Genomic DNA, 115,343 nt, shown 5'->3' on the forward strand with positions numbered 1-115,343 from the left:
GTACGGGAACTCATTGGCTTTCGGCATCACGGCCAGCACGCCGCGCTTAGCCAGTCGGCCATGGCCGATTTCCCGGCGCTTCGGCGAACCGACCATGCCGGTTTCACCCACGCAGTACGGAGGGAAGTTATAGTGTAGCAGAAAACGATCGGTACGCTCGCCGGTCAATTCGTCTATATTTTGCGCGTCACGCTCGGTGCCCAGGGTGGCGGTTACCAGCGCCTGGGTTTCGCCACGGGTAAACAGTGCCGAACCATGGGTGCGCGGCAATACGCCGGTACGGATATCCAGACCGCGGATCATGTCTTTTTCACGGCCGTCGATGCGCGGTTCACCGCGCAGCACCCGGCTGCGGACCACGGTTTTTTCCAGGCTGCCCAGCAGTTCCTGAATTTCTCCGTCGTCAAGGGCAGGGTCCTGAGCCAGCAGCGCCGCGGCAACGTCGGACTTGATGGCATCAACCTGGGCGTAGCGCGCCTGTTTTTCCGTGATGCGGTAAGCATCACCCAGACGGGCTTCGGCCAGTTCGGCAACCCGGGCCTGCAAATCGGCGTTGACTTCCGGCGCGTGCCAATCCCATCTCGGTTTGCCGGCTTCCGCCGCCAGGGCCTTGATATTTTCAATCACGACCTGCTGCTGTTCATGGCCAAAGACCACGGCGCCCAGCATTTCGTCTTCGCTCAGCAGCTGCGCTTCGGATTCCACCATCAGAACCGCATTCGCCGTACCGGCGACCACCAGGTCCAGCTGGCTTCCAGCCAGTTCGGCGGTGGTGGGATTCAACACGTACTGCTTGTTGATATATCCGACCCGCGCGGCGCCGATGGGACCGTTAAACGGGATGCCGGACAGGCTCAATGCGGCGGAAGCGCCGATCATGGCCACGATATCCGGGCTGACCTGCGGATTAACGGAAACCACGGTGGCAATGACCTGGACTTCGTTCAGGAATCCATCAGGAAACAGCGGACGGATGGGACGGTCGATCAAACGGGAAATCAGGGTTTCGCCTTCGCTGGGACGGCCTTCGCGGCGGAAGAAGCCGCCCGGGAAACGGCCGGCGGCATAGGTGCGTTCCTGGTAGTTAACGGTGAGCGGAAAAAAGTCCTGTCCCGGTTTGGCATGTTTAGCACCCACCACGGTAACGAATACGGCGGTGTCGTCCATGCTGACCATAACGGCGGCAGTGGCCTGGCGGGCCATCATTCCGGTTTCAAGCGTAACCGTATGTTGTCCATATTGAAACTTGCGTACAATCGGATTTAGCAAAATGATATCCTTTTTCTGGGCGGGCTTCTCTGTCTCGCTCGCCGATAACAATACCCGCCATACCTCAAGTTGCAGGTGCGTTGGCTTTCCAGCAACTCGAATTATTTAGGGTACAACCCATCTTCCTATTGCATCCTCGCGACTAATGACAATCCTTATCCCCCTGGATAAAGCCTCTCATTAGCCGCGCGAATCTCAGCAATTGAAGAATCTTCATCAGCAACAACACATTACCTTGAACGGTTATCGCTGCCTAGAAGAAAGGGGCCGCATAAGGCCCCTTTCTACCAAAACTGTCTGGCTTAACGACGCAGACCCAGACGCTCGATCAGGCTGGTATAACGTGCGACATCTTTACCTTTCAGGTAGTCAAGCAGCTTACGACGCTGTGAAACCATGCGCAGCAGACCACGACGGCTATGGTGATCTTTCTTATGTTCCGCAAAATGGCCTTGCAAATGGCTGATTTGAGCGGTTAAAAGAGCAACCTGAACCTCGGTGGAACCGCTATCTTTGGCATCACGGCCGAAATCAGTAACGATTTTTGCTTTTGCTTCAACACTTAGAGACATTATAACACTCCAAAATTATTGTGAAATACACACAGGCGCCGATCTCTAATTCAGCAACCCCATTCATAAGCCGCGCTATTCTACTCTTAGCCTCGGCCGGAAGCAAGGCGCAGACTCATTCAGCCGCGGGCTTCCGCCACCAGCCGGCGGGGCGCGACCATGCCCGGCTCGGTGATTTCCCCCACGCCGAAAAAGGCGCGCTCCGGCCCTTCGGTCAATCGGACCATGGCGTTTTGCGGCGTATCTCCCGACGACACCGATACCGCTTGCCCCAGCCTGACATAACCGGCCAGCACCGCGGTAAGATTGACTTCCGGCATGGCGGACACCGCGCTGTCCATAGGCAGCAGCAGCTTATCAAGGGTGGCCAGGGTATCGGCGGCGGCGGGGTCTTCGCCGCTGAGGGCGCGCAACTGCTCCAGCGTCACCATCCGCTCGGTGGGATAATCAGCCACCGCCAGACGGCGCAGCTCGATAACATGGGCGCCGCAGCCAAGCATTTCGCCGAGATCGTCGATAATGGTGCGGATATAGGTGCCCTTCGAGCAATGGATTTCCAGTTCGAGGCTCTGTTGATCCCAGTGCACCAACTTCAGCTCATAAACCCGGATCGGCCGGGCTGCGCGCTCCACTTCGATACCCTGGCGCGCATACTCGTACAGCGGCCGGCCCTGGTGTTTCAGCGCCGAATACATGGAGGGAATCTGCATGGATTCCCCACGAAAGCGCTGCAGGGCCTGCTCCAGCTGCTGCTGGCCCAGGTCCACCGGGCGCTCGCTGATAATCGTTCCTTCCGCATCCGACGTATCGGTGCGCTGCCCCAGCCGGGCCACTACCCGATAGCGCTTGTCCGCATCCAGCAAATGCTGGGAAAACTTGGTGGCTTCACCCAGGCAGATGGGCAGCATCCCGGTGGCCAGGGGATCCAGCGCGCCGGTATGCCCGGCTTTGTTGGCCGCGAACAGGCGCTTCACTTTTTGCAGCAGATCATTGGAGGAAAGCCCCATGGGCTTATCCACCAGAACGATACCGTTTATGTCTCGGCCGCGACGACTGGGACGCCCCATCAGTCCTCCTTGTCCTCGTCCGGTTCCGATTCGGTGCGCCGGGCGCGATCCTGCTGTACCACCTGGCTCACCAGGTTGGACATTCTCATCCCTTCCACCAGCGAATTGTCATAGGCGAACGTCAGTTCCGGCACCACCCGCAGGCGCATGGCTTTACCCAGCAAACTGCGGATAAACCCGGACGCGTCCTGCAAGGCGTTAATGCCCGTTTTGATTTGCTGAGGCTCGTTATCATTGAGGAAAGTCACAAATACCTTGGCATAAGCCAGATCGCGCGAGACTTCCACAGCGGAAACCGTCGCCATGCCCACACGGGGGTCTTTGATTTCGCGTTGCAGGATGATGGCGATTTCTTTTTGCATCTCCTGCGAGACGCGCTGGGTGCGACTGTATTCTTTTGCCATTCTAAATTCTCCAGACAAAACAGGGGGCATAATGCCCCCCCAGACTGCTGACAAACACGCCCGAACCCGATAAGGCGGGACAGGCTGCTAGAAGAGTAAACCGTCCGCGCCAGGGATGGCGCGGATCGAGCCCCCAGGGAAGGGTTTACGGCGTGTTTACGATCTAGCAGCCTGTCTCGACCGGGCACTTTGTCAACAAGCTCAGGGGGCATAATGCCCCCCTCTTACCGCTGACAAACCTGCTCGGAGTCAATAAGGCGGGACAGGATGATAGAAGAGTAAACCGTCCGCGCCATGGAAGGCGCGGATCGAGCCTCCAGGGATGGATTCACGGGGCGTGTTTACGATCTAGCATCCTGTCCCGACCAAGCACCTTGTCAGCAAGCTCAGGGGACATTAGTCCCCTGTTACTCTTACTCGATGGTGCGCTGGATCTCGATGGTTTCGAAGACTTCGATCACATCGCCCGGCTGGACGTCGTTGTAATTCTTGACGCCGATGCCGCATTCCATACCGTTGCGCACTTCGGCAACGTCATCTTTGAAGCGGCGCAGGGATTCCAGTTCGCCTTCATAGATAACAACGTTATCACGCAGCACGCGTATTTTGTTGTTACGCTTGACCAGGCCTTCCGTCACCATACAGCCGGCGATGGCGCCGAATTTCGGCGAGCGGAACACATCGCGCACTTCAGCCAGGCCGATGATTTCCTGGCGGTATTCCGGCGCCAGCATCCCGCTCATGGCCTGTTTGACCTCGTCAATCAGCTCATAAATAATCGAGTAGTAACGCAAATCCAGGCTTTCCGCGTCAATCACCTTACGGGCGGACGCATCGGCGCGGACGTTAAAGCCCAGGATAATGGCATTGGACGCCGCGGCCAGGGTGGCATCGGTTTCGGTGATGCCGCCGACGCCGGAGCCCACGATCTTGACCTTGACTTCCGCGGTGGACAGCGCTTCAAGCGCATCGCTGATGGCTTCGGTGGAACCCTGGACATCGGCCTTGAGCACGATATTCAATTCGGAGACTTCGCCTTCGGTCATGTTGGCGAACATATTCTCCAGCTTGGATTTCTGCTGGCGCGCCAGTTTCACTTCGCGGTATTTACCCTGGCGATACAAAGCCACTTCACGGGCTTTCTTTTCGTCGCGCACGACGGTGGCTTCATCACCGGCAGCAGGCACGCCGGACAAGCCGAGGATTTCCACCGGAATCGACGGACCGGCGGAAGAGACCTCACGTCCCAGTTCGTCACGCATGGCGCGAACCCGGCCGTATTCAAAGCCGCACAGGACGATATCGCCCTTGTTAAGGGTACCTTCACGCACCAACACGGTGGCGACCGGCCCACGGCCCTTATCCAGGAAGGATTCAATCACCGCGCCGCTGGCCATACCGACACGAATGGCCTTGAGCTCGAGGACTTCCGCCTGCAGCAGGATGGCGTCAAGCAGTTCGTCGATACCGGCCCCGGACTTCGCCGAGACGTTGACGAACTGGCTCTCGCCGCCCCACTCTTCCGGGATCACGCCGTATTGGGTCAATTCGTTTTTGACACGGTCCGGATCGGCTTCGGGTTTATCGATCTTGTTCACCGCCACCACCACCGGCACCTTGGCGGCCTTGGCATGCTGGATGGCTTCGATGGTCTGCGGCATCACGCCGTCATCGGCGGCCACCACCAGCACCACGATATCCGTCGCCTGGGCGCCGCGGGCACGCATGGCGGTGAACGCCGCATGTCCCGGGGTATCCAGGAAGGTGATCATGCCGTTCTCGGTCTCAACATGGTAAGCGCCGATATGCTGGGTAATGCCCCCGGCTTCGCCGGCCGCCACCTTGGTTGAGCGGATATAGTCCAGCAGCGAGGTTTTACCATGGTCGACGTGTCCCATGATGGTCACCACCGGCGCACGGGGTTCAGCCACCGCGTCGATATCACGGTCGCTCAGCACCATCTCTTCCAGTTCGTTTTCACGACGCAGAATCACCTTGTGGCCCATCTCTTCGGCCACCAGCTGCGCGGTTTCCTGGTCAATCACCTGGTTGATGGTCGCCATGGCGCCGAGCTTCATCATCGCCTTGATAACCTGTGAACCCTTCACAGCCATTTTATTGGCCAGCTCCGCCACGGTGACGGTTTCGCCAATCACCACATCGCGGTTCACTATCTGGGCAGGCTTGGTGAAGCTTTGCTGCAGCGTGCTCGGTTTGCGCTTGCCTTTGCCGCCGCGGGTAACGGCCCGGGCCTCTTCGCGATCGGCCTTGGATTCAGACAAACGGCTGGTTTTTTTCTGCTTGGTGGCCTTGCCGCCACGGGTGCGGGCACGACGTTCGCCTTCCACCTTGCGATCGTTTTCATCTTCCGCTTCACGAGCGTGATGGGACGTGGTGACATGATAATCACTGGAGTCTTCTTCCACCGGCTCCGGCGTGGCTACCCAGGTACCGCCGTTTGCTTCCGCCATCCGCTTGGCTTCTTCCATAGCGAGGCGGGCACTTTCTTCAACCTTGCGACGCGTTTCCTCTTCCGCTTTACGTCTAAGCTCAGCGGCCTCGGCTTCACGGCGGGCTTTTTCGGCCGCCTGTGGTGACTTGGTCATATGATTGGTCTGCTGGTTGGTCAATTTTTCACTTTCCGCTGCCACGCGCTTCGCTGTCTCAGCGGCCTCACGTTTGGCTTTATCGTCGGCCGCACGTTTTGCTTTTTCTTCGGCTTCACGCTTGGCTTTCTCAGCGGCTTCACTGGCAGCGCGCTCTTGAGCCTCACGAAGGGCCAATTCTTCCGCTTCACGTTTTGCCAGCTCTTCCGCTTCAGCCTGTTCAGCCGACTGGGAATCGCGTTGCACATAGGTACGTTTTTTGCGGACTTCAATTTGCACAGACTTACTTTTACCGCCGGTACTGGGAATATTCAAGGTGCTGCGTGTTTTACGCTGCAAAGTTAACTTGTTCGGCGCGCTGCCCCGCTCACGGTTCAGGTACGCCAATAATGTTTGTTTCTCATGCTGGGTCACAGAATCCGCCGCGGTCTTATCGATACCAGCATCAGCAAACTGCTGTACCAGGCGATCGACCGGAGTCTGAATTTCTGCGGCGAGCGATTTTACGGTTACATCTGTCATGCTGTTCCTTTCCTGCTACAGTTTATTACGCGTTGTCGCCAAACCAACAGATATTACGGGCGGCCATAATAAGCTCACCGGCCTTTTCGGTACTCAGCCCTTCAATATCCGACAGGTCATCGACACCCTGTTCGGCAAGATCTTCCAGCGTACAAACACCGCGCGCCGCCAGCTTGAACGCCATCTCACGCTCAAGCTCCGGCAAATTAAGCAGGTCTTCAGCCGGCTTGCCCCCGCCGCGAGTCTCTTCCTGCGCCAAGGCGAGCGTGGTCAGGGCATTTTTAGCCCGTTCACGCAGCGCTTCTACCATGTCTTCATCAAGCCCTTCGATTTCCATTAATTCCTTGATCGGGACATAGGCGAGTTCTTCCAATGAGGAGAAACCCTCCTCCACCAGCACAGTGGCGAACTCTTCATCGATGTCCAGATGCTTGGTAAAAATATCAATGGCGGCGTGGGCTTCAGCCTGATGTTTTTCCTGCAGATCCTCCACCGTCATGACATTCAGCTCCCAACCGCTGAGCTGCGACGCCAGACGAACGTTCTGCCCGTTGCGGCCGATAGCCTGCGCCAGGTTACCGGACTCAACCGCGATGTCCATGGTGTGCTTGTCTTCATCCACAACGATGGAGGCAACGTCAGCGGGCGCCATGGCGTTAATCACGAACTGGGCCGGGTTGTCGTCCCACAGGACAATATCGATACGCTCACCGCCCAATTCGCTGGAAACCGCCTGCACGCGCGCACCGCGCATGCCGACACAGGCGCCCACGGGATCAATACGCTTATCATTGGTTTTCACAGCGATTTTGGCCCGTGACCCGGGATCGCGGGCAGCGGCCTTTATTTCTATCACTTCTTCACCGATTTCCGGCACTTCGATGCGGAAAAGCTCGATCAGCATCTCGGGACGCGAACGGCTGACAAACAGCTGGGCGCCGCGCGCTTCCGGGCGAACGGAATACAACACGCCGCGAATCCGATCGCCGGGGCGGAAGTTTTCCCGCGGCAGCATGTCCTCACGGCCGATAACCGCTTCGGCATTGCTGCCCAAATCAAGGCTGATGTTGTCGCGATTGACTTTTTTTACCACGCCGGTGACTATCTCGCCTTCATGCTGGCGGAATTGATCCACCACCATCGCGCGTTCGGCCTCGCGTACTTTCTGGACGATGACCTGCTTTGCGGTCTGGGTGGTGATGCGGTCGAAGACCACGGACTCGATCTCATCTTCAACGTAGCCGCCAAGGGAAGCGCTTGGATCTTCAAACTGGGCGGCGTCAAGGGTGATTTCACGGGTCGGCTGCGTGACTTCGTCGACAATGACCCAACGACGGAAGGTCTCGAAATCGCCGGTTTTACGTTCGATATTGACACGAACCTCGATTTCTTGCTCGTATTTTTTCTTTGTTGCCGTCGCCAGCGCGGTTTCCAACGCTTCAAAAATTTTTTCACGAGGAACCGCTTTCTCGTTGGAAACTGCTTCAACAACAGCCAGAATTTCTTTATTCATCCTAGTTGCCTCATTAAAACGTTAAAAGTGGGGTACCAGGTTCGCTTTCTGGATGTTGCTTAAAGCGAACACTTCATCTTTTCCTTCCACCGTCACCGTGATCATTTCGCCGTCAACCGTTTTAATGATTCCCTGCCACTTGCGACGATTCTGCATCGCAATACGCAATACGACGCTGACTTCTTCACCGATAAACTGCATATAGTGTTTGGCGGCGAATAACGGACGATCGAGCCCAGGCGAAGAGACCTCAAGGCTGTAAGCCACTGAAATAGGATCTTCGACATCCAGTACCGCGCTGACCTGGTGGCTGACATCAGCACAATCATCGACAGTGATACCCTTGTCGCTATCAATATAGATACGTAATGTCGACTGGCGGCCCCGGATAAACTCTATGCCCACAAGCTCATAGCCCAAGGCTTCCACCGGTGCGCTGATCATCTCCGTCAATTTTGTTCTAATGTGGCCAAGCCCACCCCAAGACATAAAAAGGGCTAAAAGCCCGTAGTTCTAGCATTTAATAACAAAAAACCCCGAAAATTCGGGGCTTTTTGCGACTGGGACCCTGTAAGCCGCAAGCGGCTTTACAACATTCCATAGAATCTTTTTTCAAACGCCGCTGCCATAAGATCAGTATAACGCTTAAGCAGTATATTTGAAAAAGAACTCTGAGGGAAAGTGGTTGCGGGGGCCGGATTTGAACCGACGACCTTCGGGTTATGAGCCCGACGAGCTACCAGGCTGCTCCACCCCGCGTCTGAAATCGTTGCGAATATTACGCTGATAACCGCCAAAAAGCAAGTTATCATTATGTTAGGAACAGAGATAAAATGAGAAACATCCGTTTAACCCACTGTGCCGAAAAGAAGTTTTACGCCACAAACGCTATTCTCGTTCACGGAGCGGAGAGCCGATACAGATACGCCTGCCCTTGAACCTGCCCGGCATTCGTGCGAGGGTGCCGAGTATTCCATAAGTCTAAAACCAGGGCAAGCAGTGAATGCTCATCGTTTTTTTTGCGGTTCGGTGGCGACTAAATTATTTTCAAACATTTTAATTAAGTCACGAACTTTCCGTCCGTCCGAGGTTCCTGCGTTCCCGGCGGGAACCTTAACCGGTGCCTTGGCCACTGTCCTGGAAGCGGCAACCGGTACCTGAGCTGCTTGCGCGGCCACTGTCCGGGGAGCGGCGACCGGTGCCTGAGCTGCTTGCGCGGCCACTGTCCGGGGAGCGGCGACCGGTATCTGAGCTGCTTGCGCGGCCACTGTCCGGAGAGCGGCGACCGGCGCGGCATCAGTGGCAGGGTTTCCTGCGTCTACCGGATGAGTAGGCTTGGCGGATTGGTCGGGGGCGTATTTGGAAAAATACTCCGCTGTAGCGGGATCGTACTCAACCAGGTCAAGCGCCCATTGGGGAATTTTTTTGCAATATGACACCGCCTGCTCTGGTCCCAATTCATTCAGTGTTTTGACCAAAAAATGAGCTGCTTGTTTTGACTTATAGTTAAGCGCCGGGCTCGCGGTCAATTTGGTGCACAATTCGGCCAAACTATTGAAAGTCCATTGCTTGTCGCCAATGTCCTTGCCCATAATAACCCTGTCGGCATGAGCCCCTCTGAATTCACCGTTCGTACCCGCACGTCCATCTATAAAGAATGCTGAAATAGTCCTATCGGCGGAAACGGGCAGTGGTTGGGCGAATATCATCTTATAGCTAGTGGGTATTGTTTTGCCGTCTGAGGAACCATTGTTTACAATGCGGATATTAGCGGACGAAAATAGGTCAGAGTCGGGATTGGCGGCCAGAAAGTCCCTCACCGCTTTGGCATTGTCATCGGTTAGATCCGATTTACCATCGTTAGTGAGACAGCTTAAAACCCCCTCGGGAGTGACTTTATAGCTGTTCGGATCCTTCAACATATCTAAAAGCGGATCGTCGGAGGGCACCTTCCCCTTCACAGGCATGGACGTTGTTTTGCCGGGAAATTTAAGCTTTGCCTGGAAAGCCATGAAACTTTTGGCGAAAGCAACAACGAATGTTTTCACCATAAAAAGCGGCCTTAATGCCGTATTGCCAGCCGACCGTAATTTTTCGACCATTCTCGCCGCAGAGGCGCTCACAGGTTTGGTGTCTTTTTCACCCTGATTGTCGATCTCTGCATTTTTATGTTTCGGTGCTCCATTGACCCTAGATAAGAACGCCGGGAACAAATTCATGGTTATCTCTCCAGAATAGGTGAATTTCAGCATGCTCCAAACCAAGGTGCTTTACCTGGCCAATCACGCATCATTCTCAAAGGATTATTAATGTGGAATTCAATAACGCCACTATCGCATAGAGGAATTATTTAAAATTGTATATTTCGCTTACGCAGCTATCTGCCGGCAGGAATACCTCACCAGCAAGTCGCGTTCCTGAGGATTGTGGCGGGGAAATAATATATACGGTTATGTGGATAAAGCAGAAAGGCCTGAAAGCGCTGACTCACTCTATATGGAGTTACCCGACGCGCATCAGTAATAACAAATCCTAATGGAAAACAACCTGACTAAACGATATTGGTACCGAGGACGGGACTTGAACCCGTAAGCCCAATCGGGCACTACCACCTCAAGGTAGCGTGTCTACCAATTTCACCACCTCGGCACTGATAATTCGCTTACTGCCTGCACAACCCATTTTGCATACCCAGCTAATACCGGGCAGATTCTAGCGGGCTGAGGTTACACCGGATATTATGCATTGACAAAACACCGGCGTACTTCCATCACGTCTATCACAGCGGATAGAACGTCACGGATTATTGCGGGATATCGTTATTCGATTTAGCCGGCGCCTGGACAGGTGCTTTTTCCGATTGCACGGGCTGGCTCAGATTATCCCACTCGCTGCCTTTCTTGGTATGACTGCCGTTCAAATTGCCCAACACCAGGCTCAGAATAAAAAACAATGTCGCCAGCACCGCCGTCACACGGGTCATGAAGTTACCGGAACCGCTGGATCCGAACAGGGTCGCGGAAGCGCCTGCGCCGAACGAGGCCCCCATATCAGCACCCTTACCTTGCTGCAGCATGATCAGCGCAACCAGCCCGACAGCTACCAACAGGAATATGACTAACAGAGCTTCATACATAATCTTTTGTGTCCTTGCGGGTTTGACCGCACATTAAACGACTGCCCCGGTTCGGCGATTATAAACTCCGACTGAAGCGGGTGTGAATACTAACGAAAGCAAGGTGCGCACGCAAGGGTAAATTGCGGCTAACGAACTGATTGCGGAAAAAAACGTCACGGCGGCAACAGCCAACGCCTGGAGGCGCCGGCATGCCATGCCCCCTCTCCTCAACCGGCGGCTTTCACCGCATCGGCTATCAGATGAGCCAATCGTTTGACCTGTTCGTCATCTTCGCCTTCCACCATGACCCGGATCAGCGGCTCGGTGCCGGATTTACGCAGCAATACCCGGCCCTTTCCGGCCAGCGCGCTTTCCACTTCCGCCAAGGCCTGTTTCACCAGCGTCGATTCCAGCGGATCGTTACTGCCGTCAAAACGCACGTTCACCAGTATTTGCGGCAGCAGGCGCATGCCGCTGCAGAGGTCGTGCAGGTTCATATGATTCCCCACCATGGCGGACAATACCTGCAGACCGGCGATAATACCGTCGCCGGTGGTGGTTTTATCCAGCAGGATGACATGGCCGGAATTTTCCGCCCCGATGCGCCAGCCCTTTTCCTGTAATTTTTCCAGTACATAGCGGTCGCCCACTTTCGCCCGCACAAACGGAATGCCCAGTTGCCTAAGGGCCAGTTCCAGCCCCATATTGCTCATCAGGGTGCCCACCACGCCGCCGCTCAGCTGGCCCTGTCGCAGCTTTTCCCGGGCGATGATATAGAGGATCTGATCCCCATCCACCTTATTGCCGAGATGATCAATCATGATCACCCGATCGCCGTCGCCGTCATAGGCGATACCCAGATCGGCTTTTTCGTCCAGTACACGCCGTTGCAATAACCGCACATCGGTGGCGCCGCACTCCTGGTTGATATTCATCCCGTCCGGCTGGCAGCCGATGGCCGTGACATCGGCCCCCAGCTCCCGCAGTACGCTGGGGGCGATGTGATAGGTAGCGCCGTTGGCGCAATCCACCACGATTTTCAGGCCTCGCAGGCTGCTGTTGCTGGGGAAGGTACCTTTGCAAAATTCAATATAGCGGCCGGCCGCATCGACGATGCGGCTGGCTTTACCCAGTTCGGCGGACTCCACGCAGGTCAGGTTCTTTTCCAGCTCCGCTTCGATGGCTTCTTCCACCTCATCGGGTAACTTCGTGCCGTCTATGGAGAAAAACTTGATGCCGTTATCATAAAAGGGATTGTGGGAAGCGGAAATCACGATCCCCGCCTCGGCCCGGAACGTGCGCGTCAGATAAGCGATGGCGGGGGTCGGCATCGGTCCGGTAAACGCGGCGGATAAACCCGCCGCCGCCAGACCGGCCTCCAGGGCGGATTCCAGCATGTAACCGGAGATTCGCGTATCCTTGCCGATGATAATCTTGCGCGATCCGTGGCGAGCCAGTACCTTGCCGGCGGCCCAGCCCAGTTTTAATACGAAATCCGGTGTGATGGGACTGTCCCCTACCTTGCCGCGAATACCGTCCGTTCCGAAGTATTTATGATTACTCATACAAATAGTGATTCCTTCGCTGAAAGAGTCGCTTTGACGATAAGCATCGCCTCAATGGTTTCTTTGACATCATGGACGCGGATAATACGGGCACCCTGCATGGCGGCGATGACCGCACAGGCCACGCTGCCGATGACGCGCTGCCCGGCAGGAGCCCCGGTCAGCTGCCCTACCATGGATTTGCGGGACATTCCCACCAGTATCGGCAACCCGAATTGGCTAAAATCAGCCAGCCGGGCCAGAAGTCGGTAATTATGCGCTGAATTCTTGCCAAAACCGAAGCCGGGGTCGAGGATCAGGCGATTTTTTTCAATGCCCGCCATCTGGCACTCGGCGATGCGCCGGACAAAAAAACGCTTCACGTCCTCCAGCACATCTTCATAATAAGGCGCCTGCTGCATGGTACGCGGCTCCCCCTGCATATGCATCAGACAGATGGGCAAGCCGCTGTCCCGGGCCGCCTCCATGGCGCCGGTTTCGCCCAGGGCGCGGATATCGTTAATCATGTGCGCCCCCGCCGCCGCGCTCTCCCGCATCACCAGGGCCCGGGAGGTATCCACCGAGATAAATACCTCAAAGCGCCGCGCCAGCGCTTCCACCACCGGCAGCACCCGCTCGGCTTCTTCCTCGGCGCTGACCGCCGCAGCGCCGGGGCGGGTGGATTCGCCGCCGATATCGATAAGCGTAGCGCCGGCCTCGATCATCTCCTGGGCATGCTTTAGCGCCGCATCAAGATGGGTATAGCGCCCGCCGTCGGAGAAAGAGTCCGGAGTCACGTTAAGTATGCCCATGACCTGGGGCGTGCCGAGATCGAGCGTGCGCTGATTAACCATGAGTTGCATAGTGGGATCCCTCCATTTGGAAACCTATGATAGCGGCATATCTTATCACTGTCCGGGCAAAAAGCCCGCCGGCCCCGTCTGATTGTCGCATATCGAGTAGGAGGCGGTCTCATAACCGCCGTCCTCTCACACCACCGTACATACGGTTCCGTATACGGCGGTTCATTTACAACACTGGAACTGCCTGTGCAACTCCAGCAGCGATAACAGACCTGCGCGATCGAAGAGTTTCTTCGTCAACGTTTGATTCATATGACTCGCCCCCGCGTTCCACCAGGGTCCGCGCTGGTTCGTCGCCGATATCCACGCCCTTTCTTCGCTCAGGCCGCCTCTCATCAGCATCCTTGCTCTTGCGTACGGCCTTTTCCAATGCCGCCACATCAGGCAACGCAGTTTACGGCGTATCCAGCTATCCAACTCTTCCAGTATCCCTTTGACTTCGGTCAGCCGGAAGTAACTTATCCATCCCCGCAGCACCGGCGCAAGACCGCTGATCACCGCTTTCAGCGCTTTTGAACAGTTTCCCGTCGTCAGGCTGCGGATTTTATCCTTCAGTCTGACCACGCTGCTCGCGGCTATTTTCAGTCTGGCCTGCCTGTGCCATGTCAGGCTATATCCCAGGAACTTGCGTTCCCAGGGTCTGGCCACCGCGCTTTTATCTCGGTTCACCGTCAACCGGAGGTGCTTTTCCAGATACCGGCTTATCGAGTTCATCGCCTGTTCTCCCGCCTTGCGGCTGCTCACGTAGATATTACAGTCATCCGCATAACGGCAGAACCGGTGGCCCCTGCGCTCCAGTTCACGGTCAAGGTCGGTCAGCAGCAGGTTGGAGAGCAACGGCGATAACGGGCTGCCTTGCGGCATCCCTTCCCGCCGTTTTGTCACCACTTTGCCGCTGACCATGTCCGCTTCCAGATAACGCCTGATGAGCCTGAGCAGTCTGACGTCTTTGATTTTGCGGCTTAGCCTCGACATCATGATGTCGTGGTTAACCCGGTCAAAGAACTTCTCCAGGTCCATATCCACCACCCAGCGCCGGCCGCCTTGCACGTAGGCTTGTGCTTGGCGCACCGCCTGCCAGGCATTGCGGCCCGGTCTGAAGCCGTAGCTGGATTCGGAGAACTCAGGTTCATAATAGGGGGTAAGGTGTTGCTGGATAGCCTGCTGGATAAGCCGGTCCACCACCGTGGGAATACCCAGGACCCTGACTCCGCCGTTAAGCTTGGGCAGTTCGACCCGGCGTATCGCCTGCGGCAGGTAGCTTCCGTCCAGCAGGGCCGCTTTCACCGTCGGCCAGTGCCGTTTCAGCCAGTCTTTAAGTTCGCCGACGCCCAGGTTATCTACCCCTGCTGCGCCTTTATTCTCAAGTACCCGCTGATAGGCCAGCATCAGGTTATTGCGTGTTATCACCGCCTCGATTGACAACGGGTGTTCCGCTTTCGTTTGCCCAGGTTTCGCCGTGCGTGTTTCAGCACCCATGGCAGGCTCCGGCGAATACTGTTCGCCTCCTCCTGTCCGGGCCGCAATGTTTTGCGCTTGTGCCTCATCAATACGCATCGAGATAACCTGTCCTAATCACGGTTGTAGATGTTCAGCCCTTCGCGATGCCGGTTTTGCATCGCTACTACGGCCTCGGCTGACTTCTGCACGTTCATCCCGTCGCCTCTCGGCGCGCGGTAGCACCAAGGCAAACGTGCAGATCTCCCGGGGTAATTCGCGCGACCTTCCTGCTTATGCCTGTCGGATATACGTCGCAGCGTTTCGTGCAAGTATCGGGCTTTGGCGATATTGGACGCCTTACCCCGCTGCGCCGCCTAATCCACTTCCTGTTCGTCAGGCCAGCATTTTGCCTTCGGCTTCCTTCAGATCCCGCCTCGCGGTGGGCACCCTTGCCGTTCGGCTAGCACTTCCCCTTGCCGGGTGTGCAGAGGACTTGCACCTCCAAGTCGCCCCTTGACCACCACAATCCAGGGACAGCGCCCGTCAAGGCGCTACGCGCCATGCCTGGCGCACCAATAAAAAAGCCCCGGCGATTAGGCCGGGGCTTCTAGGGATTGGCAACGTGCGCAGCCGGGACCGGTTGTTACGCCCGGTTATTGCCGAACTGTTCGGACATGGTATTGCCCGTCGGCGTATTGGGCTGATCCACCGGCGTCGGCGCTTTAGGCGTGCCGCCGTTATCGGAGGAGTGGTTGCTCGGCGAATCGTCCCATCCGGCGGGCGGACGGACGGTTTTGCGTCCCATCAAATCATCGATTTGCGGCGCGTCGATGGTTTCATACTTCATCAGTGCATCTTTCATTGAATGCAGGATATCCATATTTTCCATCAGCAGCGTACGGGCGCGAGTGTAGTTGCGTTCAATCAGGGATTTCACTTCCTGGTCGATGATACGCGCCGTCTCGTCGGACATATGCTTGGCTTTCGCCACCGAACGGCCCAGGAAGACTTCGCCCTCCTCTTCGGCGTACAGCAAGGGTCCCAGCTTGTCGGAGAAGCCCCATTGGGTCACCATGTTACGGGCAATGGAAGTGGCCACCTTGATATCATTGGAAGCGCCGGTGGAGACTTTCTGCGGTCCGTAAATGATCTCTTCCGCCAAACGGCCGCCGTACAGGGTGGAAATCTGGCTTTCCAGCTTCTGGCGGCTGGCGCTGATGGCATCTCCTTCCGGCAGGAAGAACGTGACGCCCAGCGCGCGTCCGCGCGGAATAATGGTAACTTTGTGAACCGGATCATGCTCGGGCACCAGACGGCCGATAATGGCGTGGCCCGCTTCATGATAGGCGGTGGACTCCTTCTGCGCTTCCGTCATCACCATGGAACGGCGTTCAGCGCCCATCATGATTTTGTCCTTGGCTTTTTCAAACTCCACCATGGACACCACGCGCTTGCTGCCGCGGGCGGCGAACAACGCGGCTTCATTCACCAGGTTGGCCAAATCGGCGCCGGAGAAACCCGGAGTACCGCGCGCAATCACGGAAGGATCCATATCCGTGGATAACGGCACGCGGCGCATATGCACTTTCAGAATCTGTTCACGGCCGCGGACATCCGGCAAACCCACCACCACCTGGCGGTCAAAACGTCCGGGGCGCAGCAAAGCCGGGTCCAGCACGTCGGGACGGTTGGTGGCGGCAATCACGATAATGCCTTCGTTGCCTTCGAAGCCGTCCATTTCCACCAGCATCTGGTTCAGCGTTTGCTCACGTTCGTCATGACCGCCGCCGAGGCCGGCGCCGCGCTGGCGACCCACCGCATCGATTTCATCGATGAAGATGATGCAGGGAGCGGCCTTCTTGGCCTGTTCGAACATATCGCGCACACGGGATGCGCCGACGCCGACGAACATTTCCACGAAATCCGAACCGGAGATGGTGAAGAACGGCACTTTCGCTTCACCGGCGATGGCTTTCGCCAGCAGGGTTTTACCTGTCCCCGGCGGGCCCACCATCAGCACGCCTTTCGGAATTTTCCCACCCAGCTTCTGGAAGCGGCTCGGCTCGCGGAGATAATCCACCAGTTCGCTGACTTCTTCTTTTGCTTCGTCACAGCCCGCCACGTCGGCAAAGGTTGTTTTGATCTGATCCTCAGTGAGCATCCGGGCCTTGCTTTTGCCGAAGGACATCGCCCCCTTGCCGCCGCCGCCCTGCATTTGCCGCATGAAGAAGATCCAGACGCCAATCAGCAACAGCATCGGGAACCAGGAAATGAATATAGAGGCCAGCAGGCTCGGTTCTTCCGGCGGCTCACCGACAACTTTAACATTCTTGGTCAGCAGGGAATCCAGTAACCGCGGGTCATTGACCGGGATATACGTGGTGTAACGGTTACTGTCTTTCCTGGTAACGGTAATCTCACGCCCGTTAATACGCGCTTCCCTAATCTGATCCTGATTCAATTCAGACATAAAGGTAGTGTAATCCACCTTACGGCCATTGGACTCGCTGGGCCCGAAGCTCTGAAATACAGACATCAGCACTACCGCGATGACCAACCAGAGAATCAGGTTTTTCGCCATGTCACTCAAGGGATTAACCTCATATTACAACGGTGTTAACAATTAGCGTAGGGTACTATACTTTGCGCCCTGTCGCCACAATGTACACTTCTCGCGAACGTGCGCGGGAAGCGTCTGGCTTACGAATCTTTACCTTCGTAAATAGGGAGCGAATTTCCCGCAGGTATTCATCAAAACCTTCTCCCTGAAAGACTTTAACCAGAAAACTGCCGCCTGGTGCCAGCACATCCCGACCCATCTCCAATGCCAATTCCGCTAAATACATGGCTTTGGGAATATCGACAGCCGGGGTACCGCTCATATTCGGCGCCATGTCGGACATGACCACCTGAATTTTTCCTTCGCCTACTCTCTCCAGCAACGCTTTTAATACCAGAGGATCGCGAAAGTCGCCCTGCAGAAAATCAACGCCCACAATCGGATCCATGGGGAGAATATCACAGGCGATGATACGCCCTTTTTTACCAATTTGCGTGGCGACATATTGCGACCAGCCGCCGGGCGCGGCGCCTAAATCCACCACGGCCATGTCCTGTTTGAAAAGCCGGTCGCCCTGCTGTATTTCTTCAAGTTTAAACCAGGCACGGGAACGCAGTCCTTTTTTTTGTGCCTCAAGTACATATTTATCGCTAAAGTGTTCCTGTAGCCACCGACTTGAGCTGCCGGAACGCTTTTTGGTGGTCATTTTATTATCCAACTATCCTGAAAGTGGGGCATTGGTGAAGGAATGAGGCACTCTTGCGCCGGATACAATCACGACCGATTTGGTGATAATCATGAGATGGCGGTAGAATGTGCCGTTTTCAATCCCAACGTAAGCAAAAAAGACAAATGAATCTGAACAACAAGCAAAAACAGCACCTGAAAGGTCTGGCGCATCTGCTCAAACCCGTCGTCATGCTGGGCAATAACGGCCTGACGGAAGGCGTTCTGGCGGAAATCGAGCAAGCCATTGAGCATCATGAGCTGATCAAAATCAAAATCGCCGCCGAAGAACGCGACACCAAAAAGCTCATAGCCGATGCCATCGTGCGCGAGACCGGTGCCGTCTGCGTTCAGATTATCGGCAGCATCCTGGTACTCTACCGTCCGGCCAAGGAGCGAAAAATCACTTTACCGCGCTGACCCTATTGCCGCATCTGCAAAGGTGCCATGCTCTTTAATGCAGGAAAAGGCCGCTTACGGCCTTTTTCCTTTCTTTACAATTCTTCTTACCTGTCATATCTGCGAGCGCAATTGCCCTTACAGATATTCAACTTTCTGGATTTCGTATTCCACATCGCCGCCGGGCGTCCGGATAAGCGCAACGTCGCCCTCTTCCTTTCCCACCAGGCCGCGGGCCATCGGTGAATTGATGGAAATAAGATTATGTTTGAAATCCGCTTCGTCGTCGCCGACGATACGGTAGGTCAGCTCTTCTTCGTTTTCCAGGTTCAGAATGCTCACCGTACTGCCGAATATTACCCGGCCGTTAGCCGACATTTTGGTGACGTCGATAATCTGGGCATTGGATAATTTCGCCTCGATTTCCTGGATACGTCCTTCACAAAACTCTTGTTGCTCACGTGCGGCGTGGTATTCCGCATTTTCTTTCAAATCGCCGTGTTCACGGGCATCGGCGATGGCTCTGATGATTTCCGGGCGACGAACGCTTTTCAACAATTCAAGCTCTTCCCGTAATTTTTCAGCACCACGCAAGGTCATAGGAACTGGAGTCATGGCAATACCTCTGAAATTCATCCTGCTAAGCTTCCCACCTTCAAGACATGCCGTATTCTTGACATGACTTACAGTAGTCACGGCGCTATGGTTTACGCCACTACCTAAGCGGAAAGCAAAAAAATCCTGACCTGAGGAAAAATTCCAGGCCGGGGCAATTTGCATTTTGATACGTATTTTAACCCAGAGTTCCTCATGGGTCATCGTTTACTTTAACCCTGTTTGCACCGTAGTATGGCAGCACGTTACATTGCCTTTGCCAAAAATTATGCGTTTTTCACGTTTGCTTATAGGACTCACCAGCGTTTTCATGCTCTGTGCACAGGCGACGCCGGTTGAAAATTACATGGAATCATTGCCCGATGGCGCAAATTTGGCGTTAATTGTGCAAAAAATCGGCGCAACCGCCCCCGCCATCGACTTTCACAGCCAGCAAATGGCGCTGCCCGCCAGTACGCAAAAAGTGATTACCGCTCTGGCGGCGTTATTGCAGTTAGGCCCTGATTATCGTTTCACCACCACCCTGGAAAGTTACGGCCCGGTCACAAACGGGGTTTTGCATGGAAATCTGGTGGCCCGCTTCGGCGGCGACCCTACCCTGACCCGCCAGCAGCTGCGCAATATGGTTGCCGGACTGCGCAAGCAGGGTATTCGGCAGATCTCGGGGGATCTGATCATCGATACGTCGGTTTTCGCCAGCCACGACAAAGCCCCCGGCTGGCCGTGGAATGATCTGACCGAATGCTTCAGCGCCCCGCCGGGAGCAGCGATTGTCGATCGGAACTGTTTTTCCGTTTCACTTTACAGCGGCCAGAAAACCGGCGATACCGCCTTTATCCGCGTGGCGTCTTATTACCCGGTGCAGATGTTCAGCCAGGTGCGTACCCTGGAAAAGGGATCCCCCGATGCGCAATATTGCGAGCTTGACGTGGTGCCGGGGGAACTGAACCGGTTTACCCTGACCGGCTGCATGCCCCAGCGGGCGGAGCCTTTGCCGCTGGCCTTCGCCATCCAGGACGGCGCCAGTTATGCCGGCGCCATCCTGAAAGATGAACTGCAGCAGGCTGACATCAGCATCAGCGGCACCCTCCGGCGCCAAACCAATCCCACAGCCGCCGGTACGGTGCTGGCGCAGGCCTATTCCGCCCCGCTGCACGATCTGCTGCGGATCATGCTGAAAAAATCCGACAACATGATAGCCGACACGGTTTTTCGCACCATCGGCCACGAGCGCTTCAAAGTGCCCGGCACCTGGCGCGCCGGTTCGGACGCAGTGCGGCAGATCCTGCGCCAGCAGGCCGGCATCGATTTGGGCAACACCATCCAGGTGGACGGTTCGGGATTATCCCGCCACGACCTGCTCTCGCCGGCGACCATGATGCAGGTGCTACAATACATCGGCCAGCACGATCAAACGCTGAATTTCATCTCTATGCTGCCGCTGGCGGGCTATGACGGAACGCTGATGTATCGCGCCGGCTTGCATGAGGCGGGCGTGGACGGCAAGGTCTCGGCAAAAACCGGCTCCTTGCAGGGCGTCTATAACCTGGCGGGCTTTATCACCACCGCCAGCGGTCAGCGGATGGCGTTTGTGCAATATCTTTCGGGTTACGCGGTGCCGCCGCAGGATCAAAAAGATCGCCGCATTCCGCTGGTGCGATTTGAAAGCCGCTTGTATAAAGACATCTATCAGAATAACTGATGCCGGCCATAGCACCGGGTCACATCAGTTTACCGCGAATGATCACTTTGCTGGGCTTAACACCCGCATCAGTGGCCCTTCTGATGGCCAGATTCAGCGCCTGATAGGCAATTTCATTGGTATTATGGGCGATGCACGGGAAACTGAACCCATAAATATCTGCATCGGGTATTTCGTCAATACTGAGCAGCGAGACGTCTTTTGCGGTGTGAGTTTATGGTCAATACAGGATTTTATGATGCCCAGGAAATCTGGCTATTGGTACCGACAAAATAGTCCGGCAAAGGGCTGGTTTCAATATACCGGCTGGCGGCCCGATAAGCCGGCATCATGTAAAAGTCGGCATGCAATATGTCCAGACGCTCAATGGCTCCCTGTAATGCCGCGCTGACTCCAATGATGCGATCCCGCGATACGTTTGAGTCTTTTGGTCCGGAAACCACCACCACATGTTTAACCTGTTTGGACAGCAGGTAACGGCCGGCCTGGAGCCCGCAGTCAAGGTTATCGATATACACGCCGCTGCAGTGCCTGGCACTGAGATCCCGATCCACCAACACCACCGGGATGTCCAGCGTTTCCAGCCGTTTTAAATAAGCGGGATGGTACGACCTGTCGGAAGAAATAACGGAAAGAATGATAGCATCGACGCCGTAGCCGATGAGCTTGTCAATGATGCGGTTTTCTATTTCCTGCGACTCAAAGGAATCGTAAATCAGGGTATCATATCCTGCCTTGTGCGCCTCCAGCGTCATTTCCCTGGCCAGTTGCCCAAAGAAAGGATGGCTCATGTCGGGATTGACGATCCCGATGGTTTTGCTGGCGTTGGCCCGCAGGATCCGGGCCGCGGCATTGACGATGTAACCCATGCTTTCAGCCGCGGCCAGGACGCGTTTCAACGTGTCGGGATGGACTTTTTCCGGATGCGTGAAAGCTCTGGAGACAGTGATTCTGCTCACATTTAATCGAGCCGCAACGCTCTCCAGCGTTACTTTTTCAAGTCGGGATGCAGCCATAAGGCACCCCAAAGTCTAAGCAATCATTTTGCATTTTGCATCACACATCCGTCTTAATATCGACGCCGACCATTTGTTTTACGTTAAACTTCTTTACCTGCTCATAACACGCGAGGACAGTACATGAAACCCAGTATTCTCGTCGTGGACGATGACACTGCCATCTGCGAACTGTTGAAAGACGCGCTCAGCGAGCATGTCTTTACCACCCATATCTGTCATCTTGGCCAGCCGGTAATGACGGTGCTGGATGAACTACCGGATGTCTCGCTGGTCCTGTTGGATCTGATGCTTCCGGATATCAATGGCTTGCAGGTATTGAAACAGATCCAGCAGGCCAGACCGCACCTACCGGTGGTGATGCTGACCGGCCTGGGATCCGAGGCCGATATTATCGTCGGGCTGGAGATGGGCGCCGATGATTACATCGTCAAGCCGTTTAATCCCCGGGTGATGATCGCGCGGGTAAAAGCGGTGTTGCGCCGCAGCGATGCGCTGGCCACAGAGTCCGGCAGCGATAATGACAATAGCTGGCAGTTCAATGGCTGGCGGCTCGACAGCGATCGCTGTATTTTATTCAACCCGCAAAACTATCCGGTTGATCTGACCAGGGGTGAATACATCTTGTTACTGGCGCTGGTTACCCATGCGCGTAAAGTACTCACCCGCGATCAGTTGCTTGAATTGACCCACAGCGAAATGCTGGACGTTTTCGATCGTACCGTCGATGTATTGATCATGCGGCTGCGGCGCAAAATCGAAGTAAATCGGCACCAGCCCTCGTTGATCCGCACCATTCGCGGATTGGGCTATGTCTTTTCAGCGGACGTCATCCGGCCGGAGTCCGCGCTCGCCGCCGCTCCCGGCGCCAGGAATATCGCCTGAACGCGCCCGTTCGATAAAGGCTTTCACCTCGGTCAAAGGCCGGGCGCCGTCAATGGCATTGGCGCACAGCAGATTGAAGCGGGCGCAGGCATGGGCCAGTTCCAGCGTTTCCGCCAGCGACCAGCTTTCATGGCTGGCGTACAGCACTCCCGCGCAAAACGCATCCCCCGCCCCTACGGAACCGACAATGTCACGGGCCGCCAGCGGCCACGACGGCAGCCACAGTCCTTCACCGCTCTCATCCAGCCCGTAAGCGCCTTCCGGCGCATGAATAACGACCCTTCGCCGCACGCCGAGCCGGTGCAATTGATGCGCGGCGCCGGTCAGCTTCCCCGCATCCAGGCATCCGCCGGCGTCGCGCAGCGCCAGACCGGTAAATTCGCCGGCTTCCAGCTCGTTTATTACCAGATAGTCCAGCCAGCGCAGCGCGGGCAATACCCGCGTCTGGAAACGGGGATCCCCCTGCCGCGAAACCAGGTCAAGGGAAGTGTGGTAACCCCGTTGCCGCATCTGCGCCAGCAGGCGGGCGCTGCGCGTGCCGAAGGCCGGGTCCGGGCTATCGAGGCGGTCGAGCAGCAGCAGATACCCGAGATGGAAAATCCGGTGTGTCGTTTGCAGGGTTTCAAACGCATCCAGATCCAGCAGGCGATTGGCCCCGGGGGCATGGAAAAAGGTACGCTGGCCGCTCTTCTGCGTCATCACCAGCGACATGGACGTGCCGGCCAACGCGCTGCGGCGTACCGCCGTGCGGTCGACGTGAAAATGATCCAGGTTCCGGCAGATGTAATCCCCATCGCTGTCCTCCCCCAGCAGGCCAGCCGCCGCCAGCGGCAAGCCGGTCTGCATTTTGGCCAGGGTCAGCAAGACATTGAGCGGCGCGCCGCCGGTGGCCTTTTCACTGGAGACAATTTCCACCAGCCAGCCCGGCTGCGGCCATTGATCAATGCAATGTACGTGGTCCACCAGCATATTGCCCGCGGCCAGAATACCGCTGCGCTGCGTCATTTTGCCCCCTTTACCCCTGTCCGGCGCTGCCGAAGACCTGCATTTGCCCGGCCACTACCCCGGCTATCCCTTCCTCCACCGCCATCAGTAATTCGGCGTACTCATCGTATATCGCCCGGCGATCGGCCATACACTCCGTAATGGCCGCCAGCGCCGCCTGAGACATACCGGTGTAAAAATTGATTTTGTGGATGCCCAGACTGATGGCCTGTTTGAAATCCGCATCGCTGATGCCGGAACCGCCGTGCAATACCATCGGTAGGCCAGTCTGCCGGCCAATGGCGGCCAGCCGTTGGAAATCCAGCTTCGGTTCGCCTTTATAGGCGCCGTGGGCGTTGCCGATGGCCACCGCCAGGGCATCGATGCCGGTACGCGCTACAAACTCCCGGGCCCGCGCCGGATCGGTAAATTTGCTGCTGTCCGCCTCGCCATATAACGCCCCGCCTTCGTCGCCGCCCACCGCGCCAAGTTCCGCTTCCACTGATACCCCCACAGCGTGGCACATCCGCGTGACTTCTGACGTCTGGCGGATATTCTCTTCATAGTCCAGACTCGAGCCATCAAACATCACCGAGGTAAAACCCTGCCGCAGCGCCTGCATTACCGCATCGAAATGCAGCCCGTGGTCGAGATTGAGCACCACCGGGATGGCGTGCCGGGCAGCTTCGGCCTTGATCGCGGCCACCAGCGATTCCAGTTCGATGTATTTGAAATGCACCTCGGCGATATTGATAATGAAAGGCGAGCGCGTACGCGTCGCCGCATTGAAGATGGACCGCAGGAAATGCGTATCAAGTACATTGAACGCACCCATTGCATAGCCATGCTGCCGGGCATGGGCCAACCCGTCGGCAAGAGAGATCAGTGCCATTCGTTACCTCCAGTCAGGCTAAAAGCCGTTCGTCGTCGTTTTCCTCAGGGTTATTTCACCGTCCAGCCTTTGTAGCTGCCGATATTGTTACGATCGATCAGCGACACCGGAATCAGCACCGGTCCCTGGGGAGCCGGCTTGCCTTGCAGAATGTTGTAGCCAATCTCCACCGCCCTGGCGGCCATCACCTGCGGATCCTGGGCCGGGGTGGCGACAAACAATGAGTTAGGACGCTTGAGCGCTTCTTCGCCGTCCGGCGACCCATCGATGCCGACGATAAAAAACTCGCTGCGCTGGGCTTGCTTGGCGGCCAGATCGGCGCCGATGGCCGTCGGGTCGTTGATGGCGAACACGCCGTCGATATGCGGATTCGCCGCCAGCAGCGACGTCATCACGTCCAGACCGCCTTCACGGCTGCCCTTGGCATTCTGGTTAGAGGACAACAGCTTGATATCTGGATGTTTTTTCAATTCAGAGATACAGCCTTCCACCCGATTCTGTACGGCGGAAACCGGGGGACCATTGATGATCACCACATTGCCTTTATCCTTGAGGCGATCGGTCATGTATTTGCACGCAATGACGCCGGCCTGAATGTTGTCGGAAGTAATAATGGCATCGGCGCCGTCAGCCGCTACGTCCACCGCCACCACCACAATGCCGGCCGCTTTGGCGCGCTTCACCGCCGGGCCGATCCCTTTGGAATCCGCCGCGTTGAGCACGATCATGTCGACTTTGGCAGCGATAAAATTATCAATCTGCCCCACCTGCTGGCCAAGATCATAGCCGCTGGATTCCAGCGTGACGTTAACCTTGTCCCCCGCCAGCTCGCGGGCTTTCAATTCCACGCCTTTGGCGATTTGTACAAAGAACGGGTTAGACAAGTCCCCCACCGTCACGCCGATGGATTTCAGTTCTTTCCCTTGCGCCAACGGAGCGGCGCTCAGGATTGCCGCCATCAACAGCGCGGTATGGACAGGATTGAATCGCATAGTATCTCTCCGGTGATTGCCAGTTATGCCTGGTGATTTTGGGTACGGTATTTGTCAATCAGCACTGCAACGATGATCACCGCCCCTCTGACCACCAATTGCCAAAAATAAGAAAGGCCCATAAGCGTCATGCCGTTATTCAGCGTGGCTATGATCAGCGCGCCCACCAGCGTACCGGTGATCGTACCGATACCGCCGACGAAGCTGGTGCCCCCCAGGATCACTGCGGCGATGGCATCCAGTTCATAGCCCATGCCGAGGTTGCCGTTGGCGCTGTAGAGCCGCGAGGCGCTCATCAGCCCGCCGAGGCCGGAAAGCAGGCCGCTGGCGGCGTACACGAACAGCAGCACGAAGCTCACTTTGATGCCGGTCAGACGCGCCGCCAGCATATTGCCGCCCACCGCGTAGATATGCACGCCAAGCGTGGTGCGGCGCAGGATAAACCAGCACGCCGCAATCACCGCCAGCGCAATGATGATGAGCCATGGCACCACGCCCAGGTAGGAATTGCCTATCCATTCAAAATTGATGCTGGAATTGATAACCGTAGTGCCGTCCGCCAGCAGGTAAGCCGCGCCGCGCAGTGCGGTGTAGGTGCCCAGCGTGACGATAAACGGCGGTAATCCGCAATAGGCCACAAGCACCCCGTTTATCAGCCCCATCAACAGACCGGCCATCAGCGCCAGGGGTATGGAAAAATAAGCCAGCGCCGGGTCCAGCGAAGCGAGCATCGCCACCACCGCCGTGGCGCCGAGCATCGATCCCACCGAGAGATCGATACCGCCGGTCAAAATGACGAAGGTCATCCCGGCCGCCAGCACGATGTTGATTGACGCCTGGCGGGCAATGTTCAGCAGGTTGCTGTCAGTGAAAAAGTTGGGCGCGGCAAAGCCGAAAACGGCAATGATCAGCAGCAGAATCGGCAAAATGCCCACGGTTTGCATCAGGTCGCTCAACAGCGCCCGTTTAATGGAGCTGGATTTGGCTTCGGGTAATGGGCTATTCGTGGACATGGCGGCTCCTTATGCTGACGCCTGTTGCGGGACGGTGCCGGTGGCCAGCATCATAATCTTTTCCTGCGAAATATCTTCGCGGCCAAGCTCACCCACCAGTTGACCTTCGCACATCACATACACACGATCGCTCATGCCGACCACTTCCGGTAATTCACTGGAAATCATGAGGATAGCGACGCCTTGCTGCGCCAGTTGACCCATCATGCGGTAGATTTCGCTTTTGGCGCCCACATCCACGCCGCGCGTCGGTTCGTCGAGGATCAAAATGCGCGGCTTGATGGCGAGCCAGCGCGATACCAGCAGCTTTTGCTGATTGCCCCCGGACAATCCGCCAGCCCGCACCAGCGCATGGGGAACGCGGATATTGAGCGTGCGGATAGCCTCGGATGCGATGGTCCGGGCCTTAAGCCGGTTGAGCAGGCCGTAAAAACTGTCGCGCGCCAGCGTCGCCATCACGATGTTTTCCTGGACCGCCATATCCATGAACAGCCCCTGTTCCTTGCGGTTCTCGGCCAGAAAACCGATGCCAAGGGCAATGGCGTCGTGGGGCGAATGGATGGTGACCGACTTGCCGTCAACCCGCACCGTGCCGCCGGTGGGTTTACGCACGCCGAAAATCAGCTGCGCCAGTTCGGAACGTCCGGCGCCCACCAGCCCTGATAACGAGACGATTTCACCGGAACGTACCGTCAGGCAGGCCGGCTTGATTTTCCGGCCGTCCGTCAGCCCGTCCAGCTCCAGGCGAGTATCCCCGATGGCAACCTGCGTATTTTTGTTGAACAAATCCCTCAGCGGCCGGCCGACCATCATGCGCACCAGCTCGCCGGCGGACAGGGTATCCCGCGTCAGGCCGCCGACATATTGCCCATCGCGTAATACGCTGACCCGATCGGAAAGCTCATACACTTCGGCCATGCGGTGAGTGATGTAAATGATCGCCATGCCTTCCTGGCGCAGCCGTTTAATCAGTTCGAACAACCGCACCGTTTCCCGGGAAGAGAGGGCCGCCGTCGGTTCGTCCATCACCAGGATACGGCTGTTGCGATGCAAGGCGCGCGCTATCTCCACCTGCTGCTGCTCGGCGATGGTCAGCGACATCACGCGATCGGTGGCGCGAAAGCGCGTACCGAGGCGGTCGATGACCTGCTGAGCCTCCCGCACCATTCTGCCGCGCTGTACCAGGCCGCCACGCTGCAGCTCGCTGCCCAGGAAGATATTTTCCGCCACCGTCAGGTTAGGGGCGAGATTCAGTTCCTGATAGATAAGGGTAATACCCGCCGCCAGCGCATCTTTCGGCCCCTTGATGGTCCTGGGCAGGCCGTCGATAATAATTTCGCCGCTGCTGGCGGCGTAGGCGCCGGCCAGGATTTTCATCAGGGTGCTTTTCCCCGCGCCGTTTTCTCCCATCAATGCATGGATTTCACCCAGATAGACAGTGAGGTTGACCGATTTGAGAGCATGGAACTGGCCGAAGCGTTTGCCAATGTCACGCATTTCGAGAATGGGCGCGGTTCTCATCCTGTTGACTCCTGACAGTTATCGGGAATAGCGGCAGTAAAGCAGCGGCAGATAAATGCAAGATGTCAGCGCCTGTTCATGTTTGACATAATGTCGGGGGACGGGCTGTTTATACTGGTATCCGGCCCGCTGCGGAGTGTAATGACAATGCCCCTGCTTTCCTTTCGCCCGATCTTGACCAGCGTGCGCGGACGCTTGCTGATGTTTAATCTGCTGGTGGTCGCGGTGACATTGATGGTGAGCGGGGTGGCTATCACGGGTTTTATTCACGCCGGAAATTTGCAGGCGCTAACGCAGGCCCGCACGCTCAGCGAGATGACCGGCGGCATGAACCTGGGGCGCGATACCACCAATGTGTCCATTGCGGCGATGCGCCTTTCACAGGTGGTGGGTCCCCTGGAATACCAGAGCGAATCGGCCCGGCTCAAACAGACGCAGCTGATGCTGCAGTCTTCGTTACGTCAATTGGCGCAATCCCCGCTGGCGAGCAGCGAACCGGCGCTGATTGAACGGATCGCCCAGCGCAGCAACGCGCTGGGCGGCGACGTTACCCGCCTGCTCGAATTCGGCTATCAGCGGCATTTGCAGCGTAATCAGCTGCTGAGCGAACTCTACCAGTGCCAGATGTATCTGCAATGGATTGATAGCATCGCCGCCCGTGAAAACCAGCTGCAATCCACCGCCGCCCTGCGCCGCCAAATCGACGGTCTGTTGAATATCGCCATCAAGATCCCCAATCCCTACGCCGTGCTGACCCAATTGGGGCAGGTAATGAATGATTGGCCGGCCACTTACACCGACTATCCGCTGAGCGATAAAATTTCCCGCTTTTTACAGAACCAGGGCCATTTGATACCTTTGGCCCGGCAGTTGTCCGTCAGCGATTTGGCAATCAGCTATGACGTTTACCATATCAAGGCCCTGGTGGGCATGCTCAACGGCGACATCAGCCTGTATGTGCAAAAAGTGGCGAACGAATCGGCACTGCATATCCGCCAGACCCATCAAGAGCTGGCTTCGATCATCTTCCTCATCGGCCTGTTCGCTTTGCTGTCGCTGGTGATTACCGGCTTTGCCGGCTGGTATATCTACCGTAACATCGGCTCCAATCTGACGGTGATCGCCGATGCCATGTCCCAGTTGGCCAGGGGGGAACGCCAGGTGAGCGTGCCGGGGTTGCAGCGGCGCGATGAACTGGGGGATCTGGCGCGGGCCTTTAACGTGTTTGCCGGCAATACCGCATCGCTGGAACGAACCTCGCATCTGCTGAAAGAAAAAAGCACTCAGTTGGAGAATACCTTTTTAGCCATGCGCGATGGTTTCGCCCTGTTCGATCGGGACGGCCATCTGGTGGTATGGAATCCCCAATACCCGCTGCTGTTGGGGCTGGAAGCCACGGCGCTGTTCCGGGGCCGGCATTACCATGAACTGTTGGACGAACTCCGACGGCTTCAGGTGCGGGTATCCGATAATGCCGACTGGCAAGACATGGCAACGCAACTGCATAACGAGCAGCCGCACGCATGGGAAATCTATCTGCCGGACGGACGGACGATGGAACTGCGGTTCAGCCCGCTGGCGGAGCGTGGTTTGGTGAATATGGTGCTGGACCGGACCGAACGTAAGGTACTTGAGCAGGCGCTGGTGCACAGCCAGAAAATGAAAGCGGTCGGCCAGCTCACCGGCGGGCTGGCCCATGACTTTAACAATCTGCTGGCGGTGATTATCGGCAGCCTGGAACTGTGCGGTACAGACAGCGGCGACGATAATGAGCGCATCGCCCGCGCCCGCAAGGCCGCCGAACGCGGCGCCGTCCTGACCCACCGGCTACTGGCATTCTCGCGTAAACAGGCACTGTTTCCCCAGGCGGTACACCTTACCGAACTGGTGAAAAATCTGTACGAACTGTTATGCCATTTGCTCCCGGCGAATCTGGTACTGACGCTTGAGTCCCGGGCTCCCGTATGGCCCGCATGGATTGATGTCAACCAGTTGGAAAATGCCATCATGAACCTGGTGGTGAACTCCCGGGATGCCATGGAAGGACGAAGTGGTGAAATTCTGATTCGCACCTACAATCAGCACGTGGTGCGGACCGGCGGAAAACGGCAGGACATGGTGGCACTGGAAGTGATCGATAGGGGTTGCGGCATGTCGGATGAGATTAAATCGCAGGTTTACGAACCTTTTTTTACCACTAAATCCATCGGCAGCGGCAGCGGACTGGGGCTATCGATGGTGTATGGCTTTATCCGCCAATCCGGCGGGCGGGTACAAATCGAGTCCGCTCCCGGCGCCGGTACCTGCGTACGCCTGCAATTACCGCGCGCGCCCATGCCCGTATCGCCGCCATCGCTTCAGCGCCAGCCTTTACCGGATCGGCCCGCCGACGACAGCCTGCTGGTAATGGTGCTGGAGGATCAGGAGGATGTGCTGGATACCCTGTGCGAGCAGCTACACCAGCTGGGATATATGACCCTGGCGACCACCAGCAGTACCGAGGCATTGGCGATATTGCGCCAGACACCGGATATCGACCTGCTGGTGAGCGATTTGATGTTGCCGGGAGACTACAACGGCGCCGAAGTTATACAGCTGGCCCGCAAGGAATATCCGGCGCTGGGAACGCTGCTGATCAGCGGACAGGATCTGCATCAGAACGGTATCGGACCGCTTATGGATATCCCGCTGCTGCGCAAACCCTTTACCCGCCGGCAACTGGCGCAAATGCTGCGCCTGGCCCGCAACACCGGCGATAAAGCCAGATAAACAACAGCGACGGCAGACAAACATACTCATAGTCCACAGGGCGGGACAGGCACTTTGTCAACAAGCTCACGGCCAACAGGCAGCCGTCTTGCGGGCGAGGCCGCGCTACGCCTTAACGATGATAAATAGTCTCGACGCCTTCTTCGTCGTCGTCATCCCAATCATCATCATCAAGACCGTCGTCTTCCGCTTCAATGGCCGTTTCTTCGAGCTGTTCCCGATGGTAGTCATCCCACTTGAACTCGACTTTTTCCGGCTCGACCTCTTGGGCCGGCTGCTCCTTGGGATGCGCGTTGATAAAGGACATCACGTCCCAGCACAGCGCCTTCACCCCATGGCGATTCGCCGCGGAAATGATATAGAACTGCTCTTTCCAGTCCAGTGCGGCGGCGATTGCCTTGGCGCGCCGGTCCGCTTCATCCGCATCCAGCAGATCGACCTTGTTGAACACCAGCCAGCGCGGCTTTTCGGCCAGTTTTTCGCTGTATCGCTCCAGTTCTTTCACGATGATCTTGGCGTTTTCCACCGGATCCGACTCATCCACCGGCGCTAAATCAATCAGATGCAATAGCACCCGGCAACGCTCAAGATGCTTCAGGAAGCGAATGCCCAGCCCGGCGCCGTCGGCGGCCCCTTCAATCAGGCCGGGAATATCGGCCACGACAAAGCTTTGCTCGTTATCCATCCGCACCACGCCCAGGCTCGGCACCAGGGTGGTAAAGGGGTAATCAGCCACTTTGGGTTTGGCGGCGGAGACCGCGCGGATAAAGGTGGATTTACCGGCATTGGGCAATCCCAGCATGCCGACATCCGCCAGCAACAGCAACTCAAGCTGCAGTTGGCGATTCTCTCCGGCGGTGCCGTCGGTCTTTTGCCGCGGCGCCCGGTTGACGGAGGATTTGAAGCGGGCATTGCCCAAACCGTGGAATCCCCCTTTCGCTACCATCAAACGCTGTCCATGGCGAGTCATGTCACCCATGATTTCGCCGGTATCCTGATCGAGGATCCGGGTACCCACAGGGAGTTTGATGGTGATGTCCTTGCCGCGCTTGCCGGTACAATCACGGCTTTGGCCGTTTTGACCGCGCTCGGCGCGAAAGGATTTCTCGAAGCGGTAATCGATAAGGGTATTGAGGTTTTCGTCCGCCAGAGCGTAGACGTCGCCGCCGTCGCCGCCGTCACCGCCGTCCGGTCCACCGTTGGGGATATACTTTTCCCGGCGGAAACTGACGCAACCGTTGCCGCCGTCACCCGCGACCACCAGTATGGCGGCCTCATCTACAAACTTCATGGGAACTCTCCGTCATTCATTTGCCGCGCGGCTCAACTGGCAGCGCCGGTCTCGATTTTGCCCGCCCGGGCCACCAGCGATGGCCGGCGGCGGAGAACATCGCCCCCGCCACTACCACAAACGCGCCGATATAGCCGACGACATTTAATGTCGGAGCGGCAAAATACTCCGGCCAGAGCAGGGACAATACATCTGAAAAAAACAGGGTAAACAACGGCGTCAACGTCACGATGGCGCTGACCTGCGCCGCTTGCCAGCGGGCCATGGCTTCCGCCAGCGCGCCGTAACCGATAATGGTGTTGGCGCCGCAAAACACCAGGCAGGCCACCTGCCAGCCGCTTAAGTGCAGCACCGCCAGGGGTTTTGTCAACGTGGTTAGCGCTATTGTACACAAAACATACAGCAAAAACAGGATCTGTTGTGATGCCAGGCGCCGCAGCATAACTTTCTGCGCCACGCCGTAACAGACCCAGACCAGGGCGGCGCACACCCCCAAAATCACGCCGAGGGTGTAGTCCGTCAGCCGGGTGAATATTTCTATCAGGCTGGTATTGAAAAACATCACCAGCCCGCTAATCAGCAGCGCCGCGCCAATCACCTGCGTGATACGCATCCGCTCTTTGAGGATCACTACGCTCGCCAGCATCATACCCACCGGCGAAAGCTGGCCTATAACCTGTGAAGCGGTGGGGCTAAGGTATTGGAGCGACGAGCTGAAAAGAATAAAGTTTCCCAGCAGGCCACCGGTGGCGACAAGCAGCAACAGCAGCCAACGCCAGCGAAAGAACAGTCTCAGGGGCGGCAGTTGCCGCCGAGGCGCCAGGATGAACAGCAGTCCGAGTCCCGCCATGAGAAACCGATACCACACCACGGTATAGGGTTCCATATCGGTGAGAACCTGCTTCATGGCGATAGGCAGCGCGCCCCAGCACATGGCGGTGGTGAGCGCCAAAGCAATGCCCACTCCCGCTTGCTGCCCCGCTTTCTGATTTGTCATCATGAGTGTCTAACGCAAAACGTAGCCGGAAAGGAAAGTAAAAAGCCCCGCAAACAATTGCGGGGCTTAACTCTGACTTCTGTGCTAAAGAAAGGCGAAGAATTTAGGCAGCAACGGCAACGATGCTGACATATTTACGATTCTTCGGTCCCTTAACTTCGAACTGGATTTTACCCGTAGTCAAAGCGAACAGAGTATGGTCCTTGCCGCAACCGACATTCGTGCCGGGATGGAACTTGGTTCCACGCTGGCGAACAATGATGCTGCCGGCCAGTACTTCTTCCCCGCCGAAGCGTTTAACGCCCAGGCGTTTGCTTTCTGAGTCGCGACCGTTACGAGTCGAACCGCCAGCTTTTTTGTGTGCCATGAGTGTATTCCTCTCTGTTAGGCGCCGATACCGGTAATTTTCACGTCAGTGAACCACTGACGATGGCCCTGCTGCTTGCGATAGTGCTTACGGCGACGGAATTTGACAATCGTCACCTTGTCGCCACGACCGTGAGCAACCACTTCAGCTTTTACCTTTCCGCCACTGACGTAAGGAACGCCGATCTGGATATCGTCACCATTGGCAATCATCATAACCTGGTCGAATTCAACAGTTTCACCTGTTGCGATGTCCAGTTTTTCCAGGCGAACGGTCTGCCCTTCACTGACCCGGTGTTGTTTACCACCACTTTGGAAAACCGCGTACATAAAAAACTCCGCTTTCCGCGCACTCAACTTGGATTCGTCCACAGTGCGCTATAAATATTCACAATAGGGCGCGAATTCTACGCAAAAAACCGGCTTATGACAAGTGCAGAATACATACAGACTGCGAAAAAGTGACTGGTTACGTCTCTATCATTTATCTCTTGGCGTTTTCAAGTACAATCAGTAACACAGTTTCTAGCATCTGGCTCTATGAGCGGCGTTACTATTCAACTTAACGGTAAAATATAAAGCCGAAAGAAAATAATGAACCCTGATCAAATCACAGTACTCACCGCGCAGGATATGGCGAAGGTCAATGCGATAATCCTGGAGCAACTGAATTCCGAAGTCGTGCTTATCAACCAGCTCGGCCATTATATCATCAGCGGCGGCGGTAAACGCATCCGTCCGATGATTGCCGTGCTGGCGGCGCGCGCCCTGAATTATACCGGTGATAAGCATATTACCGTGGCGGCGTTGATAGAATTCATTCATACCGCCACCCTGCTCCATGACGATGTAGTGGACGAATCCGATATGCGCCGGGGCAAAGCCACGGCGAACGCGGCTTTCGGCAACGCGGCCAGCGTCCTGGTGGGGGATTTCATTTATACCCGCGCGTTCCAGATGATGACCGGTCTTGAATCGCTGCGGGTTCTGGCGCTGATGGCCGAGGCGGTTAATGTAATCGCCGAGGGCGAGGTGCTGCAGTTGATGAACTGCAACGATCCGGATATTACTGTCGAGAGCTATATGCGGGTGATTTACAGCAAAACCGCCCGGCTGTTCGAGGCGGCGGCGCACGCATCCGCCATACTGGCCGGCGCCACGCCGGAGCAGGAAGCCGCCCTGCGGGACTACGGGCGGTATCTGGGCACCGCATTCCAGCTTATCGACGATCTGCTGGATTACGGTTCGGACGGCAAGACCCTGGGTAAAAACACCGGCGACGACCTTAACGAAGGCAAGCCCACCCTGCCGCTGCTGCACGCCATGCATCATGGCAACGCGGAACAGGCGGCCGTGATACGGGAAGCCATCGAGCAGGGGAACGGTCGGCATTTATTGGAATCGGTACTGGAAACCATGCATCAATGCGGTTCGCTGGAATATACCCGCCAGTGCGCCGAAGCGGAAGCGGACAAGGCCATTTCCTGTCTCGGCTGTCTTGAACCTACGCCGTTCCGGCAGGCACTGGAAAGTTTGGCGCACTCGGCGGTACAACGACAGTTTTAGGAACACTCGTCATTTAATGGAAACCAGCGCCACCTCTGTTTCCGATTCGCTCATCGCCTGGGCGCAATCCCCAGGCGCGTCATGAATTTCTCAATCCCTTCCCGCATCACCAGGCTGATGACATTGTCCCGTTCTTCCGGCAGGAATTGCCTGTATATGGCCATCCAGGCCGCCAGGGGATCCGCTTCCGAAGGCGAAGGCGCCACGCCGGCACGGTAATCCGGGGCGGACTGCTCTTGCATTTCGCGCTGCGTCAGCGCCCGCTGGACCTTCGCGGGTAAACTTTCCAATGAAAATTCCAGCCCGCGTCCCTGCCCGCCGCTGCGCGGGCGTCCGCGCCAATTTTCACGGCGGGCTCGCCCGTCAAACCCCTGCCGGGTTTTGGGAAGTCCCGCCACGCCCAAAAGCTCTTTGGTACTAAACCAGGCATTTTTCATACTGTCGCATTCCAAAATGGGGATGCCCATAGCAAAAAATAAATTTTATTGGAAAATAATTGAAAAGTTTTCGGAAATTTGTTGCTATACATTTTCCATATAATCGGTTTGTTTCCACTTCGTTTGGTTAAAATATGTTATTTATAACATCAATCCCTATTCGGCTCTCAGCAAAGGAATATTAATGCAGATGACTGAATGGAATGAAGACTGGCACCCTGCGGATATCATCGCAGCGCTGCGTAAACGCGGCACCACCCTTGCGGCTGTTTCACGGGCCGCGGGACTGAGTTCGTCCACCTTGGCAAACGCCTTGACAAGGCCCTGGCCCAAAGGCGAGTGGCTGATAGCCGATCGTTTGGCGATTCATCCGGCTAAGATATGGCCCAGCCGCTATATCGACCCCAGGACGAAACAGCTGATCGACAGAAAGAGCCTGATACGCTCGCGCTGAAAGACATGGCGCATTGGAAGACGAACGTGATACCGCTCTATCTATCCCTCATCCCGATGCAGTTCCGAAGGGGACTCATTGGGATATTCCAACCGTTTAAGGAGATTAAGAACCCCTTCGCGCAGGACAAACCCCACGACAAAATCACGTTCGGCATCGGAAAGCTGCCGATAGATTTGACGCCAGGTGGAACAGGGTTCTTGCGTCGACAAGGTATAATCGGCTGAGCTGGCGCGCAGCGTCAGCGTCTTTTTTACCGTGTCCGGAAGGCTATACCAGGAATACTCGACAGCTTTTCCCCTCGCCCCTTCGCGCCGCCTTTTTTGCCAGCCTTCTTCCCTGGCGCGCCGATTCAACCCTTGGCGGGTTTTAGGTAACCCACCGACGCCGATTAACTCGTGGGTGGCGACCCATTCCTTTTTTGTTGCCATTTTCTCCCCCTCCTTGTCATGGCGATAAACCGAAGCTGTCGCTATTTCGCGTCCCTGGCCCTCCCTATAAAAGGGACAAGCCTTCAGCACGTTTCCGTTATGTACGGCGCTGTACGGTTTAGCACTTATCGATTCCCGTTACGCTCATTACAACACAAAAAAAGCAGCAAGTGCTAACGGCTCATTGAAAATTGAGATCGATGCTGGTTTTTTGTGCGAGAAGACTGAATAACCATTATTTATCAATCTAATAATGTGCTTACACTTAAATTTTGCTAAGCACTAATGGCCCCATCGTATCACGAAGAAATTGGCGGAGGAAGGAGGGCAAAATGAGGAAATCCAATGAAAATACGCGCTGTAAAGGGTGCGGGAAATAGCAGAGCCAGCGTGGCGGCAAATTATCTTAATCCGCCATAGCCGGCCATGACAAAAAGGGTTGGCCGCATCCGCCCCACCGGCAGGCGGACGCGGAAGATTATTATTGATTGACGAATTTCACGCCTAATTCAATATCTTTTTTCAGGACATCCTGCATGTTTTCCAGGACCTGCTGTTCGAAAGCGCTCAGGGGGCCAATGGGCAGTATTTCCGACAAACCCTGTTTGCCCAACAGCAGCGGCTGGGCAAAGAAACGCGTATGCTCGCCATCGCCCTCGACATAAGCGCATTCCACCACATCCTTTTCACCCTGCAGCGCCCGTACCAGAGATAAGCCGAAGCGAGCCGCGGCCTGTCCCATGGAGAGCGTGGCCGATCCGCCGCCGGCTTTGGCCTCTACCACTTCGGTACCGGCATTCTGGATACGCTTGGTTAAATCGGCAACTTCCTGATCGCTAAATGAGATTCCTTCTAGCTGGGAAAGCAAAGGCAGAATGGTCACACCGGAATGGCCGCCGATAACACGCACTTCAACATCTTTCGGCGACAATCCTTTGAGCTCGGCGACAAAAGTATTGGAACGGATAATATCGAGGGTGGAGATGCCGAATAACTTGCGTTTATCATAGACGCCGGCTTTTTTCAGCGTCTCTGCGGCAATGGGCACCGTGGTATTGACCGGATTGGTGATAATGCCTATCAGGGCAGCCGGACAGGCCTTTGCCACCTGGCTGATAAGATTGCGTACGATACCGGCGTTGACGTTAAAAAGATCCGAACGATCCATACCGGGCTTACGGGCAACCCCCGCGGAGATCAATACGATATCGGCGCCTTCCAGCGCCGGCGTCGCATCTTCGCCGCTGAACCCCTTGATTTTCACCGGGGTCGGGATATGGCTGAGATCAACCGCCACACCGGGAGTCACCGGGGCAATATCATACAGAGAGAGTTCGGAACCTGAGGGAAGCTGAGTTTTAAGCAACAGGGCTAGCGCTTGGCCTATGCCGCCCGCTGCACCGAGAACTGCGACTTTCATTCGGATCTCCTTATTATAATAGGGAAAATTTAATGCCGACGAATCATCTGCGTAAGATCATAGAGACATAAACGGGTAAAAACAAATCAGCGATCGCAAATTTGAGAGTTGACACATTAATTTACCTAAACCTGCCCGACTGCCGTTCACAACTGGAAACGGGCGTGCTGGATAGAGAGCCTTGATGCCTTATCAACCGCCCTTGCCAATCACATTACACCGATTGCAGCGCTCAAAACAACAGCAATTTGATAACATTTTCTTTACTTTCACCTCGAGAAAAATATGCGAGCCAGGTCAAAGTTGTAGTGCATAGATATTGTTAACGTGCAGCGATTAGTGGCTTAAACGGTCCCTTCTTTCTTCTCCAAGGCAATTCCATTGCATAAAATGCATTTTATGCATAATCATCCCTATTTTCCCCGAATGTCCCGGTAAAATATGCGCAATCACTTAAAACAAGAAGAATTGGTTAAAGCTTTTAAAGCATTACTGAAAGAAGAAAAATTCAGCTCGCAGGGCGAGATTGTCCTGGCGCTTCAAAACGATGGGTTTGAGAATATCAACCAGTCCAAGGTTTCGCGTATGCTGACGAAATTCGGTGCCGTGCGCACCCGCAACGCGAAAATGGAAATGGTGTATTGCCTGCCAGCGGAACTGGGGGTACCCACCACCACCAGCCCATTGAAAAACCTGGTTCTTGATGTGGATCACAACGATGCGGTGGTGGTTATCCATACCAGCCCCGGCGCGGCGCAGCTGATTGCCCGCCTGCTGGACTCCTTGGGGAAATCCGAGGGCATCCTGGGAACCATCGCCGGCGACGATACCATTTTCACCACCCCCGCCCGTGGATTCAGCGTCAAGCAGCTCTATGAAGCCATCCTGGTCCTGTTCGAACAGGAGCTCTAAAATATTGCCTTTCCCAGCGCGGTAATAAGCTTTGCCAAAGTTAGCACTTTTCGCTAAAGCTGGTTATCGCCATGAATTTACAAATAATTAACAATATTTGCCTATTTTTTAACCTCTTTTAATCACTTTTTCTTATATTAGCTTGGTTAGAAAGCAGAATGTTTCATAAATAATTATGAGCATACTACTAGTAACCACAGTTATTAGTGTATACTTAGATTCGTGATGAATATCACGCTTTGCATTAAGTCATGTGAAATGTAAAGAACGAATAGAGGTGGAAATGATGAAAATGAAAACTGCTGCTTCCCTGATGACGGTGATATCCGCCCTGTCCTTCGGCGCGTTCGCCGCGGATTCCATATCGCTGGAACAGGCTCAGGGATTACAACCCATGGGTACCGTGACCACCAGCGGGATTGATGCCTCCCCGTCCGATATCCATCAGGCGCTGAATGATGCCGCCGATGCCAAGGGCGCAAAAGCCTATCGAATCATCGAGGCTCGCGAGGGCGATAACTGGCACGCCACCGCCGAGCTGTACAAGTAAGCCAGGCGCGTCGCTACAGCAAATTGATGACGCGACGCGCCAGAGTTCAGTAGTACCGGCTGTGCCACGGCCGTAAGCACGTTTTAGCATTCGGAAGTCAACACCATCAGTGGCTGGTCGCCCTCAGTTATTCTGTGTCCGGTATAACCAGACTGTCACTGATGATTCCCTCGTCGTCCTATCCGACGAACTTCGCCCCCGCACGCGGGGGCTTTTTTTTAACCTTTATACCGCCGCCAGGCCGGCTTTGATATTCAGCTGCGCCAGCAGCTTTTCATGGATTCCGCCGAAGCCGCCGTTGCTCATCACCAGGATGTAATCACCGGGCTGGGAGATTTTCACAATCATATCCACGAGGGTATCCACGTCAGCGCTCCAGTGCGCCGGCTGAACACAGGCTTCCGCGACCTCGCTTACCTGCCAGGGAATATGCTGCGGCTGGAATAAAAAGACTTCATCGGCCCTGCCCAGGGAAGGCGCCAGCTCATTCTTGTTCAGCCCCATTTTCATGGTGTTGGAGCGGGGCTCAAGCACCGCCAGGATGCGTGCCGTGCCGCCTACCTTGCTGCGCAGCGCCGCCAGGGTCGCCAATATAGCGGTGGGATGATGGGCAAAATCGTCATAAAGTTTCACCCCGTTGGCGGTGCCCTTCAGCTCCAGACGGCGCCGGGCGTTGATAAAGGTGGTCAGGGCCCGGCATGCGTCAGCCGGCTGCACGCCCACGTGCCTGGCGGCGGCAATCGCCATCAGCGCATTGTGCATGTTATGTTCCCCCACCAGATCCCAATGGACCTCCCCTACCACGTCGCCCTGCAACAGCACCTGGAATACGCTGGCGTCCGGCGCGACTTTTTTGGCGCGCCAGCTGTTGTCTTCACCGATGAATTCCTGCTCGCTCCAGCATCCCATGGCCATGACCTGTTTCAGATGCGGATCGTTATCCGGCAGGATGATTTTGCCCTTGCCCGGCACCAGCCGCACCAGGTGATGGAATTGCTTCTGGATGGCTTTCAGGTCGTCAAAAATATCCGCATGATCGAACTCGAGGTTATTGAGCAGCAGCGTGCGCGGACAGTAGTGAAGGAATTTGGAACGCTTGTCGAAAAACGCGCAGTCATATTCATCCGCTTCCACCACAAAAAACGGACTGTTGCCCAAACGGGCGGAAACGGTGAAGTTGCCCGGCACGCCGCCGATGACGAACCCCGGCTGGTAGCCGCACACCTCGAGAATCCAGGTAATCATCCCGGCGGTGGTGGTCTTGCCGTGCGTACCGGCGACGGCTATCACCCAGCGCTGCTGCAGGACCCGATCGTGCAGCCACTGGGGACCGGAAACATAGCGAATGCCCCGTTCCAGCACAGCTTCCACGCAGGGGTTGCCGCGGCTCATGGCATTACCGATGATGACCAGCTCCGGCTCCGGCTCCAACTGAGACGGATCATAGCCCTTGATAAGCTGAATGCCTTGCTCTTGCAGCAGGGTGCTCATGGGAGGATAGACATTATCATCAGACCCGGTCACCTCATGTCCCAGGGAACGGGCTAGCATGGCTACCCCGCCCATAAACGTGCCGCAGATACCGAGAATATGTATGCGCATAATTTTTCCATTTTTTAACAACGTACTGCGGCACATTCTACCGCTGCGGCCGGCCGATATAAACGAATTTGATGATGTACTTGCATTCGTTTAAGCTAAACTGCTAATACTTATCCAGTGGTAACCGATAATACCGCTTTTCATCTGCGGCAACAGTGTCTTCTTTTGTTCAGGGAATGTGTTATGAAAACGTTAGGCGAATTTATTGTTGAGAAGCAGCACGAGTTTCCCCATGCCACCGGTGAACTCACCGCGCTGCTTTCCGCTATAAAATTGGGTGCCAAAATCATTCACCGCGATATCAATACCGCGGGGTTGGTGGACATTTTGGGCACCAGCGGCGTATCCAATGTCCAGGGCGAAGTTCAAATGAAACTCGACCTGTTCGCCAATGAAAAGCTGAAAGCTGCGTTGAAAGCCAGGGGACAGGTGGCAGGCATCGCTTCCGAAGAGGAAGACGAAATCGTGATTTTCGACGGCGGACGTTCATCCAGCGGCAAATATGTGGTGCTGATGGATCCGCTGGATGGTTCTTCCAACATTGACGTCAACGTGTCGGTGGGCACCATTTTTTCAATTTATCGCCGGATTTCCCCCATCGGCACGCCCATTACCGAAGCGGACTTCCTGCAGCCCGGCAATAAACAGGTGGCGGCGGGTTATGTGGTGTACGGCTCTTCAACCATGCTGGTCTACACCACCGGCTGCGGCGTACACGCCTTTACCTATGATCCTTCCATCGGGGTGTTTTGCCTTTCCCATGAAAGCGTGCGTTTCCCGGCTACCGGCAATATGTATTCCATAAACGAAGGAAATTACATCAAGTTTCCCAACGGCGTTAAAAAATACATCAAATATTGCCAGGAAATGGATCCCGCGACGCATCGCCCCTACACATCGCGCTATATCGGCTCCCTGGTGTCGGACTTCCATCGCAACCTGCTTAAGGGCGGCATTTATCTGTACCCCAGCACCGCAACCTATCCCGAGGGTAAGCTGCGTTTGCTGTACGAATGCAATCCGATGGCCTTTTTGGCCGAGCAGGCGGGCGGCAAAGCCAGCGATGGCAAGAACCGCATTTTAGACATCACTCCGGAAAAACTGCACCAGCGCGCGCCCTTTTTCGTCGGTACCGAATCCATGGTCAACGACGCCGAACGCTTTATGCGCGATTTCCCCGACGAATAGCGGGTCTATGCCCTTGAGATAGGAAGGACCGCCGCCAAGCGGGCCAAGCCGCTTGAAAGCCCCCGTGAGGGGGCTTTGGCTTGTTGACAAAGTGTCCGGTCGGGACAGGTTGCCAGATCGTAAACACGCCGTGAACCCGTCCCTGGGGGCTCGATCCGCGGGCCGGTGCTATCAAGCCTCCACTTCCACCAGCTCTTCCATTTCCTCGTCGGCCGCTTCTTCCAGATGGAAAAGGGACATACTCTCGGTGAGATGCTTCGATTGCGACTGTAGCGAACGGGTCGCTTCGCTGGATTGCTCTACCAGCGACGCATTTTGCTGCGCCACGGCGTCCATTTGCGATACCGCCAGGCTGACCTGCTCAATGCCGCGGCTTTGCTCATCCGTGGCATTGGAGATTTCCTTCATCAGGCGGGTCACCCGCATCACTTCTTCGGAAATTTCGTCCATGGTTTCGCCGGCGGTATGGGCCATATCGGCGCCCTCGGTTACCCGCCCCTGGGATTCCTGTATCAATCCCTTGATCTCTTTGGCCGCCTCGGCGCTGCGATGGGCCAGAGTACGCACTTCTCCGGCCACCACGGCGAATCCCCGTCCCTGCTCGCCGGCGCGGGCCGCTTCCACCGCCGCATTCAGCGCCAGGATATTGGTTTGAAAGGCGATGCCGTCAATCACGCCCAAAATATCGGCAATGCGGTGGGAGCTGGAGGAAATGGCCTGCATCTTCTCAATCATATAGCACACCACTTCGCTGCCTTTGTCAGCAATATCAGACACTTCTTTCGCCAGTTCATGGGCCTGCCGGGCGTGTTCGGCGTTGAGTTTTACCGTTTGGGTAAGCTGTTCCATGCTGGCAGCGGTCTGCTCCAGCGCGGCGGCGGATGCCTCGGTACGCTGGGACAGATCGGTGTTGCCCGCCGAAAGTTCACGGGTGCCGATATCTATTTGCGAGCCGGCCTGCCGTACTTCGCTCACCGCTCCCGCCAAGGCGTCTTGCATCAGCTGCAGCGCCCGGTTCAGCCGCCCCAGCTCATTGTTGCGCGCCGGGGGTATGGGGTGATACAAATCACCGGCGGCAATATTTTCCATATGGACGATGGCCACATCCAGCGGGCGCAATATAAACCGCCGTACCGCCAGCCAGGCCAGGAATGACAGCACCAGGGCCAGGACACAGGCCGCGATCACCAGCACCAGCTGTAAACGGGCGCTGTCGGCCGCCTTCTGCTGGATTTCCTGGCCGGTTTCCAAGGCAAAGTGCTGAAAACTGTCGAGCTGGTTATCCATGTCGGCGCTCAGCGGCGTCAGGGTGGTTTCCAATAATTGATAATAAGCGTCGGTATTCACATTATGCAGCGCGGCGAGAACCGGTTTTATGCCCTGTTCGTTATAACGCTGGTAAATCACGTTCATTTGCTGCGCGCGGTCGGCCCCTTCGGTAGTCACCGTACCCGCGGCCAGGAACTGCGCCATGGAGCTGTCGGCTTCCTTGGCCAATTCGGCGGCCTTGGCGGTGGAGGCCTGTCCTTCGTTAATCGCACCGGTTTCATACTGCCTGACCGCCAGGGAGGCTTCGGTACGGGACCGCAGCGATGCGTTATAGGCGCGGCTGAGGTAGCCGAGCTCTTCGCCTTGTATCTGGTTGATGGCTTGCAGGGAAATTGAGCCTTGCCGGATGGTGTGGATGCTGATACCGCTGACGATAAACAAAATAATGGTCATTAAACTCAGCCAGGCGAGTAGTCCCACCTTGACGGTTATATTCTTGAACATGGTGCTGCCCCTGCATTTTCCGAAGTTGATCCATTCAAAACGCCCGACCGAAGTTAGGATCGACGTGGTAACCTCGCCCTGCATCGGTTATCGGAGCACCGAGCTAACTCTTTACTGTTTGGTTTTTAATAGGTTATGCGAGTCTAATCACATTGGGCGGCGATGGGCAGGACATTGAAGGGAGACTGAAACAACCGTGCGAATTTTTGTTATAATAGCCGCCACGCTATTACTCAATTTTTAAGGAAACTGACATGAGCTTGAATCTGGTACCGGCAGGAAAAGATCTTCCCGAGGATATTTATGTGGTGATCGAAATCCCGGCTAACTCTTCTCCCATCAAGTATGAAGTCGATAAGGAAACCGGTGCGCTGTTTGTCGATCGTTTCATGTCCACCGCCATGTTCTATCCCTGTAATTACGGCTATATCAACCACACGCTGTCCCTCGACGGGGATCCGGTTGACGTACTGGTGCCCACGCCCTATCCGCTGCAGCCGGGCTCGGTAATCCGCTGCCGTCCGGTGGGCGTGCTGAAAATGACCGATGAATCCGGAGAGGACGCCAAAGTGGTTGCGGTGCCCCACACCAAGCTGTCAAAGGAGTATGACCATATCAAGGACGTAGAGGATCTCTCTGCGCTGCTGCGGGCGCAGATCACCCATTTCTTTGAACATTATAAAGATTTGGAAAAAGGCAAATGGGTCAAAGTGGCGGGCTGGGAAAATGCCGAAGCCGCCAAAGCAGAAATCATCGCCTCTTTCGAACGCGCCAAGAAATAACGCCCCGGCGAGGAAAGCGTCCGACGGGTTTAAGGCTCGTCGGCGCGTTTCAGCCAGTCACCGCCCTTCAACTGACGCAACCCCGCCACCGGACGCTGATACACATACATCCAGGCGCCGCCGTAGGGGGTATTGATCAACGCCCGCTTATATTCACCGCTTTTGGTACGCAGGGCGTCCAGCTCGGCCAATGTAGAAGAATCAATGCGATAGACTTCACAATAAACCGTCCCAACGCCGGGGATAACCGCCGGATAATGGCCAAGATCGTATAATTCATAACCCGATATGACATGATCGCCTAGCCACTGGCCGTTTGTCATCCAATGGCTATTGCCCTGATTGCGCCGCAGACTACCGTAAACAATTATTCGCATCGTTAAAACTCAAACTGATAGAGCAAGTCTAATGCCTGGTTAAGTCCAGACACCGCTTCCAGATAAAGTCTAGGCATTAAACGATAACGTAGCGTTAGCGTTGCCAATGAATCGTAAATACCGACACCGTATTTAACCTGCAATCCCGGGGTGAGGTTACCGCTCACCACAACCTGGGATTCATCACCCACGCCCTGGGTATCCAGGGTCAAATTACTGACGCCGAACGCCGCGCCGATTTTGCCTACCAGTTGCCCGGTCTGCGCCACGCCCATACCGATCAACATGGATGTCATCATACTACTGTCGGCACCAGGCGTATTCAGCCCCTGGCCCCGCAGCAGGTAAGAAAGGGCCTCCTGCTGCGATTTCACCGGGTCGGTGAACACGTCGATGCGCGGCTGATCCGCCATGCCGGTGACACGAACCCCGGCGGTAACGCCGTCCGCGGTGGAATCGGGGTTGCGGATGGCTTCGATATTCAGCATGGGCTGCGCCGGCGGACCGGAAAAGATCAACAGCCCTCGACGAATGATCAGGTCCTGACTATAAGCATTAAATCGTCCGTAGGGAATAGAGATTTGTCCGTGCAGGCCCAGCCCCTGTTTATCCTGGATCACATTAAGATCGCCCTGCAGCCGCGCTTTAAGGCCGAAAGCGTCTAATCGCACGTCATTGCCCACGTGAATCTTCATATTACTGTTGATGGACATCCCCACCTCCCGCTCGGCCACCGGCTGTAATTGAGCATCGAGGATGACTTCATCCGGGGAGACCGCCACTGCGCTTTCAGGCAGTTTCTGCACCACGATCCGCGCCCAGGGCACGGCGACGCTGCCGTTGAGGGTCAGCACCTGTGGCGCGGCCTCCACCGTAATATCCGGCGATACGTCCAGCCGCACCATCGGCGGCAGGGTGATCCTCACCCGGTTCCCCCGGGCGGCGATGCGGGCGTTCCAGGCATTGATACGGCTCCAGTTGGCATTGCCGCTTAAGTTGAGCTGCCCGCTGGTAGTGCGAATGACCCCTTGCAAGGCCGAGCTGGTGCCGTCAAACGTCATGGCCAGCTGGCTTTCGGTCATGGCGAACGGCAACTGATTGCTGCGGATGATAACCCGGTCCAGGCTCAGCCGGCCATAAAGCTGCGGTTGCATAGCGCTGCCGCCAAGACGGAGATTGGCGTTAAGCATACCCGCGGCATGATCCGAGCCTGACAATAACGGATTTATCAGCGACAGGGAAAGATTGTTGACAGTAATAACGCCGGAAAGCGCGCGCCGGTTACGGGGATCCGCTATCTGCACCTGTCCGCTGAATTGCCCGTTGCCGGTAATGCCGATGTGCCAGTTCAGCGTGGCGCGGTCGTTTTCCAGTCCGGCATTGAGAGTAACACGGTCGAAGTCCACCGGCAGCACTCCGCCCTGAATGTTTTGCCGCGCCTTGATACCGTTGCCCGTCAAGACAATGCTGGCCTTGGGCAGGCTGCCCCCCGGTTGCCAGCTCACCTGCGCGCGGCCGCTGAATACCCCTCCCAGCGTGGTGGCCGCCGGCAGGAACGGTTTGAGCATCGCCAGATCAAAACGGTTAAGGAGCACGGCGGCCTGCCCGCTGGCCCCCAACTGGATATTGGCGGGCACGCAAAGCTGCGCGTTGGCATTTTGCCAGCAGTGGGGGCCGATAACGACGTTTTGCGCCTGCTGTTGATAATCAAGGGTCATCGGGCGGCTTAACCGCCACTCCCCCACCGGGCTGCCGAACTGCGTCTGGCTCAGGGTGCCGCGCCAGCGCTGCTGCCGGCGATCGTAACCGCCGTTCAGCGTCAGCCCGCCCGATACCGGCTCCCCCTGCAGGTTCAGCCGTAGCTGGTGGGCCCGTTCGTCGCCGGTCAGGGCCAGCGTCATCCGGCGCACGCTAACGGCCCCTTGCTGTAGCTGATCAACGTCCAGATTGAGATTGCCGCCCACGATATCGCGGGATTGCAGGCGACCGTTCAAGGCGATGCGCCGAATCCGCAGATCCTGCCAGCGCAGGCCGGCGGCGGTCAGATTGGCGGTGACCTGCGGCGATAGCCTTTCGCCCCGCACGCTCAGGGTGCCGGCCGCGGTTCCTCCCAGGCCGGGCAAGGTCCCATTCAGATTCGGCGCATCGATAACGGCGTCCAGCGCCAGCTGATTGTTCAAATCACCGTTCACCGTCAGGCTGTTGCGTCCCAACGCCAGCCGCAACGCGGAAACATGCCATTGTCCGGCGTCATTGCCGCTAAGGGATCCTCTGGCGGTCACCCGGTTCTGCTTAACCTCGCCATCCAGCCGGAGCTCCGGTACACGCAGTTGCCAGCTTCCGCCGTGCAAACTGCCCAGCACCGATAATTTGCCGTCGAGACGGGCGGGCCAGTCCGGCCATTGTCCGGCGGTATCGATGCCGGAGAGCGTCAGCTCGGTGCGCCAGCTGACGGCATTGCTCCAGTCCGCCAGACCGGTGATATCCGCCTGGCCCCGCAGGGCCGCAATGTGCAAACGAGACAAGATAAACTGTGCGGTAGTACCTTTACCCGCCAATGACAGCTCCGCCGGCGGCAGGCCTTCTCCGCTTAACGATGCCGCCATGGACAGGGTGTAATCCACCGCCTTGCCGGTCATGCTCAGCGACAGATTACGCGCCTGATACTGCGGCTGTCCGACGAGCGGCCATTGCACGCCGGGACTGTCGACGGTCAGCGACAGCGGCAGGCCGGTTTGGGCCAGACGCGTTTGCAGCTTTATCTGCGCTTTTACCGGCCCGGAAAAATTCAGCGCCGCGCTGAGATTTTCCCGCAGGCCTCCGTCTAGGGTCAGCCGGATTTTTTCGCCCCTCAGGGGCGCGCTGTTCACGGAAGAATTGAGGGTCAGCGCCAGCGGCCAGCCGCCGCCCAGCTGCGCGGAACCGCTGGCGTTGAGCAGGCCCTGGGGCGAATTGACGTTCAATCGTTCAAGAGTGGCGTGGCCGTCCTGTACGGCGCCGCGCAAATCCATGGCCGAGATGAGGAAATCCACATCGCCGGTCAAGCGTAGGTTTTCCCCATGCAGCCCCTCCAGCCGAACATTCAGCGGCAAATGGACATCGGGCAAATCAGGCAGCAGCGGTTGGGCGAAAAAGGCCTTGAATGCCGCTTCCGGCGACGGCTGCCGCCGGGCCTTTTCCAGCGCTGCCCTGGCGCTCTCTTGCTTTTGCTGCTCGGTTTGGACCAGCTGTTTGCCGGCCTGTTCCGCCACGACCTCGACGGCCTTGGGCAACGCGACCAGCAAACCATCGATATGGGTCGGCGCCACCGTCAGGTTATTGGCGCGAAAATCAATGCCGCTTTCAAGACTGCCGAGGGTGACCTGGGTATCATCTATGCGAATCCGGACATTGCTCAGGGCCAGATGGCGCAAAATAAGCGGATAAGGCGTGCTGACGGTCTGGCCGCTATCCTGCGGTTCGGCGGCGGCAGGCCCTGGCGGAGCCAATGCCGCCGTTTTCACATCAATATCCACATCCTGCAGGGACAGGTTATCGAGGCATAATTCACTGTGGCGAAGACAGGCGGGATTAAGCGAAAGACGGAATTGTTTGGCGCCCACCGTCATGCCGGGCATCCGATATTTCAGGCCGGTGACGGTCAAATCCCGCCAGCCGCCGCTGACATGGGCTATCTCCAGGCCCGGCACCCAGCGCGCGGCGCCTTTGATCAGCAGATGCAACCCGCCGGCGGTGCCTATAAAAAAAACCAGAGTGCCCGCCAGCAGAATAATAAACGCCAGCACGCTCAGCCCGATTTTCCTTCCCCGGCTCATAATTCCGTCCCCAAGCCGATATAAAACTGGACGCTATGATTGTCGGGATCGCCCACCGGCGTGGCAATATCCAATTTAATCGGCCCCACCGGCGATTGCCACCGGACCCCAATCCCGGCGCCGGTTTTCAGATTGGTGTGCCGGATATCGTTTACCGCCTGGCCGCTGTCGATAAAAGCGGCCCCCCACCAGCGGCCGGTGACGTTATATTGGTATTCCAGCGATCCGGTGGCCGTTTGCGAGGCGCCAATCAATTTTCCGTCGGCGTCACGGGGCGATATGGAGCGGAAGCGGTAGCCGCGGATACTGCGATCGCCGCCGGCGAAAAAACGCAGCGACGGGGGCACGCGCTCAAAATTGTTGGTTTCAATCCAGCCGAGATTGTAGCGCGCCACAAAGCGGTGTTTTTCCTCCAGCGTCCGTACCCAAACGTTTTGCGCCTGGAGGATGAAAAAATCGATATCCGATCCCCATGCTGTATCGGAAACGTCCAGGGAGTAACGCTGCGAGTCGCCCCAGGTGGGCATCGCCCCGCCCCGCTGCCGGGTCCGGTTTATGGTGAAGCCCGGATAAATCAGCATCGTCGTGTCGGTAACATTGGCCTGGGTAAAGTGATCAAGGCTCCAGCGTAAATTCACCGAACGTTGCCAGCCGGTGGAGAAATCCCAGAAACGCGCCACGTTAAGGGTGGTGGAATCTGATTTGGTATCATTGAGATCTTCCCGTTTGAAACCGCTTTGCAGCAGGTAATATTGCTCCAGCGGGCTGCGCTGCACCGGAATCTTGTAACTGAAATCCAGCGCCTGCTCAGGCGCCGACAGGCTGAGGCCGGTCTGAAAGCTGTGGCCCATGGAATTGAGCCAGGGCCGGTTCCAGGTGGTCCTGACCCTCGGTCCGATGTCCGAGGCGAAACCCGCCCCGGTTTCAATGATATTCCGGCTTCGAGGCGTCACCACCGCATCAAGTGGAAGGACCTTGCTTTTTTTCCCGGCGACTAAATCCGGTGAAACCACCACCGAGTTGAACCAATTGGTGGCGGATAGCTGGCGGTTCAGCTCCGCCAGCGCGGTGGCGCTGTATTCATCCCCCGGATGGATGGAAGGAATGTTTTGCAAATAGTCCGTGCGGATTTGCGAGCCGTGAAAGCGAATCTCCCCGAAGCGGTAGCGCTGGCCGCTGTCGAAATCCACGTTCCAGAACGCCTCGCGCCGCGCCGGCGATACCGCCAGCTGCCGTTTCAGGAATTCGGCGTCGAAATAGCCATTGCGCACGGCAAGACCCGTCATGCCGTCGATAAAAGCGGTATAATCACCATGATTGAGCACGGTGCCGACGGCGGGCCGGCTTCGTTGAACCAGCCGTTGGTACGAAGCATCCCGGCGGGCGTCTCCGCGCAGGATAATGGTAGCGGCGGCGATTTTAACCGGCGGCCCCGGGCTGACGGCGGCCACCAGTACGGGGCGGCCGCCTTTGACCGCCGGGCGAAAGGTGAAGTCGATTTTGGGCTCATAATAACCCAGTGCACGGAGGCCTTCGCGGATGGCACTGTCAACCCGGGCCTGAAAGCGCGCGTCGGCGGTGATTTCATCCGCGCCGATGGTGGACAGGCGCACCCGGACATTACGCTGCAATTCGCCTTTGAGTCCGTCTACCTGCAAACGCACGTTAGCAGCGTTGGACCCAGGCGTTGCCGCGAGAATGCAAACCAGGCATATAAGGCGATTTTTTAGCAAGCTGGCTCCCGAGTCTGCTTTCCTGATAGTAGCTTCCTTGTGCGCAAAATCGCTTTCAATTCTGATAACTGCCGGCCTTAGGGTTGTTTTTGTATTTTTTGCCCTAAAATAACAGCCTTACACCTATCTTAACGTAAAATTGAAGATTATTGTCTGTAAAGAAGAGGTGTTAAACAACAGGCGATGCCCCATATTTACGATTATTTGCCTAAACAGGAGACAACTCTGATGCACATTTTCAACAAATCCGAGCTTGTACCACAAAGTGACGCGCTACCCGGCCGCACCACGCCGATGCCGGTCGCCACCACCCATGTGGTCAACGGACACTCCATGACCCAAGTCCCGGACGGCCTGGAAGTCGCATTATTCGCCATGGGATGCTACTGGGGCGTGGAAAGATTGTTCTGGCAATTGCCCGGCGTCTATAGCACGGCGGCCGGTTTTGCCGGCGGCTATACCCCTAATCCCACCTACCGGGAAGTCTGCACCGGCAAAACCGGCCATGCGGAAACGGTACGGGTGGTCTTCGATCCCGCCGTGATCTCCTATAAAGAGCTGCTGCAGCAGTTCTGGGAAAACCACGACCCGGCGCAGGGCATGCGCCAGGGCGGGGATATCGGCACCCAGTATCGCTCGGCGATTTTTGTCTTGACCCCTGCGCAGGAAAGCGCCGCCCTCGAGAGTAAAGCGCAATTCCAGCGCGCGATGGCCGAGGCCGGGGATAAACGCCAGGTGACCACCGAGATTGAGCCGGCAACGCCGTTTTATTACGCTGAGGACGACCATCAGCAATATTTGTACAAGAACCCCGAGGGTTATTGCAATCTGGGCGGGATCGGCGTGTGCATGCCGCCGCAAGCGTAATCATTAGCAGCCCCGCAGGGGCTGCTGTTATACTATGCGGGCTGCCGGTGCAGCACGGTAACGGTTTGTAACATGTTATCTTTTCACGACACATTGCCCTTCAAAGGCGCGCTGATAATACCCTGTAGAAATTTCGAGTTGCGGCAAGGCGGCAACGCAGCGACGAATCCGCCGGATCGGATCCGGATGCTGCGAGCAGCGGCCCCGATGGGGCGAGACTCATGGATGAGCCGAGAAACAAAGCCAACACCGCTGCAGCTTGAAAGATAAAGAGTGTAAACGTCAGCCCGTGGTGGCCAGACTATGTTAAACAGTATCCTGCTTATTTTACTATTGATCGCGGTGAGCGCGTTTTTTTCCGTCTCGGAAATCTCCCTGGCCGCGTCACGCAAAATCAAGCTTAAACTTATGGCCGACGAGGGCAATATCAATGCCCAACGCGTGCTGAAACTCCAGGAAACGCCGGGTATATTTTTTACCGTGATACAAATCGGCCTGAACGCGGTGGCCATCCTCGGCGGTATCGTGGGCGATGCGGCCTTTTCCCCCTCCTTCGCCGCCCTGCTGGTGCGGTTCATGTCGCCGGAACTGGCGGATCAAATCAGCTTTATCTGCTCGTTCACCCTGGTGACCAGCATGTTTATTCTCTTTTCCGATCTGACCCCGAAACGCATCGGTATGATTTCACCGGAGGCTTGCGCCGTCCGGATCATCAACCCGATGCGCTTCTGCCTGCTGGTATTCCGTCCGCTGGTATGGATATTCAACGGCCTGGCCAACCTTATCTTCCGCCTGCTTAAACTGCCGATGGTGCGCAAAGAGGACATTACCTCCGACGACATCTACGCGGTGGTGGAAGCCGGCGCGCTGGCCGGGGTACTGCGCAAGCAGGAACATGAACTGATAGAAAACGTTTTCGAGCTTGAATCGCGTACGGTGCCTTCTTCCATGACCTCCAGGGAGAGCATTATCTACTTCGATTTACGCGAGACCGAAGACAGTATAAAAGAAAAAATCTCAACGCATCCTCACTCGAAATTTCTGGTGTGCGACGCCAATATCGATCATATCGTCGGCTATGTGGATTCCAAGGATTTGCTTAATCGCGTGCTGGGCAATCAGAGCCTGGCGCTGAACAGCGGCGTGCAGATCCGCTCGGCGCTGATCGTACCGGATACGCTGACGCTGTCGGAAGCGCTGGAGAGTTTTAAGACCGCCGGCGAGGATTTCGCCGTGATCCTTAATGAGTATGCCCTGGTGGTGGGGATCATTACCCTCAACGATGTCATGACCACCCTGATGGGGGATCTGGTGGGCCAGGGATTGGAAGAGCAAATCGTTACCCGGGATGAAAACTCCTGGCTTATCGAGGGCGGTACGCCCATCGACGACGTCATGCGGGTGCTGCATATCGATGAGTTTCCCCAGGCAGGCAATTACGAAACCATCGGCGGCTTCATGATGTTCATGCTGCGCAAGATCCCCAAGCGCACCGACTTTGTCCGCTATGCCGGCTTCAAATTCGAAGTGGTGGATATCGACAGCTATAAAATCGATCAATTACTGGTCACCCGGCTGGAAGAGAAGTCCGCCCTGGTGCTGGCGCCTACCTCCGACAAGACCCATGTAGCCTAGGAAAGACGGCCCGCCATAGCGAGGGATTGACCGGGGGGTTTGGCAAAGCGGATAACGGCCGGCGCCGGGGGAGAAGGATTGCCCCTGCCGATGCAAGGCATCCCACAGGGGCAAGTCCGTCAGGCCATCTCGGACTGCAATCGCATAACCTGCCGGTTTACTTCGGACATGACATGGAAGTGCTGCTTATCGCGGACCTTGGGCACCAGGATCTTACCTTTATCGAATTCAAAGGCGCCGAACCCCTTGATGTAGATTCTGCCGCGAAATAAGGTCTTAACGTAAGTTGCTACCTTGATAGCGTTAAAGCGATGGAAGATTCTCATTTTTTTACGTTGCTCCCGTAATTAACATCGTCCTGCCCTGCGAAACGCCAGTTGGCAAGAGTACTGACACTACCACTTATTAAGAGTGGCCATATGTGCATTAGTTCACGCAGTTTCAGGACGCTGAGCTGGATTTACATAATTTGACAGAACGCTATAAAAGCCCTATCACTTGAAGCAGTACTTTTATTCTGAAGACGCCCCGACCGCGGGCGCGACATCGGACAAGGCCTCTTCAACGCCGCGGGCCTTGCCCGGTCAATTGAAGGAAACGCCCCATGCGCCGTCGTCTCTTGTTGCTGATGTTCACTCTGTTTTTCTCGTTCGGTCTGCAAGCCCATAATCTCCGTATCGGCGCGCCCTTGCCCAGAGTAGGCGTCGCCGATAAAGGAGAGCTGCTTTATCAGAATAACGAGTTTAGCTATAAATCCTGGAATAGCGCGCAGCTAAAAGGAAAAATACATCTGGTACAGCATATGGCTGCCCGCACCTCCGCCAGCGAAATGAACGCCGCGATGGTTGAAGCCATCAAGAAAGCCAGTTTACCGGGGAAATATTACCAAACGGCTACCATCGTCAACGGAGACGATGCCCTGTTCGGCAGCCTCGCCTATTCGCGCAACTGGCTGGAAAACAATAAAAAAATGTCCCCCGCCGCCCAGTTTATCCTGGATGTCCACGGCGACGTGCGACAGGCATGGGGGTTACGGGCCAAAAGCTCGGCAATTGTGGTGCTGGATGCCGGCGGGCGGGTTCGGTATATCAAGGAGGGGGCATTGACGCTGCCGGATGTACAGCAGGTTATTGAGTTATTGCACCGCTTGCTACCCCGCGGTGCAATGTAACGCCTTTTAGAACAGCGATACCCGAAAGCCCGGGTTCAAAAAGGACTCGCGGGGATGATAATCCAGCGCATGGCCGGTCCAGTCGTTAACCTGCGCACCGGCAGCGGCGGCCACCGCATGTCCGGCGGCGGTATCCCATACGTTGGTGGGTCCGAAACGCGGATAGAGCTGGGCGCTGCCTTCCGCCACCAGGCAAAATTTCAGCGATGAACCGATGGACACCGTCTGATGTTCCCCCAGCTGCGCCAGATAATCCTGCAACTCCCGATCGTCGCTGTGGGAACGGCTTATCACCACCAGCGGCGGCCGGGCTTCCTTGCAGTGGATATCCAGTCGCTGGCCGTCCGCGGTGATTTTCCAGGCATGATCCTTGTCCGCCGCGTACAGCAGATCGGTAGCAGGGGCGTAGACCACGCCCATCACCGGAAAACCCTCCTCAATCAGCGCAATGTTGACCGTGAATTCGCCGTTGCGCCGCAAAAATTCCTTGGTGCCGTCCAGGGGATCCACCAGCCAGTAACGGTCCCAGCCGCGACGAACCTCCCATGCGGGGGGATCTTCCTCGGAGAGTATGGGAATGTCGGGCGCCAGGGCGGCGAGCCCTGCTGCGATCACCCGATGCGCGGCCAGATCGGCCGCGGTTAATGGCGACGCATCTTGCTTATGGGTCAGTTCAAGGGGCATATCCCCTGCATAGACCTGCATAATAGCCGCTCCCGCGTCACGGGCCAGCCGGCTGATCTGTTCTATCATTGCATACCTCGAATTTGTCCACCATACCCGTCATCTTTCAAGCCGCGGCTATGTTGGCTGCAGCTTGAAAGCTATTGGGTATACATAATAGTAGACTAGTGTTATTTACCGCGAAAAGCTATTCCATTAACGGCCTGCCGGGGCGGGGGAATGTTAATCCCCCCGCCGAGGCTGTCAGAGGATTTCCAGCAGCTCGACTTCGAAAATCAGGGCGCTGAACGGCGGAATCGAGGCGCCGGCGCCCCGTTCGCCATAGGCCAGATTCTGGGGAATATAGAGTTCCCAGCGGGAGCCCAAGGGCATCAGGGTCAGGGCTTCAATCCACCCCGGGATCACGCCGTTGACCGGAAACTCCGCCGGCTCGCCGCGCTGAACCGAACTGTCGAATACCGTACCGTCCAGCAAGCGTCCGGTGTAATGGACGCGAACCCGATCCTGGCGCGACGGTATCGCTCCTTCGCCCTGCTGCAGCACTTTGAACTGCAAGCCGGATTCAGTCTGGCGGACACCTTCCTCCTTGGCATTGGCTTCGAGGAATTGCTGCCCCGCCACCGCCAAATGCTGCTGCCGCTCCAGACGCACCGCATCGGCGCGCTCGTGGATCTGGCGCAGCGCCCGATGGATGGCGTCAACCGGCACCGCCGGCGCATGACCCGCCAAGGCGTCGGTTAACCCGGCCAGCAAAGCTTCCGGCAACAGCCCTTCCAGCCCCGACTCTTGCAGCTGCTGGCCCACTTGTAAGCCAATACCGTAACTGGCCTGCGCTTCGACGCTGTCTAAAGAAGGTGTAGTCATCATTTATCCTTGAATTGATAAAAAGCGAAAGGCGCAGCATAACAGCGCGGGCGTTTCGGGTAAAATCCTCTATGATGATAATGTGTCCCGCCTCGGCGGATTGCTTCGCAGTCAGGGTTAATTAAGCATGGAGGTTCAGTGTGCTCCGCTTTATACTTCCCCGGGTTAGAGAAAAACCATTGCAAGAGAGGTTATCATGGGCAGAATTGCGCCCGGGAAAAATAAGAACCCGGCGTTTTCCGTGCCAGGGCTCAGCGAGATCAAATGGAAGTGGCCACGACGCCCGCGACCCGATGATAATCCCAAAGCAGGCCGTCCGATGCTGACTCCCCTGAAAAAATTATGGTACCTGCCGGAACAGTTCAAGTGGATGCGGCCTTTACCCCTGTTCCATCGGCGCGCCATCCTGATTTGCGCCGCGATTATTCTGCTGGCGATACTCTGGCCCTATTCACCCAGCGACAACGCGCCGCCGCCTGTCGCCGCGAACCAAACCGGGCAGCAAGGGGGAGTGATGCAGGCGGAAATCGTCAATAACGCACCTTCTCCCGCCGCCCCGGCAACGCCCGCCAACGGCCAGCTGCAGCGCTATCGGATAGCGGAGGGGCAAACCCTGGCGCAGCTGTTCCGCGAGCACAATCTGCCGGTGGCGGATGTTTTTGCCATGGCGCAGGCGGAAGGAGACGATAAGCCGCTCAGCAGTTTACATGCCGGCCAGCAGGTGGATATCCACGTCAATGCCCAAGGGGTGGTGACATCGCTGGAGATCGAAACCGGCCCCACCGCCAGCGTCAGGTTTGTTCGCCAGTCCGACGGCAGCTATATTCGCAATTAATGCAAAACGCCGGCTTTCGCCGGCGTTGTTTTTTTACTGTCGCTCGCTTAATCGTTAGATCAGGCTTCAGCTACCACAACCACATCCAGGGTAGCGAAAATTTCGCCATGAACCTGGATGGAGATATCGTGGTCGCCGATAGTACGCAGAACGCCGTTGGGCAGGCGCACTTCGCTTTTGGCGACGGGAACGCCGGCGGCGGTGATGGCTTCGGCGATATCACGGGTACCCACGGAACCGAACAGCTTACCTTCGTCGCCTGCTTTAGACGCGATGGTGACGCTGCCCAGGGCAGTGATTTTATCGGCACGGGCCTGTGCTTCGGCCTGAACCTTGGCCACTTCAGCTTCCAGCTCGGCGCGACGCCCTTCGAATTCAGCAACGTTTTTCTTGGTGGCCGGAACGGCTTTGCCTTGCGGTACCAAGTAGTTACGGGCATAGCCCGCTTTAACGTCAACCGTATCGCCTAATTTGCCCTTGTTGGCAATCTTATCAAGCAGAATAACTTGCATTACCTTATCCTCTCAAAGTCTTATTGGACAGTGACCGATTACTGATGACGATCAGTGTACGGCAACAGAGACAGGTAGCGCGCGCGTTTGATAGCACGAGCCAACTGGCGTTGGTATTTGGCGCGAGTACCGGTAATCCGGCTCGGGACAATTTTACCGCTTTCGGTGATGTAGTTTTTCAGCGTAGCGATGTCTTTATAGTCGATCTCAATTACGCCTTTCGCGGTGAAACGGCAGAATTTACGACGACGGAAATAACGTGCCATATGGCTAGTCTCCAGAATCTATCAATTCAATCTGCTCGGCATGCAGCACCATTTTGGTCAGTCCGTTGCGGCCTTGATGGCAACAAATGAAACCCTGAATGGAGAGCTGCGTACCGACCGTTATACTTTGAGTAATCTCTTGTGATTGCTTTCCACTGACCACCACGGGCATACGGCACCATGCTTGTCGTGAAAAACCGGCTTCCAGCTGCTGCGAGCGGTGCTCAAGCACAAACTGGCAGTGAGGAATACCTGACGGGCTAACCTTCCTAATCGGTGTCTTGCACACGGTGCCGGACAGCGTCAGTCGGTTTTCCGCCATCATCAATTACTCTTCAGAATCCCCAGCATCATTATCATCGTTGACTTCGGTGGCGAAATCTTCACGACGATCGCGACGTTCGTCCTTCGCTTTCACCATGGGTGAAGCTTCGGTGACGGCATGCTTAACGCGCATGATCATGCTGCGGATAACGGCGTCGTTAAAGCGGAAGTTTGTTTCCAGCTCATCGATCACTTCCTGCGTGGCTTCTACGTTCAGCAGAACATAATGAGCTTTGTGCAATTTGTTGATCGGGTAAGCCAACTGACGACGGCCCCAGTCTTCCAGACGATGAATGATGCCTTGCGCATTGGTGATAACACCGGTGTAGCGCTCAATCATGCCGGCAACCTGTTCGCTTTGGTCAGGATGTACCATAAATACGATTTCGTAATGACGCATACAGAATTGCTCCTTACGGATTATTCAGCCTCCTGTCAGGGTCAACCGCGGCCCATGGAAGCAAGGAACGTGATATTTGTGCGGTCGAAAAATGACGCGCAATCTTACATTTATGGGGGCGTGAATACAAGGGCAGATTGTGGGGTAAGGCCGGCGGCGGCGGAGTAGTTACTTCAATGATAATTAATTAGCAAATAAACTATCTAAAAATCATGCTTTTAATCAAAAAAACTGATTAACTTAATCAATAAAGTGTTATTTCTCGCCATCGCAGTCTGTCATATACTCATTGACTCAACTTCCCACCGGCGGTGCGCTCACGCCGGCTGGAACGTCCCCCTTTTAGCCAGATATCCCAACACCAGGGGATATACAAAAATAAAGAAATGTTGTCGTATTCAGCCCCCTAGAGGGGCTTTTTTCTGCCCGTCGTCTACAGAAGGCCGTCGGCATTACAAATGGCGCTGAAAAAACAGCACCGCCGCCGCCAGGGCGGACACCGTGATTTTATGCCCGACGCCGGGCTCGGTAATATAAGTCACCCGGCCCGCGCTTCCCCGCGCCGCCAGAGCCTGGTACAGCCTGCGGCTCTCCTCTGCCGGCACCAGCGGGTCGGCGTCGCCGTGCCAAAGCAGCAGGGGCCGGTCGCTGAGCTTATCCAATTGGTGAAACACCTCGTACTCCGCCAGGGGAGCCATTCGTTGCTCGAATTCCTTTTGCCGGGCGGACGAGGTCAGCGGGACCGGCGGAAAGAGGGTCCTGGCCAGCCGCAGATAATCGCCGGATCCCATGAATTCCGCCACCGCCGTTAACCAGGGATAACGCGCCATGGCCCCAAGCGCGGTCATACCTCCCATGGATGCGCCGCAGATACCCATACGCCCCCGGTCAATCAGCCCCTGCCGTTCCAGAGAGTCTTTCAGCGCCGGCAACTCATCGATATTGGCGCGCAGGATATCCCAAAAGTGCGCGAGACGCTGCTGTTCATCACCGTTAAAACGGGCGCCGTGCATGGGGGCATCCGGCAAAATCACCCGAAACCCGGATTTCGCCAGTGCATAGCCAAAATAGCTGTACACGTCTTTGGAGGAGGTATAGCCATGATAAAAGAAAATCGTCGGCAGCGGCTGCGCGTATTGCCCGGCCGGTACCGCGTGTATCACTTCTATGCCGCCGATGTTTTCCTGATGCATTTCAACCATAAAATCTCCTTAGCACTATCCCGTGACGACCCGGCGAAACCACCGCTTTTTATGGATAGGCAGCCTTTTGATTTTTAATGCGCATCAAGATCGCCGGGCCGCATACTGGGATATACTTGTCGTGTTTAACTCAATGGCTTATATCCCATGAAATCGCTATCCGTAATGGTTACCGCCCTCGGTTTGCTGGCCCTCGCAGGCTGCAGCGTACTGGAAGGCAAACCGGTCCCGCCGCCGCCGCCCACCCATCAGGCACAGGAAATCCAGCGCGATCAGGCCGGGTCACTGCAGGTCCTCGACCGATTCTCGGTGGAAAGACGCGGCAGTCCCATGGATGTTGAGCATGTCGTTCGCGTCAAGGCCAATGCTGCTCATGCCACCTATTACCAGATTGTCGCTTTATCAGAACTGATAACGTCGGGCAAGTGGCGCGCCGACGTCATCCTGTATCGCTAAGGACGCAGGCATACCGTTATGTTCAACCGATTTGACGCTGGCGCACCGCCTCGAACAGGCAGACGCCGGTGGCCACCGAGACATTCAGCGATGATACCGAACCCGCCATCGGAATGCTGATCAGCTCATCGCAATGCTCGCGGGTCAAACGGCGCATGCCTTCGCCTTCGGCGCCCATTACCAGGGCCAGCGGGCCGGTAAGCTTGCTCTGGTAGAGGTCATGATCCGCCTCGCCAGCGGTACCGACAATCCACACATTATGTTCCTGCAGCAAACGCAGGGTCCGCGCCAGATTGGTGACGCGAATCAAGGGCACGGTTTCCGCCGCGCCGCTGGCGACCTTTTTGGCTATGGCGCTAAGGGGGGCGGACCGATCCCGCGGCACAATCACCCCATGCACCCCGGCGGCGTCGGCGCTGCGCAGGCAGGCTCCCAGGTTATGGGGATCGGTGACGCCGTCCAGCACCAGCAGGAACGGCGCGGCATGCTGTTGCAGCAGCCCCGGCAAATCGTTTTCCTGTAGCTGGCGCGCTTCCTGGACCCGTGCCACGATGCCCTGGTGTACCGCCCCTTCGACCTTTTCATCCAGCCACTGCCGGTTCGCAATCTGGATGACGATCCCCGCAGCCTCCAGCTCGACAATCAGGGGGTGCAGGCGGCGGTCGTCGCGGCCTTTCAGGATATAGACATCAAGAAAACGCTGCGGATCGCGGTCCAATAAAGCTTTAACGGCGTGTATGCCGTAAATGATTTCGCTCATGTTGATCTTTTAGTTAAGTAGCAATGTTCAAGCCCGGAGGTTTATTCCGGCATCCGCCCCGCCGGTTTAAGACAGGGGCGGATTGCAGCGCGCTGGAGGCGCGGTATTATTTTATTTACCGGCAGTGCCGGCTTTTTTCCTGCTGCGTCTTGGTTTAGCCGCCTCGCCGCCCGCGGCATGTTCCCCGGCGGAGGACGCCTTGGCCTTGGCGGGCTGGCTTTTAGCCTTGCCCTCCTGGCGTTCGCTGCCGCGAAACGCGCTGTCCGGTTCGAAGTTAGCCGGCTTTTTGCCGGAGCGGCGGCGGCGGGGAGTTTTACTCTCACCGCCGGCGCCGTTGGCGCCGCGCGCCGCCTGCTGCGTCCGAACGCGCTCGGTTTTACCCGCGCCACGGGGTTGACGGCGGCTGGATATCAGGGAGAAATCGATTTTGCGTTCATCCATATGGACTGCTTCAACCTTGATTTCCACCACGTCGCCCAGACGGTAGACCCGCCCGCCCGATTCGCCGATCAGCCGCTGACCGATATTGTCATAACGGTAATAATCGTTATCCAGGGTGGAAACATGCACCAGGCCGTCGATGAATAAATCGTTCAGGCGGACAAAAAAGCCAAAACCGGTCACGCTGGCGATGATGCCGCTGAATACCTGACCCACGTGATCCTGCATAAAATCACACTTCAGCCAATCCGCCACGTCGCGAGTGGCCTCATCGGCCCGGCGTTCGCTCATGGAGCTCTGCTGGCCCAATTGCAGCATTTCCGCCATTTCGGCATGCCAGCCGCCGCTGGCGGTGGCACGGCCGACGGCCTCGCCATCCCGTTTCGCCAGCAGATATTTGATGGCGCGGTGTAAAGAGAGATCCGGATAGCGCCTTATGGGCGAGGTAAAGTGGGCATAAGCCTGCAATGCCAAGCCGAAATGGCCGCGGTTTTCCGGATCGTAAATCGCCTGCTTCATCGACCGCAGCAGCATGGTCTGCAGCATTTCGTGATCCGGGCGATTAGCCACCACATTCATCATTTCGGCGTAATCTTTCGGCTCGGGTTTCGCTCCGCCGCCCAGAGTCAGCCCCAACTCACCCAGCACGCTGCGCAGCGCGGTAATATGATCGTCGCTGGGACGATCGTGCACCCGGTAAAGGGCCGGCTCTTCATTCTTTTCCACAAACCGCGCCGCGGCGATATTGGCCAGGATCATGCATTCTTCAATCAGCTTATGCGCATCATTGCGCGTCACCGGCTCAATGCGATCGATGCGCCGCTCGGCGTTAAAAATAAACTTGGCTTCATCGGTTTCAAACGAGATGCCGCCGCGCTGCATCCGCGCCTGATCCAGCGCCTTATACATTTCATGCAATGTCTGAATCGGTTTGACCAGCGGCCGGTACTGCTCGCGCAGCTCCTCATTGCCCTGCAGTATCTGCCATACCTTGGTATAGGTCAGCCGCGCATGGGAGTTCATAACGGCTTCGTAAAATTTGTAGGACGAAAGCCGGCCCTGGGCCGAGACGGTCATCTCACAGACCATGCATAACCGGTCCACCTGCGGATTCAGCGAACACAAACCGTTGGAGAGCACTTCCGGCAGCATGGGGATCACCTGCGAGGGGAAGTACACCGACGTTCCCCGGCTGCGGGCTTCGTTGTCCAGGGGAGTATTCGGCCGGACATAATAACTGACATCCGCGATGGCGACCCAAAGACGCCATCCGCCGCCGCGTTTTGTTTCGCAGAATACCGCATCATCAAAATCGCGGGCATCTTCGCCGTCAATGGTCATCAGCGGCAGCGGACGCAAATCCACCCGGCCGCGCTTCGCCTCTTCCGGCACTTCTTCCGCAAGCGTCGCCACCTGGCTGTCCACTTCCGGCGGCCAGGTGTAGGGAATATCGTGGGATCGTACGGCAATATCCACTGCCATCCCGGTCCCCATATTGTCCCCGAGGACCTCCACCACCTTGCCGATGGCCTTGGTGCGGCGGGTGGGACGCTGAGTGAGCTCCACCACTACCACAAAGCCCATACGGGCCCCGCCGGTGCTTTCCGGCGGCACCAGGATATCGAAACTCAACCGGCTGTCGTCGGGCACCACAAACGCGCTGCCGGCGTCGGTAAAATACCGACCGACAATCTGGCTGGTTTTGGGCACCAATACCCGCACTATGCGCGCTTCGCGGCGACCTTTACGATCGGCTCCCAGCGGCTGCGCCAGCACCACGTCGCCGTGGATGGCCATTTTCATCTGTTCGGCGGAGAGGTACAAATCGTCCTTGCGGCCTTCGACCCGTAAAAAGCCGAAACCGTCGCGATGGCCGATGACCGTACCGCGCAGCAAATCCAGGCGCTCAGGCAGCGCGTAGCACTGCCGGCGGGTAAAAATAAGCTGGCCGTCGCGCTCCATGGCGCGTAAACGCCGGCGCAGACCTTCTATTTGATCTTCGCCGGTAATATCCAAATCCTGGGCCAGCTCTTCGCGGCTGACCGGCGTCTCCCGTTTGGCCAAATGGTCCAGGATAAATTCCCGGCTCGGCACGGGGAATTCGTATTTTTCCGCCTCTCGTTCGAGAAAGGGATCTTGAGACATTGCGCTACCTCCATTGTCTAAAACAGGTTGCTGTGCCGATGTCATTCAACAAGCAATAATAAGTAAAGCGGTGGATTTTCCACCACCAAATCAGACCGGCGGCATGATTAATGACCTGTAAAAATATCGAAAGGCCCGCAGCAATACCTGTAACCACCGGCAGGCAGTGATGAGGACAATATTCCGCGCTATGCCCGTCATACTTCAAGTTGCTGGTGCATTGGCCTTGCTGAAATTCGAAATCCATTGGGTATATGATTGGCCGGCATTGGCGACATATCCACACGCACTTGGAACGGATGTAATAAGAGTAACCTTTAGGAACCGAACAGGCTATAAGACTTGTCATCGGGCGGTACAGGCAAAAAGTCGCTATGTGGGTTAACCATATAATAAATATAGACAAACCGGGACTTGCCCGGTTTGTCGTGTTTTCAGAATTTGACGGATTTACTGCCATTATGCGTCAAATGGGTCACGCAGTATCATGGTCTCGGTCCGGTCCGGCCCCGTTGAGATGATATCCACCGGCACTTCGGTCACTTCCTCAACCCGGCGAATGTAGCGTCGCGCGGCTTCCGGCAGCTTATCGAACTCTTTGACGCCGAAGGTGGATTCACTCCAGCCCGGCAGCGTTTCATAGATAGGCACTATACCGTCCCAGCCCTCGGCGGCCAGCGGAGTGATTTTCACTTCGCGTCCGTCCGGCATGCGATAAGCGACGCAGATTTTCACCTCTTTCAAACCGTCCAATACGTCAAGCTTGGTCATGCAGAAACCGGACAGGGAATTGATCTGCACCGCGCGGCGAACGGCAACCGCATCCAGCCAGCCGGTACGGCGGCGTCGGCCGGTGGTTGCGCCGAATTCATTGCCCTTGATGCTCAGATACTCGCCGACATCATCAAAGAGCTCCGTGGGGAACGGGCCGGCACCCACGCGGGTGGAATAGGCCTTGACGATACCCAGCACATAATCCACATAGCGCGGTCCAAGGCCCGAACCGGTAGCAACGCCGCCGGCGGTGGTGTTGGATGAGGTGACATAGGGATAGGTACCGTGATCGATATCCAGCAACGTACCCTGCGCGCCTTCGAACATGATGAGCTCGCCGCGCTTGCGGGCATTATCCAGCAGGTCGGAAACATCGACAACCATGCCGGTAAGGATATCGGCAATCGCCAGAATATCATCCAGGATGGTCTGATAATCCACCGGGTCGACTTTATAATAATTCACTAACTGGAAATTATGATAATCGACGATTTCTTTCAGCTTGACGGCAAAGGTTTTTTTATCGAAGAGATCGCCTACGCGTAATCCGCGGCGCGCGACTTTATCTTCATAAGCCGGGCCAATACCACGGCCGGTGGTGCCGATGGCCTTGTCGCCGCGGGCTTTCTCCCGTGCCGCATCCAGGGCGACATGGTAGGAGAGGATGAGGGGACAAGCTTCTGAAATAAGCAATCGTTCGCGTACGGGTACACCACGGGCTTCAAGCTCACCCATCTCTTTCATTAGCGCCTCGGGGGATAACACCACACCGTTGGCAATAATGCTGGATACGTTTTTACGTAAAATACCTGAAGGGATCAAATGAAGTACGGTTTTTTCACCGTCGATAACTAAAGTATGACCGGCATTATGTCCGCCCTGATAGCGAACAACATATTTAGCCCGCTCAGTCAGCAAGTCTACGACTTTGCCTTTACCTTCGTCACCCCATTGGGTGCCCAGTACGACAACGTTCTTACCCATCTCTCAATTTTCACCAGATTGCTTAAAAAGGATTCTAACATCTCAGTGGGTGGCTTTCAGTACTTTTAACATCAATATTGACTGTTTTTGTGGCTGCGATCACCCTCCCATTCTGCTGCGCAACATGTAGTAGATTACACCGCCGGCCACTACTAACCCTCCGCCGAAGCGGCGCAATAATTTATCGGGCAGCAGCGTCATGGAACCGATCATTTTGCGCCATACCGCCGGAAACAGCATCGGTCCCAGCCCTTCGAGAACCAATACCAGTCCCAGCGCCATCCAAATTGTAGGATTCATGGAAACCTCGAAAAAAAAGGCCCGCGTCAACGGGCCTTGGCATAAACATCATCTATTCGTTAGGGCCGGGCTGCCGGAGCAGCCGGGGTGGCCGGTATGGCGACATCGGGCGATTTCATATAACGGAAGAAATCGCTGTCCGCGCTAAGGACCATAATATCGTTGTTGCCGCTAAAGCTATTTTCATAGGCGCGCAGGCTGCGGATAAAGGTGAAGAAAGCCGGATCCGCGCCAAAGGCGTTGGCGTACAGCTGTGCGGTTTCGGCATCGGCTTCGCCGCGGGTGATTAATGCCGTACGCTGCGCTTCCGCCAGGGTGCGGGTGACCTCATAGTCTGCCGCCGCCCGCAGTTTTTCCGCCTCTTCCTGTCCCTGGGAACGATGACGACGCGCCACCGCTTCACGTTCGGCCCGCATACGCTGGAATATGGCGTCGGAGACTTCAGCCGGCAGGCTTATCTGCTTGATACGCACATCCACCACTTCGATACCCAGCGCCGCCATACTGTTGGGATTCACCGCCGGCTGGGCGCCGTTGGTTTCACGGGCGACCCGCGCCGCCGCCGAGGCGATGGCGTTGTCCGCTTCCGTGGTCTCTATTTCATTGTCCCCCGCGGTGCCGTTATTCAGCGCATCCCGCACATCGGTCATCAGCCGGTTACGCGAATCGGTCACGATGCCCTTGACGTCCAGCCTGCCGAGTTCGGAACGCAACCGGTCGCTGAATTTCCGTTTCAGCAGGACTTCGGCCTGAGAAACGTCACCGCCGCCCGTCGCCAGATAATAGCGGCTGAAATCACTGATGCGCCATTTGATGTAAGAATCCACAATCAGATCCTTTTTTTCCATGGTAACAAAGCGATCCGCCTGGTTTTCCATGGTTTGGATGCGCGCGTCCAGCGTTTTCACCGTCTCGATAAACGGTATTTTAAAATGCAGGCCGGGATTGAAGATCTCAGGCTTGTTTTCATTGTCGCGCAGGACTTTGCCAAAGCGCAATACGATGCCGCGCTGTCCTTCCTGGACGACAAACATAGAGGCATACAGCGCCACAAGCACCACGACAATGATGACTATAATAGACTTGCGCATCGGTTAGTCCCTCCCTACGCGAGTGGTATCGTCACGCTGGGCGTTCGCTTTGCGCTGATCCATAATGGAGCCGGAAGTGCCGATATCCACAGGCGAGGGTTCAGCCGTTCCGCCGGTGGAAAGGGCAGGCAGCCGCAGCAGGCTGTCCGTGGCGGTATCCTTGGATGCTTTCGCCGGCGCATTGCGCAGCATTTGATCCAGCGGCAGCACCATCACGTTATTGCCCCCTTTGTTGTCGTTCACCAGAATTTTACGCGTATGGCTTAATAACCGTTCCATCGAATCTATATATAAACGCTGGCGGGTAATCTCCGGCGCGGCTTTGTATTCAGGCAGCAGTTTGGCGAAGCGCTGAACTTCACCCTGCGCTTCCAGCACGGTACGGGTTCTGTAGGCGCGCCCCTCTTTCCGGATACGCTGCGCCTGGCCGTTAGCGCGCGGCTGGACCTCGTTGGCATACGCCTCGGCCTCGCGGATGTACTGCTGCTCGTTTTCACGGGCGGCTATGGCATCGTCAAACGCGGCCTTCACTTCATCAGGGGGACGCGCCGCCTGGAAGTTCACGTCCAGCAGGGTAATGCCCATGTCGTATGGACGGATGGTTTCCTCCAATACCCGCTGCGTATCGCTGCGCACCACGGTACGCCCTTCCGTGAGGATGCGATCCATGGTGTACTTGCCGATAACGCCCCGCAGGGCGCTGTCGGTGGCCTGTCGCAGGCTGTCGTCCGCATCGGTTACGCTGAACAGGTAGCGTTCCGGGTCGGTGACGCGGTACTGCACGTTCATTTCCACGCGCACGACGTTTTCATCGGCGGTAAGCATGATGCCGGACGCCGCCAGCTCGCGTACCGACTCAACGTTAACCGCAATCACATGATCGACAAAGGTGGGTTTCCAATTCAGGCCCGGCTGCACCAGGCGGTCGAATTTTCCGAAGCGCGTGACTACGCCGCGCTCCGCTTCCTTGATGGTGTAGAAGCCGCTGCCGGCCCAGATAGCCACCAGGACCACCACGGCCAGTCCGATGTAACGCCTGCCGTGGCCGGGGCTTTTGGCGCCGCCGGTACCCTCCGGGTTTTTATTGCCTCCGCCAAACCCGCTTATTTTTTTACCGAGCTTACGGAAGATATCGTCCAAATCAGGAGGTCCTTGTTCACGCCCGCCTTTATTATTATTTCCGCCAGAGTTGCCGCTGTTATTGCTGCTCCCCCACGGGTCGCGGTCATGTCCGTTATTACCGGGCTGATTCCACGCCATGTTTAGCTCCATATTCTTAATGTGTTTTCTTCAGGCTTTGAGTCCCAAAGGACGGTCAGACAAGATAGTCCACCAACTCATTCTCTTGCTTGCACAGGCGACGCCAATCGATGAGCGGCAATCTGACGAGCAGCCCGACGCTGCCGTCGTCCTCAATCCATTCTTTTTCAATTGCCTGAAGCTGGTAAAAACGGCTGCGTAAACGTCCGGCCTGCGGGGGTAGGCGCAGCTCATGCTGCGCAATCTCACCCGACAGGCGTTCGGTCAGCGCCTGGAAAAGCAACGGGATTCCTTCTCCGGTTTCGGCGGACAGCCATACCCGTACCGGTAAGTTATCCTCGTCTCGATCAATACGCGCAACAAAATCATCCAGCATATCGATTTTATTCATGATCAACAGTACCGGAACGTCGTTCGCTTCGATTTCCGCCAGTACCGTATCCACCGCGGCGATATTTTCCTGGCCGCGGCTGTCCGAGGCATCGACGATATGCAACAGCAGCGTGGCTTCGCGCGTCTCTTGCAAGGTCGCTTTAAACGCCGCCACCAGATCATGGGGCAAATGGCGGATAAAACCAACCGTATCCGCCAGGACCGTGTCGCCCACATCGCCGACTTCGATGCGCCGCAGGGTAGGGTCCAGCGTGGCGAACAGCTGATCGGCGACATAGACTTCCGCCTGGGTGAGCCGGTTGAACAGCGTGGATTTGCCGGCATTGGTGTAGCCCACCAGCGATACCGTGGGGACATCGGCGCGATTCCTGGCCCGGCGTCCTTGCTCCCGCTGTTTTTCCACCCGTTCCAGGCGGGAAAGTATCAGGGTAATCCGGTTGCGTAACAGACGGCGGTCGGTTTCAAGCTGGGTTTCACCCGGCCCGCGCATGCCTATGCCGCCTTTTTGCCGCTCAAGGTGGGTCCATCCCCGCACCAGACGCGTGGCGAGATGGCGCAGCTGAGCCAGTTCCACCTGCAATTTACCCTCGTGGGTACGAGCACGCTGTGCAAAAATGTCCAAAATCAGCCCGGTGCGATCGATGACCCGGCATTGGCATAAGCTCTCGAGATTGCGCTCTTGAGCAGGAGATAATGCATGATCGAAAAGTACGACAGACGCACCACTGGTTTTAACCGCTTGCGCGATTTCTTCAGCTTTTCCCTCTCCGACAAAATACTTGGGGTGCGGGGCCTTGCGGCTCCCGGTTATAACATGCAACGCTTCCACCCCGGCGGAAGACACCAGCGACTCAAACTCCTGAAGATCTTCCATGTCTTTGTCTTGCGAGAAAAAGATGTGAACCAGTATGGCCTGCTCACCGGTATCATAACGGTCAAACAAGCGTACAACCTCTCAAACGGATAAACCGCAGTTATAACGGAGCCTTAGCGCCGCAAACACGCTAAAGCACCGCGAAATGGTCAAGCCGGATGCGTCTTACTCGACGTCATCAGTTTCCAGCGGCTGCGCAGGCGCCGAAGGATTGCTGCCATGATGGTAATTGCTGGCACTGCTACTTGTTGCCGGATTGTTATTGTGATGCGACACCGCACGCGATGGTACTACAGTAGAAATGGCATGCTTATAAACCATCTGACTAACCGTGTTTTTAACAAAATGACAAACTGGTCAAATGACTCAATCTGGCCCTGCAATTTGATACCATTCACCAAATAAATAGAAACCGGAACCCTTTCCCGACGCAATGCGTTCAAGAACGGATCTTGCAAAGATTGCCCCTTAGCCATTCTATCTTTTCCTTATGTGCTTGTTGTTTGTAACAAGAACCATGTGGCTCTAAAATAAACGATGTAAAAAAAAGCGCGTTCAGTACTTACCAATTGTACACAATCACCCAACCTATGCACTAACAACCTGTAATACCTTGTCTAAAGCAGCGAGGGGCTTGTCACTATCGAGCCAGTGAACCGACGGCCAGCCGCGCAACCACGTCATTTGCCGCTTGGCCAATTGCCGGGTTGCGCATATCCCGCGATAAATCATTTCATCGTAATCGATTTCACCTGATAAATATGACCACATCTGGCGATAACCGACGCTGCGAATGGACGGCAGATCTTTATGCAAGCCACTGCGCAGGAAAAGTACCCTGGCTTCCCGCTCAAAACCAGCCGCCAGCATCTGATGAAAGCGCTGCTCGATACGCTGATGCAACAGCCGGCGATTTTCTGGCGCAATCGCAAACTGGTGAACCCGGTACGGCAATGCTTCACCTGAAGTTTTAGTCAGTTCCGTAAGAGTTTTACCTGAAACGAAAAAAACTTCCAGTGCTCTGGAGAGCCTCTGCGGATCATTCGGATGAATACGACCCGCCGACACCGGATCAATCTCCTGCAATTTAAGGTGCAATGCCTCCCATCCTTTGGCCTGCGCCTCCCGGGAAATACGCTCCCGCACTTCAGGGTCCGCTGGGGGCAAGGGGGATAAACCCTCCAGAAGCGCCTTGAAGTAGAGCATCGTCCCGCCTACCAATAACGGCACACGACCCGACGCGGTGATTTCTGCCATGGCGGCCAGCGCATCACGGCTGAAATCCGCTGCCGAATAGGCCTGCTCCGGATCCCGGATATCAATCAACCGGTGCGGCGCTATCGCCAGTTCGTCTTTACCGGGCTTTGCGGTGCCGATATCCATGCCGCGATAAATCAGCGCGGAATCAACGCTGATAATCTCCACCGGCAATCGCCGGCGCAGCTCAATCGCCAGCCCGGTTTTACCCGAAGCGGTAGGTCCCATCAGGAAAATAGCCTGCGGCAAAGGCGGGCCGATAGCCTCAGTCATGATTAAGGGCCTCAATGGCGGCCTCAAGATCCAATAACACCAAAAGCTCTGCGGGCGGGACCTTTACCCACTGCGGACAAAGCCGCTCAACCTCGGCGAGTAACTGTATGGCCTGGGAAAGGCTCCAGGCACGTTGTTCACTGTTCAACTGGCGGGCAATCCAGGCAGCAATCTCATCACAAGTGATGGTTTCAGTTTCTGACAGATAGCCTAACAGTTCCGGAATCAAGTTTTGTAAATTTTGTTGGCGTAATGGTAAAGGTACGCCATTTAGCGTCCCCTGGCGCTGATTAACCTGTAACTGGATACCCATCTGCTCCAATTGCGCCTGGTACCGGCGGAATCCCGCCGCCTCCGGTTCCTTGAGTATTAAGCGCAGGGGAATAAGCAATGGCTGCGCCCGTAACGCTTCGCCATCCGGCGTAAGCTGTTTTTGCTTGAGGCAGCGCTCCGCCACCGGCAGAGAAATCAGCGCCAGACGCTGGCGGAATTCCACCAGGGCGTAACAAGGCGGATAAACGGTAAGCACCCGACCGAAGCTCTGGACATCGTCGCCGGAAACGGCCTCGGCAGCGGCGCCGGACGCTGGCGCGGATTGAATCAGCTTTTGGTAAAGTTTACCCTCTTTGGTCTGATAACCGGCGCCGGGATGGTAATTGGCGGCCGGTTCACGCATCCGGCCGGATCGGGACCCCGCTTCGCCGCCGTTACTCCGGCCAATACCGGACGGCGCCTTATACTGTGGCGGCGACGGGGTGTTCCCAGGGCCGGAGGGTGGTGCCTTGAGCGCCGGTGAGGGGTTGTCAAAGAGATTTTTCCCCGCCGCGACGCGATTTTCCGGCATCCGGTGCAAAGGGACGGCATCGGCGGATACGGGTAGCTCCGGTTCGTCCGGCCGCTGAATAACGGCGATCACCGCCTGATAGATAAAATCATGCACCAGGCGGGACTGGTGAAACCTGACTTCCTGTTTGGTGGGATGCACATTCACATCCACCTGATGGGGATCCACTTCCAGGTACAGCACAAACGCCGGTTGCCCCGCCTCGGACAGCTGTTCCTCATAGGCCTGGCGAATGGCGTGATTAATCAGCTTGTCGCGCATCATCCGCCGATTGACATAACAATACTGCATGTCCGGCAGTTCACCCGCCGCCGACGGATCGGCTACCCAGCCGCGGATGCGGAGATCGCCGTGCTGCCAGGAGACTTCCAGGGCCCGTTGCACAAAGGCCGGTCCGCACAGGCTGCTTAAGCGCCGGAGGTTCTGGGCTTCCTGCGTCACCCCGCGATATTGGCGGACCGGTTTACCGTTATGCTGCAGGGTGAACGTCACATCAAAGCGCGCCAGCGCAATGCGTTTCACCACTTCGTCTATATGCGCGAATTCGGTTTTCTCGGTACGCATGAACTTGCGGCGGGCCGGCGTATTGTAAAACAGATCCAGCACTTCCACCGTGGAACCCACCGGATGCGCCGCCGGTTTAAGAGTCACCGCCATGTCGCGGCCTTCGGCATAGGCCTGCCACGCTTCCGTTTGCGCTTCGGTGCGGGAGGTCAGGGTCAGCCGCGACACCGAACTGATACTGGCCAGCGCTTCCCCGCGAAACCCCAGGCTGATAATAGCCTCGAGATCGTCCAGCGTGGCGATTTTACTGGTGGCGTGCCGTGCCAGCGCCAGCGCCAAATCGTCCTTGGCGATGCCGCAACCGTTATCGCGGATGCGGATAAGGCGGCTGCCGGCCCGCTCGATATCGATGTCGATACGCGTCGCGCCGGCGTCAAGGCTGTTCTCCACAAGTTCCTTCACCACCGACGCGGGGCGTTCGACCACTTCGCCGGCGGCGATCTGGTTGGCGAGCTGTGGCGGCAGTACCCGAATAGGCATGGCGGCGAAAATCCTCAGTGTTAAGCGGGTGAAAATCAGGGCCTGTTCCGACAAAAGGGTTTGTTAACATAGTGCCTGGCCTTCTACGACAGGTCATTTCTTTACGTTTTTCTCACGCCCCCGAATCCTATCATTTTTGACAGCCTATTTGGCGGAATCACGCGCCAAGGCGGAAGAATTCCGCCGTTTTGCCGCCTGGGTCCGCTGTTCCGCCGCACCGGCGGGAATTTTCAGCCGCTGGCCGACCCACACAACGTCCCTTTTCAAATGATTGAGATCGCGCAGCGCCGCCATGCTCACACCGTAGCGGCTGGCGATACCGGACAGCGTCTCGCCGCGCTGCACCACATGGCGACCGGCGGGAGCGGCGGCGGGCATCACGCCGGCGGTGGATTGCGACACCGCCTGGGCGCCGCTGGCGCCGGCGTCCGCCGCCGACGCGATACCCTGCGGACGGTTTTCCAGTTTGGGACCGTTTTGCAGCGGATGGGCCGAGAAATAGGCGCGCAAGCCAAGATAAATGGCCTGGGCTATTTTGTCCTGATACTCCCCGCTGCCCAACAGCCGCTCTTCGTTGGCGTTACTGATAAAGCCGGTTTCCACCAATAGCGAAGGAATATCCGGCGAGCGCAATACCCCCAGGCTGGCATACTCCGGCCGCGTTTTATGCAGCGAACCCACGTTGCGCAGCTGTCTTAACACCCGGGTGGCGACATCGTAGCCCACCCGCTGGGAATGGCCGAACTGCAAATCCAGTACCGCCTGGCTGAGGTACGGATCCGACGAACTGTTGGCCAGCAGATCCCCCGCGCCCCCCAGCAGCTCCGATTGCTTTTCATGCTGCTCCAGCCAGTTGGCCATCTCGCTGTTGGCCCGGCGGTTGGACAGTACCCATACCGATGCACCGGTGGCGCTGCGATTCGGCGCCGCGTCCGCATGGATGGATACCAGTACGCTGGCGCCCTGCTTACGCGCCACATCCGAGCGCCCCATCACCGAAATGAAATAATCGCCATCCCGGGTCAACGCCGGCCTGAACATGGGATCCTGATCCAAGAGTGCTTTCAATCGGCGGGCAATGGCAATGGTGACATTTTTTTCCATCAAGCCGTTTTGGCCAATGGCGCCGGGATCCTGGCCGCCGTGACCGGCATCGATGGCCACCACCACCTGATCGCTTTGCGCCACGGCCCGGCGAGCGGGACGGGGGGTACGGGACAACAGCGGATTATCCTGCACCGCGGGGGCCGCATTAAACGCGCGATTCGACGATGGAACCGCCCGGGGCGCGGGCTCGGGCACCGCACGGCTGATACGGGCGGCGGCGGGTCGGGGAGAGTTCAGCGTCACCACGACATTGTAATGTCCGTTGCTTTGCTCGATGGCAGCCTGCGCCCGTGATTTGCGGGTCAGGTCCAGCACCAGGCGGATGCTCTGCGGGTCCGGAGCCTGACTGGTACGAACGCGGCTGATGATATTCTGGCCGTTGAAGTCCAGCGGCAATCCCTGCGGCGGCATGCTCTGACGGATATCCACCACCACCCGTTCAGGATTGTGCAGCGAAAAAAAGGCATAAACCGGCTGTTCGCCAAAACCCAAGGTGACCGTGGATTGCTCGGTTCCGTTTGTCACATTGATATCCGTAAGATTTGCCGCGCCGACATGGCCTGCCAGACACATTAGAACGATAACCAAAACCATCCTGATTCTAAGTATCATTTATGGGATCCCCGCCAAGACGCCATCCGCGCCGGTATCCCTGCGGCCTTTGCGGACCGGGGCTCTATCAGGGCCTGCCGGCCGGCCGCCGTATAGGCGAGCGTCAGCGCTATATCGGCGTCCGGCAGGATGCCTTCGCCCTTCTGCGGCCACTCCACCAGGCACAGGCTATCCTGGCGGAAATAATCGCGTACCCCCATGAATTCCAGCTCTTCCGCATCAAGCAGCCGGTAGAGATCGAAATGATAAACGGTACCTGACGCCAATTCATAAGGCTCCACCAGAGTATAGGTGGGGCTTTTCACATTGCCTTCATAGCCCAACGCACGCAGGAAGCCACGGCAAAGCGTGGTTTTACCGGCGCCCAAATCGCCAAAAAGATAAATCACGCATGATTGCGGGCAGGCATCGGCTAAAGCAGCCCCTAACGCGATGGTTGCCGCTTCGTCCGGCAAAGGTATTACACATTTTTCCATGTCTGATTTCTATATCTGATTTTAGGGTCTGCTTTTCAGGCGAAATGTTCAGGATTAACAAATCGATATAACGCGGGCAATAAATCCGTGGCCAGCATGCCCCGCGTGCCTTTTTCCGCCGCCAGCCAATCGGCGGCCGCGCCGTGGATAACGCAGCCGGCGCACGCCGCATCATATAACGAGAGTTTCTGCGCCAGCAAACCGCCGATGATGCCCGAAAGCAGATCTCCCATGCCCCCCGAGGCCATACCGGCATTGCCCACATCGGCAATGGACGTTTGGCCGCCGGCATCGGCGATCAGCGTGCCCGCGCCTTTTAGCACCACCACGCCGCCATAACGTTTTGCGATATTTGCGGCGGCAAGGAAGCGGTCACTTTCCACCACGCCGGCCTTGCTGTTCAGCAAGCGCGCGGCTTCTCCGGGATGGGGCGTGACAATACGATTGTGACGTTTCTGCGGGTTGATTGCCAGCAAGTTCAGCGCGTCGGCGTCCCATAACATGGGTTTATCATAATTTTCCGCGATACGTAGCGCATTTTTACCCCATTCCGACTGCCCCAAACCCGGACCTATCACAATGACGTCCGCCCATTCCAGACCCTGGCGAAGCGACTGGTCGTTAAGCGGTTCAACCATCAGTTCCGGCCGCGCGGTGAGCAGGGAACCCACGTTCTCCTCGCGAGTAAGCACTCGCACCAAACCTGCGCCGGTGCGCAGCGCCGCCTCACCGGTCATGCGAATGGCGCCGGATAAACCGTGATCGCCGCCGATAATCACCAACCGGCCGTTATCCCCTTTATGCGCGCAGGGATCCCGCGGCGTTAGCCAGCGGGGGAGCAGGTCGGCGGTCAGCCGTTCCAATAGCGGGGTTTGCTGTTGCAGCCAGTTACCCAGCCCCAAATCGTCATAATGTAATTTCCCGGTGACGCTGCGCGCTTTGCCGGTGAGCAAACCGGGTTTCAACGCGATAAACGTCACGGTGTGCGCCGCCTTGATCACCGCCGCCGGCGCCGCGCCGGTTTCGGCGTTCAGCCCCGAAGGAAGGTCGAGGGAAACTATCGGCGCGCCATGGTCGTTGGCCCTGTGGATAAGCCCGGTATAGGGTTCCCGCGGCGCGTCCTTCAATCCGGTTCCCAGCAGGCCGTCAACGATCACATCCACCTGCGGCGGCCACTCTTCATCCACGCCGGCGATACTGCCTCCGGCATCCAGCCACGCCAGTCGGGCCTGTCGGGCTTCATCGGGCAAAGGCCGGCTGCCGGGGCACTCTATTACCGTCACCGCCTTGCCCTGCGCCGCCGCCAGACGGGCCGCCACGTACCCGTCGCCGCCGTTATTGCCGTGCCCGGCCAGGATCAGGTAATGGCGGGCGTAGGGATAACACCAGTTTATGGTGCGCAAGGCGGCGTCCCCGGCTCGCTCCATTAATTGATACAGCGACAGGCCCGCCAGTTTGGCGGCCTCACCTTCCCACCCCCTCAGCCATTCTGCGGAGTAGGCGGAATGTGGTAAACTTGACTTGTTTGTTTTATTCATACGGTCCGCCATGTCATACCCTTTCGATTTGATAGAATTAGCCCGGCTCATCAAGGAGTGGGGTCTGGCTCTGGGTTTTCAACAGGTCGGCATCTGCGATACCGATCTTGCCGCTCATGAATCCGTGCTGCAAGCCTGGCTGGACAACCAATACCACGGCGATATGGAATGGATGGCGCGCCACGGCAGTCTGCGCGCTCGTCCGCATGAGCTCCTGCCCGGCACCCTGCGCGTCATCAGCGTCAGAATGAATTACCTACCCGCCAACGCCGCTTTTGCCCGCACGCTGAAAAATCCCCGGTTAGGTTATGTTAGCCGTTATGCGCTGGGACGCGACTATCACAAGGTGTTGCGCCATCGTCTTCAACGGTTGGGCAATAAAATTCGCGAATGGTGCCAAGAAGTTCAATTCCGTCCTTTCGTGGACTCGGCGCCGATAATGGAACGCCCGCTGGCGGCCAAAGCCGGGATAGGCTGGGTCGGTAAACACTCACTGATATTACACCGCGAAGCCGGCTCCTGGTTTTTTCTCGGCGAACTGCTGATCAATTTACCCCTGCCCGTGGACCAGCCCCAACAGGATGGGTGCGGACGCTGTGTCGCCTGCATGACCGCCTGCCCCACCGGGGCGATTGTCGCCCCCTATACCGTCGACGCGCGCCGCTGTATTTCATACCTCACCATTGAGCTGCAGGGTGAAATCCCCGAGGACCTGCGCCCGCTTATCGGCAATCGGATTTATGGCTGTGATGACTGCCAGCTGATTTGCCCGTGGAATCGTTTTTCGGCGTTAACCGATGAAAAGGACTTCAGCCCGCGCGCGGCGCTTCACTCGCCGGAACTGCTGGAACTGTACAAATGGGACGAAACCACGTTCCTGCGGGCCACCGAGGGATCGCCCATTCGTCGTATCGGCCACTGGCGCTGGTTACGCAACATCGCCGTCGCCTTGGGCAACGCACCTTATGAGGAAAGCATCGTTTCGTGCCTGCAGGAAAGTCTGGGTAACGATGCCTTATTGGATAAACACATTACCTGGGCGATAGAACGACAACTGCAACAACGGGAAGCCGCAACGGTCAATGTGCAGCCGGCCCGGCAACGGCGATTGATTAATGCAATTGAGAAAGGATTGGCGCGCGATGCCTGAAAATCGATGTGTAAAATTTGCCCGCGAACAAGAGACTAAAGGACTGTGGATAAAATAAAAAAACCTTTGACAATCAATTGACACAAAAAAGACAAGCAATACAGAAAAAGTTTTTTAAGAGAAAAATATCCGCTATATCAATAGATTAAAATCTTATGCTGTAGCCATCACGATTTTGGAAAAAATATTATTGCCCACCAGCGTTGTGGATAAGTCTGTTTAAAACCTTTTTTTTGCTCAATAAGGGCAATCGATAAGGCGGAAAATAGCATGGGGATTGTCAATAAGATATTTCCTAGTCCCACCCCTTGAGAACATACATTTGTTGCATGCCTACTCCCTTGAAAGCGTGGGGGTTTTCCAGGGCTGGTAAAACCGGGGAAGGCATTATCCTTTAGTTTTAAGCCCCAGGCAAGCCGGATTTTCATAAAAAAATGGTGACAGTGGCATCTGTGCCGCCAATACATAAGCAGCCCTATTGTTTAGTCAACAAGCGTAGCGCATAAATCAACCTGGCGCCAAGGCGGAAATGACCTTTTTATCCACACAAAGTCACGTCCTTAAGCTCCAGCAGCGCCTTGAGAAAATAATAATCGCCATAGGCCGTGGCCTGATCGATACCCAGCCCGTGCGGCAAATCGGCGGTGGCATGGGCCAGCAAGCCTTCATTGTCATCCAGCATGCAGTGGCGGCTCAGGGCGTGCAGAACGCTCACCGCGCTGTCCTTGAACATCACTTCACCCGTGAGGCGGTACAGACGCAGCAGTCCGTAGGCGCTAATGGCTCCCGCCGAGGCGTCCTTGGGCGCCTCTTTGTCGGGGTCAAGATAGTCCCAGGGCGGAATACCGTCGGCGGGCAAATGGCCGATGATGTAGCGGGCCACCCGCACGGCGGATGCCAGCCACAGGGGATTGCTCCGCTGGCCGGCGAGGATGGCAAGGCCGGTCAGCGCCCACCCCTGGCCCCGCGACCAGGCGCTGTCCGCCGACAGGCCTTGCCAGGTATCGCCGCGCACCGGCTGTCCGTCAGGGGTGAAATGGAAACGGTGATAGACCGACCCATCCGCGCGCAGATGGTTCGCCAGCGTTTTCTCCACATGGCGGTTCGCCACCTGCAGCAGCCTATCTTCACCGCTTTGTTCCGCCGCCCATAGCAACAGGGGAAGATTCATCAGCGTATCGATAAGCACCGCCCCGGACCACTCCTCCTGGCCGAAAAATCCCCAGCCCGGAATATATCCGCCGGCCGGGTTGAACTGCGCCGCCAGACTGCGGGCGGCGGCCAATGCCCCCTGGCGCCAGGACTCATTGCCGGTGATCCGCCAGCCGGTAATGGCGCTGGGATAAAACATAAACCCCAAATCGTGGTTACGGCTGTCTTGGGCGCGGGGCAAAATACGCTGGGTAAAATGTTCAGCCGCAGCGCGCAGCGCGGGATCGCCGCTGTGTCCATACGACAGCCACAGCTGCCCGACCCAAAAACCGCCGGTCCAGACGCCGTCCCGGGTGAATATATACTTGCCGTTTTCGGTAATATGGGGAAAATCGATAAACGTCACGCTGCTCTTTTTCACTTTCTCAACGCAGCCAGTGATTGCCGCCGTCAGCCAGTCCATACTATTCCTCTGTTATAAGTTGATTTTTTTCTCACCAGGACGAACCCGATTCGCAGGGGATGGCAGGATCATGCCCCCCCTGCAGGGCTTACTTTGGCAGGTGCCGGCGGCGGAAATTGCGTCGGCCGGCGCCGCCCGACGCTACGCCACGCTGGAATTACCGGCTAACTTTCCCGCTTCGGCGGCTTTTTTGGGTTTGATGGTCAAGGCAAACAGCACGGCGATACCCAGGCAGGCCGACATCATAAAATAGGAGGAATTGGTTGAATGGGTGACGCTGTTGAGCATGCCCACCAGATACGAACCGATAAACGCCCCCACCGCGGCCATGCTGTTGATCATCCCGCCGGCGCCCCCCACCATGGAAGCCGGCAATACGTCGTGCACCAGCGCGAAGAACGGCCCGAACGGGATATAAAGGCAGGCCCCGGTAATCACCAGCAGCAGGTAAGAGAGCCAGAAATGGTTCGTGCCGAGGAACGGCAGCAGCAGGAAACAGCAGCCGGCTATCAATATCGGGAAAGCGACAAAACCCACCCGTTTTTGATATTTGTCGCTCAGCCAGGCGGCAATCATCATTAATATCGCCGCCAGGCCGTACGGCAGCGAGGACAGCAGGCCGGTTTGGGCCATGGAGATGGCGCCCGAGTGCAGAATGGAGGGCAGCCACATCAGGAAACCGTAAAAACCGATGCTCTGGAAAAACATCCAGCCCGCCAGCTTGATAACGTTGGCGGAACGGAAAACCTGTCCCCAGTTGGTCATGGTCTCTTTATGCTGCTGCTCATTGGCCAGTTCGCTTATCACCGCCGCTTTCTCTTCCTTGCTCAGCCAGTTGGCCTGCTCCGGCCTGTCGCGGATAACCACCCACCACACCACCGCCCAGATCACGGCGGGGATGCCTTCCACCACGAACATATGGCGCCATCCCCAGTTTTGCACCAGCCAGCCCGAAAGAATGGACATCCACAATACGGTAACCGGGTTGCCGAGCAGGAACAGCGTGTTGGCTTTGGAACGTTCGGAATGGGTGAACCAGCGTGATACCAAGATTAAAAGACTCGGCGTCACAATGGCTTCCACCACCCCAAGGGCGAAACGGATAATAATCAGCGAGGTGATATTGGTCACCAGCCCGGTTAACGTGGCGCAGATCCCCCACAGCACCAGGCTCCAGGTCAGCAGCTTGCGCACGCTCCACTTTTCCGCCAGCATCCCGCCCGGTATTTGCAGGGTAAAATAACCCAGAAAAAAAAGTGCTCCTATCAAGGACGCCAGAGAGGATTAATACCCAGATCGTTACCGATGCCGGCGGCGGAGGCAAAACTGTAATTAGCCTTATCAAGGTAAGACAGGCTGTAAGTAATAAATATCGTCGGCATTAAATAGAGCCAACGGCGTACAGGCAGTTTGTTCATCTTGACTTACCTCAATAGGATTTATGTAGGCACCGAAATTAATTGCTTTATTTTTAAGTCAATACGTATCGTTGAATTGTCATTATTATGATGGCCTGCATTAATGCCGGCCACCCTACCGTAATTTCAAAGAGTATTTATTTTTATAGAAATTTCGCCTCTCTTTTTTCTAAAAAAGCCGCTACGCCTTCCGCACAATCCCTGGTTTGGAAAATTTCCTGGCTGAACCGCAGATTTTGATAAAAGCAGTGTTCCGTGGACTGCATGCCGATGGAGCGTACGCCCTGTTTTATTAATCTTATGGCCTCAAAAGGTTTCAGCGCAATTTCCCGCGCCAGCTCCAGCGCCGCTTCCACCGTGGTGCCCGCCGGCGCCAGACGATTGACCATGCCCCATTCCAGGCAGCGCTTTGCCTCGACAAAGCTGCCGGTCATCATCAGTTCCATGGCCTTTGCCGTCCCCACCAGCTTCGGCAAGCGGAATAATCCGCCGCTGCCGGGGAAGACGCCCAAATTGATTTCCGGCAGGGCGATTTTCCCGCTGTCGGATAGAATTCGCATATCGCAGGCCATGGCCATTTCAAAGCCACCGCCGCAGACCACGCCTTCCAAGGCGGCAATGACCGGTTTATTCAGAAATTCAATGGCATTAAAGGTTTCATTTTCTTTCTGCAGCTTTTTACTGATAACGTCATCCCAGACTTCCGGGAATTCTTTGATATCGGACCCAACGCAAAATGCTTTTTTTCCCGAACCGGTTAATACCACTACTCTTACATCGTCGTCCCGATCCAGCTGCTTCAATAAAGACCGTAATTCCCTGGACAGAGAAAGGGTTACCAGGTTAAGTGGCGGATTATTTAATGTCAGCAGCGCAACGGCGTTATTTATTTCCAATGTAACAAGGGAGTCGCTTGTGGTCATAATATGCCTCAGTGTTTGTTAACCGATATAATGTTGTCTGAAATAAGCCGGCGGATAACCTCCTGGCTGTAGCCCAGTTCGGCGAGTATTTCCGCGCTGTGCTCACCCAGTTCGGGGGGGAGGCGGCGCAGCGGCAGCGGCTGTCCGTCATACTGATTCGGGTGGCCCAGCACCCGTACCGTGCCGGCCACCGGATGTTCCATTTCGATAAAGGCCTGGTTGTACTTCACCTGTTCGTCTTCCACCACATCCGCATATTCATTCACCGGCGCATGCCATATCCCCTCCCGCTTGAAAATAGCCAGCCATTCCGCCGTACTTTTGCTCAGCATTTCCGACGCGACGCGGGCATCGAAATCAAGGCGCGCCGACATCTGGTCGGCGGCGGTGAATCCCTCCAGCGCTCCCGGACGGAAGGCCGCCCTCAGTTTGTCAAAGGGGGTCAGCGACAGCGTAATGTAGCCGTCGGCGGTGGCGTAAATACCATAGGGGCTTTGGTGAAAACGGCTGGACAGCCCGGTATCCGCGCGGGGCGTCAGTTTGCCGCCGTTGAGGAAATAGTTGAGGGGCTCAATCTGTAGATCCAGCGCCGAGTGCAGCAGGCAGGCGTCCACCTTATGCCCCTGCCCGGTTTTTTCGCGGTGGAAAACGGCGGCGATGATGCCCAGCGCCGCCAGCGCGGCGCCATGCTGATCCACCAGAGCGGTCCCCACCGGCATCGGCGGATGCGAACCGGGACCGTTAAGGGCGGCCAGCCCGCTGATGCTTTGCGCCATCAAATCCTGGCCTGGCTCTTTCGCTTTCGGTCCGCTGGAGCCGTAGCCGGTACAGGAACAGTAGACGATACGGGGATTGATCTTACGGATATCCTCATATCCCAGGCCGAGACGGTCCATCACGCCCGGCTTAAAGTTTTCAATAATCACGTCATACTCTTGCAGCAGATCGTAAATAATCTGCCGACCCTCGGCGGACTTGAGGTCGATGGCCATGGCGCGCTGGTTGCGGTTTGCCAGCAGGAAAAACACGCTGACGCCGTTGAGGTAGGTATCGCACCCTGACCAGGATCGTTCATAGGCCCCTTTCGGCGACTCGATTTTCACCACATCGGCGCCTAAATCCGCCAGCGTTTGCGCTGCGGAGGGCCCTTGCAAATAGTGGGTAAAGCTCAATACCTTGACGCCTTCTAACATATACGTTTCCTTTGTTCTATATTATCGAACGAGGTTCGGTAATATTACACATCAAATCACCGCCAATGGGATGACCGTCAGATGGTGATTAATTGAAATTCCGCGGTTCCTGGTAAAGACGCAGGCCTTTGTAGCCCATTTGCCGCGATGCCCCCAGCGCCGCCACTTCGATTTTATTGCCTAACCGCCGCTGTTCTGCGGCATCCAGTCTGAACGTAAAATCAATAATGCATAAAGATACCAGCGGCACACCGTCGGCCTGTAATACCGGCGCGGCGATGGAGCACAGCTCCGGCAGCTCGTGGCTTATGGCATACCCGCTGGCGGCGACCTGCGCCAGCTCGGCGAAAATGCCCGCGCCCCTATCCTCATCCCCCGGAGCGCTGTTTTTATCCAGCAGCCACTGCAGACGATCCTGCCGGCTGGCGGCGAGAATCGCCTTACCGCTGGCGCTCTCCCGCAGGGAAAACTTCGGCATGGTGTTAAGCTGTGGCTGCATCGGCTCCACGCCGCCTATCTTCTCGAACGGTACAATCTCGTCGCCGTTGAACAGCGACATGCAAACCATTTTGCCCGTTTCTTTCGCCAATGCGACGCCGGCTTCGCTGCTGACGGTGATTAAATCGTTTTTGCCGATAAAGCTGGCGCTAATCTCATAAAGCCGGGTTCCCGCCGACAGCGTGGCGTAATCCTGATTACCGATCTTTAGAATATCCATATCAATCAATGTATTAAGAATCTCCGACGCGGTACTTTTCGGGAGTCCCAGCGCATTGCGCACGTCCGCCATGGTCACCGGCTGTTTACTTTTCGCGATGTATTCCAGGGCCAGGATGGCGCGTTCCACCGTTTTATTCATAAATCCACTTTTCCGAACTTCGTTCCGTATTACCGTACATTCTATTTACATCGACTCAATACTTTTTACCAGCCGTTTTCCCATCGTCATCTCGGATCTGTGATTGTGGTCAAAATAAAGACACGTGTTACCGGGTTAGAGGTGCCGGAAGCGCCTGGGTCCGCCGCAGCGCGTCCCTGGATGATGCCGTTCCTGCCCTGCCCCGGCGCCATATAAGGCATACCGCCTGTATTTAACGGAGGTTATTGTTATAATGCAGAAATTCTTGGGAGATAACATGACCATTCAAAGCGTAGCCAGGGCCTGTGCCATATTGAAGTTATTTCAACAGCACGAAAAACTCTCCATTGCCAAAATGTCCCAGTTTATGGGGCTGAGCAAAACCACCGTGCACGGTCTGGTGAAAACCCTTGAAGCGGAAAAGCTGCTGCAGCAGGATGAAAAATCACGGCTTTATTCCCTAGGTCACGTCAATTATGAACTGGGGATGCTTTATCAGTCGCGTATCGTCACCCATGCGGTGGTGTTGCCCTGGATGAAAAAGCTCAGTGAACAGGTGGAGGAGACGGTTCAGCTGGCGACGCTTACGGATCAGGATGTGATTTATCTGTCGCGCGTCACCACGCAGGATTTTTATGGTTTCTCCATTGCCGAAGGCCTGCGCATGCCTGCGCACTGTACCTCCACCGGTAAATGCATGCTGTCCAGCCTGTCCCGTGAACGCCTGCTGGAACTCTATCCCCGAGAAGAGCTGCCGACCCGCACCGCCCATACCATTCCCACGCGCAGCCGGCTGTTCGCCGCGCTGGAACAGATTGCCCGGGCGGGTTACGCCATCGATGATGAAGAGGCCGAACCTGAATTGCGGGGCGTGGCGGTGCCGATCATCGCCGCCGCCAGCAAGGTGCCGCTGGCCATATGCATTTCCGGCACGGTCAGGCATATGACCGATGCGCGCATCGAACAATATCTGCCCGCGCTGCAGCAGACCAAAGAAGAGATCGTCAAGTTCCTCGGCACCGGCGGGCTGCATGCTGCGGCGATGTATTAGCCGCCGGCCCGCCAGACCACCGGGAATGCCGGGCAATCCAGCACGCCGCCGTTCTTTGGACCGTCGCGGGACGGCTCTGGGGGAGACATCTTCCCGCTGCGCCGACGGAATACCGCGTCATCGCCGGTCCAGCGCGTGGATAGTACCCGTCGCGGCAGCGGCGTAATATTGCCGGCGGCGCCGTGCAGGGTCAACCCATGGAATACCAGGCAATCGCCGGGCTCAAGGGCCCAGCGGAGAATGGGGTAGTCGCCGCGGCGCCCTTCAATATCGGGTAGTATGTCCCACTGTTCGTTGTCACCGGGCCGCAGCTCGCCGGTGGCGAACACCTGCGGACGGAACCATTTTCCCCAACGGTGGGAACCGGCGACAAATTCCAATGCGGTTTCATTCGCCACCGGGTCAATGGGCAGCCAGATTGTACAAAAATCCCTGCCGTCCACCGGGCTGTAGGGTTGGTCCTGATGCCAGAGCGTGCGTTGCGAGGCACCGGGCTGTTTGGACAAAACGTGATCGTGCAGAAAATTGATTTTTGAAGAACCCAGCAGGGCGGCGGCTATCTCTTTGGCCGGTGAATGAAAGACAAAATCCTGGAAATGTTCAATGCGCCGCCAGTTGTCGCTATCCTGAAAAAACGTTTTGGTGTCAGGATCGGTATAACGGCCATGATCGCTGGGGAATGCGATATTATAGTTGATACCCTGTTCAACGCTATCCAGCCATTGCCTTGAGAATGCGCCGCGGATAATCACCGCGCCGTCGCGGGCGAATGCCTCTTTGTCATGGGGGGAAATGTCAATCATCATATCTCCACGGGAAATATACCCTGGATAATTCAAGCTGCGGGCAAGCCAGCGCGCCTGCAACCAGAAGTATGCCAGGGTTAGCGGATTAATATTCCGCTCTATTAATCTATATTCAGACCTTTTCCGGATTCCAGCGCCCCGGGAATTCCTGGCCGCCCAGCTGGCGGTTATAGAACATGCCCAGATACCAGGGGAAATATTGATAAGACCAGGCGCACAGCCGGTTGCCGTATTTCAGGAAAGCCCGCAGCAGTTCCTGCACCTCTTCTTTACTTTTAGCGGCGGCGATAGCGGGACGCAGTAACCCGGCAAATTCTTCCAATTTATATAATCCGCTGACGCCAAGATAGCTGGAATAAGGCACATCGAATTCATTCAGCGTGATGGAGAAATCTTCCAGGGACAGCCTATTGCTCAAGGTCAGCAACGGATACATGGTATACATGATATAATCACGCAGCATGCCGTTGGCGAAATCCCAGGCGGTAAAATACTGCCCGTAGGTGCCCGTTGATTCCACGCGGCCCAGGCGAATATCCCGTAAATCCTCAGGCTCGGTTAATGAAATACGCTCGGCTTCGGCTAAAAAGGTCTTCGCCACGTCGGAGGTTACGTTGACGGCTTTCGGTACGCCGGGGTGGGCCGCTTTATCATGGGCCGAAACCTCAACGAACAATAAATCTTTTTGCCAGAACAGATTATTCCATACCGCTTTACCCACGTCGGGCAATAAATGGCAATACTCCTGCAATACCTGTCCCAGCACCGGCTGCGCCAGCGGCTCCAGCCCCACGCCGTACTGAATGGACATTTTATTGCCGGTTGACTGGGAATAACGCAGCCGGCCCACCGGGCAATCGGTGATCAATTCACGATGATGTACCGGCGCGCTGCTGACAATCGGCGTCCAGGCATACATGGACGCGCCGGATACCACCGGATGCGCCTGTAAAATCTTGAACGGCAAATGCTGCCAGAACTCTTCACACAGCTCCGGGTTTTTTTCATCATTTAATTCGGCCACCACGGTCACACCCAGGGATGGCCAGCTAATATCGATCAAACGTCCCATCTTCACACCTCATCTGTCATTACATCATGGTCCTACCCGTCATACTTCAAGTTGCAGATGCGTTGGCTTTCCTCGCTCACCCCAGTCACTTACTTGAGTAAGCTCCTGGGGACTCGCTGCGTCGCCGCCTTCCTGCAACTCGAATTATTTAGGGTATTTATACATGCCGTCCGGCATGGTTATATTTTATGCAAAACCTTATTCAAAAATATCCTGGTACGGGGATTGTCCGGCGAGGTGAATATTTTTTGCGGCGGCCCTTGTTCAATAATTTCCCCGCCATCCATAATGACCACCCTATCGGCGACATTGCGGGCGAATTCCATTTCATGGGTCACGACTATCATGGTCATCCCTTGGGAGGCCAAGCCCTGCATAACGCTCAGCACTTCCCCCACCATTTCCGGATCCAGGGCGCTGGTGGGTTCATCAAACAGCATTACCTCCGGATTCATTGCCAATGCGCGGGCAATGGCGACGCGTTGCTGCTGGCCGCCGGATAATTGCGATGGGTAGTGCGTTAATTTGTCTCCCAGCCCGACCCGTGCCAATAATTCCATCGCCCGGCGCTCCGCCTGCGGTTTATCCTGATGCAATACGCTTACCGGCGCCTGCATGACATTCTCCAGGGCGGTCATGTGAGGGAACAAATTAAAGCGCTGAAATACCATGCCGATGCGGCGGCGCAGCAGGGCGATATTTTTCTCGCTGTCCTCAATCAGCCGACCGTTTTTTACCCGGTAGCCAATCAGGTTGCCCCCCACATGAATGGTGCCCTGCTGAATTTTTTCCAGATGATTGATGCAGCGGATCAACGTGGTTTTACCTGAACCCGACGGACCGATAATCACCAATGTTTCACCGGTTTTCACCGTTAACGACACGTTGCGCAGCACCGGCGTCTCGCCATAAAATTTCATCACATCCCGGCAAACCACCGCATCGGACGGCGTAGACAGCTCATCAAGACTCATCGGCCAACTCCGCCAGCTGATTTGTGGGTGTATTTTTGGCCCGCTTGACAGTTTTTGCCGATAAATGCCGGCTCATATTTCTTTCCAGCAGCATCTGGATAAGGGTCCAGCCGGCGGTCAGCAATAAATAATATACCGACACACCTAAATACACTTCGAAGGTCATAAAGGTCGCCGCCTGCAATTGCTCCGCGACGCGGAACATTTCCGACACGCCGATAATGCTTAACAGCGCGGTGGTTTTAAGCATGTTATTAAACTGATTGCCCAACGCGGGAAATATGACCGGAATAGTCTGTGGCAAAATAATTTTTCGCATCAATAATCCGGGGGTCATCCCCAGCGCTTTGGCCGCTTCCGACTGGCCTTTGTCGATAGATATAATTCCCGAACGGGTAATTTCACTCATGTAGGCGGCCTCGTGCAGACCGAAAGAAAATATGCCTGCCACCAGCGCCCCTGAAACAGCCAGCGGCCCCAGGCTTAATACCGAAGGAAAGAGATCAAAGCCCAATAAATAGGGCAGGCCGAAATAAATCAGCACCAATTGAACCAATACCGGGGTGCCGCGAAAAAACCAGATATATAGCTGATTCAATGACCGGAATATCAAAAAGCGGCTCATTCCGGACACCGCCAGCAGGATACCCAGCGCCATGCCGATCAATTGCGCGACGATGGCGGCAATAACGGTCAACACCAGCCCTTCCAATAAAACGGGTTGCGGGTGAAAGACAAAATTAAGGAAAAAACCCGTATTGAACTGCAGCTGAATATGTGTGAACACGTTTTTATCCTCACCGAACGAATATCATGATCGCTTAATCGGCACAGGGGTGGCTGCTGCTGCAGAGATCAACGCCTTTATCGATACCCCATTTTTTGACGATTTTCGTCATGGCGCCGGACGTATTCAATTCGTCTATGCCGGCCTGGACGGCCTGCCGCAGGGCGGTATTATTTTTAAGCGTGGCGATGACCCAGGTCTTGGCGGGTACCGGCATGTCCACGGTCTGGAATTTATTCGGCGCCTTGGACATATAGAAATTGATCACCACATTATCCCCACCATGGCATCCGCCCGCCCCCGCAGCAAATCATGGAAAGCGGCGACATTGGTGCCCAGGGATACCAGGGTTATGCCGGGCTTGCCCTCTTTACCAGCTGGTCGCTGAACTGTTTAACCACCGTTTCGTTGCGGCTGCCCAGCAAAGCGGCTACCCGCCGGCCGGAGAGATCTTCAAAGGTGTGGAATTTAAGCGGATTGCCCTTGGTCACCAGCAGTCCGGATTTTACCCGCCAGTAATCAATCAGCCCGTAGCGTTCGGCCCGCTCCGGGGTTTTACCCAGGCTCGCCATCACCAAATCGCATTTACCGGTATCCAGCGCGGCAAAAATGCCGGAAAACTGATAATTATCGATATGCGTTTTAACCCCCATCAAGGGGCCCAGCGCGTTCATGATATCCACCGCGACGCCGCTTGGGGTTTTACCATCCTCCGCCATTCCTTCAGCCGGCGGGTTTTCCAGGTCGGAACAAAAAGTCAGCTGCCCCTTGGCTTTGATGTCAGCCGGAGCGGTAACCGCTGAAAAGGCGAACTGCGATGCCATGGACAACGACATGCTCAACGCCGCACCGATAAACAATTGCTTTTTATTCACCCTATTCTCCCGCAGGTCTTGTTCGCATTAAGAACGATTGTTTTTTGAGAATGGCATCCGGGCTGTTAACACTTCCGTTACTCACTATCAGCAACATACAGCCAGCCTGCGCGGTCGTCAATATATGTATATACAAATAAGATAATTGTATGGTTTAATTGGACATGAAAAACCATAATTTTTATCAACTAATTGATATATAACTAATATATTTATATTTTTATGAATATACCTATCCATTTATAACCGATATTCAGTGAATTACCCGGCTATGGACGGCACGGGGCGGCCGGGGAAGAGACCATGGGATGTTTAGCGCAGCGGGGAGTGATAAAGGGAACAGCCCTAAAAAAGGAACTGGGGCAGCAGGATGGCGGCGGCATCCCGCCCGAGCCCGGCAGGGCGTTTTTCATGCCCGCGGACGGCGTCTTGGCAGCGACCGGCCGATGAAAGAGCCGTTGTTCGGGATGAGGTAAACGGCTATCAGGCCGGGTTCGGGCCGGGCCCGAAGCGCACCAGAAAGCGGTGCCGCTCGCCGGGATAGATGAGACGCACAAAGGTGATTAATTCACCCGACAGCCAGGTTCGGCGCGCAATGGAGATACAGGCGGTGCCGGGGGATACGGAGAGCTGCCTGGCCAGGACATCATCGGCGGAAATGGCGCGCAAGGAGTGCTCCCCTTCCGACCAGGGGATATTGCTTAACAGCCAGCTTCCCGGCGGAATATCGGTGAACTCCTCTTCCGCCGCTTCGGGCACCACCGCCAGGTTTATCTGGCGCGCTTCCAGGGCGAACGGCAGATTATCCGCGTAATGCATCACATCAATGCACAGCATGCGGGCATTAACCGGGATACCGATATGGGTGGCCTCCACCGCATCGGTGATGGTACGGATGCCGCGATACAGCAGCGTAAAGCTATACATTCCGTCGGTGGCCAGCACCTCGGCGCGGATATCCTGGATAGCCAGCAGCGGTTCTTCAACCCTGGGCATGGCCACAAACGAACCCTTCCTGCGCTTGCGGACAATCATCCCCGCCGCCACCAGCGTTGAAAGCGCCTTGTTTACCGTCATGCGCGAGCAGTTATAAATCTCCATCAACGCCTGTTCGGTGGGGACACGATCGCCGGGATGCCACTCGTTACTCAGAATTTTATTTTTGATATCGCTCTGAATACTCTGATGAATCGGCAAGGGTTTGACCCGGACGCGTCTGATGGTTTCACTCTTGAACTCGGGTTCCGACAGCGAGGGTTTAGTGGTATTGGGTCTATTTTGGTCCATAACGTCCCTTTTCAATAGCTTGTTCAATAACTTGCAAAATAATGATAAGCGATATCATACAGCCAAAACACACACCCATCTGCCAATGCCTAACGCCGAACGGTTGAACGTAGCGCCGGACATGGCACCGGAAGATGATAAAACATCCTATCATCTTTAACCGCTGTTAGGCGGTGTCCGGCACAGGCTTTTCGCCGGGGCAGGCATTTCTTTTTCTTATTAATCCCCTGCCGTTAAAACTCGCCTACTTTATGTATATACAAAATTAGAATGCCGTTAGCGTCAGCGTAAAAGCCGCCGGTGGAAAAAATAATCCCCTGTTTTAACGCGTATTTATCATAGGATTATCCTATGCAGAAAGCCGTGATTTTCGTCTGTACGGGCTTTACTTCCCCCCTTGATATTATATGGTATATACCAATCAATTAAAACCAGCTTTTCCCTTATCTTTCCTGCGGATTAAGGGAAACCGCGATTGACGGGTGAACGGGATGATAAGAATAGGGGTTGATATCGGCGGAACCTTCACCGATTTCGTCGTCTGGCGCAGCGGCGGGCGGCAGGAACAATGGCAATCCTTTAAGGTACCCTCCACCCCGCCGAATTTCGCCCGGGGTTTTCAGGACGGATTCGAAAAACTGCTGGCTGAACTGGCCATCGGGCCGCAAGAGCCTGTGGTGATAATGCACGGCACAACCGTCAGCACCAATGCGGTGATTGAACGCTCCCAGCCGCCGGTGGCCCTGCTGGTTACCCAGGGATTTCGGGATATTTTGGAATTGCAGCGGCTGCGCCTGATTGATCCCACCAATCTGCTGGGCACGCGCAGGCTGCCGCTGATTGAACGCCACCAGGTCTTTGAAATAGGGGAACGCCTGGGGGCGGACGGCGCTATCGTTGAACCGCTGTCGGCGGATTCGGTGGCCCTGGCCGTTGAACAGGTGCGCGCCGCCGGCATGACGGGCATAGCCGTCGCCTTTATGAACAGTTACCAGAATCCCGCCCATGAACAGCAGACCCGCGCATTGATTAACCGGCTGGCGCCGGAGCTGGATGTTTGCCTGTCAAGTGATGTCTGGCCGCGTCCGGGAGAGTATGAACGGGCCATCAATGCGCTGCTGAACGTCTACGTTAAACCCTGCATGTCCTCCTATCTGCAGCAGATTGAAAGCTATCTCGCCAGCCGCCTGCGGCACGTCCAGCTGTTTATCACCCGCTCCAACGGCGGCGCCATGTCGGCGCGGGAAGCGCGGGATTTCCCGGTGCATACCCTGCTTTCCGGCCCCGCCTCGGGGGTCACGGCGGCGCAGCTGATGGCCCGCGCCGCGCCGGAACGGCACTATCTCACCATGGATATGGGGGGCACCAGCACCGATATTTCCCTTATCCGCGAGGGCATGGCGGCGGTAGTGGATCAGACGGAAGTGGGCGAGTTTCCCCTTACCATGCCGGTGACCGGCATTGAAGCCATCGGGGCGGGAGGCGGTTCCATCGGCCGCTTTGACGGACCGGTATTCCGTATCGGCCCGATGAGCGCCGGCGCCTGGCCCGGACCCGCCTGCTTCGGCCGGGGAGGAAACCGGCCCACCGTCACCGATGCCTACCTGCTGTGCGGCTACCTGTCCGCCGATGCCTTTCTCGGCGGCGCCATGATCCTGGATCGGGACGCGGCCCATCAGGCGTTTATGCCCCTGGCCCAACGCATGGGGGAGACGGTGACCGGCGCGGCCAGCGCCGCGATTTCCATCGCCACCTCCAATATGGTGGCCAGCGTCTTGCCCTACCTGGCCCGCCACGGCGTTGACCCTCAGGATGTCACCCTGGTGACGTTCGGCGGCAACGGCGCCATCCACGGACCGCTGCTGGCGGCGGAAATCGGTATCCCCTCCCTTATCGTGCCCAATACCCCTTCGGTTTTTTGCGCCGTGGGCGGCGTGGTGGCGGAGCTGACCCACGACATGGTGGCCATTGTGCAACAGGGGGCCATGGACACCACCCGGTTACGGCAGGTTTTCACCGCCTTGCAGGATGAGGCCGCCGCATGGCTGGCGCGGCAGACCGATGCGACCAATATAGAGGCCGTCGTGCTGGAATACTGGGCGGATCTGCGCTATCGCGGCCAATCATTTCAGATACCGGTGATAATCGCCGCCGACGCGCCAGACCACATGACCACCGAGATGGCCGTTAGCGCCTTTCACGGCGAGCATCTGCGTTTGCATGCCCATGCCGATCCCCAGGGACGGGTGGAATTTATCGAACTACGGGTGCGTATCCGCGGCGCGCTGGCTACCCCCGACAGCCATGCGCCGGCGGAGTTGAAATCCGTTGCCGCCCCGAGTCCCTGCGGCCACCGGCAGCTGCACATCGGCGCCGCGCATTTCGACCACTGCCCGGTCTATGCCAGGTCAGGCCTCGGCGTCGGCGCGAGCGTTTTTGGACCCTGTATCATCAGCCAGAGCGACGCGACAGTACTGGTTCCACAGCATTTCACCGCCCGGGTGCAGCCCGACGGCGCCCTTTTTATGATGCAGGAGCGTTGACCGTGGATCCCATACAAACCGTTATCATGAATAACCGCTTTAACGCCATCGTCGAAGAAGCGTCGGTCACGTTGTATCGCACCGCCCATACCACCTTCGTCAAGCTGGTGCAGGATTTCCAGTGCGCCCTGGCCACGCCTCAAGGGGAAGTGTTCGCCTACCCCAGCCATTCCGGCGTCAATGCCTTTATCGGCCTGTCGGTATCCGGCGGACTGGCGGGCATCGGCCTGGAAAATCTGGAGCCGGGCGACTGCATCATTACCAACGATCCGTTCAGCACCGACGGCATGGTGACGCATATTATGGATGTCTCAATGGTTCGGCCGATTTTTCGGCAATGAACTTATCGCCCTGGCCTGGTCGTTTGTCCACGCCTCCGATATCGGCGGCGCGGTGCCGGGCAGCATTTCACCGGCCTTTACCGAGGTGTTCCAGGAAGGACTGCGGGTCAGGCCCACCAAGCTCTACAAGCGCGGCCAACTGGATACCGCCATTCGCAACATTTTTATCGATAACAGCCGTATTGCCGATGAGCTGTGGGGGGATTTCCAGGCGATGATCTCAGCCCTCACCAGTATGGATAACCGGCTGAATCAATTATGCCGGCGCTACGGCATCCAGCAGGTGCGGGCGGGGATGGATGCGTCCCTGGCCCTGTCCGAGGTGAAGACCCGCGAGATCATTCGCCGCATTCCCAACGGGGACTATCCCTTTGCGGATTATATCGAAGGCATGACGGAAGGGGATTTTATTCATATCAACGCCGTGATGCGCGTCAGCGACGAACACATTGTGTTCGACTTCAGCGGCACCGACCCGCAGGTGGCGGCGGCCTTTAATTATGTCACCGGCGCCCGCGCCCATCCTTATACCCTGCAGGCGTTTATCTATTACATTTTGACCCTGGAACCGGAAGCTCCGCGTAACTCCGGCCTGCTGCGGGCGCTGGAGGTCATCGCCCCGCGCGGGACCATCATCAATGCCGAATTTCCGGCGGCGGGCGGTTCCCGCGTCACCACCAGCACCCGGGTCTACGACGTGATTCTGGGCTGCCTGAACGCCGCGCTGCCGGACGGGCTGACCGCCGCCGGCCCCGGCATGTCGGGGGTGATTGTCGTCTCCGCCAAAGATCCCCGCGGCGACGGCAACCGTGTCAGCGTCATCAATCCCCTGTGCGGCGGCGGCGGCGGACGCTTCGGCATCGACGGCACCGACGGCGTGGATTCCCGATCCGGCTATCTGCGCACCGTGCCCGCCGAAATTATCGAAGCCGAAACGGTAATACGGGTCAAACGTTATGCCCTGGTCACCGACAGCCAGGCCCCCGGCCGCTGGCAGAGCGGCGCCGCCATTGCCCTGGAGCTGGAAAATACCGGGCCGGAGGCGGTAATGACGGTGCGGGGCATGAATCGCTTTTATTTTCGTCCTTGGGGCGCCCGCGGCGGCCAGTGCGGCCATTTGGGATCGGTGGTGCTCAATCCCGGTACCGACGATGAACGCAACCTGGGCAAGATCGATGTCTTGAAGATGAAACGCCATGACGTGGTACGCCTCACCTCCCCCGCCGGCGGCGGTTTTGGCGATCCGTTCCTGCGCGACCCGGCGCTTATTGCCCGCGATGTGCGCCGCGGGCTGGTGACGCCCTTCAATGCCAGGAGCAGCTACGGCGTTGCGGTGGATGAGGAGGGCCGCGTTGACGGCGCCGCCACCCATCGGCTGCGGGCCGGCCATATCCCCGATCAAAGCCGGGTGACGCTGGGCAGCGCCCGGGATCAGCTGGATGTTGTCTGGCCGCGGGAAATCCGCGGGGCGCTGGCGGCCGGTCTGTTGCAGCAGGAGCGGAACGTTCGCCAGCCGCTGCGCCTGGCGGTGATCAAGCGCCTGACGGCGGAGAACCGGCCGGTGACGCTGCCGTTGATGAACCGGGTTATTGACGAAGAGTTGCAGTATCTAAAGATGCATTGAATGAATAGGGCTCTGCCCGCATCCCCGGGCCAGCGGTTATAAAAAATGGTTTTTTATAGCCTTATAGTGATGTTTTCTCTTGTTGGAGACCAAACATGCGTCATCTGCTTAGGCAAATCTTGTTAGCGCCCGTGGGTAAATCCGGCATGCATACATCAAGAATGCGGGGCTGGCTTTTCGCCTTGATGATGTTCAACGCCGTGCCGGCAAGCGCACTGGCGGATACGGTAAATATCGCCCTATCCGCCGGGCTGACCACTCTCGATCCCCAGCAGGCCACCGTGGTGCAGACGGATCTGAGCGTCATCAGCCATATCTATACCCCCCTGGTGGTGCGCAATGCCGACCTGAGCATTATCGGCGTGGCGGCCACGTCGTGGAAAGCGCTGGACGATCGGACCTGGGATATCAAGCTGCGCCCCGGCATCCTGTTTACCAACGGCAAACCCCTGGATGCGGCGGTGGTAAAATGGAATTTTGACCATTTGCTCGATCCCAACCATAAAACCCGGGTGAAGGAGTGGTACAGCCTGATTGACCATGTGGACGTCGTGGCCCCCGACGAAGTGAAAATTGTCACCAGCGCGCCCTTTCCGGGACTGATTGCCCAGCTCAGCATGTTTTTCCTGATGGAGCCCACCTGGACCGCCGCCCACGATCCCGGCCGCGAAGCCATGGGCAGCGGACCGTACCAGCTGGCGCAGTACGTGCCGGGGGAGCGGGTGGTGCTGACGCCCAATCCGCATTATTTCGGCCCGAAAGCCGCCCACGACCAGGTGATTTTCCGCATGATCAGCGATCCGGCGGTACGGGTTTCGGCGCTGCTGTCCGGCGAGCTTGACCTGGCGCTGGATATTCCGCCCACCGACATCGACCGGATCAATAAAAGCAGCGTGGCCCATGCCGGCTGGGGTGAAAGCAGCCGCGCCATGATAATCAAGCTCAACAGCCTGAAAAAGCCCTTCGCCGATAACCTGAAATTGCGCCAGGCGATGAATTACGCCATCGACCGCCAGGGGATTATCGATGCCATCTATAACGGCCACGGGGCCATGAGCAAGGGCCAGCTATTGTCCCCCATGTACTTCGGCTACAACGATAAGCTGCAGCCCTATCCTTACGACCCGGACAAAGCCCGGCAGCTCATTGCCCAATCGGGCCTGCCGCAGCCCATCTCGTTTGAACTGCAGGTTCCGCTGGGACGCTATTTGCTGAGCCAGGAAATCGGCCAGATCATCGCCGCCCAATTGCAGGACGTGGGGCTGGATGTGAAAATCAGGGAGATGGAATACGCCAACTGGTCCAATGCCTACACCCGCGGCGATATGGGCCAGGCCTCCTTCCTGGGCCAGGCCTGGCCGACCCTGGATGCCGACGGTCTGCTGGGGCTCTATCTGCCCACCGATCCCGGCGCGTACTGGAAAGACCCGGCATTTGCCGATTTGGTGCTGAAAGCCCGTTCAACGGTGGATAAGCAAAAGCGCATCGTCTATTACCAGCAGGCGACGGAGCGGATGCGCGATCAGGCCCCGGTGGTGTTTTTGTTCAACCAGCCCCTGACCTACGCCACGTCCAATAAATTCAGTTGGAAAGTCCGGGGCGATGACTGGGTCCGCGTCGATGATTTAGTGGCAAAATAACAGGCGACCCGCGTGGCTAAATATATTCTGTCCAGAGTAGTAGAAGTGCTGATTGCCCTGTTCGGCCTGGTGACCATCATCTTTCTGGTATCGCGCATGCTGGGGGATCCGGTATCGCTGCTGCTGCCCCAGGGCGCCAGCGCCGCCGACCTCCAGGCCATGCGGGAGCAGTTGGGGTTGCAGCGCCCGCTGCTGGATCAATATCTCGGTTTCCTGCGCCATGTGCTGTCGGGGGATCTGGGCACCTCCTTTTTTTATCAGCGCCCGGCGCTGCAGGTGGTGCTGGAACGCATGCCGGCCACCCTGGCGCTGACGGCGCTCTCCGCCCTGTTCGGTCTGGCGATAGGCTGCCTGGCCGGCCTGGTGGCGGCCCTGTACCGCAACTCCGTCTGGGAATTTCTGGTGCTCACCCTGGCCATGCTGGGGCAGGCCACTCCGGCGTTCTGGCTGGCCATTATGCTGATCCTGCTGTTTTCAGTCCACCTGGGCTGGCTGCCCACCGGCGGCACCGGCAGCGTGCTGCATCTGGTGATGCCCACCGCCGTCATGTCGATTTTCATCGCCGCCAATATCGCCCGCCTGTTTCGATCCAGCCTGCTGGAGGTCATGGGCGAGGACTATGTGCGCACCGCCTGGGCCAAGGGCCTGCCGCCGCGGACGGTTATCAGCTGGCATATGGCGCGCAACGCCGTCCTGCCGGTGGTGACCATGAGCGGGCTGCTGGTGGGGGAGATGCTGGGGGGATCGGTGGTGGTGGAAACCATTTTTTCCTGGCCGGGGGTGGGCCGGCTTATCGTCGAGGCGGTGGCTAACCGGGATTTCCCGTTGATCCAGGCGGGGGTGGCGGTGGTGTCCGGCCTGTTTTTACTGGTGAGCCTGGCGGTAGACCTGCTGTACAGCCTGCTGGATCCGCGCGTGAGGCAATCCCCATGATCAGGGCTGACGGCTTGCGAAGCCTGGGCCGCAGCCTGGCGGCCAGCAAAATCGGCCTGATTGGCTGGGTGGTGCTGCTCCTGCTGCTGCTGGGGGCATTGAGCACGTCTCTGCTGCCCCTGCCCGACCCGGTGCACGGCAATCTTTTACAGCGGTTAAAGCCGCCCTCCTATCGGTTTTTCACGCTGTCGTCCCATCCCCTGGGCACCGATCAACTGGGACGGGATATGTTCAGCCGCCTGCTGTTCGGCAGCCGGGTATCCATTACCGTGGGCTGCGCCGCGGTGCTGATGGGCGGGGTGGTGGGCGTGCTGGTGGGCATGATCTCCGGCTATGCCGGCGGTATCACCGATCGGGTATTGATGCGTTTAGTGGATATGCAGCTTTCCATCCCGCTGATTTTGCTGGCGCTGATGGTTATCGCCGCCGCCGGGCCCAGCCTGGGCAATCTGATTATCGTGCTGGCGCTTACCAGCTGGATCCGCTACGCCCGCCTGGTGCGCGGCCAGGTATTGGCCCTGCGGCGCCAGGAGTTTGTCCTGTCGGCCACCGCCGTGGGAGCGGGACCCTGGCATATCCTGCGCTATTATCTGCTGCCGAATGTTCTCACCCCGATCCTGGTTATCGCCACGCTGGAGTTTTCCCGGGTTATCTTGCTGGAAGCCAGTTTAAGCTTTCTGGGGCTGGGCGTTCAGCCGCCCTGGCCGAGCTGGGGCAGAATGCTGGCGGAAGGGCGCACCTATATCGCCACCGCATGGTGGGTCACCACCTTTCCGGGGCTGGCTATCGTATTAACGGTGATGAGCGCCAACTTTGTCGGTGACTGGCTGCGCGATTTTTTTGATCCCAAACTGCATTCCACCGGAGAATGAAGCCTATGCCGCCGCTGCTGGAAGTGCGTAATCTCACCGTTGAGGTACCCGCTAAACGGGGACGGCCCCCGGTGCGTATCATCGAGGATATCAGCTATGATCTGGATTACCATCAGACTCTGGGCATCGTGGGAGAGAGCGGCAGCGGTAAAAGCATGCAGGCCCTGGCGATGCTGGGGCTGCTGCCCCTGCGCAAGGGCGGGCGGATTCAGGGGGAAGTGCTGTTCCAGGGCAAGGACCTGTTGACCCTGTCCCCTAAAGCGCTCAGGGAGATTCGCGGCGGCCAGATAGGCATGATCTTCCAGGAGCCGATGACCTCCCTCAATCCGGTGCTGACCATTGGCCGCCAGCTGGCGGAACCCCTGGTGCATCATATGGGCATGAGCTACGGCAAGGCGCGCCGGCATGCCGTCGACCTTTTGGGGCTGGTGGGCATTCCCGATGCCGCTGAACGGATCAGGCAGTACCCGTTCCAGTTTTCCGGCGGTATGCGCCAGCGCGCCATGATCGCCATGGCCATTGCCTGTAAGCCGAAGCTGCTGATCGGCGACGAACCCACCACCGCCCTCGATGTCACCATCCAGGCGCAGATTATCCAGCTGATTCGGGATCTGCGCGACGAGATGCGGATGTCCATTATCTGGATCACCCATGATATGGGGGTGGTGGCCGCCATGGCGGACCGGGTGCAGGTGCTGTACGCCGGTAAAATCATGGAAACGGGGCCGGTGGAACAGGTTTTCGGCCAGCCCTATAGCGCCTATACCTGGGCACTGCTGCAATCCCTGCCCAAACGCGGCCAGCGCCCCAGGGAACCGCTGTTTCAAATCGCCGGGCAACCCATCAACCCGGCCCTGCGGCCGCCGGGGGATCCCTTTGCGCCGCGCAATCCCTTCGCCACCCCGCGCTGCCATCTGGAAATGCCGCCACTGCGACCGGTGTCCGACGCCGCACCGCAGCACCGGGTGGCCGCCTGGTACGATCTGCCCCGCTGTCTGGAACAACAACAGGAAAATAACCCATGAACCATGCCCCGCCGCCCGCTACGGCAACAGAAAGGCAGGCTACGAGCCACGCCCCATCGCCCCCGGCCCGGCCGCCGCTATTGCAGGTTGAGGGCTTAAGCAAAGAGTATCCGGTCAATAGTCCGTGGTTCGGCCGGCGCGGGGTGTTCACTGCGGTGGGGGGCGTGAGCTTTTCCCTGGCGAAAGGAGAAACCCTGGGATTGGTGGGCGAATCCGGATCGGGGAAAAGCACCGTGGCGCGCTGTCTGATGCAGCTGGAACGGCCCACCGGCGGCCGGGTCTTACTTGAGGGACAGGATCTGGCGCAGCTCGGCCAAAGCGAGCTGCGGCCGCTGCGCAGAGTTATGCAGATCATCTTTCAAGACCCCTACTCCGCCCTCAACCCCCGCATGACCGCCGGCCGGTTTGTGGCGGACCCTATTATTATCCACGAGGGAAGGCAGCCCCGACAGGCTTTAGAGCAGCGGGTAGAGGCACTGTTCGCCAAGGTGGGGCTGGACAACAGCCATATCCATCGATATCCCCATGAATTTTCAGGCGGCCAGCGCCAGCGCATCTGTATCGCCCGGGCCCTGGCGCTGTCGCCCCGGTTAATCGTGGCGGATGAGCCGATTACCGCCCTGGATGTCTCCATTCAGGCGCAAATAATCAACCTGCTGCAGCAGTTGCAGGATGAACAGGGACTCTCTTACCTGTTTATTTCCCACGATCTGGGCATGGTCCGCCATATCTGCCATCGGGTCGCGGTGATGCTGCGCGGCATGATTGTGGAAACCGGTTCCGTGGAGGACATTTTCAACGACCCGCGCCATCTTTATACCCAGGCGCTGCTCAGCGCCACTCTTGAAGCCGATCCGGCCCTGGAGCGCAGTAAAAAGCGGACGTTTTATAGCCCAACCCCCGCCGGAAGGTTGACCGCCGGCTATATGCGCGAAGTATCGCCGGGACATTTTGTCCGGGAAGAGCTGTAAGGTGAGGTAAAACAGCCCCGGTTCCGAATGCCGGTTGTCGTTTCAAACCACAAATGTATATACATAATATTATATTGTATATACAATAATCCTGTCATGATTATGACGCCCCTTTTTACGGCGGCGTAGCCGTTAGGTTGTTTTTTGACGACAGGAGTAAGTGGTATGAGTTATACGAGCCTTGGCGATGTGATTAACGACATCCACAGCCATACCGGGCTAATCGCCCATGATGAACCCGCCGAGATCCACGCCTTTCGCACCGGCACGCTGGACAATCAGGCGGGAAGCTACGGTCAGTATTTCGGGACCTGGGATATCGCGGCCGGCATGATGCGCGATTACTCCATGTATACCTATTATCCGCTGCTGCAGATCGTTGAAAATCCGGCCATCGATCTGTCCCAGTTCGCCTTTATCCTCGACAGCTTCGATCACCCCTACAGCAACTATCTGCGCTACAGCGGTTTTCCGAAAATGGGCAAGCTGGCCTTCGCCATGCGGGAATGGCTGCCGCAGGCCGAGTCGCGCCGGCAGGCGGTTGAAGCCATCAGGGCGTTTTGTATATACACCAACAAAATGGCCGCCTGGTCTTTCCACTACTTTCCGTGGCGCCTGGGTAAAGAGTTTACCTATAGCCAGCCCGAAGCGGCCGCCCCTTCCCTCGCCGACCCGGCGCTGCGGGTAAAAATCAACCAGGGCCGCAAGATTCGCCTCACCTGGCAGCCGCTGGGCATCACCGTGGACGCCTATCTGGCGGTGAATGAAAACCCGGAGCTGTGCCAGGATGTGATCAACGCCCTGCCCTTTACCATTTTGCAGGATCACGCCGTGGTCACCGGCGAGTCCATGTATGCCTGGTGCCCGCTGGTATCCACCGCCCCTATCCATGTGCGGGAAAGAATCTGCGATGCCCCGAAAGGGCGGCTGCGTTTTTCCCAGTCCACCGGACAAAAATTCATCGTCCAGTACGGCCCCACCACCGAGGATTTGGCCCAGCCGGTATTGGGGGAAGTGGTGCCGGAACATACCGATCGTCTCGACGCGGTGGGTATCGAGGTCTGGAAAAGCACCTTTGAAACCAAAACCCCTATCTGGCTGCGGGTAGAACTGGCCTGACCGTATTATCTATCCCTAAATAGGGATAGAGGTAATCCACTCCACAGGAATGACAGCATGATTATCTTAAAACCCGGCAAGGTGACCTTGCCGGAGCTGGAGCAAATTTACCGCTCCGACGTGGGCGTCCGGCTCGATCCGGCGATGGAAGGGGCAATACAGCACAGCGCGGCGCGGGTGGCGCAGATTGTGGCGGGGGATGCGGCGGTCTACGGCATCAATACCGGGTTCGGCAAGCTGGCGTCGGTGCGCATTCCCACCGAAGACGTAGCCACCTTGCAGCGCAACCTGATTTTATCCCACTGCTGCGGCGTGGGGGAAGCGCTGGCCAGGCCGGTGGTGCGCCTGATCATGGCCCTTAAGCTTATTTCCCTGGGACGGGGCGCCTCCGGGGTGCGCTATGACATTATTCGTCTTATCGAAGGAATGCTGGCCTGCGACGTCATACCGGTGATTCCCGGCCAGGGCTCGGTGGGCGCCTCGGGAGATTTGGCGCCCCTGGCGCACATGGTGGCGGTGATGATAGGCGAAGGCGAGGCGGTGATGCTCGGACAAAGAATGCCCGCCCGGCAGGCGCTGCAGCTGGCGGGGCTGAAACCGGTGGTGCTGGCGGCCAAAGAGGGCCTGGCGCTGATCAACGGCACGCAGGTTTCCACCGCCCTGGCCCTGGCCGGACTGTTCGGCGCTCATCGGGCGCTGCAAACCACGCTCATCTCCGGCGCCCTCACCACCGACGCCATCATGGGCTCCACCGCCCCGCTGCATGATGAAATCCATCAACTGCGCGGGCACCGGGGACAGATAGACACCGCCCGAAGCCTCAGCCGTTTGCTGGCAACGTCAGAAATACGCCAAAGCCATTTGGAAAACGACCCGCGCGTGCAGGATCCCTATTGCATCCGCTGCCAGCCGCAGGTGGCCGGCGCCGCCCTTGATTTGATCCGCCAGGTGGCGGCCACGTTATGCACCGAAGCCAACGCCGTCACCGACAATCCGCTGCTGCTGTCCGATAATACCGTGGTGTCCGGGGGAAATTTTCATGCCGAGCCGGTGGCGTTCGCGGCGGATATCCTGGCCCTGGCCATTGCCGAGATAGGTTCCATCGCCCAGCGGCGCATTGCCCTGATGGTGGATCCCGCCTTGAGCTTCGGCCTGCCGGCATTTCTGGTGGCCGCTCCCGGGCTTAACTCCGGCATGATGATCGCCGAAGTGACCTCAGCCGCCCTGATGAGCGAAAACAAGCAAATGACCCATCCCGCCTCGGTGGACTCCACACCCACCTCCGCCAACCAGGAGGATCATGTCTCCATGGCCTGCCACGGCGCGCGCCGCCTGCTCAAAATGCTTGATAACCTCAATGCTATCTTAGGGATTGAAATCATGGCCGCCACCCAGGGCATTGAATTCCGCGCGCCCCTCGCCACCAGCCCTGAGCTGCTCAAGGTAACGCGGCAGGTGAGAAAACAGGTAGCCCCGCTGACCACCGATCGCTACATGGCGACGGATATCGCCAATGCCGCGCAGATGGTTGCCTCCGGCGCCATCATCGGCGCCCTTGGCAGCGACGGATTGTTACCGCCGCTGGCGGGAGGGAATTAGCCCAGCCGCTATTGCGTTAATTCAAGGTTCGATAGTGTTTGGCCTGCCAGGCGGAAAACTGCGCGGGCCGTAACCGGTATCGGGCTATTGACCCCTCGTGCAGCTGCCGCAGCTCTTCTATCACCAGCGCTTTCACCACGGCCTGTTCCTCCGGTTTCACTTCAGCGGCAACCATTGCCTCGATCAGTTCGAGGGCGTCTTGATCCGCAGCCGCCACCACCTGATAAACCATACCCTTAACGATTAGGCGATAACGCAGCCTCAGCGGATCGGGCTCGCTTAATTCCTGCCTCAACGACCGGTATTCCTCCACGGAACGTTCATAGGCCCACAGATAAAGATCCCGCAGCAATTCGACCCGGGTCACTTCATACACCCCCAATATCGAGCGGCAGTAGGCTTGTTCCGGCACACCCAAAAACGCCAGCGGGCACAAATTGGCCCGCAGCAGCGGCAGATTGGCCGCCAGGCGGGAGGTACGTTTATTGACGTCGCCGAAAGGCTGCAGGTAGGGCAGATGGACCATAATAAAAAAAGACTGTTCGAAAGGATCGGTTATGGCCCGCGCCTTGATCAACAGTGAATCCAATACTTCACTGATGTGCGCCTCTCCTATAAGCGGCCGGTAGACACTTTTGCCGATGCCCACCGCGTGCTGGCGGATACGCCCGCCTTCGATGAATTTGGGTAACAGGTTTTCGGAAAGTATACTGTGTAAATTCAGCAGGGTATAGCGGTTGAAATCGGCCTCCTTGATACTCTCCAGCAGGAATTCGATGGCGGCTTTGTGATTGAGGATCATCTGGGTTTCCATCACCGTTTTGCCGCTAGCGGCTTGGCCATGCTCAATAAGCTTAACGGTGTCCAGACGGCTGTAGGTATTCCCTTCCAGATGACTGGATGCCCAGGACAAATCAATCATCAAACGACTTAATATTCCCCGGCCATAGGTGCCTGCGATCTTGGAAGCCTGCTCCATATCCCCCATCCGCCAAAGCTGGTTTCTGATGGGTTCGGGCAGGTAAAAAGTCACATTGGGTTCATAGGCATCGAGAAAATCACGCTGGTACCCCACGGGTATCCTGACGTGCACCGGCCGCTCAATATATCCGAGAATATCCTTACTGTCCTCGGACAGGGGAATCTTCGGGGGGTCGGTATCGCGATCTTCGTCGGAAAAAAGCCAGTACCGGGGATAGTCATCACGCAGAATCAGCCCATGGGCCGCAGAGTGATTAAGGTCGACCACATAGTGCCGTCCCCGCCCCTCCCCCCGCGCCCGCACTTTGCCATCAGCGACAAGCTGCTTCAGCCAGCGCTGAAGGGTCCGTCGCGCAATGGCCGGATGTTCCGCCGACAAATCGGCCACCGTCAGAGGCTGGAATGTGTTGAAGAACGTCTGATAGACGTTATTTATTGAGTTCACAGGGGTAACCGAGAGCAACGGAAGAATGGCGCGATTATGGCGTGATTGATAAATTTGCGCCATAAACGCTCCATAAACGCGCCATCGACATGACGCCATTGACCTCATAGCGCCTTATTGCGCCACGTTGAACCATGCCTGCGGCGCGATGGGGAGCGCCGTTCCCCGCGCCCCCGCACGAATACTCTTCTCAGGCGTACACTCCGCGGTTCTTCTCGATAAAAGCCTGAACAGTAAGTGCCGGGGCGCCGGTGATTGTCTCTACGTTATCATTGGTGCCGGCAAAAATGCCCGCTTGGTAGTTTCGCGCCACTTCGGTGAGATGCTGAACGAGAAAGGGCGGGAAATGGTAAACCTGTTCCATTTTTTGCCTAAAGGCATCAATGGAGGCCGGAGCATAGTCGATTTTCACCCCCAGCACCTCACTCATGGCGGCGGCAATTTCCGTATGGTTCATTTCGACGGGACCGTGCAGGGTATAGATTTTGCCCTCGTGGCCGGCGGGGTTGGCAAGAATGTGCGCGATAACCCGCCCCTGATCCTCCGCGCTGACAGGCGCATGACGCCCGTCGCCAAAGGGGAATTCGATTTTTTTCCTGGCCTGTATCTCCTTGGCGAAGTGATCATAGACCAGCCAGTCGGCAAAAAAGGTTGGGCGCAGATGCGTCGTCGCTACCCCCGACCAGTCAAAGACCCGCTCGGAAATCCAGTGATCCTGCGCGGCATGGCTTGCGGATTCCCGCCGCGCCGATATTTGCGACATATTGACGATGGCGGTTACGCCGGCTTCCTTGGCCGCCTGCGCAAAAAAAGCAGCGGCGCTGATAATGCCCGGCGCTATGGGATAGAGGAAGTAAGCGGAGTCGATACCCTCCATCGCGGCGCGTATAGCGTCAATGTTGGTGAAATCACCCAAGGCGATCTCCACCCCGCGTTTGCGCAACGCCGCGGCCTTTTCGCTATCCGATCGCACATAGGCCCGTACGCGTTTACCCATGTTCAACAGTTGTTCAATGGCCGCGCCGCCGGTACGTCCGGTTGCGCCGCTTACCAGGATGTTTGCCTTAGTCATTTTCATCACCTTTGCCAAGCGCGAACCGGCCGCGAAACACGTCTGCCGCGGGCGGTTTTTGCCGTTGATCAGCCCGCCATAGCGGCGAAGAATTGTTCCAAGCCCTTGGGGTTGCCGCCCCACAGTACGGAAAGCTGTTTTGAGGTAGGATCGGGATAGATATCTTCCTGGTCGGCAATAATGCCCTTGACGATATCTTCAGCCGCGTCCGCGGGAGAGGCCTTGTCCAACGGCAGGTTTTTCGCCATGTCGGTATCTATGGGGCCGGGAAAAACGCCGATGACCCGGATGTTCTTGGACTTCAACGCCGTTCGCGCCGCCTGCGTGGCTGAGAACAGCGCCGCTTTCGATACCGAATAGCCCTCAATGCCCGGCACCGACGCCAGGCCGACCACGCTGACGACGTTGGCGATTACGCCGCCGCGCTTTTCCATCAGGGGCGCAAAGGCCTGCATCATGCGAACGGTGCCATAGTAGTTTACGTCCATGTCCGCCGACAGCTCGGCGGTTGTGGCAGTGAGAATATGGCTGTAGTTCATGGTGCCGGCATTGTTCAGCAGGATATCCACCGCGTCAATCTGACGGGCGGCGGCGGACACGTCGTCGGGCTTGGTGATATCAAGCTGTACGGGAATCACTCGCGCATCGTTGAAATCAGGCAGGGACGAAAGAGTGCGTACGCCCGCATACACCTTGCCGATGCCGTATTTCAGGAATTCGCGCACGATTTCGGCGCCGATGCCGCGATTGGCGCCGGTGATCAATACTGATTTTTCTTGGATATTCATCGTCATGATCCTTACGTTGGTTACAGCGGTGATTATTCAATGCACCAGCATTGACTTGACATGGGCGCGTGCTCTCGCCATAGTTACTTGCATGATGATAGTATATACGAAACTATCATCATGCAAGTGACTTTTAATACCTGTGGTTTTTTTAACCGGGAGCAAGTATGAAACATAAGAGTTTTGACGAGCTGGTGTGCCCCATCGCCCGCAGCCTTGATCAGGTGGGGGAGTGGTGGAGCATCCTGATTCTGCGCGAAGCTTTTTATGGGGCCAGGAAATTCGATGAGTTTCAAAAAGGCGTGGAAGGCATTGCGCCGAATACGCTGACGCGCCGCCTTAAAGAACTGGTGGGCTCCGGTCTTCTTGAACGCCGCCGCTACAGTGAACGTCCGGAGCGCTATGAATATATCCTGACGCAGTGCGGTCGCGATTTTTATCCGGTTTTGTGGGCATTACTGGATTGGGGCAATAAATATTTCGCCCCGGAAGGGGACATTGTCCAACTGGAAAATCTCAAAACCAAAAAATTGGCGGCGCCTTTCCTGGCCGACAGAAATACCGGCGAGGAAATATCACCGGGGAATTACCAGATTGTCGCCGGTCCCGGCGCCACCGACGCCGTCCGCGGTAAAATCGCCGCATCCCGGCAAAACCTGGATTAAGCGCTCAAACATAAGGCGGCGGCTATCCGCTTTATTCCCCGGGCAGCAGCGACGCATCGATTTTCGCCACCACTTTACGCAGCCGTCCCGGAATGCCGAGGGTAGCCATAGGACGATGCAGCTCACCGGGAAACAGCAAGACGATGTCTCCGGGACGCAGGCGGATGAGACTCTCCTCACCCATGCCCCGGTAGAACCCGATATCCCCTTCTTCGTTGAAGGGGCCGTCGGAAAGCTGCCGGCTATCCAGCGGCGACGCGCCGATGACCTCCTCGCCTACCAGCAACAGGTGCACGTCCACATAGCGGCGATGCAACTCCGGCCGCTGCTCGTGCAACGGCCGGCTCCTACCTTCGATAACCGAAAAAAACAGGGCGTCGCCGTCGATGGCATAGCGGCCCGTGGCCAGTTGCGCCAGCGGATGTTGCTCAAGCGCCTGCAACAGCCGCCGAATAATGGCCGGATAGAGCGGATTCACCGCCGCCCGCGCCAGTGTATCGATAATCATGACAATTCCTTGATGGATAGGGGGATGCCGCGCCATGGCGGCGCCGGCGGAGTCTCAGGGCAACGCCTTTGCGCCTTTACACCGCCACCAGCATGCCGCCGTCCACAAACAGCAGATGTCCGTTGACGAAGTCCGACGCGGCGGAGGATAAAAATACCGCGGCGCCGATGAGCTCACGCGGATCGCCCCAGCGGGCCGCCGGCGTGCGTTTGCACAGCCATTCGGTAAATACCGGATCCTGCACCAGCGCCTGGGTCATTTCCGTTTTGAAATAGCCCGGCGCAATGCCGTTGACCTGGATGTTATAGCGCGCCAGCTCCACGCACATACCACGCGTGAGCATTTTCACCGCCCCCTTGGCGGCGGCATAAGGGGTAATGGTGTCGCGCCCCAGTTCGCTCTGCATGGAACAGATATTGACGATTTTACCGGCGCGGCGCTGAACCATGCGGCGTGATACCGATTGGGAAACCAGGAACACCGCGGTCTGGTTAACGGCAATGATGTCATTCCAATCTTTGAGGGGAAATTCGGTGAACGGATGGCGGCGTTGAATGCCGGCGTTATTGAACAGCACATCAATGGCGCCGATATCCCGCTCGATATGCTCCACGGCGGATTCCACCGCCTGCGCGTCAGTCACGTCGAATGCGGCGGCGTGGGCGTTAAACCCCATATCGCGCAGCTTCAGCGCCGCAATTTCCGCCCGCTCCTGGGTGATATCATTGATGATAATTTCCGCGCCATATTCCGCCAACCCCTGCGCGGTGAGAAAACCGATTCCCCGGGCAGAACCGGTAATCAATATTTTTTTATTTTCAAGGCTAAATAAATTCATTATTTTTTCCTACAGATTGGGCTTACGGTATTTAGCGTGCTGCTGGCTATTCGTCCGGCGACAATTAATACGATGTGAAAGTATTTATTTATCGTTCAGATGAAATACCCACATTCCTGGCTATTTAATTTCGCCAGCGAAAAACGTTTGTACTCTTGTGCTGTGCGACGCACCTTGCTTTGTCATTGTCATTGCTGGAACGGCATCGCCCTGTGCCGCCGGATAACGAGTATGAAAGCGATTTAAGGCCGCTGAAACTGTGATGAAGATCACTTTAAATAGTGTTACGTCAACCTGTTACCTTTGCTGTGATCCAACCGGGATAACGTTTTCGCTGCCGGGGAGAAACGCAGGGAATGCCTGGCGACGGCGGCATGTTATCGATGGGGGAGAGACGGTAATACCCTTTTCTTTTACCGTTGCCCGGGGGCATAATCAATTCAATCAGATAGGACCGGAAATAATCAATGAAACCACAGCGGGTGACATTACAGGATATCGCCGCCCTGGCCGGCGTGACAAAAATGACGGTAAGCCGTTATTTACGCACGCCGGAAAAAGTGGCGCCGGATACCGCAGCGCGCATTGCGGCCATCCTGGCGGAGGTGAATTACCAGCCCGACCCGGAAAATCGCTCGCTGGCCAGTAATCAATTGCCGCGCATCGGCGTCTTGATCCCCTCATTCAATAATCAGATTTTTGCGGACCTGCTGGCCGGCATTGAATCGGTAACGACCCCGCAAGGCTTCCGCACCCTGGTGGTGAATTATGATTACGACCGCGATCGTGAAGAAGAGCAAATCGCCAATATCCTGAATTTCCCGGTGGCCGGACTCATCTTGACGGAAACAATCCACACTTTGCGGGCGGAAAAATATTTGCACGCCGCGGATATCCCGGTGGCCGAAGTGATGGATATGACCGCCGGCAGCGGCAGGATCAACGTGGGCTTTGACAACAAGCAGGCCGCCCATGACATGACCCGTATGCTGCTGGCCAGCGGCAAGCGCCGCATCATCTATTTCGGTTCCATGTCCGACGACCGCGATCAAAAGCGGTACCACGGATACTGCCAGGCCATGGCCGATGCGTGCCTGCCCACCGGACGGCTGATACCCAACAAGGTATCCTCGGTGTCGATGGGCACCGGCATGATGACCATGGCCCGCCAGATGTATCCGGATCTGGACGGTATCCTGTGCACCAATGACGATCTGGCGGTAGGCGTGTTACAGGAATGCCTGGCCTCAGGTATCCACGTTCCCGAGGAAATAGGCATAGCCGGCTTTCACGGCCTGGATATCGGCCAGGTGACCCAGCCGAAGCTGGCAAGCGTAGTCACCCCGCGCTTTGAGATGGGACGGGTATCCACCGAAATACTAATACGTAAAATCAAAGGGATATCCACAATAGAACAAATAGATCTGCACTATCGGCTCTCTCCCGGCGGTACCCTGTAAGGCGGGCCGTCAGTACCGAACCGAACTCTCCCCTCCCGCCCGGCCGGCCACCCTCCGTGCCGGCCGCGTCCGATAAAACCCGCTGAATATGTCATACCCGTCACGCACCGGGTAACAGGATTTGTTAACACGATTCAGCGTGATCTATGTCTCAATTTTTCACTGTGAAAACCGTTCTGATAATACCCACAGGAGAGGAGCGGTAATGACAATGATGAATACGCTATTAGCCTATAAAAAAATCTAAGAATGCAGTGATTACATAAACCATATTGAGACCAGTCAACATGAATACATTGCCCAAACGCCGTTGGCTCTATTTAATGCCGACGATATTTATTACCTACAGCCTGTCTTACCTTGATAAGGCTAATTACAGTTTTGCCTCCGCCGCCGGCATCGGTAACGATCTGGGTATTGATCCTTCTCTGGCGTCCTTGATTGGCGCGCTGTTTTTCCTGGGGTATTTTACCCTGCAAATTCCGGGCGGGATGCTGGCGGAAAAATGGAGCGTGCGCAAACTGCTGACGCTGAGCCTGGTGCTGTGGGGCATCTGCGCCACGCTTACGGGGCTTGTCACCAATGTCGCCTCGCTGGTCGTCATCCGCTTTGTCCTCGGGGTGGTGGAAGCCATCGTGACGCCAAGCCTGTTACTGTTGATTTCACGCTGGTTTACCCATACCGAACGCTCCAAAGCCAATACGCTGTTCCTGCTCGGCAACCCGGTTACCGTATTGTGGATGTCCATTCTTTCCGGCTGGCTGGTGCAGAACTGGGGATGGCGCCATATGTTTGTGGTGGAAGGCATTCCCGCCGTCATCTGGGCGGTGGTGTGGTGGGTGGTTATCCGCGACAGGCCGGAACAGGCCGCTTGGCTGAATAAGCAGGAGAAAGCGGCGCTTATCGGCGAACTGGCCAATGAGCAGCGTCGTAAAGAGACCATGACCAACTGGAGCCAAGTCCTTCGCTCCGCCAACGTTATCAAGCTGGCGGGCTGGATGTTTTTCCAGAGCATCGGCTTTTTTGGTTTCCTGATGTGGCTGCCCTCCATTCTGCACTCGGGCGCCATCTCCATGGCCCAAACCGGCCTGCTGTCCTCGCTGCCTTACGGCCTGGCGGCGATATTAATGATGATTGCCGCCTGGCTAAGCGACAAATATCAAAAACGGGTGGGTTTTATCGCCTATCCGATCTTGATAGCCGGCTGCTGTTTCCTGCTGCTGCCCTTCCTTGGCACCGATCATTTCTGGCTCTCTTACCTGCTGCTGGTGATTACCGGGGCCTGCCTTTATATCCCGTTCGGGCCGTTCTTCGCGCTGGTGCACGACGTATTGCCGGCGTCCATGGTGGGCGGCGCCGGCGGGATGATCAACAGCATGGCCGCCGTCGGGGCGTTTATCGGCTCGTATCTGGTGGGCATGCTCAACAGCGTCACCCATTCAACCAATTCATCCTATTTTATGATGGCGGCCTGCCTGGGCATCGCCGTGGTCTTCGCCCTTTCCATCAAGCCGCAACAAGAGGCTGAAACGGGGAAGTTAGCCGGTGGTTCCAGCGTGGCGTAACGCCGTACAGGGGTAATAACATGACAGTAAGAAATTTGCGTACCGTTTTGCTGATAGCACCGGTAATGGACCAACTGCAAAAACGTCTTGAGGCCGGCTACGTAGTGCATAAGCTGTACGAACAAGCCGATCCGGCGGCCTATCTGGCGCAAAACGGCGCCGGCATTTTAGTCGTGGTGACGCGCGGGGACGTAGGGGTGAGCACGCCGGTGCTGGAGGCGCTGCCGTCGGTGGGACTGGTGGCTGTTTTCGGCGTTGGCACCGACGGGGTTGACCTGAACTATGCGCGTCGACGCGGCATCGACATCACCATTACCTCCGGCGCGCTGACCGAGGATGTGGCGGATATGGCGCTGGGCCTGCTGCTCAGCACCGCCCGCCGGCTGTGCCAGGGAGATCGCTTCGTGCGCGAGGGACGCTGGCCGCTGGAAACGCCGCCGTTAAGCAGCCAGGTCAGCGGCAAACGCATCGGCATCCTCGGCATGGGCAATATCGGACGGGCCATTGCCCGCCGCGCCGGCGGCTTCGATATGCAAATCCGCTACACCGACCGTAAACGTAACGACGCCCTGCCCTATCTCTTCTGCCCCGATTTACCCGCCCTGGCCCGCGACAGCGATTTTCTGGTGATTGCGGCCTCAGGCGGCAAAGAGAGCCAGGGAATGGTGAATCGCTTGATCTTCCAGGCGTTGCCGGACCATGCGCTGGTTATCAATATCGCCCGCGGCAGCATCGTTAACGAGCCGGATCTCATTAGCGCGCTGCAACAGGGCGATATCGCCGGGGCCGGGCTGGACGTCTATGCCGACGAGCCCAACGTGCCGCCGGCCCTGCTGGCGATGGACAATGTCGTGTTACAGCCCCATACGGCCAGCGCAACATGGGAAACCCGGCGCAAAATGAGCGACATAGTCTTCGCCAACGTGGAGGCTTTCTTCAGCCAGCGCCCGCTGCCGAATAAACTGGAATAACATTAAGGGGGGTGATGGCTGTTTATTTCACGGCACCGGCTTTTCTGACAATCATTATTCAATGACGATAGCCGGATATAAAAATAATACTGATTCCTCTTTTTATGATTAAAAAGGGGTGGCTAACCTTATTGTCGGACATTTCGCTATGGATGATAAAATACCTCATACCCGTTGGCTGCGAGTGGTCGCGCCAATATTAATCGCTTGTATCATTTCCTTTATGGATCGGGTGAATATCAGTTTCGCCCTGCCGGGAGGCATGGAAAGCGATTTAGGCATAAACAGCCGGATGGCAGGTCTCGCCAGCGGCATATTTTTTATCGGCTATCTCTTCTTGCAGGTGCCCGGCGGCCGTACCGCGGTTCACGGCAGCGGTAAGCGTTTCATCGCCTGGTCGCTGGCGGTATGGGCCGTGGTGTCCATCGCCACCGGATTTGTCACCGGCCACTATCAGCTGCTGGCGCTGCGTTTTCTGCTGGGCGTGTCGGAGGGCGGCATGCTGCCGGTGGTCTTGACCATGCTGAGCAACTGGTTCCCGGAAAAAGAAATCGGGCGGGCCAATGCGTTTGTCATGATGTTCGCGCCCATCGGCGGCATGGTCACCGCCCCCATCTCCGGTACCATTATCAACCTGCTGAATTGGCGCTGGCTGTTTCTTATCGAAGGCATGTTATCGCTGGTGGTGCTGGCGGTATGGTGGTGCCTGATAAGCGATCGTCCCCAGGAAGCGCGCTGGCTGCCTGAAAGAGAACGTGAGTACTTACGCAGGGAGCTGGCCCAGGATGCCGAAAACCGCCAGAACCTCACGCCGGTCAGCAATGCTCCGCTGCGGGACGTATTCCGCAACAGCGGACTGATAAAGCTGGTGGTGCTGAATTTCTTTTATCAAACCGGTGATTATGGCTATACCCTGTGGCTGCCCACCATATTGAAAAATCTCACCGGCGCCAATATGGCAGGGGTGGGGTTGCTGGCGATATTGCCGTTTATCGCCACTATCGCCGGCATCTATCTTATCTCGGTGTTGAGCGATAAAACCGGCAAACGGCGGCTATGGGTACGGGTTTCGCTGCTGTGTTTCGCCGCCGCGCTGCTGGCATCGGTCATTCTTAAACAGAATGTGATCGCGTCCTATATCGCCCTGGTGATTTGCGGCTTCTTCCTCAAAGCGGCCACCAGCCCGTTCTGGTCGATCCCGATGCGTATCGCCTCGGCGGAAGTTGCCGGCAGCGCCCGCGGGGTGATAAACGGACTGGGCAACCTCGGCGGTTTTTGCGGTCCCTACCTGGTAGGCGTCGTGATGTTTCTTTACGGACAAAACCTGGCGGTTTGCGCGCTGGCGGCTTCACTTATCATCGCCGGCCTCCTCACGTTCCTGTTGCCGAAGAGCTGCGACCTGACGTCGGTCGCGACCCCGTCGGACGAAAGCATGAGGCTGCGCAAAGCCCCTCGCCCTTGAGGCAATCATCCCGTTATCCGGCGGAGCGGCAATAGGCTGTCCTGCCGGAAATTCCCCGCCAGGAAAATGACCGGAAGATTTTTTCCAAAAAAACGGACGCTGCTGGGCGTCCGAAATTTTGAATTGGAGCGGGAAACGAGGCTCGAACTCGCGACCCCAACCTTGGCAAGGTTGTGCTCTACCACTGAGCTATTCCCGCATTATGTCCCGCATTATGCTTTCCCGGCACATCTTTCCGGCAACGCGTTTGCACAGTCTATGCGCAATATCCATCCGCGGTACCATCAACACAATCAATTGATTCCGTTGATATTTATGTGTCAATTGAAAGGCGGATTGCATTATGGACCAGATGTTTAAAACTGACAAGTTTTTTTTAAACGCCGGGGCACCAAGCGTTCAGAACGGCAGCATATTATCTCACCGAGTCCCCGCGCCGATATTCAATGGTAAGCTCATCAAACCGGACCTTGAGATCCGCCGTAAGGCTGTAATCCACCGCGGCCAGGGAATCGGACAGCTGCTCCGCCCGGCTTGCGCCAAGAATAACCGAGGTGATGGCGGGATTTGCCAGGATCCAGGCGATGGAAAGCTTGGTCAGCGGCTGGCCGATTCCCCCGGCGGCCTCTTGCAGCCGAGCGATGGTCTCGAACTCGCGCTGATGCCAATAGCGCGCCTGATACATGGCGCCGAACTGCCCGACTTCCGCCGAGAAACGTCCCTTTTCCGGCGTCTCATCCTGCCGGTAACGGCCCGTCAGCAATCCTCCGGCCAGAGGATTAAAGGGGATCACCGCCAGGTTTTCCTCTGTGGCCAAGGGCAACAGTTCGCGTTCGATTTCACGATACAGCAGGTTATAGCGCGGCTGCACCGAAACGAACCCCACCAGTTTCAACGTTTCCTGGCGGCCGATGGCGCGTGCGAGCCGATAGGCCAGGAAGTTCGATACGCCGACATAACGCGCCTTGCCCGAGCGGACAATGGCGTCAAGGGCTTCGAGGGTCTCATCCAAGGGGGTAGCCGCATCGTCCAAATGAAGCTGATAGAGATCGACATATTCAACGTTCAATCGACGCAGTGACCCATCGATTGCATCAAGCAAATGTTTGCGCGAGGTGCCCTGGTCCCAGGGGGAAGGCCCCATGGGGCCGCCCGCCTTGGTGGCAAGAATAAAGCGGTCGCGCTTGCCTGCCAGCCAACGGCCGGTAATCTCTTCGGTGAGCCCCATTCCGGAAGCGCCGATGCCGGCCGGGTACATATCCGCGGTGTCGATAAAGTTAACGCCGGCTTCCGATGCGATGTCAAAGATCCGCCTCGATTCCGCTTCGTCGGTTTGTTTACCGAAGGTTCCGGTGCCCAGGCAAAGACGGGATACGGTCAGACCGGTCCGGCCGAATGTTGTAAATTGCATAGAGACTCCACAGTTGCTAAAGACAGGTCAGCCGTAGCCCACCCTCACCGCCCGCCAAACGCGCGGGCCAGCCGTAATATAGTGATCACTATATTACGATATAAGGCCTTGTCAAGATGATGTATAATAGTCGCTACATGAGGAAACAATGCAGGATGAGGTAAGCGGCAAATGGCGCGCGCGCGGGTATTCGACGTTGACAGGGCAATTGAGGCGGCAACCGAGCTTTTCTGGCGTAACGGCTATGAACGGACATCCCTGGCCGACCTGACCAAAGCGATGGGCATTACGCCCCCCAGCTTCTACTTTGCCTTCGGCAGCAAGGACGGTCTGTTCAAGACGGTCCTGGAACGCTATGCGAAAATCCGTCTTGGCTACGCGGAAGAAGCCTTAAGCCAACCCACTGCCCGCGGCGTCGCGGAGCA

At 56.8% G+C, this 115,343-nt stretch carries 103 protein-coding genes, 3 tRNA genes and 2 pseudogenes (2 of these 108 running past the window's edge); 33 read left to right on the forward strand and 75 right to left on the reverse strand.

What is annotated here, in order from left to right; translation table 11 throughout:
• The 16 genes from pnp to rlmE all read right to left on the reverse strand — a co-directional run.
• Positions 1–1,269, reverse strand: the 5' portion of a protein-coding gene (pnp, locus tag GTU79_RS23690; RefSeq protein ID WP_203523943.1) for a polyribonucleotide nucleotidyltransferase. It extends 849 nt beyond the left edge of the window; only the first 1,269 of its 2,118 coding nucleotides appear in the window; it begins with the start codon at positions 1,267–1,269; its stop codon lies beyond the left edge, outside the window.
• 302 nt (positions 1,270–1,571) lie between these two features.
• Positions 1,572–1,841: a 30S ribosomal protein S15 gene (gene rpsO / locus GTU79_RS23695; RefSeq protein WP_074012496.1), complete on the reverse strand. Its 270-nt coding sequence runs from the start codon at positions 1,839–1,841 to the stop codon at positions 1,572–1,574.
• A 119-nt stretch (positions 1,842–1,960) separates the two neighbouring features.
• Positions 1,961–2,908 (reverse strand): tRNA pseudouridine(55) synthase TruB, encoded by a 948-nt coding sequence (truB, locus tag GTU79_RS23700; protein WP_203523944.1) that lies wholly within the window; start codon positions 2,906–2,908, stop codon positions 1,961–1,963.
• Positions 2,908–3,312, reverse strand: coding sequence for a 30S ribosome-binding factor RbfA (gene rbfA, locus GTU79_RS23705; RefSeq protein ID WP_132925799.1), 405 nt, complete (start codon positions 3,310–3,312; stop codon positions 2,908–2,910). Before rbfA ends, truB begins: the two co-directional genes overlap by 1 nt.
• Positions 3,313–3,725: 413 nt before the next feature.
• The gene (infB, locus tag GTU79_RS23710; RefSeq protein WP_132925797.1) at positions 3,726–6,440 is read right to left on the reverse strand and encodes a translation initiation factor IF-2; all 2,715 of its coding nucleotides are present in this window, start codon (positions 6,438–6,440) and stop codon (positions 3,726–3,728) included.
• Positions 6,441–6,465: 25 nt separating this feature from the next.
• Positions 6,466–7,953 (reverse strand): transcription termination factor NusA, encoded by a 1,488-nt coding sequence (gene nusA, locus GTU79_RS23715; protein WP_214513423.1) that lies wholly within the window; start codon positions 7,951–7,953, stop codon positions 6,466–6,468.
• Positions 7,954–7,974: 21 nt separating this feature from the next.
• The gene (rimP, locus tag GTU79_RS23720) at positions 7,975–8,442 is read right to left on the reverse strand and encodes a ribosome maturation factor RimP (protein WP_214513424.1); all 468 of its coding nucleotides are present in this window, start codon (positions 8,440–8,442) and stop codon (positions 7,975–7,977) included.
• Between the two features lie 193 nt (positions 8,443–8,635).
• Positions 8,636–8,712: transfer RNA gene (locus tag GTU79_RS23725), tRNA-Met, on the reverse strand.
• Positions 8,713–8,960: 248 nt separating this feature from the next.
• A complete protein-coding gene (locus GTU79_RS23730; protein WP_214513425.1) occupies positions 8,961–10,205 on the reverse strand; it encodes a hypothetical protein in 1,245 nt (414 codons plus the stop codon).
• Between the two features lie 310 nt (positions 10,206–10,515).
• Positions 10,516–10,602 (reverse strand) — tRNA-Leu (locus GTU79_RS23735).
• A 154-nt stretch (positions 10,603–10,756) separates the two neighbouring features.
• Complete coding sequence (gene secG / locus GTU79_RS23740) at positions 10,757–11,089, reverse strand: preprotein translocase subunit SecG (protein WP_132925791.1); 333 nt, start codon at positions 11,087–11,089, stop codon at positions 10,757–10,759.
• Between the two features lie 209 nt (positions 11,090–11,298).
• Entirely contained in the window at positions 11,299–12,636 is a 1,338-nt protein-coding gene (gene glmM, locus GTU79_RS23745; protein ID WP_203523946.1) for a phosphoglucosamine mutase, read from the reverse strand.
• Complete coding sequence (folP, locus tag GTU79_RS23750) at positions 12,633–13,478, reverse strand: dihydropteroate synthase (RefSeq protein ID WP_132925787.1); 846 nt, start codon at positions 13,476–13,478, stop codon at positions 12,633–12,635. The genes glmM and folP overlap by 4 nt, the downstream gene beginning before the upstream one ends.
• Positions 13,479–13,640: 162 nt before the next feature.
• On the reverse strand, positions 13,641–15,035 hold the full coding sequence (gene ltrA, locus GTU79_RS23755; RefSeq protein WP_203523947.1) for a group II intron reverse transcriptase/maturase: 1,395 nt from the start codon (positions 15,033–15,035) through the stop codon (positions 13,641–13,643).
• A gap of 526 nt (positions 15,036–15,561) precedes the next feature.
• Positions 15,562–17,499, reverse strand: a complete 1,938-nt coding sequence (gene ftsH / locus GTU79_RS23760) for an ATP-dependent zinc metalloprotease FtsH (RefSeq protein ID WP_132928003.1) — start codon at positions 17,497–17,499, stop codon at positions 15,562–15,564.
• A gap of 55 nt (positions 17,500–17,554) precedes the next feature.
• Positions 17,555–18,184, reverse strand: coding sequence for a 23S rRNA (uridine(2552)-2'-O)-methyltransferase RlmE (gene rlmE / locus GTU79_RS23765; RefSeq protein WP_132925785.1), 630 nt, complete (start codon positions 18,182–18,184; stop codon positions 17,555–17,557).
• 146 nt (positions 18,185–18,330) lie between these two features.
• Here rlmE and yhbY point away from each other — a divergent pair, with 146 nt between their 5' ends.
• The gene (gene yhbY / locus GTU79_RS23770; protein WP_132925783.1) at positions 18,331–18,624 is read left to right on the forward strand and encodes a ribosome assembly RNA-binding protein YhbY; all 294 of its coding nucleotides are present in this window, start codon (positions 18,331–18,333) and stop codon (positions 18,622–18,624) included.
• A gap of 117 nt (positions 18,625–18,741) precedes the next feature.
• Here yhbY and greA read toward each other — a convergent pair whose 3' ends face one another.
• Positions 18,742–19,218, reverse strand: a complete 477-nt coding sequence (greA, locus tag GTU79_RS23775; protein WP_214513426.1) for a transcription elongation factor GreA — start codon at positions 19,216–19,218, stop codon at positions 18,742–18,744.
• A 268-nt stretch (positions 19,219–19,486) separates the two neighbouring features.
• Between greA and dacB the strand changes: the two genes are divergently transcribed.
• Positions 19,487–20,920, forward strand: coding sequence for a serine-type D-Ala-D-Ala carboxypeptidase (dacB, locus tag GTU79_RS23780; protein ID WP_203523948.1), 1,434 nt, complete (start codon positions 19,487–19,489; stop codon positions 20,918–20,920).
• Positions 20,921–21,153: 233 nt separating this feature from the next.
• Here the strand turns inward: dacB and GTU79_RS23785 are convergent, their stop codons facing one another.
• Entirely contained in the window at positions 21,154–21,879 is a 726-nt protein-coding gene (locus tag GTU79_RS23785) for a LacI family DNA-binding transcriptional regulator (protein WP_338091438.1), read from the reverse strand.
• Between the two features lie 180 nt (positions 21,880–22,059).
• Between GTU79_RS23785 and GTU79_RS23790 the strand changes: the two genes are divergently transcribed.
• Positions 22,060–22,821, forward strand: a complete 762-nt coding sequence (locus tag GTU79_RS23790) for a response regulator (RefSeq protein WP_132925776.1) — start codon at positions 22,060–22,062, stop codon at positions 22,819–22,821.
• Here the strand turns inward: GTU79_RS23790 and GTU79_RS23795 are convergent.
• From GTU79_RS23795 to GTU79_RS23815, 5 genes are read right to left on the reverse strand one after another with little or no spacing between them, the layout of a single operon-like run.
• Positions 22,756–23,826 (reverse strand): carbohydrate kinase family protein, encoded by a 1,071-nt coding sequence (locus tag GTU79_RS23795; RefSeq protein ID WP_203523950.1) that lies wholly within the window; start codon positions 23,824–23,826, stop codon positions 22,756–22,758. The two genes, GTU79_RS23790 and GTU79_RS23795, sit on opposite strands and share 66 nt — an antisense overlap.
• 10 nt (positions 23,827–23,836) lie before the next feature.
• Positions 23,837–24,697 (reverse strand): ketose 1,6-bisphosphate aldolase, encoded by an 861-nt coding sequence (locus GTU79_RS23800; protein WP_203523951.1) that lies wholly within the window; start codon positions 24,695–24,697, stop codon positions 23,837–23,839.
• A gap of 50 nt (positions 24,698–24,747) precedes the next feature.
• Positions 24,748–25,689, reverse strand: coding sequence for an ABC transporter substrate-binding protein (locus tag GTU79_RS23805; RefSeq protein ID WP_132925770.1), 942 nt, complete (start codon positions 25,687–25,689; stop codon positions 24,748–24,750).
• A 23-nt stretch (positions 25,690–25,712) separates the two neighbouring features.
• Positions 25,713–26,702 carry an ABC transporter permease subunit gene (locus tag GTU79_RS23810; RefSeq protein WP_203523952.1) on the reverse strand — a complete coding sequence of 330 codons (990 nt, stop codon included), beginning with the start codon at positions 26,700–26,702 and terminating at the stop codon, positions 25,713–25,715.
• Between the two features lie 9 nt (positions 26,703–26,711).
• A complete protein-coding gene (locus GTU79_RS23815; RefSeq protein WP_203523953.1) occupies positions 26,712–28,223 on the reverse strand; it encodes a sugar ABC transporter ATP-binding protein in 1,512 nt (503 codons plus the stop codon).
• A gap of 141 nt (positions 28,224–28,364) precedes the next feature.
• On the opposite strand from GTU79_RS23815, the gene GTU79_RS23820 reads away from it, so the two are divergent.
• Positions 28,365–30,992, forward strand: a complete 2,628-nt coding sequence (locus tag GTU79_RS23820; RefSeq protein WP_420854118.1) for an ATP-binding protein — start codon at positions 28,365–28,367, stop codon at positions 30,990–30,992.
• 112 nt (positions 30,993–31,104) lie between these two features.
• Here GTU79_RS23820 and cgtA read toward each other — a convergent pair whose 3' ends face one another.
• From cgtA to rplU, 4 genes are all read right to left on the reverse strand, one after another.
• Positions 31,105–32,283 (reverse strand): Obg family GTPase CgtA, encoded by a 1,179-nt coding sequence (gene cgtA / locus GTU79_RS23825; protein WP_203523954.1) that lies wholly within the window; start codon positions 32,281–32,283, stop codon positions 31,105–31,107.
• 16 nt (positions 32,284–32,299) lie between these two features.
• Positions 32,300–33,280 (reverse strand): DMT family transporter, encoded by a 981-nt coding sequence (locus GTU79_RS23830; RefSeq protein ID WP_132928001.1) that lies wholly within the window; start codon positions 33,278–33,280, stop codon positions 32,300–32,302.
• Between the two features lie 103 nt (positions 33,281–33,383).
• Positions 33,384–33,647: a 50S ribosomal protein L27 gene (rpmA, locus tag GTU79_RS23835; protein WP_132925762.1), complete on the reverse strand. Its 264-nt coding sequence runs from the start codon at positions 33,645–33,647 to the stop codon at positions 33,384–33,386.
• A 17-nt stretch (positions 33,648–33,664) separates the two neighbouring features.
• A complete protein-coding gene (rplU, locus tag GTU79_RS23840; RefSeq protein ID WP_132925761.1) occupies positions 33,665–33,976 on the reverse strand; it encodes a 50S ribosomal protein L21 in 312 nt (103 codons plus the stop codon).
• 264 nt (positions 33,977–34,240) lie between these two features.
• On the opposite strand from rplU, the gene ispB reads away from it, so the two are divergent.
• Entirely contained in the window at positions 34,241–35,212 is a 972-nt protein-coding gene (gene ispB / locus GTU79_RS23845; RefSeq protein WP_132925759.1) for an octaprenyl diphosphate synthase, read from the forward strand.
• Between the two features lie 50 nt (positions 35,213–35,262).
• Here ispB and GTU79_RS23850 read toward each other — a convergent pair whose 3' ends face one another.
• Complete coding sequence (locus tag GTU79_RS23850; protein WP_214513427.1) at positions 35,263–35,649, reverse strand: DNA-binding protein; 387 nt, start codon at positions 35,647–35,649, stop codon at positions 35,263–35,265.
• 190 nt (positions 35,650–35,839) lie between these two features.
• Here GTU79_RS23850 and GTU79_RS23855 point away from each other — a divergent pair, with 190 nt between their 5' ends.
• Positions 35,840–36,103: a helix-turn-helix domain-containing protein gene (locus tag GTU79_RS23855; protein WP_214514186.1), complete on the forward strand. Its 264-nt coding sequence runs from the start codon at positions 35,840–35,842 to the stop codon at positions 36,101–36,103.
• Between the two features lie 41 nt (positions 36,104–36,144).
• On the opposite strand, the gene GTU79_RS23860 is transcribed toward GTU79_RS23855, so the two are convergent.
• Positions 36,145–36,534 (reverse strand): DNA-binding protein, encoded by a 390-nt coding sequence (locus tag GTU79_RS23860; protein WP_132925755.1) that lies wholly within the window; start codon positions 36,532–36,534, stop codon positions 36,145–36,147.
• A 481-nt stretch (positions 36,535–37,015) separates the two neighbouring features.
• Positions 37,016–37,954, reverse strand: a complete 939-nt coding sequence (gene mdh / locus GTU79_RS23865; RefSeq protein WP_132925753.1) for a malate dehydrogenase — start codon at positions 37,952–37,954, stop codon at positions 37,016–37,018.
• 441 nt (positions 37,955–38,395) lie between these two features.
• Between mdh and argR the strand changes: the two genes are divergently transcribed.
• Positions 38,396–38,866, forward strand: a complete 471-nt coding sequence (argR, locus tag GTU79_RS23870; RefSeq protein WP_132925751.1) for a transcriptional regulator ArgR — start codon at positions 38,396–38,398, stop codon at positions 38,864–38,866.
• Between the two features lie 286 nt (positions 38,867–39,152).
• Positions 39,153–39,416, forward strand: coding sequence for a peroxide/acid stress response protein YhcN (gene yhcN, locus GTU79_RS23875; protein WP_203523956.1), 264 nt, complete (start codon positions 39,153–39,155; stop codon positions 39,414–39,416).
• Between the two features lie 225 nt (positions 39,417–39,641).
• Here yhcN and mpl read toward each other — a convergent pair whose 3' ends face one another.
• Entirely contained in the window at positions 39,642–41,018 is a 1,377-nt protein-coding gene (gene mpl, locus GTU79_RS23880; protein ID WP_203523957.1) for a UDP-N-acetylmuramate:L-alanyl-gamma-D-glutamyl-meso-diaminopimelate ligase, read from the reverse strand.
• 183 nt (positions 41,019–41,201) lie between these two features.
• Here mpl and fbp point away from each other — a divergent pair, with 183 nt between their 5' ends.
• On the forward strand, positions 41,202–42,206 hold the full coding sequence (gene fbp, locus GTU79_RS23885) for a class 1 fructose-bisphosphatase (RefSeq protein ID WP_203523958.1): 1,005 nt from the start codon (positions 41,202–41,204) through the stop codon (positions 42,204–42,206).
• 171 nt (positions 42,207–42,377) lie between these two features.
• Here the strand turns inward: fbp and GTU79_RS23890 are convergent, their stop codons facing one another.
• Positions 42,378–43,979, reverse strand: coding sequence for a methyl-accepting chemotaxis protein (locus tag GTU79_RS23890; protein WP_203523959.1), 1,602 nt, complete (start codon positions 43,977–43,979; stop codon positions 42,378–42,380).
• A 254-nt stretch (positions 43,980–44,233) separates the two neighbouring features.
• On the opposite strand from GTU79_RS23890, the gene ppa reads away from it, so the two are divergent.
• A complete protein-coding gene (gene ppa, locus GTU79_RS23895) occupies positions 44,234–44,761 on the forward strand; it encodes an inorganic diphosphatase (protein WP_132925743.1) in 528 nt (175 codons plus the stop codon).
• 29 nt (positions 44,762–44,790) lie between these two features.
• Here the strand turns inward: ppa and GTU79_RS23900 are convergent, their stop codons facing one another.
• From GTU79_RS23900 to tamA, 3 genes are read right to left on the reverse strand one after another with little or no spacing between them, the layout of a single operon-like run.
• Positions 44,791–45,138: a gamma-glutamylcyclotransferase family protein gene (locus tag GTU79_RS23900; RefSeq protein WP_132925741.1), complete on the reverse strand. Its 348-nt coding sequence runs from the start codon at positions 45,136–45,138 to the stop codon at positions 44,791–44,793.
• Positions 45,139–45,140: 2 nt separating this feature from the next.
• On the reverse strand, positions 45,141–48,953 hold the full coding sequence (gene tamB, locus GTU79_RS23905) for an autotransporter assembly complex protein TamB (RefSeq protein ID WP_214513428.1): 3,813 nt from the start codon (positions 48,951–48,953) through the stop codon (positions 45,141–45,143).
• Positions 48,950–50,686 carry an autotransporter assembly complex protein TamA gene (gene tamA / locus GTU79_RS23910; RefSeq protein WP_132925737.1) on the reverse strand — a complete coding sequence of 579 codons (1,737 nt, stop codon included), beginning with the start codon at positions 50,684–50,686 and terminating at the stop codon, positions 48,950–48,952. Before tamA ends, tamB begins: the two co-directional genes overlap by 4 nt.
• 228 nt (positions 50,687–50,914) lie before the next feature.
• Here tamA and msrA point away from each other — a divergent pair, with 228 nt between their 5' ends.
• Both msrA and paeA read left to right on the forward strand, forming a co-directional pair.
• The gene (gene msrA / locus GTU79_RS23915; RefSeq protein WP_132925735.1) at positions 50,915–51,553 is read left to right on the forward strand and encodes a peptide-methionine (S)-S-oxide reductase MsrA; all 639 of its coding nucleotides are present in this window, start codon (positions 50,915–50,917) and stop codon (positions 51,551–51,553) included.
• Between the two features lie 303 nt (positions 51,554–51,856).
• Positions 51,857–53,188, forward strand: a complete 1,332-nt coding sequence (paeA, locus tag GTU79_RS23920; RefSeq protein WP_132925733.1) for a polyamine export protein PaeA — start codon at positions 51,857–51,859, stop codon at positions 53,186–53,188.
• A 119-nt stretch (positions 53,189–53,307) separates the two neighbouring features.
• Here the strand turns inward: paeA and GTU79_RS23925 are convergent, their stop codons facing one another.
• Positions 53,308–53,514: a DUF1107 domain-containing protein gene (locus GTU79_RS23925; protein WP_132925731.1), complete on the reverse strand. Its 207-nt coding sequence runs from the start codon at positions 53,512–53,514 to the stop codon at positions 53,308–53,310.
• Between the two features lie 278 nt (positions 53,515–53,792).
• Between GTU79_RS23925 and GTU79_RS23930 the strand changes: the two genes are divergently transcribed.
• On the forward strand, positions 53,793–54,359 hold the full coding sequence (locus GTU79_RS23930; protein ID WP_203523961.1) for a YtfJ family protein: 567 nt from the start codon (positions 53,793–53,795) through the stop codon (positions 54,357–54,359).
• Between the two features lie 6 nt (positions 54,360–54,365).
• On the opposite strand, the gene cysQ is transcribed toward GTU79_RS23930, so the two are convergent.
• On the reverse strand, positions 54,366–55,112 hold the full coding sequence (gene cysQ, locus GTU79_RS23935; RefSeq protein WP_203523962.1) for a 3'(2'),5'-bisphosphate nucleotidase CysQ: 747 nt from the start codon (positions 55,110–55,112) through the stop codon (positions 54,366–54,368).
• Positions 55,113–55,286: 174 nt separating this feature from the next.
• Positions 55,287–55,907, reverse strand: coding sequence for a BamJ family beta-barrel-assembly machinery protein (locus tag GTU79_RS23940; RefSeq protein WP_132925725.1), 621 nt, complete (start codon positions 55,905–55,907; stop codon positions 55,287–55,289).
• Between the two features lie 319 nt (positions 55,908–56,226).
• Between GTU79_RS23940 and GTU79_RS23945 the strand changes: the two genes are divergently transcribed.
• Entirely contained in the window at positions 56,227–56,742 is a 516-nt protein-coding gene (locus GTU79_RS23945; protein WP_203523963.1) for an OapA family protein, read from the forward strand.
• 59 nt (positions 56,743–56,801) lie between these two features.
• Here GTU79_RS23945 and rplI read toward each other — a convergent pair whose 3' ends face one another.
• The 5 genes from rplI to yjfP form a co-directional block, all read right to left on the reverse strand.
• Complete coding sequence (gene rplI, locus GTU79_RS23950; protein WP_132925721.1) at positions 56,802–57,254, reverse strand: 50S ribosomal protein L9; 453 nt, start codon at positions 57,252–57,254, stop codon at positions 56,802–56,804.
• Between the two features lie 38 nt (positions 57,255–57,292).
• Positions 57,293–57,520 (reverse strand): 30S ribosomal protein S18, encoded by a 228-nt coding sequence (gene rpsR / locus GTU79_RS23955; RefSeq protein ID WP_214513429.1) that lies wholly within the window; start codon positions 57,518–57,520, stop codon positions 57,293–57,295.
• 4 nt (positions 57,521–57,524) lie between these two features.
• On the reverse strand, positions 57,525–57,842 hold the full coding sequence (priB, locus tag GTU79_RS23960) for a primosomal replication protein N (protein WP_165934299.1): 318 nt from the start codon (positions 57,840–57,842) through the stop codon (positions 57,525–57,527).
• Positions 57,843–57,848: 6 nt separating this feature from the next.
• Positions 57,849–58,244 carry a 30S ribosomal protein S6 gene (gene rpsF, locus GTU79_RS23965; protein WP_132925717.1) on the reverse strand — a complete coding sequence of 132 codons (396 nt, stop codon included), beginning with the start codon at positions 58,242–58,244 and terminating at the stop codon, positions 57,849–57,851.
• Between the two features lie 452 nt (positions 58,245–58,696).
• The gene (gene yjfP, locus GTU79_RS23970; protein WP_203523964.1) at positions 58,697–59,446 is read right to left on the reverse strand and encodes an esterase; all 750 of its coding nucleotides are present in this window, start codon (positions 59,444–59,446) and stop codon (positions 58,697–58,699) included.
• A 147-nt stretch (positions 59,447–59,593) separates the two neighbouring features.
• Here yjfP and bsmA point away from each other — a divergent pair, with 147 nt between their 5' ends.
• Positions 59,594–59,902, forward strand: coding sequence for a biofilm peroxide resistance protein BsmA (bsmA, locus tag GTU79_RS23975; protein ID WP_132925713.1), 309 nt, complete (start codon positions 59,594–59,596; stop codon positions 59,900–59,902).
• 22 nt (positions 59,903–59,924) lie between these two features.
• Here the strand turns inward: bsmA and rlmB are convergent, their stop codons facing one another.
• The 13 genes from rlmB to nnr form a co-directional block, all read right to left on the reverse strand.
• The gene (rlmB, locus tag GTU79_RS23980) at positions 59,925–60,662 is read right to left on the reverse strand and encodes a 23S rRNA (guanosine(2251)-2'-O)-methyltransferase RlmB (protein WP_132925711.1); all 738 of its coding nucleotides are present in this window, start codon (positions 60,660–60,662) and stop codon (positions 59,925–59,927) included.
• A 111-nt stretch (positions 60,663–60,773) separates the two neighbouring features.
• Complete coding sequence (gene rnr, locus GTU79_RS23985) at positions 60,774–63,248, reverse strand: ribonuclease R (RefSeq protein ID WP_203523965.1); 2,475 nt, start codon at positions 63,246–63,248, stop codon at positions 60,774–60,776.
• 459 nt (positions 63,249–63,707) lie between these two features.
• Positions 63,708–65,006, reverse strand: a complete 1,299-nt coding sequence (locus GTU79_RS23990) for an adenylosuccinate synthase (protein ID WP_203523966.1) — start codon at positions 65,004–65,006, stop codon at positions 63,708–63,710.
• A gap of 99 nt (positions 65,007–65,105) precedes the next feature.
• Positions 65,106–65,306, reverse strand: a complete 201-nt coding sequence (locus tag GTU79_RS23995) for a DUF2065 family protein (RefSeq protein WP_132925706.1) — start codon at positions 65,304–65,306, stop codon at positions 65,106–65,108.
• Positions 65,307–65,365: 59 nt separating this feature from the next.
• Entirely contained in the window at positions 65,366–66,397 is a 1,032-nt protein-coding gene (gene hflC / locus GTU79_RS24000) for a protease modulator HflC (protein ID WP_132925704.1), read from the reverse strand.
• Positions 66,398–66,400: 3 nt separating this feature from the next.
• A complete protein-coding gene (gene hflK / locus GTU79_RS24005; protein ID WP_214513430.1) occupies positions 66,401–67,657 on the reverse strand; it encodes an FtsH protease activity modulator HflK in 1,257 nt (418 codons plus the stop codon).
• A 55-nt stretch (positions 67,658–67,712) separates the two neighbouring features.
• On the reverse strand, positions 67,713–68,993 hold the full coding sequence (hflX, locus tag GTU79_RS24010) for a ribosome rescue GTPase HflX (protein ID WP_132925701.1): 1,281 nt from the start codon (positions 68,991–68,993) through the stop codon (positions 67,713–67,715).
• Between the two features lie 221 nt (positions 68,994–69,214).
• The gene (gene hfq, locus GTU79_RS31610) at positions 69,215–69,400 is read right to left on the reverse strand and encodes an RNA chaperone Hfq (RefSeq protein ID WP_420854119.1); all 186 of its coding nucleotides are present in this window, start codon (positions 69,398–69,400) and stop codon (positions 69,215–69,217) included.
• A gap of 112 nt (positions 69,401–69,512) precedes the next feature.
• Positions 69,513–70,454: a tRNA (adenosine(37)-N6)-dimethylallyltransferase MiaA gene (gene miaA, locus GTU79_RS24020; RefSeq protein ID WP_203523967.1), complete on the reverse strand. Its 942-nt coding sequence runs from the start codon at positions 70,452–70,454 to the stop codon at positions 69,513–69,515.
• Entirely contained in the window at positions 70,447–72,342 is a 1,896-nt protein-coding gene (gene mutL / locus GTU79_RS24025; protein WP_203523968.1) for a DNA mismatch repair endonuclease MutL, read from the reverse strand. The genes miaA and mutL overlap by 8 nt, the downstream gene beginning before the upstream one ends.
• A 144-nt stretch (positions 72,343–72,486) precedes the next feature.
• Positions 72,487–74,061 (reverse strand): N-acetylmuramoyl-L-alanine amidase AmiB, encoded by a 1,575-nt coding sequence (gene amiB, locus GTU79_RS24030; protein WP_132925694.1) that lies wholly within the window; start codon positions 74,059–74,061, stop codon positions 72,487–72,489.
• Positions 74,058–74,537 (reverse strand): tRNA (adenosine(37)-N6)-threonylcarbamoyltransferase complex ATPase subunit type 1 TsaE, encoded by a 480-nt coding sequence (gene tsaE / locus GTU79_RS24035; protein ID WP_214513431.1) that lies wholly within the window; start codon positions 74,535–74,537, stop codon positions 74,058–74,060. Before tsaE ends, amiB begins: the two co-directional genes overlap by 4 nt.
• Positions 74,538–74,572: 35 nt before the next feature.
• Positions 74,573–76,087, reverse strand: coding sequence for a bifunctional ADP-dependent NAD(P)H-hydrate dehydratase/NAD(P)H-hydrate epimerase (nnr, locus tag GTU79_RS24040; protein ID WP_203523969.1), 1,515 nt, complete (start codon positions 76,085–76,087; stop codon positions 74,573–74,575).
• Here nnr and queG point away from each other — a divergent pair.
• On the forward strand, positions 76,086–77,225 hold the full coding sequence (queG, locus tag GTU79_RS24045) for a tRNA epoxyqueuosine(34) reductase QueG (RefSeq protein ID WP_203523970.1): 1,140 nt from the start codon (positions 76,086–76,088) through the stop codon (positions 77,223–77,225). The two genes, nnr and queG, sit on opposite strands and share 2 nt — an antisense overlap.
• 538 nt (positions 77,226–77,763) lie before the next feature.
• Here the strand turns inward: queG and GTU79_RS24050 are convergent.
• The 5 genes and pseudogenes from GTU79_RS24050 to GTU79_RS24070 all read right to left on the reverse strand — a co-directional run bounded on the left by GTU79_RS24050 (position 77,764) and on the right by GTU79_RS24070 (position 83,233).
• On the reverse strand, positions 77,764–78,840 hold the full coding sequence (locus tag GTU79_RS24050; protein WP_203523971.1) for a YyaL domain-containing protein: 1,077 nt from the start codon (positions 78,838–78,840) through the stop codon (positions 77,764–77,766).
• Between the two features lie 141 nt (positions 78,841–78,981).
• Positions 78,982–80,258 (reverse strand): annotated as a pseudogene (locus tag GTU79_RS24055) (MFS transporter).
• 143 nt (positions 80,259–80,401) lie between these two features.
• Positions 80,402–81,181 (reverse strand): enoyl-CoA hydratase/isomerase family protein, encoded by a 780-nt coding sequence (locus GTU79_RS24060; RefSeq protein ID WP_203523972.1) that lies wholly within the window; start codon positions 81,179–81,181, stop codon positions 80,402–80,404.
• Between the two features lie 8 nt (positions 81,182–81,189).
• Complete coding sequence (locus GTU79_RS24065) at positions 81,190–82,374, reverse strand: CaiB/BaiF CoA transferase family protein (protein WP_203523973.1); 1,185 nt, start codon at positions 82,372–82,374, stop codon at positions 81,190–81,192.
• Between the two features lie 88 nt (positions 82,375–82,462).
• On the reverse strand, positions 82,463–83,233 hold the full coding sequence (locus tag GTU79_RS24070) for an IclR family transcriptional regulator (protein ID WP_132925678.1): 771 nt from the start codon (positions 83,231–83,233) through the stop codon (positions 82,463–82,465).
• A gap of 277 nt (positions 83,234–83,510) precedes the next feature.
• On the opposite strand from GTU79_RS24070, the gene GTU79_RS24075 reads away from it, so the two are divergent.
• Positions 83,511–84,284 (forward strand): IclR family transcriptional regulator, encoded by a 774-nt coding sequence (locus GTU79_RS24075; protein WP_203523974.1) that lies wholly within the window; start codon positions 83,511–83,513, stop codon positions 84,282–84,284.
• Here GTU79_RS24075 and GTU79_RS24080 read toward each other — a convergent pair.
• The 6 genes from GTU79_RS24080 to GTU79_RS24105 all read right to left on the reverse strand — a co-directional run bounded on the left by GTU79_RS24080 (position 84,281) and on the right by GTU79_RS24105 (position 88,798).
• On the reverse strand, positions 84,281–85,090 hold the full coding sequence (locus tag GTU79_RS24080; protein ID WP_214513432.1) for a phytanoyl-CoA dioxygenase family protein: 810 nt from the start codon (positions 85,088–85,090) through the stop codon (positions 84,281–84,283). The two genes, GTU79_RS24075 and GTU79_RS24080, sit on opposite strands and share 4 nt — an antisense overlap.
• A 112-nt stretch (positions 85,091–85,202) precedes the next feature.
• A complete protein-coding gene (locus GTU79_RS24085; RefSeq protein WP_203523976.1) occupies positions 85,203–86,162 on the reverse strand; it encodes a cucumopine synthase-related protein in 960 nt (319 codons plus the stop codon).
• A gap of 179 nt (positions 86,163–86,341) precedes the next feature.
• A complete protein-coding gene (locus GTU79_RS24090; RefSeq protein WP_203523977.1) occupies positions 86,342–87,136 on the reverse strand; it encodes an amino acid ABC transporter ATP-binding protein in 795 nt (264 codons plus the stop codon).
• On the reverse strand, positions 87,126–87,923 hold the full coding sequence (locus tag GTU79_RS24095; protein WP_203523978.1) for an amino acid ABC transporter permease: 798 nt from the start codon (positions 87,921–87,923) through the stop codon (positions 87,126–87,128). The genes GTU79_RS24090 and GTU79_RS24095 overlap by 11 nt, the downstream gene beginning before the upstream one ends.
• Before the next feature lie 34 nt (positions 87,924–87,957).
• Positions 87,958–88,191, reverse strand: coding sequence for a type 2 periplasmic-binding domain-containing protein (locus GTU79_RS24100; protein ID WP_214513433.1), 234 nt, complete (start codon positions 88,189–88,191; stop codon positions 87,958–87,960).
• Positions 88,192–88,273: 82 nt separating this feature from the next.
• Complete coding sequence (locus GTU79_RS24105) at positions 88,274–88,798, reverse strand: transporter substrate-binding domain-containing protein (protein ID WP_214513434.1); 525 nt, start codon at positions 88,796–88,798, stop codon at positions 88,274–88,276.
• Positions 88,799–89,101: 303 nt separating this feature from the next.
• On the opposite strand from GTU79_RS24105, the gene GTU79_RS24110 reads away from it, so the two are divergent.
• Positions 89,102–89,248 (forward strand): hypothetical protein, encoded by a 147-nt coding sequence (locus GTU79_RS24110; RefSeq protein ID WP_214513435.1) that lies wholly within the window; start codon positions 89,102–89,104, stop codon positions 89,246–89,248.
• Between the two features lie 33 nt (positions 89,249–89,281).
• Here GTU79_RS24110 and hutC read toward each other — a convergent pair whose 3' ends face one another.
• Positions 89,282–90,085, reverse strand: a complete 804-nt coding sequence (gene hutC / locus GTU79_RS24115) for a histidine utilization repressor (RefSeq protein WP_132925669.1) — start codon at positions 90,083–90,085, stop codon at positions 89,282–89,284.
• 491 nt (positions 90,086–90,576) lie between these two features.
• Here hutC and GTU79_RS24120 point away from each other — a divergent pair, with 491 nt between their 5' ends.
• The 9 genes and pseudogenes from GTU79_RS24120 to hutH all read left to right on the forward strand — a co-directional run bounded on the left by GTU79_RS24120 (position 90,577) and on the right by hutH (position 102,752).
• Positions 90,577–92,628, forward strand: a complete 2,052-nt coding sequence (locus GTU79_RS24120) for a hydantoinase/oxoprolinase family protein (protein WP_203523980.1) — start codon at positions 90,577–90,579, stop codon at positions 92,626–92,628.
• Positions 92,629–92,654: 26 nt separating this feature from the next.
• Positions 92,655–94,593: pseudogene (locus GTU79_RS24130) on the forward strand (hydantoinase B/oxoprolinase family protein).
• A 95-nt stretch (positions 94,594–94,688) separates the two neighbouring features.
• Positions 94,689–96,233, forward strand: coding sequence for an ABC transporter substrate-binding protein (locus GTU79_RS24135; protein WP_214513438.1), 1,545 nt, complete (start codon positions 94,689–94,691; stop codon positions 96,231–96,233).
• 12 nt (positions 96,234–96,245) lie between these two features.
• Complete coding sequence (locus tag GTU79_RS24140; RefSeq protein WP_203523983.1) at positions 96,246–97,166, forward strand: ABC transporter permease; 921 nt, start codon at positions 96,246–96,248, stop codon at positions 97,164–97,166.
• Positions 97,163–98,038 (forward strand): ABC transporter permease, encoded by an 876-nt coding sequence (locus GTU79_RS24145; RefSeq protein WP_253073408.1) that lies wholly within the window; start codon positions 97,163–97,165, stop codon positions 98,036–98,038. The genes GTU79_RS24140 and GTU79_RS24145 overlap by 4 nt, the downstream gene beginning before the upstream one ends.
• Positions 98,039–98,043: 5 nt before the next feature.
• Entirely contained in the window at positions 98,044–99,063 is a 1,020-nt protein-coding gene (locus GTU79_RS24150; protein WP_203523984.1) for an ABC transporter ATP-binding protein, read from the forward strand.
• On the forward strand, positions 99,060–100,034 hold the full coding sequence (locus GTU79_RS24155; RefSeq protein WP_203523985.1) for an ABC transporter ATP-binding protein: 975 nt from the start codon (positions 99,060–99,062) through the stop codon (positions 100,032–100,034). Before GTU79_RS24150 ends, GTU79_RS24155 begins: the two co-directional genes overlap by 4 nt.
• Before the next feature lie 165 nt (positions 100,035–100,199).
• The gene (locus tag GTU79_RS24160) at positions 100,200–101,153 is read left to right on the forward strand and encodes a cucumopine synthase-related protein (RefSeq protein WP_203523986.1); all 954 of its coding nucleotides are present in this window, start codon (positions 100,200–100,202) and stop codon (positions 101,151–101,153) included.
• A gap of 57 nt (positions 101,154–101,210) precedes the next feature.
• Positions 101,211–102,752, forward strand: a complete 1,542-nt coding sequence (hutH, locus tag GTU79_RS24165; protein WP_203523987.1) for a histidine ammonia-lyase — start codon at positions 101,211–101,213, stop codon at positions 102,750–102,752.
• Between the two features lie 16 nt (positions 102,753–102,768).
• On the opposite strand, the gene GTU79_RS24170 is transcribed toward hutH, so the two are convergent.
• The 3 genes from GTU79_RS24170 to GTU79_RS24180 all read right to left on the reverse strand — a co-directional run bounded on the left by GTU79_RS24170 (position 102,769) and on the right by GTU79_RS24180 (position 106,038).
• Positions 102,769–104,241: a Fic family protein gene (locus tag GTU79_RS24170; RefSeq protein WP_253073409.1), complete on the reverse strand. Its 1,473-nt coding sequence runs from the start codon at positions 104,239–104,241 to the stop codon at positions 102,769–102,771.
• A gap of 127 nt (positions 104,242–104,368) precedes the next feature.
• Positions 104,369–105,250 carry an NmrA family NAD(P)-binding protein gene (locus GTU79_RS24175; RefSeq protein WP_203523988.1) on the reverse strand — a complete coding sequence of 294 codons (882 nt, stop codon included), beginning with the start codon at positions 105,248–105,250 and terminating at the stop codon, positions 104,369–104,371.
• 68 nt (positions 105,251–105,318) lie between these two features.
• Positions 105,319–106,038 (reverse strand): SDR family oxidoreductase, encoded by a 720-nt coding sequence (locus tag GTU79_RS24180; protein WP_203523989.1) that lies wholly within the window; start codon positions 106,036–106,038, stop codon positions 105,319–105,321.
• Between the two features lie 167 nt (positions 106,039–106,205).
• Here GTU79_RS24180 and GTU79_RS24185 point away from each other — a divergent pair, with 167 nt between their 5' ends.
• A complete protein-coding gene (locus GTU79_RS24185; RefSeq protein ID WP_132925645.1) occupies positions 106,206–106,703 on the forward strand; it encodes a winged helix-turn-helix transcriptional regulator in 498 nt (165 codons plus the stop codon).
• Between the two features lie 31 nt (positions 106,704–106,734).
• On the opposite strand, the gene GTU79_RS24190 is transcribed toward GTU79_RS24185, so the two are convergent.
• Together GTU79_RS24190 and idnO are read right to left on the reverse strand one after the other, a co-directional pair.
• Complete coding sequence (locus GTU79_RS24190; protein WP_203523990.1) at positions 106,735–107,211, reverse strand: NanQ anomerase/TabA/YiaL family protein; 477 nt, start codon at positions 107,209–107,211, stop codon at positions 106,735–106,737.
• Positions 107,212–107,287: 76 nt separating this feature from the next.
• On the reverse strand, positions 107,288–108,052 hold the full coding sequence (gene idnO, locus GTU79_RS24195; RefSeq protein ID WP_132925642.1) for a gluconate 5-dehydrogenase: 765 nt from the start codon (positions 108,050–108,052) through the stop codon (positions 107,288–107,290).
• 464 nt (positions 108,053–108,516) lie between these two features.
• On the opposite strand from idnO, the gene GTU79_RS24200 reads away from it, so the two are divergent.
• The 4 genes from GTU79_RS24200 to GTU79_RS24215 all read left to right on the forward strand — a co-directional run bounded on the left by GTU79_RS24200 (position 108,517) and on the right by GTU79_RS24215 (position 113,507).
• Positions 108,517–109,509, forward strand: coding sequence for a LacI family DNA-binding transcriptional regulator (locus tag GTU79_RS24200; protein ID WP_203523991.1), 993 nt, complete (start codon positions 108,517–108,519; stop codon positions 109,507–109,509).
• 287 nt (positions 109,510–109,796) lie between these two features.
• On the forward strand, positions 109,797–111,074 hold the full coding sequence (locus GTU79_RS24205; protein WP_203523992.1) for an MFS transporter: 1,278 nt from the start codon (positions 109,797–109,799) through the stop codon (positions 111,072–111,074).
• Between the two features lie 20 nt (positions 111,075–111,094).
• On the forward strand, positions 111,095–112,045 hold the full coding sequence (locus GTU79_RS24210) for a 2-hydroxyacid dehydrogenase (protein WP_203523993.1): 951 nt from the start codon (positions 111,095–111,097) through the stop codon (positions 112,043–112,045).
• A 148-nt stretch (positions 112,046–112,193) separates the two neighbouring features.
• Positions 112,194–113,507: an MFS transporter gene (locus tag GTU79_RS24215; protein ID WP_132925636.1), complete on the forward strand. Its 1,314-nt coding sequence runs from the start codon at positions 112,194–112,196 to the stop codon at positions 113,505–113,507.
• Positions 113,508–113,631: 124 nt separating this feature from the next.
• On the opposite strand, the gene GTU79_RS24220 is transcribed toward GTU79_RS24215, so the two are convergent.
• Positions 113,632–113,706, reverse strand: a tRNA-Gly gene (locus GTU79_RS24220).
• A gap of 216 nt (positions 113,707–113,922) precedes the next feature.
• Positions 113,923–114,918 (reverse strand): aldo/keto reductase, encoded by a 996-nt coding sequence (locus GTU79_RS24225; protein WP_203523994.1) that lies wholly within the window; start codon positions 114,916–114,918, stop codon positions 113,923–113,925.
• Between the two features lie 171 nt (positions 114,919–115,089).
• Between GTU79_RS24225 and GTU79_RS24230 the strand changes: the two genes are divergently transcribed.
• Positions 115,090–115,343, forward strand: partial view of a TetR/AcrR family transcriptional regulator gene (locus GTU79_RS24230; RefSeq protein ID WP_203523995.1) — the beginning only. The gene runs 328 nt beyond the window's last position; only the first 254 of its 582 coding nucleotides appear in the window; the start codon lies at positions 115,090–115,092; its stop codon lies beyond the right edge, outside the window.

It is taken from the genome of Sodalis ligni, from assembly GCF_016865525.2.
Classification (GTDB): domain Bacteria; phylum Pseudomonadota; class Gammaproteobacteria; order Enterobacterales; family Enterobacteriaceae; genus Acerihabitans; species Acerihabitans ligni.

Bases quoted from the DNA above. Each gene is read 5' to 3' on its own strand.
- rpsO (WP_074012496.1), bottom strand. From the start codon at position 1,841: ATGTCTCTAAGTGTTGAAGCAAAAGCAAAAATCGTTACTGATTTCGGC.
- truB (WP_203523944.1), bottom strand. From the start codon at position 2,908: ATGGGGCGTCCCAGTCGTCGCGGCCGAGACATAAACGGTATCGTTCTG.
- rbfA (WP_132925799.1), bottom strand. From the start codon at position 3,312: ATGGCAAAAGAATACAGTCGCACCCAGCGCGTCTCGCAGGAGATGCAA.
- infB (WP_132925797.1), bottom strand. From the start codon at position 6,440: ATGACAGATGTAACCGTAAAATCGCTCGCCGCAGAAATTCAGACTCCG.
- nusA (WP_214513423.1), bottom strand. From the start codon at position 7,953: ATGAATAAAGAAATTCTGGCTGTTGTTGAAGCAGTTTCCAACGAGAAA.
- rimP (WP_214513424.1), bottom strand. From the start codon at position 8,442: ATGTCTTGGGGTGGGCTTGGCCACATTAGAACAAAATTGACGGAGATG.
- GTU79_RS23730 (WP_214513425.1), bottom strand. From the start codon at position 10,205: ATGCTGAAATTCACCTATTCTGGAGAGATAACCATGAATTTGTTCCCG.
- secG (WP_132925791.1), bottom strand. From the start codon at position 11,089: ATGTATGAAGCTCTGTTAGTCATATTCCTGTTGGTAGCTGTCGGGCTG.
- glmM (WP_203523946.1), bottom strand. From the start codon at position 12,636: ATGAGTAATCATAAATACTTCGGAACGGACGGTATTCGCGGCAAGGTA.
- folP (WP_132925787.1), bottom strand. From the start codon at position 13,478: ATGCAACTCATGGTTAATCAGCGCACGCTCGATCTCGGCACGCCCCAG.
- ltrA (WP_203523947.1), bottom strand. From the start codon at position 15,035: ATGCGTATTGATGAGGCACAAGCGCAAAACATTGCGGCCCGGACAGGA.
- ftsH (WP_132928003.1), bottom strand. From the start codon at position 17,499: ATGGCGAAAAACCTGATTCTCTGGTTGGTCATCGCGGTAGTGCTGATG.
- rlmE (WP_132925785.1), bottom strand. From the start codon at position 18,184: ATGACCACCAAAAAGCGTTCCGGCAGCTCAAGTCGGTGGCTACAGGAA.
- yhbY (WP_132925783.1), top strand. From the start codon at position 18,331: ATGAATCTGAACAACAAGCAAAAACAGCACCTGAAAGGTCTGGCGCAT.
- greA (WP_214513426.1), bottom strand. From the start codon at position 19,218: ATGACTCCAGTTCCTATGACCTTGCGTGGTGCTGAAAAATTACGGGAA.
- dacB (WP_203523948.1), top strand. From the start codon at position 19,487: ATGCGTTTTTCACGTTTGCTTATAGGACTCACCAGCGTTTTCATGCTC.
- GTU79_RS23790 (WP_132925776.1), top strand. From the start codon at position 22,060: ATGAAACCCAGTATTCTCGTCGTGGACGATGACACTGCCATCTGCGAA.
- GTU79_RS23795 (WP_203523950.1), bottom strand. From the start codon at position 23,826: ATGACGCAGCGCAGCGGTATTCTGGCCGCGGGCAATATGCTGGTGGAC.
- GTU79_RS23800 (WP_203523951.1), bottom strand. From the start codon at position 24,697: ATGGCACTGATCTCTCTTGCCGACGGGTTGGCCCATGCCCGGCAGCAT.
- GTU79_RS23805 (WP_132925770.1), bottom strand. From the start codon at position 25,689: ATGCGATTCAATCCTGTCCATACCGCGCTGTTGATGGCGGCAATCCTG.
- GTU79_RS23810 (WP_203523952.1), bottom strand. From the start codon at position 26,702: ATGTCCACGAATAGCCCATTACCCGAAGCCAAATCCAGCTCCATTAAA.
- GTU79_RS23815 (WP_203523953.1), bottom strand. From the start codon at position 28,223: ATGAGAACCGCGCCCATTCTCGAAATGCGTGACATTGGCAAACGCTTC.
- GTU79_RS23820 (WP_420854118.1), top strand. From the start codon at position 28,365: ATGACAATGCCCCTGCTTTCCTTTCGCCCGATCTTGACCAGCGTGCGC.
- cgtA (WP_203523954.1), bottom strand. From the start codon at position 32,283: ATGAAGTTTGTAGATGAGGCCGCCATACTGGTGGTCGCGGGTGACGGC.
- GTU79_RS23830 (WP_132928001.1), bottom strand. From the start codon at position 33,280: ATGACAAATCAGAAAGCGGGGCAGCAAGCGGGAGTGGGCATTGCTTTG.
- rpmA (WP_132925762.1), bottom strand. From the start codon at position 33,647: ATGGCACACAAAAAAGCTGGCGGTTCGACTCGTAACGGTCGCGACTCA.
- rplU (WP_132925761.1), bottom strand. From the start codon at position 33,976: ATGTACGCGGTTTTCCAAAGTGGTGGTAAACAACACCGGGTCAGTGAA.
- ispB (WP_132925759.1), top strand. From the start codon at position 34,241: ATGAACCCTGATCAAATCACAGTACTCACCGCGCAGGATATGGCGAAG.
- GTU79_RS23850 (WP_214513427.1), bottom strand. From the start codon at position 35,649: ATGAAAAATGCCTGGTTTAGTACCAAAGAGCTTTTGGGCGTGGCGGGA.
- GTU79_RS23855 (WP_214514186.1), top strand. From the start codon at position 35,840: ATGACTGAATGGAATGAAGACTGGCACCCTGCGGATATCATCGCAGCG.
- GTU79_RS23860 (WP_132925755.1), bottom strand. From the start codon at position 36,534: ATGGCAACAAAAAAGGAATGGGTCGCCACCCACGAGTTAATCGGCGTC.
- mdh (WP_132925753.1), bottom strand. From the start codon at position 37,954: ATGAAAGTCGCAGTTCTCGGTGCAGCGGGCGGCATAGGCCAAGCGCTA.
- argR (WP_132925751.1), top strand. From the start codon at position 38,396: ATGCGCAATCACTTAAAACAAGAAGAATTGGTTAAAGCTTTTAAAGCA.
- yhcN (WP_203523956.1), top strand. From the start codon at position 39,153: ATGAAAATGAAAACTGCTGCTTCCCTGATGACGGTGATATCCGCCCTG.
- mpl (WP_203523957.1), bottom strand. From the start codon at position 41,018: ATGCGCATACATATTCTCGGTATCTGCGGCACGTTTATGGGCGGGGTA.
- fbp (WP_203523958.1), top strand. From the start codon at position 41,202: ATGAAAACGTTAGGCGAATTTATTGTTGAGAAGCAGCACGAGTTTCCC.
- GTU79_RS23890 (WP_203523959.1), bottom strand. From the start codon at position 43,979: ATGTTCAAGAATATAACCGTCAAGGTGGGACTACTCGCCTGGCTGAGT.
- ppa (WP_132925743.1), top strand. From the start codon at position 44,234: ATGAGCTTGAATCTGGTACCGGCAGGAAAAGATCTTCCCGAGGATATT.
- GTU79_RS23900 (WP_132925741.1), bottom strand. From the start codon at position 45,138: ATGCGAATAATTGTTTACGGTAGTCTGCGGCGCAATCAGGGCAATAGC.
- tamB (WP_214513428.1), bottom strand. From the start codon at position 48,953: ATGAGCCGGGGAAGGAAAATCGGGCTGAGCGTGCTGGCGTTTATTATT.
- msrA (WP_132925735.1), top strand. From the start codon at position 50,915: ATGCACATTTTCAACAAATCCGAGCTTGTACCACAAAGTGACGCGCTA.
- paeA (WP_132925733.1), top strand. From the start codon at position 51,857: ATGTTAAACAGTATCCTGCTTATTTTACTATTGATCGCGGTGAGCGCG.
- GTU79_RS23925 (WP_132925731.1), bottom strand. From the start codon at position 53,514: ATGAGAATCTTCCATCGCTTTAACGCTATCAAGGTAGCAACTTACGTT.
- GTU79_RS23930 (WP_203523961.1), top strand. From the start codon at position 53,793: ATGCGCCGTCGTCTCTTGTTGCTGATGTTCACTCTGTTTTTCTCGTTC.
- cysQ (WP_203523962.1), bottom strand. From the start codon at position 55,112: ATGATAGAACAGATCAGCCGGCTGGCCCGTGACGCGGGAGCGGCTATT.
- GTU79_RS23940 (WP_132925725.1), bottom strand. From the start codon at position 55,907: ATGACTACACCTTCTTTAGACAGCGTCGAAGCGCAGGCCAGTTACGGT.
- GTU79_RS23945 (WP_203523963.1), top strand. From the start codon at position 56,227: ATGCTGACTCCCCTGAAAAAATTATGGTACCTGCCGGAACAGTTCAAG.
- rplI (WP_132925721.1), bottom strand. From the start codon at position 57,254: ATGCAAGTTATTCTGCTTGATAAGATTGCCAACAAGGGCAAATTAGGC.
- rpsR (WP_214513429.1), bottom strand. From the start codon at position 57,520: ATGGCACGTTATTTCCGTCGTCGTAAATTCTGCCGTTTCACCGCGAAA.
- priB (WP_165934299.1), bottom strand. From the start codon at position 57,842: ATGGCGGAAAACCGACTGACGCTGTCCGGCACCGTGTGCAAGACACCG.
- rpsF (WP_132925717.1), bottom strand. From the start codon at position 58,244: ATGCGTCATTACGAAATCGTATTTATGGTACATCCTGACCAAAGCGAA.
- yjfP (WP_203523964.1), bottom strand. From the start codon at position 59,446: ATGGTTGAAATGCATCAGGAAAACATCGGCGGCATAGAAGTGATACAC.
- bsmA (WP_132925713.1), top strand. From the start codon at position 59,594: ATGAAATCGCTATCCGTAATGGTTACCGCCCTCGGTTTGCTGGCCCTC.
- rlmB (WP_132925711.1), bottom strand. From the start codon at position 60,662: ATGAGCGAAATCATTTACGGCATACACGCCGTTAAAGCTTTATTGGAC.
- rnr (WP_203523965.1), bottom strand. From the start codon at position 63,248: ATGTCTCAAGATCCCTTTCTCGAACGAGAGGCGGAAAAATACGAATTC.
- GTU79_RS23990 (WP_203523966.1), bottom strand. From the start codon at position 65,006: ATGGGTAAGAACGTTGTCGTACTGGGCACCCAATGGGGTGACGAAGGT.
- GTU79_RS23995 (WP_132925706.1), bottom strand. From the start codon at position 65,306: ATGAATCCTACAATTTGGATGGCGCTGGGACTGGTATTGGTTCTCGAA.
- hflC (WP_132925704.1), bottom strand. From the start codon at position 66,397: ATGCGCAAGTCTATTATAGTCATCATTGTCGTGGTGCTTGTGGCGCTG.
- hflK (WP_214513430.1), bottom strand. From the start codon at position 67,657: ATGGCGTGGAATCAGCCCGGTAATAACGGACATGACCGCGACCCGTGG.
- hfq (WP_420854119.1), bottom strand. From the start codon at position 69,400: ATGGCTAAGGGGCAATCTTTGCAAGATCCGTTCTTGAACGCATTGCGT.
- miaA (WP_203523967.1), bottom strand. From the start codon at position 70,454: ATGACTGAGGCTATCGGCCCGCCTTTGCCGCAGGCTATTTTCCTGATG.
- mutL (WP_203523968.1), bottom strand. From the start codon at position 72,342: ATGCCTATTCGGGTACTGCCGCCACAGCTCGCCAACCAGATCGCCGCC.
- amiB (WP_132925694.1), bottom strand. From the start codon at position 74,061: ATGATACTTAGAATCAGGATGGTTTTGGTTATCGTTCTAATGTGTCTG.
- tsaE (WP_214513431.1), bottom strand. From the start codon at position 74,537: ATGGAAAAATGTGTAATACCTTTGCCGGACGAAGCGGCAACCATCGCG.
- queG (WP_203523970.1), top strand. From the start codon at position 76,086: ATGTCATACCCTTTCGATTTGATAGAATTAGCCCGGCTCATCAAGGAG.
- nnr (WP_203523969.1), bottom strand. From the start codon at position 76,087: ATGGCGGACCGTATGAATAAAACAAACAAGTCAAGTTTACCACATTCC.
- GTU79_RS24050 (WP_203523971.1), bottom strand. From the start codon at position 78,840: ATGGACTGGCTGACGGCGGCAATCACTGGCTGCGTTGAGAAAGTGAAA.
- GTU79_RS24060 (WP_203523972.1), bottom strand. From the start codon at position 81,181: ATGACCACAAGCGACTCCCTTGTTACATTGGAAATAAATAACGCCGTT.
- GTU79_RS24065 (WP_203523973.1), bottom strand. From the start codon at position 82,374: ATGTTAGAAGGCGTCAAGGTATTGAGCTTTACCCACTATTTGCAAGGG.
- GTU79_RS24070 (WP_132925678.1), bottom strand. From the start codon at position 83,233: ATGAATAAAACGGTGGAACGCGCCATCCTGGCCCTGGAATACATCGCG.
- GTU79_RS24075 (WP_203523974.1), top strand. From the start codon at position 83,511: ATGACCATTCAAAGCGTAGCCAGGGCCTGTGCCATATTGAAGTTATTT.
- GTU79_RS24080 (WP_214513432.1), bottom strand. From the start codon at position 85,090: ATGATGATTGACATTTCCCCCCATGACAAAGAGGCATTCGCCCGCGAC.
- GTU79_RS24085 (WP_203523976.1), bottom strand. From the start codon at position 86,162: ATGGGACGTTTGATCGATATTAGCTGGCCATCCCTGGGTGTGACCGTG.
- GTU79_RS24090 (WP_203523977.1), bottom strand. From the start codon at position 87,136: ATGAGTCTTGATGAGCTGTCTACGCCGTCCGATGCGGTGGTTTGCCGG.
- GTU79_RS24110 (WP_214513435.1), top strand. From the start codon at position 89,102: ATGGGATGTTTAGCGCAGCGGGGAGTGATAAAGGGAACAGCCCTAAAA.
- hutC (WP_132925669.1), bottom strand. From the start codon at position 90,085: ATGGACCAAAATAGACCCAATACCACTAAACCCTCGCTGTCGGAACCC.
- GTU79_RS24120 (WP_203523980.1), top strand. From the start codon at position 90,577: ATGATAAGAATAGGGGTTGATATCGGCGGAACCTTCACCGATTTCGTC.
- GTU79_RS24135 (WP_214513438.1), top strand. From the start codon at position 94,689: ATGCGTCATCTGCTTAGGCAAATCTTGTTAGCGCCCGTGGGTAAATCC.
- GTU79_RS24145 (WP_253073408.1), top strand. From the start codon at position 97,163: ATGATCAGGGCTGACGGCTTGCGAAGCCTGGGCCGCAGCCTGGCGGCC.
- GTU79_RS24150 (WP_203523984.1), top strand. From the start codon at position 98,044: ATGCCGCCGCTGCTGGAAGTGCGTAATCTCACCGTTGAGGTACCCGCT.
- GTU79_RS24155 (WP_203523985.1), top strand. From the start codon at position 99,060: ATGAACCATGCCCCGCCGCCCGCTACGGCAACAGAAAGGCAGGCTACG.
- GTU79_RS24160 (WP_203523986.1), top strand. From the start codon at position 100,200: ATGAGTTATACGAGCCTTGGCGATGTGATTAACGACATCCACAGCCAT.
- hutH (WP_203523987.1), top strand. From the start codon at position 101,211: ATGATTATCTTAAAACCCGGCAAGGTGACCTTGCCGGAGCTGGAGCAA.
- GTU79_RS24170 (WP_253073409.1), bottom strand. From the start codon at position 104,241: ATGGCGCAAATTTATCAATCACGCCATAATCGCGCCATTCTTCCGTTG.
- GTU79_RS24175 (WP_203523988.1), bottom strand. From the start codon at position 105,250: ATGACTAAGGCAAACATCCTGGTAAGCGGCGCAACCGGACGTACCGGC.
- GTU79_RS24180 (WP_203523989.1), bottom strand. From the start codon at position 106,038: ATGAATATCCAAGAAAAATCAGTATTGATCACCGGCGCCAATCGCGGC.
- GTU79_RS24185 (WP_132925645.1), top strand. From the start codon at position 106,206: ATGAAACATAAGAGTTTTGACGAGCTGGTGTGCCCCATCGCCCGCAGC.
- GTU79_RS24190 (WP_203523990.1), bottom strand. From the start codon at position 107,211: ATGATTATCGATACACTGGCGCGGGCGGCGGTGAATCCGCTCTATCCG.
- GTU79_RS24200 (WP_203523991.1), top strand. From the start codon at position 108,517: ATGAAACCACAGCGGGTGACATTACAGGATATCGCCGCCCTGGCCGGC.
- GTU79_RS24205 (WP_203523992.1), top strand. From the start codon at position 109,797: ATGAATACATTGCCCAAACGCCGTTGGCTCTATTTAATGCCGACGATA.
- GTU79_RS24210 (WP_203523993.1), top strand. From the start codon at position 111,095: ATGACAGTAAGAAATTTGCGTACCGTTTTGCTGATAGCACCGGTAATG.
- GTU79_RS24215 (WP_132925636.1), top strand. From the start codon at position 112,194: ATGGATGATAAAATACCTCATACCCGTTGGCTGCGAGTGGTCGCGCCA.
- GTU79_RS24225 (WP_203523994.1), bottom strand. From the start codon at position 114,918: ATGCAATTTACAACATTCGGCCGGACCGGTCTGACCGTATCCCGTCTT.